This window comes from Candidatus Shikimatogenerans bostrichidophilus (genome assembly GCF_033370915.1).
Classification (GTDB): Bacteria; Bacteroidota; Bacteroidia; order Flavobacteriales; family Blattabacteriaceae; genus Shikimatogenerans; species Shikimatogenerans bostrichidophilus_M.
Map to the genome: position 1 here is coordinate 1 of NZ_CP104096.1, position 115343 is coordinate 115343.

Sequence of the window (115343 nt, forward strand, 5' to 3'; positions counted from 1 at the left end):
TTAATTAAATTTATTAAATTTTTTATTAAATTTTTTTAATTTTTTTTTATCAATTTTTTTCTTTTTATTTTTTTTAATTTTTTTAATTAAATTATTTAAAATATTTAATTGTTTAAATATATTATTTTTATTATTTTTTTTAAATTTATTAAATAAAGAAAATATATTAAATAAATTTAATATTTTTTTTAAAAAATTTAATTTTTTAATTTTTTTAAAAAAATAAAAATTATTTAAAAGTTTTAATAGTTTAAATTTATTATATTCATTTAATAGAGTAAAATGGTTTAAATATTTAAATAAATATTTAAAATGTTTAAATAATTTTAATTTATTTTTTATTTTTAATATTTTTAATTTATTTAATTTATTTAATTTATTATTTTTATTAAATTTATTTAATTTTATATTTAAACATAAACCTTTTAATTCTTTTATTAATACATTTAATGATTCAGGAATTCCAGGGTTAGGAAGTTTTTTACCTTTTACAATAGCTTCATAAGTTTTTTTTCTACCTATTATATCATCTGATTTAATAGTTAATAATTCTCTTAATATATTAGATGCTCCATATGCTTCTAAAGCCCATACTTCCATTTCTCCAAATCTTTGACCACCATATTGCGATTTACCACCTAATGGTTGTTGAGTTATTAAAGAATATGGACCAATTGATCTAGAATGTATTTTATCTTCTACCATATGACCTAATTTTAACATATATATTACTCCTATAGTAACTTTATTATTAAATTTTTCACCTGTTAAACCATCATATAAATCAGTTCTACAATATTTTTTAAGTTTAATATATTTTTTATAATATTTATTAATATTTTTAATTGAAAAACCATTAAATACAGGTGAATAAAAACTTATTTGTTTTTTATATCCTATATAACCTAATATTGATTCTAATATTTGACCTATATTCATTCTAGAAGGTACACTAAGAGGATTTAAAATTATATCTATTATAGAACCATCTTTTAGATAAGGCATATCTTCTTCGTTTAATATTTTGGCTATTACTCCTTTATTTCCATGTCTTCCAGACATTTTATCCCCTACTTTTAATTTTCTTTTAATTGCTATAGTTACTTTAGCAACTTTAATAATATCATTAGATAAATCCTCACCTATTTGATATTTATATTTTTTAATTTTAAATTTATTAATTAAAGACTTAATTTTAAAATTATAATTATTAATTAATGAATTAATCGTTATTATATTTTTTTTATTTAAATCAAATAAATATATAAAATATTTATTATATTTTAATAATAATTTATGAATTTTATTAATAAATTTCTTTTTATTTAAATTATTAATTTTAATATTATTAATTTTTAATTTACAATTTTTAATTATATTATAAATTTTTATTAAAAAAAATTTATATAATTTTTTTTTTTGTTTATTAAAATTTAATTTCATTTTTTTTATATTTTTATTTAAAATTTCTGATTTTATTACTACACCATATAATGATGAATGTGCTCTTAAAGATTTATCAATTACTTGATTAGCTTTATTTCCAAATATTAATTTTAATAATTTTTCTTCTGGACTTATTATTGATTTTTCTTTAGGTGCTATTTTACCAATTAATATATCACCAGGTTTTACATAAGTTCCTATTTTAATTAAACCATTTTTATTTAAATATTTAGTTTCATATTTATTTAAATTAGGTATATCATTAGTAAATTCTTCATTTCCTAATTTATTATGTTTTAATTCTAATGTAAACTCTTCTATATGTATAGAAGTAAATGAGTCATTTTTTATTATTCTTTTAGATACTATTATAGCATCTTCAAAATTATAACCTTTCCAAGTCATAAAAGCAACTAATAAATTTTTACCTAACGCTAATTCACCATTTTTATTACCAAAACCTTCACATAATATTTGATTTTTTTTTATTTTTTGTCCTTTTTTAACAATAGGTTTTAAATTAATACAAGTATTCTGATTAGTTTTTTTAAATTTTTTTAATTTATGTATATAATATTTTTTGTTTAAATTTAAATTATTATTAGTATAATTATATTTTATAATTATTCTATTAGAATCTACATATTTTACTATTCCCTGAGATTTAGCGTTTATATAATTTCTTGAATAAAATATTACTTTTTTTTCTATACCTGTACCTACTATAGGTGGTTCTAATTTTAATAATGGTATAGCTTGTCTCATCATATTAGATCCCATTAAAGCTCTATTAGCATCATCATGTTCTATGAAAGGTATTAAAGAAGCTGATATAGATAACATTTGATTATAATAATAATCTTTATAATTTATATTTTGTTTTTTAAAAAAATTACATTCATTATTTTTTCTACCTATTATTATGTCTTTTTTAATATTTATGTTATATGGTACTATAATTTTATTAAATTCTTCGTCTGATGTTAAATAAATTTTTTTTTTACTTATTTTTCCATTTGTAATTTTATAATACGGAGATATTAAAACTCCCATTTTATTTATTTTAGTAAATAAACATAATGAATAAATTAAACCTATATTAGGGCCTTCTGGTGTTTCTATCGGACATAATCTACCATAATGTGAATAATTTACATCTCTTACTTCAAAACTAGCTCTATCTTTTATTAATCCTCCAGGTCCTAATAACGTTAATCTTCTTTTATGTGTTATTTCAGATAATGGATTAGTTTGATCTAGATATTGAGAAAAAGGACTAGTACAAAAAAAGCTATTAATTAAGGAAGATAATATTTTAGAATTAATTAATTTTTTAGGGGTTAAATTTTTTAAATTAGAATTTAATTTATCTTTAATTATATTAGCTAGTCTTTTAAATCCTATATTAAATAAAGAATATAAATGATCACCAATAGTTTTAATTTTTCTATTTGATAAACTATCAATATCATCAATATCATTTTTAGAAATAAAAAAATTAATTAAATTTTTAATTATAAATTTAATATCTATATAATTGATAGTCTTTAAATTAGAATTATTATTAATATTTAATTTATTATTTAATCTATATCTTCCTATTTTACCTAAATTATAATTTTTTTTTGAAAAAAATTTGTTATAAATAAAATTTTTAGCAATATTATAATTAGGTGGTAAATTATTATTAAATAAATAATATATGTAGTTTAAACTTAGTTTATGAGTTTTATATAAATCTTTTTTTATAGTATTGATATATATATTATATTCTATAAAATTTTTTATTATATAAATTTTATTAATATTATTTTTTAATAGTAATTTAATATTATTAAAATTTATTATATTATTTTTTTTAATTAATATTTTATTATTTTTAATTATATCAAATGCATTTTTAGTATTTATTGAATTTATAACTTCTATTTTTTTAATTACATTAAATATTTTCATTAATTTTTTTTCACTTTTATACCCAATTGCTTTTAAAAATATAGTTAAAGGAATTTTTTTTTTTTTATCTATTATTAGATATAAAATATTATTTTTATTTAAATTGAATTCTAACCATGAACCTTTTTTAGGTATAATTTTTGCATAATATGATTTTTCCTTATAAATACCAAAAAATAAACCTGGTGATCTATGAATTTGAAAGACTATTACTCTTTCATTACCATTTATTATAAATGAACCTTTTGATGTAATTAATGGACATGTACCTAAATATACTTTTTCTATAATTGATTTATTTTTATAACTTAATTTTAATTTTAATATTAATGATATATTGTATGTTAATTTATATTTTATACATTCATTAATTGAATATTTAGGTTGTTCAATATAATAATTTAATAATTTTAAAGATATATTTTTTTTTTTATTATAAATTGGAAAAATATTATTTAATATTTTATATAAACTATATTTTTTATAATTATTTAAGTTAATAAAATTGTTAAATGATTTTAATTGTGGTAATAAAAAATCTGGAAAATTAATATTTTCTTTAGTAAAATATATTTTCTTTTTATACATAATTTTATTTTATTTCTATAATTGCATTAATTGCTTTAAATTGGTCTTGTATTTTTTTTGCTTCTTCTAATTTAATTGATTTTTTAATTAAACTAGGCATATTATCTATAAATTTTTTAGATTCAGTTAAACTTAATCCAGTTATTGATTTTAATAATTTAATAACTGGTAATTTTACAGTGCCTATAGATTTTAAATAAATATTTACTTTAGAATTATTATTAGTTGTATTATTAGTAGTATTATTAGTAGTAGTATTAGTAGTAGTAATAGTATGATTATCATACTTAATTCCATATTTATTATCTAAAATTTTAGTTAATTCATTAATATCTTTAATATTTAAATTAACTAATATTTCAGCAATTTTTTTTATATTTTTCATATATAATATAAATATTAATATAAATATAAATATTAATTTATATTATTTTTTAATTTATTTAATAATATTTTATTTATATTTAAAATTTTAATTTTTTTATAATTAATTATAAAATTAATGAAATTTTTTATTTTATTAATTAATATAAAAATAATATTATTAATTAATTCATTTTTAGATTTTAAATTACATAATATATTTATAGAATTATCCCCATAATAATATTTTTCATCAATATATGCAACTTTTAATATAGGATAATTATTATTTAAAATTTTATTATTTTTAATTATATTAGCTATATTCTTATAATTATTTGAAAACATTATTGAATTATTATATTTTAATATAGGTGATAACTTTTTTAATATATATTTTTTTCTTTTAATTATTAAAAATTTTTTAAATAAAGTATTTTTTATTTTTAATAATTTTATATTATTATTATTACAATCTTTTTTAAGTATAAATAAATTTTTAGAATTAAATGTAGATATATCAATTATATAATAATAATTAAATTTTTTAAATAATTTATTAAGATTATTAATAATTTTTTTTTTAATATTTTTATTAATCATATTATATTAATAATTTAAAACTTGGCCCCATAGTGCTAGATAAATATATGTTTTTTATATTAAATAAATATTTATTTTTTAATATATCCATTTTATTTAAAATATATTTTAAATTTTTAATTAAAATTTTATTATCAAAAGATATTTTACCTATAGTAATATTAATTATTTTGTTATTATTATTTTTAATTTCTATATATTTGCTTGATATAATTTGTTTTATTGCTTTATATGGATCATTTGTGATATTATTATTAGAAGGTATTAAACCTTTACTACCTAATATTTTTCCTAATTTTAATATTTTATTAATATAACTTTTAGTAGTAACAATAACATTAAATTTAGTCCATTTTTTATTTTTAATTTTTTTAATATATTTATTACCTCCTATATAAATAGATTTATAATTTAATTTTTTTATTTTATCTCTTTGTTTTTTAGGTATAATAGCTAAAATTATATATTTTTTTCCATTTCCATAAGGTAATAATAAATTTTCTTTTATTATATTAATATTATTATTATTTTTTTTTTTATTTAAAATTAAATTTATATACATATCTATTGAAGAATCAAATTTAGTTTTATTATATTTTTTAATTATTTTAAATATTTTGTCTATATTATAATTATTATTTTTCATTTTTTATTACATTTATCCCCATAGATTTTAATGTCCCTATTATCATAGATATTGCTGATGATAATTTAAAACAATTTAAATCTGGTAATTTATATTTAGCTAATTTTTCTACTTCTTTTATATTAATATTATTTATAATTTTTTTTTTAGGTTCTGATGAACCTTTTTTAATATTTAAAATAGAAAATATTTTTTCTTTTATTGTTTGTTTTTTTATTATAAAATCATAAGTTTTGTTATTATATACAGTTATTATAATAGGTAAAATTTTTCCTTTATATTTTTCAGTTTTTTTATTAAAATTATTACAAAAATCCATAATATTAATACCAACTGATCCTAATGAAGGACCAATAGGTGGTGATGGATTAGCCTTTCCTCCAGGAATACTTAATTTTATTATTTTTAATATATTATTATTATTCATATAATTTAAATTTAATATTTATTTATATTATTAATATTTAATTCTATTTTAGTATTTCTTCCTAATAATTTAATAGATAATATAATATTATTTTTTTTAATTTTTTCAATTTTTCCTTTTATATTATTAAAAATTCCTGAATTTATTATTACATTATCACCTATTTTATAACTATTATTATATTTATTTTTTATTATATTTTTTAATTCATTTTTATTAATTTTTAATGGTAATTTATTATTTCTTTCATTTAAAAACCCTAATATTCCCTTTATTTTTTTTAATATTAATAATATATATTTATTTAAATATATTTTAATAAACATATAACCTGGTATAATTTTTTCTTTATATATTTTTTTTTTACCATTTTTAACTCTAATATATTTTTTTGTAGGTATAAATATATATTTAATATATTTTAATAATTTTTCTTTTATTTTATTTATAATATATTTTTCTTCTCCATTTATTATTTTTAATATATACCATTCTTTTTTTTTCATATATTAATACACGGATGGTAAGACTCGAACTTACAACCTTCGGTTTTGGAGACCGATGCTCTGCCAATTAAGCTACATCCGTAGTTTTATTATTAAATTATTATATTAATTTAATAATTCAGTTATTTTTCCTGCTCCTACTGTTTTTCCCCCTTCTCTAATAGCAAATTTTAATCCTTTATTAATAGCTATAGATTTTTCTAATTTTATAGTTGCATTAATATTGTCACCTGGCATTACCATTTTAATTCCTTTTTCTAGATAAATAGTACCAGTAATATCAATAGTTCTTAAATAAAATTGAGGTTTATATTTATTATAAAACGGAGTATGTCTACCACCTTCTTCTTTTTTAAGAATATATATTTGTGAATTAAATTTTTTATATGATTTAATAGTATTTGGAGTACATAATACCATACCTCTTTTAATTTGTTTTCTTTCTATACCACGTAATAAAATACCAACATTATCCCCTGCTTCTCCTTTATCTAATATTTTTTTAAACATTTCAATTCCTGTAATTGTAGTATCAATAATTTTATTCATTCCTATACATTGTATTTGATCACCTATTTTTATAGTTCCAGTTTCAATTTTTCCTGTACAAACAGTACCTCTTCCAGTTATTGTAAATATATCTTCAATAGACATTAAAAAAGGTTTATTAGTTTCTCTTATTGGATTAGGTATATTTTTATCTATTGTATCCATTAATTTATATATAATATCTATATATTTTTTATCTCCTTTTAATGCTTTTAATGCAGAACCTTCTATAATAGGTACATTATTATAATTGTAATAACTTAATAATTCATTAGTTTCAATTTTAACTAACTCTAATAATTCTTTATCTTTTATTAAATCTATTTTGTTTATAAATACTATTAAATAAGGTACATTTACTTGTTTAGCTAATAATATATGTTCTCTAGTTTGTGGCATTGGTCCATCAGTAGCAGCTATTACTAATATAGCACCATCCATTTGAGCTGCTCCAGTAATCATATTTTTTATATAATCTGAATGTCCTGGACAATCAATATGAGCATAATGTTTATTTTCTGTTTCATATTCTATATGTGAAGTATTAATTGTAATACCTCTTTCTTTTTCTTCAGGTGCATTATCTATAGCTGAAAATTTTTTTTCTATAGCTAATCCTTTTATTGATAATGCTTTTGTAATAGCTGCTGTTAATGTAGTTTTTCCATGATCTACGTGACCTATAGTACCTATATTTATATGAGGTTTTTCACGAATAAATTTTTCTTTTGACATTTTAAATTTATAATTTATAAGCGGAAAACGGGTCTCGAACCCGTAATCTTCAGCTTGGAAGGCTGACGCTCTACCAATTGAGCTATTTCCGCAAAATTATGGGGAGAGTAGGATTTGAACCTACGAAGATAATTAATCAACAGATTTACAGTCTGTCCTCGTTAACCACTTGAGTATCTCCCCAATATTAAGCCGATGGTAGGATTTGAACCTACAACAACGAGATTACAAATCACGTGCTCTACCGATTGAGCTACATCGGCATTTATTAATAATTAATATAATATAAATATAATAATAAAACAAAATAATGCAATATAATTTTAAAAAAATAGAAGAAAAATGGAGAAAAATCCATAATAAAATTAATTTTTTAAAAATTAATAAAAAAAAGAAAAAAAAATTTTATATACTTAATATGTTTCCTTATCCTTCAGGATATGGATTACATGTAGGACATACAGTAGGATATATATATTCAGATATAATTGCTAAATATAAATTAGGTAAAAATTATAATATATTAAATCCTATAGGTTTTGATTCTTTTGGTTTACCTGCAGAACAATATGCTATTAATAATAATGAACATCCAATAAAAATAATAAAAAAATCAATAAAAAAATTTAAAAAACAAATTAAAAGATTAGGAGTTTTTTTTAATTGGGATAGAGAAATAATAACTCATAATAGTAAATATTATAAATGGACACAGTGGATATTTATTAAATTATTTAATTCATGGTATGATAAAAATAATAATAAAGCTAGAAATATAAAATATTTAATTAATAAAATTAAGAAAAATAAATTTTTTTTAAATAAAAAGTTAATAAAATTTAATGATGAAAATAAATTATTTAAATTTTTAAATAAATTTAGATTAATTTATTTAAAAAAAAGTTATGTAAATTGGTGTCCTAAATTATCTACTGTACTTTCTAATGAAGAAATAGATAATGGAAAAAGTATAAGAGGGGGTTATGATATTATTAAAAAAAAAATGTTACAATGGCATATAAGAATTACTAAATATTGTGATAGATTATTAAATGATTATAAGTATATTAAATGGCCTAAAAATATTAAAAAATCTCAAAAACAATGGATAGGAAAAAAAAAAGTAAATTATTTTTATTTAAAAAATAAAAAAAATAAATTTAAAATATATTGTTATAAAAAAAAAGATATTAATAAAATTAATAATATAATATTTGTTGCCCCTTCTTATAATACAGATATATTAATAAAAAATTATATAAAAGATAAAAATAAAATTAAAAAGATAATTAATTCTATTTATAATAATGAAAAAAAAAAAATTTTAATAAAAACAAATATATATAATAATAATAATAATAAAATAAATATATATATTAGTAATTATTTTATAAATAAAAGTTTAAATAATGTATATATAAATATAAATAATAAAGGAAATTTTTTTAAATTAAAAAATTATAAAATATTAAGTTTAGAAAAAGATTTTAATATAAAAGATATTAAAATAGATAATAAAAATATTAAGAAAAAATTTATTTTTAATTTAAAAGATATTGTATTTTCAAGACAAAGATATTGGGGAGAACCAATTCCAATATATTATAAAAATAATATTCCATATAATATAGATATAAAAAGTTTGCCATTAAAATTACCTTATATAAAAAATATTAATATTTTAAAATTAAAAGATTATGATAAATGGGCTTGGAATAATAAAAATAATAAAATTGTAAGTAAAAAATTAATAAATAAAAAAAAAAATATATATAAATTAGATGTAAATACTATGCCTAGTGTTGCAGCATCAAATTGGTATTATATAAGATTTATAGATCCTTATAATAATAATACTATTGTAAATAGTAATAAAATAAAATATTGGAAAAATGTAGATTTATATATTGGAGGTTCAGAACATACTAATGGACATTTATTATATTCTAGATTTTGTCATAAATTTTTGAAAGATATAAAAATATTGAATACTAAAGAACCATTTAAAAATTTTATTAATCAAGGAATTATATTGTATTATTCTAATATTATTTATAAAATAAAAGATAAAAATATATTTGTTTCTTATGATATAATTAAAAAAAATAAATATATTAATATTCAAAAAATATATGTAATTAAAAAATATATAAATAATAAAAAATATTTAAATATAAATAAATTTATAAAAAATTATAAAATATATAAAAATTTTAAATTTAAATTAAATAATAATAAAAAATTTATATGTAAAATAAAATTAGAAAAAATGTCTAAATCAAAATTTAATATAGTAAATCCTGATGAAATTATAAATAAATATGGAATTGATTGTTTTAGATTATATCAAGTTTTTATGGGACCTTTTAATAAAAAAAAAATATGGAATGTAAATAATATAATAGGAATTTATAGATTTTTAAATAAAATTTGGAATTATATAATTAATAATAATTTTATTAATATTAAACCTAATTATGAAGAAAATAATATAATTAATAAATTAATATTAAAAATAAAAAATAATTTTAAAATTTTTAATTTAAATACTTCTATAAGTAATTTTATGATTACTTTAAATAAATTAATAAATATTAAGTGTTATAATAAAATTATTATTAAAAAATTTATAATATTATTTTCATCATTTGCTCCTTATATATCAGAAGAAATTTGGTTTTTATTAGGTAATAAAAAAAGTATATTTTTTGAACAACAACCTGATTTAAATAAAAAATATTTAATAAAAAAAAATATTAAATATATAGTTATGATTAATAATAGAAAAAAAATTATTATTTATATAAATAAAATTAATAATAATAAAAATTATTTAATTAATAAAATAATAAATAATAAAAATTTAAATATTAAAAATTATAAAAAAATTATTTATATAAAAAATAGAATTATTAATTTTTTAATTTAAGTTTAGTTTTAATTATCATAATGTGACATATTACAATACTTAAACTATCTATATAATCATAATTTTTATTATAATTTAATTTTTTATTTAAAATATTTTCTAATATATTTTTTATTTTTTTTTTAGAACAATTTCCATCTCCTGAAATTATATATTTTATAGTTTTTGGTGAATATTCTATAAAAGGAATATTATAATATATAAATAATAATAAAATTGTTGTTTGTAATTGAATTAAATTTCTCATAGTTTTTACATTTTTTCCTAAAAATATTGATTCTATAACTAAAAAAGTAGGATTATATAATTTTATTATTTTTTTTATTTTTAAATAAATTGTAATTAATTTTAAATATATATTTTTTATATTAGATAATTTAATATCTTTTAATAATATTATAAATATTTTATTATGATAAAATTCTATTACAGATAAACCTATATTATTTAATCCTGGATCTATTCCAATAATAATATTCTTTTTATTGATATTCATTATAATAATAATTAAATTTAATATATGAAAATATTTAAGAAATACAAATATTATAAAAAGAAAATTAAAAAAATTAATAAAAAAATTTGTAATATTATTTCTATTAAATATAATGTATTATTTCCAGGCTTAATATTAATGATTAATTTAAATAATAAAAATATTATTAATAAAATAAATAATTTATATAAAAAAAAAAAATTAATAGGAGTAATTACAAAAAATAATAAATTAAAAAATAAAATATATAAAGTAGGTACTGTAGGAAAAATATTAAAAATTATAAATTTAAATAATAAATTAATAATTATAATAAAAGGTAAATATAGATTTAAAATTAGAAATAATTTATACAATTATAATAACAAATATTTTAAAGCTATAATAAAAAAAATAAAATCTTATAAATGTAGTAATAAAAAATATTTAATATTATTTTATATAATTAAAAATTTAATAATAAAAATAATTAAAATAAATGATATTTTAAATAATAAATTAATTAATACTGTATATGAGATTAAAAATATAATACATTTAACAAATTTTATAAATATAAATTTAAAATTAAATTATAAAAAAAAACAAAAAATATTAGAAGAAAATAATATTATAAAAAGATTATATAAATTATTAATCAATTTAAAAATAGAATATAAAAAAATTTTATTATTTAATAAATTTAAATATAAAATAAATAATAAATTAAAACCTAAAATTAATAATTTTGATTTTTATGAAGATAATATATTAAAATCATTATTAAAATTATATAAAAAAAAAAAACATAAATTATCAAAAAAAGTTAAAAAATTTTTTTTAGTTGAATATTATAAACTTAAATTATTAAATTATCAATTACCAGAATATTCAATTAATATAAATTATTTAAAGTTTTTTATTTCATTACCTTGGTATAAGTATACTAAAGATAATTATAATTTATTAAGAGCTAAATTTTTATTAAATAAATTTCATTATGGTTTAAAAGATATAAAAAATAGAATATTAGAATATTTAGCTATTTATAAATTAAAAAAAGGTAATGTAAAATCTCCAATAATATGTTTATATGGTCCTCCAGGTGTAGGAAAAACATCATTAGGAATATCTATAGCTAAAGTATTAAATAGAAAATATGTAAGAATATCTTTAGGAGGTTTACATGATGAATCTGAATTAAGAGGCCATAGAAAAACTTATATAGGAGCAAGACCAGGTAGAATATTACAAAATATAAAATTAGCTAATAGTTCAAATCCAGTTTTTGTATTAGATGAAATAGATAAAATAAGTGTAGGATATAATGGAAATCCCTCATCAGCAATGTTAGAAATTTTAGATCCTGAACAAAATAAAAATTTTTATGATAATTATTTAGAAATTGGATATGATCTATCAAAAGTTTTATTTATAGCTACTGCAAATAATATTAATAATATAAATGATGCATTATTAGATAGAATGGAAATAATTAATATTAATGGATATGTAGTAGAAGAAAAAATTAAAATAGCAAAAAAATATATAATTCCACAACTAATAAGACAAAATGGAATAAAAAATAAAATTAAAATTAATGATAAAATATTAAATAATATTATTTTAAATTATACTTATGAATGTGGTATAAGAAAACTTAAAGAATGTATAGATAAAATTATACGTTATATAGCTAAATATTTAGTTATGAAAAATATAATAATTTCTAAAATAGATAATAAATTATTAGTTAAAATTTTAGGATATTCAAAATTACATAAAACATATGAAAAAATTAATATTCCAGGGGTATGTGTAGGATTAGCTTGGACTAATAATGGAGGTGAAATATTATATATAGAAACCAATTTAATTAAAGGTAAAGGATTATTAAGTATTACAGGTAATGTAGGTAAAATAATGAAAGAATCAGTTATTATAGCAATGAAATATATAAAAGCTAATTATAAAATATATAATATAAATTATAAATTATTAACTAATTATGATGTTCATTTACATATTCCTGAAGGTTCAATACCTAAAGATGGACCCTCAGCCGGAATAACAATATTTACTGCATTATTTTCATTATATACTAATAAAATAATAAAACATTATACAGCAATGACAGGGGAAATAACTTTAAGTGGAAAAATATTAGAAGTAGGTGGTATAAAATATAAAGTATTAGGAGCTAAAAGATCATTAATAAAAAATATAATATTACCAAAAAATAATAAAAATGATGTAAAAGAAATAAATAAAAAAATATTAAATAATATTAAAATATTTTATGTAAATAAATTAGAAGATATAATAAAAATAGCATTTAAATAAATTATGAAATATATTATTACTGCAGCTTTTCCTTATACTAATGGTTATATACATATAGGTCATTTGTCAGGTGTATATATACCTAGTGATATATATTATAGATATTTAAAAATAAATAATAATAATAAAGTAATATTTATTTCAGGTTCTGATGAACATGGATCATCAATATTAATAAAATCATTAAAGGAAAAAAAAAATATTAAAAGTATAATAAATAAATATCATAATTATAATAAAAAATATTTAAAAAAATTTAATATTAAATTAAATAATTATTATAGAACTACCAATAAAAACCATCATAATTTAGTAAAAATAATATTTAAAAAATTATTTTTAAAAAAAATGTTAAAAAAAAAAATAAGTTATGAATATTATGATAATTATTATAAACAATTTTTATCTGATAGATATGTTATAGGTTTATGTCCTTATTGTAATTATAAATATTCTTATTCAGATCAATGTGAAAAATGTGGAAATATTATAAAAGAAGGAAAATTATTAAATCCAATTTCAATTTTAAGTAAAAAAAAACCTATTTTAAAAAAAACTATTAATTTTTTTATAAATATTAAAAAAAATAAAAAATTAATAAAAAAATTTTTAAAATTTTTAATAAAAAATAAAAATAATAAAATTAATGTAATAAATAATATAAAATATTATTTAAATAATTTAAAAAATAGATCAATTACTAGAGATTTAAAATGGGGAGTTAAATTACCAATTAATAAATATAAAAATAAAGTAATATATGTATGGTTTGAGGCTTTAATAGGATATTTATCATCAAGTATAGAATATTGTAAAAAAAAAAAAATAAAATGGTATAAATATTGGAAAAATAAAAATACTAAATTAATTACTTTTATTGGTAAAGATAATATTTATTTTCATTGTATATTATTACCTATAATATATAAAAATTATAATAATAAATTAATTATTCCTAATTATATAAACTCAAATAATTTTTTAAAATTAGAAGGAAAAAAAATATCTACTTCTAAAAATTGGACAATTAATTTACATGAGATATTAAATATTTTACCTAATATGCAAGATTCTATAAGATATGCATTAATAATGGATATGCCAGAAAATAAAGATACAAATTTTACACTTAAAAAATTTAAATTATATAATAATTCAATATTAATAGGTATATTAGGAAATTTTATTAATAGATCAATAGTTTTATTAAATAAAAAAAATAATGGACTAATATTAAAACCATTAAAAATAAATATAAAATATAAAAAAATTATTAACATAATTAATAAATATCCAATTAAAATTTATAAATTAATTAAAAAATTTAAATTTAGAGATGCAATATGTAAATTTATTAATTTATCTAGAATAGGAAATAAATTATTATCATATAAAAAACCATGGAGTATAAAAGATATAAATAAATTTAATGATATAATGTATATAGTATTTAAAATTATTATAATGATAACATATTTATCATATATATTTTTACCTAATACCAATAAAAAATTATTAAATATTTTAAATTTAAATAGAAAAAATATAAATAAAATAATATTAAATAAAAAAGATATTAATAAACATAAAATTAATAAAAATAAAATTATATTTAATAAAATTTATAATAAAGATATTAATAAAATAATTAGTATTATAAAAAATAGATAAATGAAAATTAAAAAATATTATAGTCAAAATTTTTTAATTAATAAATATTATATAATAAAAATAGTAAATTTTTTAAAAAATAGTAAAAAAAAATATGATTGTATTTTAGAAATTGGTGCAGGAATTGGAAATTTAAGTAAAGAATTAATAAAAAAAAATAAAAATAATATTATATTTATTGAAATTGATAAAGATTTATTTAAAAAATTAAAAAATAAATTTAAAGGATATAAAATAATTAATATTAATATTTTAAATTGTAATTTAAAAAAATTAGGTTATAAAAAATATTATATAATAGGTAATTTTCCATATAATATATCAAGTAAATTAATATTATGGATAATAAAAAATAAAAAATATATAGTTGAATGTATTGGTATGTTTCAAAAAGAATTTGTTAATAGTATATTAAGTATTAATAATAAATTTAAAACTAAATTATCAATTTACATAAATTTATATTTTAAAGTAATTAAATTATTTAATATTAAAAATAAAAATTTTTTTCCTATTCCAAAAGTTAATTCAACTGTTATAAAGTTAAATAAAATAAAAAATAATTTATTAAAAAAAAATAATATAAATGAAAAAAAATTTTTTTTATTTATAAAAGAATGTTTTAAATATAAAAGAAAAATAATAAAAAATTCATTATTTTATTTTTTTAATAAAAAAAATAATTATAATCAATTATTTTTTAAAAGAATTGACGAATTAAATATATATGAAATAATAAAATTATATAAAATTATTAATAAAAATGAAATTAAAAAAAAAAAAATATAAATATGGATTTTATACTAATATAAAATCTAATACGTTATCAATAGGTATAAATAAAAATATTATTAAAAAAATATCTAAATTAAAAAATGAACCAAAATGGATGACAAAATGGAGATTAAAATCATTTAAATATTGGAAAAAATTAAAATATCCTAAATGGTCTAATTTAAATTATAAAAAAATAAATTTTAATTTAATTAGTTATTTTTCAGAAATAATAAAAAAAAATAATAAATTAGATAAAAAAATTATAAATACTTTTGAAAAATTAGGAGTACCTATTAAGAATAATAATAAAAAAATTTCTATTGATTTTATTTTTGATTCTACTAGTATAACAACAACTTATAAAAAAATATTAAATAAATATGGGATTATATTTTGTTCAATAAATGAAGCAATTAATAAATATAGTAATTTAATTAAAAAATATATGGGTACTGTTGTATCTTATAAAGATAATTATTATGCATCATTAAATTCAGCTGTATTTTCTGATGGTTCATTTTGTTATATTCCTAAAGGAGTAAAATGTCCAATAGAATTATCTACTTATTTTAGAATAAATAATAGTTTAATTGGTCAATTTGAAAGAACATTAATAATAGTTGATGATGGTGGTTCAGTAAGTTATTTAGAAGGTTGTACAGCACCTATTAGAAAAAATAATCAATTACATGGCGCAGTAGTAGAATTAATTGCATTAAATAATGCTAAAATAAAATATTCAACAGTACAAAATTGGTATCAAGGGGATAAAAAAGGTAAAGGAGGAATATATAATTTTGTAACAAAAAGAGGAATATGTAATAATAATTCAAAAATTACATGGATTCAATTAGAAACTGGTTCATTATTAACTTGGAAATATCCATCATGTATTTTAAAAGGTGATAATTCAATTGGTGAATTTAGATCAGTATCATTAACTAATAATTATCAACAAATAGATACAGGTACTAAAATGATACATATAGGAAATAATACAAAAAGTATAATAATATCTAAAAGTATATGTATGGATAATTCAATAAATACATATAGAGGTTTAGTTAAAATAAATAATAATTCAAAAAATTCAAATAATTATACTCAATGTGATTCTTTATTAATAGGTAATAAATGTAGTACTCATACTTTACCATATATAATATCTACTAATTCGTCAGCTAAAATAGAACATGAATCTACTATATCAAATATAGAAGAAGAACAAATATATTATTGTAATCAAAGAGGAATTAATAATGAAAATGCAATGTCTATAATAGTTAATGGTTTTAGTATGGAAATAATAAAAGAATTACCTTTAGAATTTGCATTAGAAGCAAAAGAATTATTAAATATAAAGTTAAATAATACTGTAGGATAATAATATAATAATAATATATGTTAGAAATTAAAAATTTATATGTAAAAATAAAAAATAATTTAATTATTAAAGGATTAAATTTAAAAATTAAAAAAAATGAAATACATGTTATTATGGGACCAAATGGATCAGGTAAAAGTACATTATCATATATAATTTCAGGTAAACCTAAATATATAATAGATAAAGGAAAAATATTATTTAATAAAAAATTAATTAATAATTTATCACCTTATGAAATATCTAAATTAGGAATATTTTTATCTTTTCAATATCCAATAGAAATTAATGGGATAACAATGTATATATTTTTAAAAAATATATTAAAAAATAAATATAAGAATAAAGTATTATTTAAAAAAATATATAAAGTATGTAAAAAATTAAATATTAATAAAAATAATTTATATCGTTATTTTAATGTAGGTTTTTCAGGAGGTGAAAAGAAAAAAAATGAAATATTACAAATGTTATTATTAAAACCTAAATTAGTAATATTAGATGAAATTGATTCTGGTTTAGATATAGATACATTAAATTTAATATTTAAAAATATTAATAAATATAAAAAAAAATATAAATGTTCATTAATAATAATTACACATAATACAAATATTGTAAAATATATTAATCCAAATTATGTACATATATTGTATAATGGGAAAATAATAAAAAGTAGTAATAAAAATATAATATACAATATTGATAAATATGGATATAAAAAAATAATAAAAAATGAAAATAAAAAAAATAATTAATAATATAAATAAAAAAAAAAGAAAAAAAATATTAAAATTATTAATTAAAAAAAAAAAAAATATAAAAGATAAATATAAATATTCAAAAATTAAAAATATTATAAAATTTAATAAATTTTATAATAAAAATAATAATAAAAAAAAATATAAATTTAAAAAAAAATATAAAAATGATATTAATATAATATATATAAATGGAAAATTAAATAATATAATTATTAAAAAAAAAATAAAAAAATTTATTAAAATAAAAAAAATATTAATTAAAAAAATATTTAATAAATATTTAAAATATTTTATATTTTATAATTATTATTCTTTTATTAATTTATTATCAAATTATAATAATTATATATATATAATAGATATAAATAATATTCATAAAATAAATTTAAAAATATATTTTATATTTTTAAAAAAAAATAAATATAAAAATATAATTAATGATAATCTTTTTATAAAAGTAAAAAATAAATTAAATATTATAGATAAATATATATTAAAAAATAAAAATAAAAGAATTATTAATAATTTAATAATAAATATATTATTAAAAAAAAATAGTAAAGTAAATTATTATAAATTTTATAATAATAAAAATAATTTATATAATATTAATAATATATATATATATCAAGATTATAAAAGTAAATTAATATTATATAATATATATTTAAATAATAAATTTACATTAAATGAAATAAATATTAAATATATTAATAATAATTGTTATACAAGATTATATAATATTATTATATTAAGTAATAATCAAATATTAGAAAATTATATAAATATAATAAATAATTATAATTATTGTAATAATAAATTATATTATATAGGGATTTATAATAATAATTCATATTGTGTAATAAATGGTATAATTAATATAAAAAAAAATACTAAAGATAATATAGCATTACAAGATTATAAAAATTTTATTTTATCTAATAAAGTATTTTTATTTTCTAAACCTGAATTAAATATTAATTCTAATAAAGTTATATGTTCTCATGGTTTAACATTAGGTAAAATAGATAAAAATATAATTTATTATTTATTAACTAGAGGTTTAAAATTAAAAGAATGTAAAATAATATTTTATTTATCTAATATTTATAATTATTTAAAAATAAATAATAAAATTTTAAAAAATATAAATAAACAAATTATAAATAAATTATATAGTAATGTTTAATAAAAAAGAAATTAAATTAATAAGAGAAAAATTTCCAATATTAAAAAAATATATAAATGGTTATAAATTAATATATTTTGATAATTCTTCTACAACACAAAAACCAAAGATTTTAATTGATAAAATAAAAGAATATTATTATAATTATAATTCTAATATTTATAGATATAATAATTATTTAAGTGTTAAATCTACTATGTATGTAGATGAATGTAGAAAAATAATTAAACAATTAATTAATGCTAATAGTATTAAAGAAATTATTTTTACTAAAAGTACAACTGAATCAATTAATTTAATATCAGTATGTTTAAATTATTTTAAAAAAAATGAAATTATTATTTCTCAATTAGAACATCATTCTAATATAATACCATGGCAAATTTTATGTAAAAGAAAAAAATTAAAATTAAAAATATTAAAAATAAATAAAAAATATAATATATCATTAAATAATTTAAAATCAAAATTAACTAAAGAAACTAAAATTGTTTCTCTTACTCATATATCAAATGTATTTGGAACTATTTTACCAATTAAAAAAATAGTTGAAATAATAAAAAATTATAATAAAGATATATTAATTGTGTTAGATTGTGCTCAATCAATTGCTCATATACCTATAAATGTACAAGAATTAAAGGTAGATTTTTTAGTATTTTCAAGTCATAAAGTATATGGGCCAACAGGATTAGGGATATTATATTGTAAAAAAGAAATATTAAATAAATTAATACCATATCAATATGGTGGAGGAATGATAAAAAAAGTAAGATATAAAAGAAATATATATGATAAATATAATAAAAAATTAGAAGCAGGAACATTAAATATAGAATCTATATATAGTTTTATGTATGTAATTAAATATTTAAAAAAAATAAAAATTTATAACATTAATATTTATGAAAATAAATTAATTAATTATTTAAAAAAATTATTATTAAAGAATAAAAATATTATTTTATATGGAAAAAATAATATTTATTCCTCATCAATATTGTCATTTAATATAAAAAATATAAATAATAATGATATAGGATTATTATTAAATAATTATGGTATACAAGTAAGAATAGGTAATCAATGTGCAGAACCATTAATGAAATATTTAAGATTAAATGGAGGAACAATAAGAGTAAGTTTAGGAATATATAATAATAAAAAAGAAATAAATAAATTTTATTTTTATTTAAATAAAATAATTAATAAATTAAAATAATAAATATTTATTTATTTTTTTTTCATCTATTAATATTTCAATAAAAGAATAATTATTATTTTTTTTTTTAATCATTTTAATAAATTTAATAATTTTTTTTTTTTTCATGAATAGTATAATTTAATATATAAATTATATAAATAAATATTATTATATATATATTTACATAAAATAATATATAAATAAATAATTTATATGGAATATAATACTAAAACAAATAAAATAGTATTTAGTCAATATGGAAGAAATATACAAATATTAATAGATGAAACATTAAATATTAGTAAAAAAACAAAAAGAATTAAAATATATATATATATATTAAAAATTATGAAAGATAATAATCTTATAATAAATAATATTGATATATATAAACGTAAATTATGGGATCAATTATATTTATTAACTAATAATAAATTAAAAGAATATCCTTTTAAAAATAAAAAACCTATTTATTTTTTAAATAAAAAAAAAAAATATATAAAATTAAATTATCCTAAACAAATAAAACAATATAAATATTACGGAAAAATAATACAAAAATTTATTAAAAAGATAATTAAAATAAAAAATAAATATAAATATATATATAATATTGCTAATATAATGAAAAATAATAATATAAATAATATTAAATTAAAATATAGTACAATATTAAAAGATATAAAATTAATTTCAAAAGGAAAAATTGATTTAATATAATAAAATATTTTATTATATTATATTTTAAAAGGTGGTTAGCTCAGTTGGTTTAGAGCGTTTGCCTTACAAGCAAAATGTCACTAGTTCGAATCTAGTACCACCTATTAAAAATGTTGATAAAAAATAAAGAAGAAATAAACTTAATAAAAAAAAGTTCTATATTAACTTCTAAAACATTAGGGATAATATCAGAATATATAAATCCAGGAGAAAATTTATTAAAATTAGATAAAATCGCTTATGAATATATAAATGATAATGGTGGTAAACCAGCATTTTTAGGATTATATAATTATCCAAATACTATTTGTACATCTATAAATAATGAAGTAGTTCATGGAATTCCAAGAAATATAAATTTAAAAGAAGGAGATATAATATCTATAGATTGTGGAGTATTAATGAATAAATATTATGGAGAACATGCTTATACTTTTGGAGTAGGTGAGATATCAAATATAAAAAAAAAATTATTAAAATATACAAAAAAATCATTATATATAGGAATAAAAGAAAGTAAAATAGGAAAAAAAATAGGGGATATAGGATATAAAATAAATAAATATATCACTAAAAAGGGGTTTAAAGTAGTAAAAGATTTATTTGGCCATGGAATAGGAAGACAAATACATGAATATCCAAATATACCTAATTATGGAAAAAAAAATACAGGAATAAAAATAAAAAATGGAATGGTATTATCAATAGAACCTATAGTAAATCAAGGAACAAGTAAAATAAAATTAAGTAAAGATAAATGGACTTATTTAACAAAAGATAATTTATTATCAGCACATTATGAACATAATATTGCTATTATAGATAATAAAACAAAAATATTATCTACTTTTAAATATATAAGAAAAAAAAAATAAAAATGCCAACAATACAACAATTAATAAGAAAAAAAAGAAAAAAAAATATAAAAAAAAGCAAATCACCAGCTTTAAAAAAATCTCCTCAAAAAAGAGGAGTATGTATAAAAGTATATACTACTACTCCTAAAAAACCTAATTCAGCTATTAGAAAAGTAGCTAAGGTAAAATTAACAAATGGACAAATAGTAAATACTTATATAAGAGGTGAAGGACATAATTTACAAGAACATTCTATTGTATTAATAGAAGGAGGTAGAGTAAAAGATTTACCAGGGGTAAAATATCATATTATACGTGGAACATTAGATACTGAAGGAGTAAAAGGTAGAAAAAAAAGTAGAAGTAGATATGGAACAAAAAAAAATACAAAAAAAAAATAAAATAGATGAGAAAAATTAAATTTAAAAAAAGAACTTATAAAAAAGATTATAAATATAATAGTAAATTAGTAACTTATTTTGTAAATAATTTAATGAAAAATGGAAAAAAAAATTTAGCTTATAAAATATTTTATAATGCGTTAAATATAATAGAAAATAAAATGAATGATATAAACCCATTAATAATATTTAAAAAATCGTTAAAAAATATTGCCCCTAAAATATTAATTAAAAAAAAAAAAATAGGTGGATCAACTTATAATATACCAATAGAAATAAATAAAAGAAAAAAAATATATTTATCAATAAAATGGTTAATTATATATGCAAAAAAAAGAAAAGAAAAAACTATGTATGAGAAATTAGCTAATGAAATAATAGCTGCATATAATGGTATTGGGGATGCAATAAAAAAAAGAAATAATATATATAAATTAGCAGAATCTAATAAAGCTTTTAAAAATTTATGAATAAATTAAAATATACTAGAAATATAGGAATTGTAGCTCATATTGATGCAGGTAAAACAACTACAACAGAAAGAATATTATTTTATACAGGAATAAGTCATAAAATAGGAGAGGTACATGAAGGAAATACTACAATGGATTGGATGGAACAAGAGCAAGAAAGAGGTATAACAATAACATCAGCAGCAACTAGATGTATATGGAAATATAATAATAATAATTATTATATAAATATAATAGATACTCCAGGACATGTAGATTTTACAGTAGAAGTAGAAAGATCATTAAGAGTATTAGATGGTATGGTAGTATTATTTAGTTCAGTAGAAGGGGTAGAACCACAATCAGAAACAGTATGGAAACAAGCAAATAAATATAATATACCAAGAATAGGATATGTAAATAAAATGGATAGAAAAGGATCAAATTTCTTAAATGTTTGTAAAGATGTAAAAAAAAAATTAAAATGTAATACGATTATATTACAATTACCATTAGAAAAAAAAGAAAAATTTATAGGAATTATAGATATAATATTAGAAAAATATATAATATGGGAGAATAAAAATTATGGTATGAAATATTATATAAAAGATATACCAGATAATGAAAAAGAAAAAATAAAAAAATATAAAATAAAATTATTAGAAATTTTATCTGAATACGATGAAGAAATTATGAATAATTTTTTAGAAGGAAAAAAAATAAAAAAGAAAAAAATAATATCTATAATAAAAAAAGAAACATGTAAAATGAATTTAGTTCCTATGTTATGTGGTTCTTCATTTAAAAATAAAGGAGTACAAAAAATGTTAGATGCAATTTGTATGTATTTACCTTCACCTTTAAAATCAAAAAAAATAATAGGAATAGATAAAATAAATAAAAAAAAATGTATTGTAAAACCAGATTATAAATATCCTTATTGTTCATTTGTATTTAAAATATCAACTAATAAATTTTTTGGTAAATTAGTATTTATTAGAGTATATTCAGGTACTTTAAAGGTTGGTGAATATGTATTTAACTCAAGAACTAATAAAAAAGAAAGAATATCAAGAATGTATCAAATGCATGCAAATAAACAAATACCTATAAAAAAAATATGTGCAGGTGATATATTTGCAGGAGTAGGATTTAAAGATATAAAAACTGGAGATACATTATGTGAAGAAAATAATCAAATAGTTTTAGAAAATATATTTTTTCCTAAACCAGTTATGGGAATAGCAATAGAAACAAAACTTAAATATGAGATTGATAAATTAAATTTAGCTTTATCAAAAATGGAAGAAGAAGATCCTACTTTTAAAGTTAAAATGGATAATAAAACAGGACAAATTATTATTTATGGAATGGGAGAATTACATTTAGATATTATAATAGATAGAATAAAAAGAGAATTTAATATAGATATTAATAAAGGTAAACCAAAAGTAGAATATAAAGAAAAAATTACTAAAAAAATAACTCATAGAGAAATATATAAAAAACAGACAGGTGGAAGAGGTAAATTTGCAGAAATATTATTTACTATAGGACCATATAAAAAAAAAGGTTTAAAATTTATAAATAAAGTAAAAGGAGGTAATATACCAAAAGAATATATTTCTTCAATAGAAAAAGGTTTTAAATATTCAATGCAAATAGGCCCTTTATTAGGTTATGAAATAGATTCAATGGAAATTGTATTATTAGATGGATCTTATCATTCTGTTGATTCAGATTCTTTATCATTTGAAATAGCGGCTAAAAATGGTTTTAGAAATTCATCTAAAAAAACTAATCCAATAATTATGGAACCTATAATGAAATTAGTAATAAATTGTCAAAATGAAAATATGGGTAATATAGTGAGTGATATAAATAAAAGAAGAGGAATAATAAAAAATATAATAGATAATAAAAATAATGAAAAAATAATAAACGCTTTAGTACCTTTATCAGAAATGTTTGGATATGTAACAATATTAAGATCATTATCATCAGGTAGAGCAAATTCAAATATGAGTTTTTCACATTATGAAGAAGTACCTAAAAATATTTTCAATAAAATAATAGATAATATATAATAATGAAAAAAATAATAAAAATAAAACTTAAATCATACGATTATATATTATTAGATAAAACAATAAAAATAATAATAAAATCAATTGATTATACTGGTGTAAAAATAAAAGGACCAATACATTTACCTACTAAAAGAAAAGTATTTACTGTATTAAAGTCTCCACATGTACATAAAAAATCTAGAGAACAATTTGAATTATGTTATCATATAAGATATTTAGAAATATTAAAAGCTAATTCAATAACAGTAAATGAATTAATGAAATTAGAAATTGCTAGTGGAGTAGATGTAAAATTTAAAATAATATGATAGGTTTAATAGGAAAAAAAATAAAAATGATAAATATTTTTATAAAAGGTAAATTATATACATGTACAGTAATAAAAACAGAAAAAGGTAATATTATAAATATTAAAAAAAGTAAATTATTATTAGGGTATATAAAAGTTAAAAAAGTAAATAAACCATTAATGGGATTTTTTAAAAAATATAATAGTAAATATTATAAAAAAATAATAGAATTTAATAAATTAACAAAAAATGAAATTAAATATATAAAAAATAAAAAAAATATTGATTTAGATATATTTAATATAGGAGAAAAAATAGATATAACAGGATATTCTTTAGGTAAAGGTTTTCAAGGGGTAGTAAAAAGACATAATTTTTCAGGAGTAGGTTCAAAAACACATGGACAACATAATAGATTAAGATCACCAGGTTCTATAGGAGCTGGAACTTATCCAGCTAAAGTAATAAAAGGATTGAAAATGGCTGGGAGAATGGGGAATAAAAAAGTAACAGTAAAAAAAATAAAAATATTATTAATAAAAGATAATATTTTATTAGTAAATGGTTCAGTACCAGGTAAAAATAATAAATATTTAATAATAAAAAAAAAATATGGAGAATTTAATAAAAAATAATAAAATAAAAAAAAATATAAATATAATAAATAAATATAATAGGTTCAAAAATAAAGAACATATTATTTATTTATATGTTAAAAAATATCTAAATTCAAAAAGAAAAAATACAAGTAAAACAAAAGAAAGAAGTGAAATAAAAGGTAGTACTAGAAAAATACAAAAGCAAAAAGGAACAGGTAATGCAAGAAAAGGAGATATAAAAAATCCTATATTTAGAGGTGGGGGAAGAATATTTGGTCCAAAAAATAATAGAAATTATAAAAATAAAATAAATAAAAAAGTTTATAAAATAGTTAAAAAAATTTTATTATGTAATAAAATAATCAATAAAAAAGTATTTATATTAAAACAAATAAAATTTTACTCACATAAAACAAAATATTTTATTAATTATTTTAAAAAATTAAAATTTAAAATAAATAATAAAAAAAAATATTTAATAATAACAGATAAAATATATAAAAAATTACTTATTTCATCAAATAACATTAAAAATGTAAGAATTAATTATATTAAACAAATAAATATATATAATATATTAATATCAGATTATATAATATTTATAAATAAAAAAATAAATAATATAATAAATATAATAAAAAAATGAAGTTATTAATAAGTCCTTTAAAAACTTATAAGTCAATTAATTTATATAAAAAATATAATTTATATAGTTATTATTTAAATAAAAAAAAAATAAATAAAATACAATTAAAAAAATATTTTAAAATTAATTATTATTTAATAGTAAAAAAAATAAATATTATTAAAATAAAAAAAAAAAATAAAAATATTATAAAAATAATAGTAAAATTTTTAAAAAATAAAAAAAATATTAAATTATTATGAAAAAAATAAAAATAAAAAGATTAAAATACAATAAATTAATTTATGGAAAATTAAAATCAGGAGGTAGAAATAATCAAGGAAGAATAACTGTAAGATATATAGGTGGTGGTCATAAACAAAAATATAGATTAATAGATTTTAAAAGAAATAAATATGATGTAATAGCTACTGTAAAAAATATTGAATATGATCCTAATAGGTCAGCTTATATATCTTTATTATATTATAAAGATGGAGAAAAAAAATATATTTTATCTGTAAAAGGATTAAAAAAAGGAGATAGAATAATATCCTCAAGAACAAAATCATCATTAAATTTAGGTGATTCAGCTCCATTACATTTAATACCTTTAGGTACTATAATATGTTGTATAGAAAATATTCCAGGTAATGGAGCAATATATTCAAGAAGTGCCGGAACATATTCAAAAATAATATCAAAGGATAAAAAATATGCAATTATAAAATTATCATCTAATGAAAAAAAAATGATATTATTAAATAGTATGGCAACAATAGGAAGTATATCAAATAAAAATCATAAATTTAAAAAATTAAAAAAAGCAGGAAATAATAGATGGATAGGAAAAAGACCAAGAACAAGAGGAGTAGCAATGAATCCTATAGATCATCCTATGGGTGGTGGTGAAGGTAAAGCATCAGGAGGACATCCAAAAAGTAGAAAAGGAATTTACGCAAAAGGTTTTAAAACACGTAAAAAAAATAAAAAATATTCAAAATATATTTTAAAAAAGGATAAAAAATAAAAAAAAAAAATGGGAAAAAGAAAAAGAAATACAGCGTTAAAAATAAAAAAAAAAAATAAAAATAAAATTTATTCTTATATAAAAAATGTAAGAATTTCACCAAGAAAAATAAGAAATTTAATAAATTTAATAAAAGGTAAAAATGTTTTAAATGCTATTGAGATTTTAAAAAATTATATAAGTTATAAAAAATCAAAAATATTAATAAATTTAATATTATCAACAATATCAAATTATAAAATAAAAACAGGTAAAAAGGATATAAAAAATTTATATATTTATAGTTTAATAGTAAATAGTTCAGGAATAATTAAAAGAGTAAGATATGCACCACAAGGTAGGATAAATAAAATAATAAAAAGATTAAGTATAATAAAATTAGAAATAAAAAATAAAAAAATTAAATAAAATGGGGCAAAAATCAAATCCAATATCTAATAGATTAGGAATAATTTATGGATGGAAATCAATATGGATAAAAAATTATTATTTAAATGTTAATGAAGATAATATGATAAGAAATTATATAAATAATAGATATAAATATTGTATATCTACAATAATAATTGAAAAAATTAAAAATAGAGTAATAATTACTATATGTACGTCTAAACCTGCTATAGTAATAGGGAAAAAAGGAAAAGAAGTAGAAAAGTTAAAAAAAATTATAAATAATATTATAATAAATAATAAAAAAGAATATTTATATTATAAAAAAATAGAAAATAATAGTTATGATATTTATATAAATGTAGTAGATGTAAAAAATCCAGAAATAGATTCAATATTAGTATCTAAAAATATATGTAGACAATTAGAAAGTAGAATATATTATAAAAAATCTATTAAATATGCTATAAAATCAGCAATGATAAAAAAAATAAATGGAATAAAAATAAAAATTTCTGGTAGATTAAATGGAGCAGAAATAGCAAGAACTGAAGTATATAAAGAAGGTAGTATAAAATCATCAACATTAAGATCAAATATTGATTATTCATTATCAGAAGCAAATACTAAATATGGAAAAATAGGAGTAAAAGTATGGATAATGAAAGGGGAAATATATGAAATGAAAAAATATTTTACTAATTTTAATAATAGTTTTAATAAAAGTATTAATAAAAAAAAAAGTATTAATAAAAATGGCAAAAAAAAAATATTTAAAACAACAAAAAGGTAGAATTAAAGGTTTTGCTAAAAGAGGATATAAATTACATTTTGGTAAGTATGGTATTCAATCAATTGATAAACAAAAATATATTACTGAAAAACAAATAGAAGCAGCTAGAGTAGCAGCTACTAGATATATGAAAAGAGAAGGAAAATTATATATAAATATTTTTACTTATAAACCTATTACAAAAAAACCACAAGAAGTAAGAATGGGAAAAGGAAAAGGAAATGTAGAATATAATGTAGCAGTAGTAAAACCAGGAAGAATATTATTTGAAATTAATGGAGTATCAGAAAATATAGCAAAAGAAGCATTAAGATTATGTGCACAAAAATTACCAGTAAAAACAAAATATATTATTTATGATGATTATTTTAAATATTAATTAATATGAAAATAAAAGAAGGTATTATAATAAGTGATAAAATGAATAAAACTAGAATAGTTTTAAATAAAATAATAATAAAACATAAAAAATATAGAAAAACAATATTAAAAAAAAAAAAATATTATGTACATGATGAAAAAAATATTACTAAAAAAGGAGATCTTGTAAAAATTATTGAAACAAGACCATTAAGTAAAAAAAAACGTTGGATAATAAAAAAAATAATAAATAAAAAAAAATAAAATATGTTACAACAAGAATCAAAATTAAAAGTAACTGATAATAGTGGAGCTAAAGAAGCATTAATTATAAGAATATTAGGAAATAAAAAATATGCTAGTATTGGGGATATTATAGTAGTAACTATAAAAAAAGTATTGTTAAAAAGTACTATAAAAAAAGGAGAAATATATAAAGCAATAATAGTAAGAGTAAAAAATAAAATAAAAAGAAAAGATGGAACATATATATTATTTGATGATAATGCATGTATATTATTAAATGAAAATAAAGAAATAAAAGGGACAAGAATATTTGGTCCAGTATCAAGGGAGTTAAGGGAAAAAGGATATATGAAAATAATATCATTATCAAATTATGTTATTTAATAAAAATGAATAAAATTAAAATAGGAGATAAAGTAATAATAATATCAGGTAAAGAAAAAGGAAAAAGAGGGAAAATAATGAGAATAATAAAAAATAAAGTTTATGTAAAGGGGATAGTAAAAAAAATTATAGATATATCTAATATATCTATAGAAGATCCTAAATTAAAATGTAGAACAAAAATAAAAATAAAAAAATTAAAAAATGGAAAAAAAATTAGAATATGTAAAAAATCTAATACTATATTAGATTAAATTATAAAATAAAATGTATATACCAAGATTAAAATTATTATATGAAAAAAAAATTATAAATATTTTAAAAAAAAAATTAAAATATAAAAATATAATGCAAGTACCTAAATTAAATAAAATTGTAATTAATATAGGAGTAGGTATAAAAAAAAATATATTAGATACTATGGAAGATTTATCATTATTAACAGGTCAAAAAGCGACTTATAGATTATCTAAAAAAGATATATCAGGATTAAATTTAAGAAAAGGTACAAAAATAGGTTGTATGGTTACATTAAGAAGAAATATAATGTATGAATTTTTAGAAAGATTAATATCAGTAGCATTACCTAGATCAAAAGATTTTAATGGAATAAAAGAAAATAGTTTTGATGGAAAAGGAAATTATAATTTAGGTATAAAAGAACATATAATTTTTCCAGAAATTAATTTTGAGAAAGTAAAAAGAATTTATGGAATGAATATAAGTTTTGTAACAAGTACAAAATTTGATAAAGAAGCTAAATATTTATTAATTTATTTAGGGTTACCTTTTAAAAATAAAAATATATATGGCAAAAGAATCATTAAAATCTAGACAAAAAAAAAAAAACAAATTATTTATTAAATATTATAAAAAAAATAAATATTTAAAAAATAATAAAAAATTTTTAGAATTACAAAAAATTCCTAGAAATGCTTCAATTGTAAGACAAAAAAATATATGTAAAATAACAGGAAGAACAAGAGGTTATATAAGATTTTTTGGAATATCACGTATAGAATTTAGAAGATTATCATCAAATGGTTTAATACCAGGAATAAAAAAATCAAGTTGGTAATGGATACTATTGGAAATTATTTAACATTAATAAGAAATGCATGTAATGTTAAAAAAAGTTATGTAAAAGTTAATTATTCAAAAATAAATAAAAATATAACTAAAGTATTATATAAAAATAATTATATAAAAAAATATAAAATATATAAAATTAATAAAATAAATAAAATAAAAATATATTTAAAATATATAAATAATAATTCAGTAATAATAAAAATAAAAAGAATAAGTAAACCAAGTTTAAGAAAATATTTAAAATATAAAAATATTTATAAAGTTTTAAATGGATATGGAATTTCTATTATATCAACTTCTATGGGAGTAATGACTGGAAAAGAAGCAAAATTAAAAAAAATAGGTGGAGAAATATTATGTATAATTTATTAATAATAATATGTCAAGAATAGGAAAAAAATATATAATAATTCCTAAAAATGTAAATATATATAAAAAAGATAAATATATATATGTAAAAGGTAAATTAGGAAATTTAAAACAAAAAATTAATAAAAATATAATTATAAAAATATTAGATGATAAAATAAAATTAATAAATAAAAAAAATAATGAAAAAAAATATAAAAGTTTACATGGACTTTATAGAATGTTAATATATAATATGATAAAAGGTGTAAATGAAGGTTATAATAAAAAATTAGAATTAGTAGGAGTAGGATATAAGGCTATTGGAAAAGGTAAAATTTTAAATTTAAACGTAGGATATTCACATAAAATAGTAATGAAATTTTGTAAAGAAATTAATATAACAACAGAAAATGTAAAAGGAGAAAATACAATTATAAATATTTTTTGTATTAATAAACAATTATTAGGAATAGTAGCATCAAAAATAAGATCTTTAAAAAAACCTGAACCATATAAAGGAAAAGGTATAAGATATATAAATGAAAAAATAATAATTAAAAAGTATAGGTTGTTCATGTGATTGGAATAGAAAACAATTTACTATGGATAAAAATAATTATAAATCTGTAATTAAAGTATTTATAAAATTATATGAAAAAGGAATAATATATAAAAAAAATAAATTAGTAAATTGGGATACTTATGCAAAAACTACAATTTCTGATGAAGAAATAATATATAAAAAAATAAAAAAAAATTTATATTATATTAAATATTTTACTGAAGATAAAAAAAAATATTTAGTAATAGCTACTACAAGACCAGAAACAATATTTGGAGATACAGCAGTATGTATTAATCCAAAAGATAAAAGATATAAAAATATTATAAATTATAAATTAATAGTACCAATAGTAAATAGAGTAATACCAATAATTACAGATAAATCAGTAGATAAAAAATTTGGAACAGGATGTATAAAAATTACTCCTGCCCATAGTAAAGAAGATTATAAAATATATAAAAAACATAAATTAAATATAATAAATATTTTTAATGACGATGGTACATTAAATGAAAAAGGTAAGTTTTTAAAAGGTAAAGATAGATTTTATGTAAGAAAAAAAATTTATAAAATTTTAAATAAATTAGGTTATTTAGTAAAAAAAGAAAAAATAATAAGAAAAATAGCTTATTCAGATAGATCAAATACAATTATAGAAAATAAATTATCTTCACAATGGTTTTTAAAAATGAAATATTTAATTAAACCAGTATTAAAAAAAAAAAAAAATATTATTTTTTATCCTAAAAATAAATATAATAATTTATGTAATAAATGGATTAATAATATTAAAGATTGGAATATTTCAAGACAATTAAAATGGGGCCATAGAATACCAGTTTATTATTATAAAAATAATTTAGTAGTAGCCAAAAATTTAAATAATGCAATAAAAAAATTTAAAAAAAAATATAATAAAATTAACATAAATTATATAAAACAAGATAAAGATGTATTAGATACTTGGTTTTCTTCTTGTATATTACCAATTTCAGTATTATATGGTATTAATAAACCTAATAATATTGATTTTAATTATTATTTTCCTATTGAAATTTTAGTTACTGGTTATGATATATTATTTTTTTGGGTTTTAAGAATGATAATGTTAAGTAGTTATTTAATAAATAAAATACCATTTAAAAAAGTATATTTAACAGGTATAGCAAGAGATAATAATAAAAGAAAAATTTCTAAATCTTTAGGTAATTATAAAAATTTATATGTTTTATTAAATAAATATGGTGCAGATGGAATTAGAACAGGTATATTAAGTACTAATTATGAATATGATTTTATTTATAATGAGAATTTATGTATAAAAGGTAGAAATTTTATAAATAAAATATGGAATGCATTTAAATTAATAATAAAAATAAAATATAAAGTTAAACAAAATAATAAAACAAAAAAAATTAATAAAATAATTGTAAAATGGTTTAAAAATATTTTATATTATAAAATATATAAATTAAATTATTATTTAGATAATTATAAAATATATAAATCATTTATTTTAATTAATAATTTATTTAAAAAAAAATTTTGTTCTATATATTTAGAGTATATTAAAAAACAAAAAACAGATAATTTTTTAATTAAAAAAACTTTTAAATTTTTTTATATTTTATTAAAAATTTTACATCCATATGCTCCATTTATTACTGAATATATTTGGAAATTATTAAAAAAAAAAAAAGATATTACTATTTCTAATTGGCCTAAAATAAAAAAATTTAATAAAAAAATAATTAATAAATTTAATTATACCTTAAATTTTATAAAATATTTAAAACAAATAAAATTTAAAAATTCAAAAAAAAATTATGTTATTTATATATATAAAAGTTATAAAAATAATTTTAAAATATATATTCAATTAATATATAAATTTACTTTAATAAAAAAAATAAAAATAAAAAGTAAATTAAAAAATAAAAAAAAATATTTATTATTTATTTATAAAAATATAAAATTTTTTTTATTAAAAAAAAATATTATTATTAATAAAAATAATGAAAATAAAAAAATATATAAAAAAATAAAATTTTATAAAAAATATTTATTAAATATAAATAATAAATTAAAAAATAAAAATTTTTTATTTAAAGCGCCTAAAAAAATTATTAATTTAGAAAATAAAAAAAAAAAAGATATTGAAAAATTAATTATTAATTTAAAAAAAAAAATAATAATTAATTAAATATTTTTTTATTAGATAAACTAAAATTTAATTCAGGTATTATAAATTTATTTTTTAAAAAAATAGATAATTTTTTTTTATAATAATTTTTTTTATTTTTAATTTTATTAAAAATTTCATTTTTGTATTTATTTGGATATATAGAAATATATATATTAGAATAACTATAATTTTTATTTATATAAACATATACAACAGAAATTAATATATTTTTAAATTTATTATCAACAATAAATAATTTATTAAAAAAATAATTAATTAAATTTGAATATCTTTTTTGTTTTAATGTCTTTATTTGTTTGATCATATATAAAATCTATATTAGATAAATAGATATATTAATAATATATGACAAATAATAAAAATGTTACTGAAAATATTAATAATATTAATGTAACTGAAAATTTAACTAATAAAAATTTAACTAATAAAAATGTTACTGAAAATGTAACTAATAATGTAACTAATAATGTAACTGAAAATGTTACTACTGAAAATGTTACTACTGAAAATGTTACTAATGAAAATGTTACTAATGAAAATGTTACTAATGAAAATGTTACTACTGAAAATGTTACTAATGAAAATGTTACTAATGAAAATGTTACTACTGAAAATGTTACTAATGAAAATGTTACTAATAATAATAATGTTACTGAAAATGTAACTGATAATAAAACTGAAAAAGATTATNATGAAAATGTTACTAATGAAAATGTTACTAATGAAAATGTTACTACTGAAAATGTTACTAATGAAAATGTTACTAATAATAATAATGTTACTGAAAATGTAACTGATAATAAAACTGAAAAAGATTATTATAAAGAAAAATATTTAAGAACATTAGCAGAATTTGAAAATTATAAAAAAAGAAATGAAAATGAAAATAAAAAAATATATAAAAATTATAAAGGAAAAATAATAAATTATATTTTACCTATATTAGATGATTTTGAACGTTATATAAAAGAAGAAAAAATAACAAAAAAAAATGGTATATATTTTATATATAAAAAATTTATAAGTATTTTAGAAAATTATGGCCTTAAAAAAATAGATGTAAAAATAGGGGATAAATTTAATTATGATATACATAATGCTATATCTCAAATAAAAGTGAATAATAAAAAAATGAAAAATAAAATAGTTAAAATATTAGAAAAAGGATATTATATATCTGATAAAATTATTCGTTGTGCTAAAGTAATAGTAGGTAATTAATTTAATTTTAAATTAAATTATAAATAATTATGAAAGATTATTATAAAATTTTAGGAGTTTATAAAAATGCTTCATTAAATGAAATAAAACAAGCTTATAGAAAATTAGCAATTAAATATCATCCAGATAAAAATCCAAATAATAAAATTGCTGAGGAAAAATTTAAAGAAGCAGCTGAAGCTTATAGTGTATTAAGCGATCCGAATAAAAAAAAAAGGTATGATAGCAATAGAAATAATAATACATATACAGAATATAGCGAATATACAAATATGGATGATATATTTAGTAATTTTGGAGATATTTTTAGTGAAAGTTTTGAAAGTTTTACAGATTTTAATTTTACAAGAAAAAAATATAATAAAATAAAAGGAAGTAATTTAAGAATTAATTTAAAAGTTACTTTAGAAGAAATTAATAAAGGAGTAGAAAAAATAATAAAAGTAAACAGATTAAAAGTAGACAAAAATATAAAATTTAAAAATTGTTATAATTGTAATGGTACTGGAGTAGTAACTAATATAACTAAAACTTTTTTAGGAAGAATGCAAACAACTATCAAATGTAATATTTGTAATGGTATAGGAAAAGTAATATTTCCACAAAATGCTAAATTATTAATTAAATATGAAGAATTAATAAATATAAAAATACCTTCTGGAGTGACTGAAGGAATAGAATTAAAAATACAGGGTAAAGGAAATGAAGCACCTTATGGAGGTAAAACAGGGGATTTAATAATTTTAATAAAAGAAATACCACATAAAATTTTTAAGAGAAAAGGAAAGAATATATATTATAATTTATATATATCTATACCTGATGCAATATTAGGAACAGTGAAAAAAATAAAAACATTAAATGAAAATATAAAAATAAAGATTAAATCTGGTACTCAAAATGGGCAAAAAATAATATTAAAAAATAAAGGATTACCATCAATAAATGGATCAATAAAAGGAGATTTTATAATAAAAATAATAGTTTGGATACCTAAAAAAATAAATTATAAACAAAAAAAATTATTTGAAAAAATAAAAAAAGATAAAAATTTTCTGATAAATAAATGAAAAAAGTAGTAATAGCATTATCAGGAGGAGTAGATTCAAGTGTATCAGCATATTTATTAAAAAATATGGGGTATGAAGTAATAGGAATATTTATGTATAATTGGAGTAATAATAATTGTATGTGGGAGGATATAAGAGATGCTATGTTAATATCAAATAAATTAAATATTCCATTTTATGTATTTGATTTAAGAAAAGAATATAGGAAAGGAGTAATAAATTATATGTATGAAGGATATAAAAAAGGAATTACTCCTAATCCTGATATTATTTGTAATGAAAAAATTAAATTTGGTATATTTTTAAAAAAAGCATTAAAATTAAATGTTGATTATATAGCAACTGGTCATTATGTAAGAAAAAAAATAATTTATAATAATAAAAAAAAAATTTATTGTTTATTATCAGGTAAAGATGTTAAAAAAGATCAATCTTATTTTTTATGTAGATTAAATCAATATCAATTATCTAAAAGTTTATTTCCATTAGGAAATTTAACTAAAAAAGAAGTAAGAAAAATAGCATTAAAATTAAATTTTTATAATGCATATAAAAAAGATTCACAAGGTTTATGTTTTGTAGGAAAAATAAAATTAATTAATTTTTTACAAAAAAAAATAAAAAAAAAAATAGGGAATATATATTATATATCTTCTAAAAAAAAAAAAAATATTAATAATGATAATGAATATGAAAAAATTTATAATTCTAAAATAATAGGTAAACATTATGGAAATTATTATTTTACTATTGGACAAAGAAAACATTTAAATATAAAAGGATATAAATATCCTTTATTTTTATTTTATAAAAATAAAAATAGAAATATATTATATGTATGTAAAAAAAATCATAAAGAATTATATAAAAAATTTATTTTAATAAAAAAAAATACTATACATTGGATAAGAAAAAAATATATATTAAATTTAATAAAAAAAAATAAAGGAAAAATAAAGGTAATGTGTAAAATAAGATATAATCAAAATATGGAAAAAGCAATATTATATTTTAATAATTTAGGAATATTAGTAAATTTTTATAATTATCAATTTGCAGTTACTCCAGGACAATTTATTGTATGGTATATTAATAAGGAATTAATAGGATCAGGAATAATATGAAAAAAATTGCTTTTTTTACTATTGGATGTAAATTAAATTTTTCTGAAACCTCAATAATAAGTAAAAGTTTTAATAAAAAAAAATATAAAATAGTAGATTTTAAAGATTATGCAGATATATATGTTATAAATACATGTGCTGTAACTCACAAAGCGGAAAAAGATTTAAAATATAAAGTTAAATATATATTAAAAAAAAATAATAATGCATTTATTATAGCATTAGGTTGTTATTCACAAATAGAAAAAAATAAATTATATAAGATTAAAGGAATTAATTTAGTATTAGGGAATGATAAAAAATTTAATATTATTGATTATATAGAAAAAAAAAAAAATATATATTCTTGTGAATTATTTACATTACCAAACGAATATAAAGACGCATATTCAATTGAAAAAAACAGAACTAGATCTTTTTTAAAAATACAAGATGGATGTAATTATAAATGTTCATATTGTACAATACCATTAGCTAGAGGTTTATCACGTTCTAATAGTATTAAAAATATTATAAAAAATATATATAATATTTTAAATAAAGGAATAAAAGAAATAGTTTTAACAGGAGTAAATATTGGAGATTATAAATATAAGAATAAAGATTTTTTATGTTTAATAAAAGAAATTGAAAAAATAAAAAAGTTAAAAAGAATAAGAATATCTTCAATAGAACCTAATTTATTAAAAGATAATATAATTAAATTTATATCTAAAAGTAAAAAATTTTTAAATCACTTTCATATACCATTACAATCAGGAAGTGATTATATTTTAAAAAAAATGAGAAGAAGATATTTAACCAAACTATATTTAAATAAAATTAATAAAATAAAATCTATAATACCAGATGCTTGTATAGGTTCAGATGTTATAGTAGGTTTTCCAGGGGAAAATAACAAATATTTTATGGAAACTTATAATTTAATTAAATCAATTAAACTATCATATTTACATGTATTTTCTTTTTCACCGAGAAAAAACACTAAAGCATTTAAAATGAAAAATAAAATAGATAATAATATAATCAAATATAGAAGTAAAATTTTAAGAAAAATTTCTAATTTAAAAACTAGATTATTTTATAAATCTTTTTTAGGAACTAAAAGAAAAGTTTTATTTGAAAATAAAAAAAATGATTGGATATATGGTTATACAGATAATTATATTAAAGTAAAAATAAAAGGTTCTAAGAAAAATATAAATAAAATTATAAATGTAATGTTAGAAAAAATAGAAAATGAAAATAATAAAAATATAATAATAGGAAAAATTTTAAAATAATGATAAAAAAATTAATTATTAATTTATCAAAACAAATAAATAAACATAATTATAGATATTATATACTAAATAAACCTATAATTTCAAATTATGAATATGATAAACTATTAAAAAAATTGATAAAATTAGAAAAAAAATATAATTTTATTTATAAAAATTCTCCAATTAAACAATTTAATAAAAATTTATTAAATAAAAAATTTAAAGTTACTAAACATTATTTTAAAATGTTTTCTATAAAAAATGTATATAGTAAAGAAAATATGAAAATATGGAAAAAAAAAATTGATAAAAAAATAGGAAAAAAAAATAATTATATATGTGAATTAAAATATGATGGAATAGCAATGAGTTTAATATATAAATATGGAAAATTAAAAAGTGCTATTACTAGAGGAGATGGGAAATATGGCAATGAAGTAATTAATAATATTTTATTTATAAATAATATAAAAAAATATATAAAAAAAATAAAAAATATAAAAATTTTTAATATTAAAGGTGAAATAGTTTTTTCTAAAAAAAATTTTAATATTATAAATAAAATAAATAAAAAAAAATATTCTAATCCAAGAAATGCAGCTAATGGAACTATACATAGTAAATATTATAATAAAAATATAAAATATTTAGATTTTATACCATATAGTATATATACTAATGATAATAATTTAAATATTAATAATCAATTAAAATCAATTAAATTAATAGAAAATTTATATTTTAAATATCCAAAAAAATCTTATAAATTATGTAAAAGTAGTAAACAAATCATAAATTATATATCATATTGGGAAAAAAATATATCTATATATCCTTATCCTATAGATGGAATAGTAATTAAAATAAATGATTTAAATATTCAAAAACAATTTAAATATAATAATATTTTTTATAAATGGTGTATAGCTTATAAATTTAAAGATAAAGAATTAATTACTAAAGTTAAAAAAGTAAAATTTAATGTTGGTAAAAGTGGAATAATTGTACCAGTAGTTTATTTTAAACCTATTTATATAAATGGTACAATAATAAAAAAAGCTTCATTATATAATAGTAATATTTATAATAAATATAATTTATCAATAAATGATAAAATAATAATTAAAAAATCAGGAAATATAATACCTAAAATAATTAAAAATATAAATATAAATAAAAATAAAAATAAAAAAATAAATTTTACTTTATATTGTCCTAGTTGTAATAAATTATTAAAAAAAAAAAATAATATTTTAATTTGTAAAAATGATAAAAAATGTAAAAAACAAATAATTGAAAAAATTAAACATTTTATTAGTGCAATGAAAATAAAAATTAATAATAATATTATTAATAAATTATTTGATAATAATAAATTAAATAATATTACTGATTTATATAATTTAAATAAAAATGATTTTTTACTTATTTATGTAAAATCTAAAGTTTATATAAGAATTTTAAATGAAATTAAAAATTCTAAAAAAAATAATTTAAATAATTTTTTATTTTCTTTATGTATTCCTAGTATTGGAAAATATATTTGTAAAAAAATTGAAAAAAAATATAAAAATTTATATAATTTATTAAAAAATATTAAAAAAAATAATATAAAATTTTTAGGTAAAAATATAGAAAAAAATATAAAAAAATATTTTAATAAAAATAGTTTAATTATTAAAAAATTTATAAAATTAGGTTTTAAAATATGAGATATTTTATAAAATTATCATATAATGGTTATTATTTTAAAGGATGGCAAAAACAAAATAATAATAATTTAACTATTGAAGAAGAAATTGAAAATAAAATTTCTATTATTTTAAATAAAAAAATTAATATAATAGGTGCCAGTAGAACTGATAGTGGAGTACACGCAAAATTAATGTTTGCTCATTTTGATTATAAAAATACAATTAATAAAAAACAATTTCTATATAAAATAAATTTATTAATTTCTTCTTATATAAAAATTTATGATTTATTTAAGGTTAAAACTAATGTACACGCTAGATTTAGCGCAATATATAGAATATATAAATATATAATAGGTTATAAAAAAAATCCATTTTATAAAAATTTATATTGGTATTGGAAATATAAAAATAAATTAAATATTAATTTAATGAATAAAGCAATTAATATAATAATTAATAGAAAAAATTTTATTTTATTTTCAACTACTAATAAAAAATTAAATAACTATAATTGTAATATATATTATGCTTATTGGAAGAAAAAAAAACAATATATTTATTTTATTATAAAATCTAATAGATTTTTAAGAAAAATGGTAAGATTTATAATTTCAATATGTATAGAAATAGGTTTAAAAAAAATTACTATATATGATTTAAAAAATAAAATAAAAAATAAAAATATTTTTTTTAATATTAATATTCCCCCATATGGTTTATATTTAAAAAAAATAAAATATAATAAAAATATTTTATTATAAATATGCATATTAAATATTTTAAATTTAATATTTTAAAAGATATTTTTCAACATCTAAAGCTGCCATACATCCAGATCCAGCCGATGTTATAGCTTGTCTATATTTTTTATCTTGTACATCACCAGCAGCAAATATTCCAGGTATATTAGTTTTTGTAGATTTATTTTTAGTAATTATATATCCGTTTTTATCCATTTTAATTTTATTTTTAAATATTAAAGTATTTGGATAACTTCCAATTGCTATAAATACACCTGAAACTTTAATTTTTATTATTTTATTATTTAAATTTAATAAATTAATATATTTTAATTTTTTATCACCTAAAAAATTATTTATTTTTTTATTAAATAATATTTTTATATTTTTTATTTTATATAATATATTTTGTAAATATTTTGAAGCTTTTAATTTATTTTTTCTTACTATTAAATAAATTATTTTACATATTTTAGATAATAATATACTATACTCTAATGCTGTTTCTCCTCCTCCAATAACAGCTACTATTTTATTTTTATAAAACATTCCATCACATATAGCACAATATGATATACCATAACCTAAATATTTTTTTTCATATTTAATATTTAAAGATTTAGGTAATGAACCAGTAGCAATTATTACTGATTTTGTAATTATTTTTTTATTTTCTTTAGTATACAAAAAATGTAATTTATTATTATTAAATGATACTTTAAAAATTTTATTAGTTTTTATTATTGTACCAAATTTTATAGCTTGTTTTTTCATTTCTGACATTAATTTTATACCTAATATACCTTTAGAAAATCCTGGATAATTTTCAACAATTTTTGTATTTACTAATTGTCCACCTGGTAAATCACCAGTGTATAAATAATGTTTAATATTAGATCTAGCTAAATATATAGCAGAGGTATATCCTGCTGGTCCTGAACCGATTATTACACAATCTATAATTTTCATTTTATTAATTTAAATATATATTTATTATATATATATCATACAATCAATTAACTTAAAATGTTATTTAATAATAATGATAATGAAATATTTGAAATAATAATTGAAGGAGTTTTAGAAATAAATAATGAAAATTATGGCTTTTTAAGATCTTCAGATTTTAATTATATTACTTCACCTGATGATATTTATGTATCTAAATCACATATTAAATTATTTGAATTGAAAACAGGTGATACTATTAACTGCAAAATTAGACCTCCTATAAATGGAGAAAAATATTTTCAATTAGTAAAAGTAATAAAAATAAATGGTATATCACCTTCTAAAACTATTGATAGATTAACTTTTGAACATTTAATTCCTCTTTTTCCTAATGAAAAATTTAATTTATCAGGAAAACAATCTTCTATATCAACTAGAATAATAGATTTATTTTCACCTATTGGTAAAGGTCAAAGAGCATTAATTGTTGCACCTCCTAAAGCAGGAAAAACTAATTTATTAAAAGATTGCGCTAATTGTATTGATAAAAATCATCCTGAAGTTTATCAAATAATATTATTAATAGATGAAAGACCTGAAGAAGTAACAGATATGAAAATAAATGTTAATGGGGAAGTAATTTCATCAACATTTGATGAACATCCTGAAAAACACGTAAAAGTAGCAAATATAGTTTTAAATAAATCTATGAGAATGGTTGAATGTGGTCATGATGTTGTAATTTTATTAGATTCTATTACTAGATTAGCAAGAGCTTATAATAGTATTACTCCTACTTCAGGAAGAATATTATCAGGTGGAATAGATTCAAATGCTTTACAAAAACCTAAAAGATTTTTTGGATCAGCTAGAAATATTGAAAATGGTGGTTCTTTAACTATAATAGCAACTGCAATGATTGAAACAGGTTCTAAAATGGATGAAGTAATTTATGAAGAATTTAAAGGCACTGGTAATATGGAATTACTATTAAGTAGAAAAATAGCAAATAAAAGAATTTTTCCAGCTATAGATTTAATTTCATCAAGTACTAGAAGAGAAGAATTATTATTTGATAAATATACTTTTGATAGAATGTCAATTTTAAGAAAATATATATCAAATATAAATTCTATAGACGCAATAGAATTAATAAAAGAAAAATTATTAATTACTAAAAGTAATAAAGAATTTTTAGATTCTATTTCTATAAATAAATAATTATTTCATTTGTGGAAATAAAATTACTTCTTGTATATATTCATTATTAGTAAATAATGCTATTAATCTATCAATTCCTATTCCTATTCCAACAGTAGGTGGCATACCAATTTTTAACGCTTTTATAAAGTCTTTATCAATAATTTTTTTATTTTGTTGTTTAAATCTATATAATTGTTCTATTGGATCATTTAATTCTGAATATGCATTAGCTATTTCTTTTCCATTTATATATAATTCAAATCTTTCAGTTAATTTATTATTATTATTTTTACATTTTGCTAAAGGACTCATATATTTAGGATAATCTGTAATAAATATAGGTTTTATAATATTTTTTTTACAATAAGTATCAAATATATTATCAATTAATTTTTCTTTTTTATTTATATCAATATTTAATTTTAACATTTTACTAATTTTTAATAATTCTTTTAATGATAATTTTTCGTTAATATATAAATTGGTTTTTTTATTTATATAATCAAATAATTTTATTTTTTTTATTTTTTTTGAAAAATCTATAATTTTATTATTTATATTAATTGTATATTTATTAAAAGTTTTTTTACAAATATATTTTAATAATTTTTGTAAAAAATTCATCATCCATTTATAATTTTTATAAGCAACATAAAATTCTAAAATAGTAAATTCAGGATTATGAGTTTTATCTATACTTTCATTTCTAAAATTTCTTGAAAATTCATAAACCCCTTTAAAACCACCAACTATTAATCTTTTTAAATATAATTCATTAGAAATTCTTAAATATAAATATTTTTTAAATTTATTATGATAAGTAATAAAAGGTTTAGCATTTGCACCACCAGGAATATTTTGTAATATTGGTGTATCTACTTCAATAATATTATATTTATTTAAAAATTTTCTTATATTTTTTATAATTAATGATCTAATAATAAATATTTTTTTTATATTTTTATTTACTATAAGATCGATATATCTCATTCTATATCTTTTTTCTTTATTATTAAATTTATCATATATTTTATTATTTTTAGTTTTTACATTAGGTATAGGATAAATACATTTAGATAATAATATTATTTTTTTTACTAATACAGTATATTCTTTTACTTTTGTTATAAATAAATTTCCTTTTATATATATAATATCACCTATATCTAAATATTTTTTAAATAAATAAATATAATATTTATGAAATTTATATTTTTTATTTAAATTATTAATATTATAATATAATTGTATTTTTTTTTCACTACTATCTTTTATATCTATAAAAGATGAAGATTTCATATTTCTTATACTTATTATTCTACCTGAAATTAATATTAAATCTTTATTTTTAATAATTTTTTTTTTATTTTTTAATAATAATTTTATATTATAATTTATTTTATATCCTTTAGAAGGATACGGATTAATACCTAATAATTTTATATTATTTAGTTTATCTAATCTTATTTTTTCTTGTTCTGACATAATATTATTATAATAAATTAATATTTTAAGTATTTAATTTTTAAAGGTATAAAAATTTATATATTACTTTAAATTAAAAATATTATATAATTAATTTATATTTATAAAAAAATATGAATAATAAATTTTTAATAGTTGGTTTAGGCAATAAAAATAAAATTTTTAAATATACTAGACATAATATAGGAAAATTAATAGTAAATAAATTAATATTAAATAAAAATAATATTTATTTAAAAAATTTATATGGAATAATATATAAAAGATATTATTATAATACAAAATTATTATTCTTATTACCTAATTTTTATATGAACGAAATTGGTTTATCAATAAAATATTTTTTTAAAAAATATAATATAAATATTAATAATTTAATAATAATTTGTGATGATATTTATATAAAATTTGGTAAAATAAAAGTAAAAATTAAAGGTGGTTCTGGTGGACATAATGGATTAAAAAGTATAGAAAAAACATTTAAAAAAAATAATTATATAAGAATAAAAATTGGTATTGGTCATAATTTTAAATATGGTAATCAAAAAAAATATGTATTAGAAAAAATAAATAATAATGATTTAAAATTATTATATAATAAAATATATATTTTAGTATACAATAAAATAATTAATATAATTTAATATTTATTATAAAATTTATTTAAATAATTAATTAATTTATCGATTTCACCATTCATAATATTATCTAAATTGTATAATGTAATTTTTATTCTATGATCAGTAACTCTATTTTGAGGAAAATTATAAGTTCTTATTTTTTTAGATCTATCACCAGTAGAAATTAATAATTTTCTTTTATTTTCCATATTTTTTTTTTTTTTAAAATAAATAAATTGATATAATTTAGTTTTTAATATTTTCATAGCTTTATTATAATTTTTATGTTGTGATCTTTCTTCTTGACATTCTACAATTATATTAGTTGGTAAATGTATTAATCTAACAGCTGATTCAGTTTTATTTACATGTTGTCCTCCAGCTCCACTAGATCTAAAAGTAAATCTTTTTATATCAGATGATTTAATTTGTATATTAATTTCATCTAATTGAGGTAAAACAGCAACAGTAATTGCAGAAGTATGTAATCTTCCTTGTGTTTCAGTTTTAGGTATTCTTTGAACTCTATGAACACCAGATTCATATTTTAAATAATTATATATTCCTTTTTTATTAACATTTAATATTACTTCTCTATACCCATCATTAGATCTATTAATATTTAATATTTCATATTTTATATTTTTTTTTTTAAAATACATTATATACATTCTATAAATATCTTTAACAAATAAACAAGCTTCATATCCACCTGTACCAGAACGTATTTCGATAATTGCCGCATAATCATTATTATAATTATTATTATTTAATTTGTTAATAAAAAAAATTATTGATTTTTTTATAATTTTAATATTATATTGTTTATTTTTAATATTATTATTAATTTCTAATAAAAAATTTTTATCATTTTTTATATTTTTAAAAAATTTATAAAATTCTTCTATGTCTTTTTTATTAATTTTATATTTTTTATATAAAAATAATAAATTATTTATATATTTATAAATTTTATTATTATATTTAACTTTAAAATATTTTATTTTTCCAATAATAAAATTATAAATATTTATATTTTTATTAATAATATTTTTTATTTTATTATTAAACTTATATTTTTTCATATAATGAATTTAATAAAAATAATTGAAAAATATATAAATAAAATAAAGTATAAAAAAAACAATTTAAATAATTTAGAAATTAATAATATAAAAAAAAAATATTTAAGTAAAAATGGAATAATAAATAAATTGTTAATAAATTTAAAAAATATAAAAGATAAATATAAAAAAAAAACTGGAATTAAAATAAATTATTTAAAAAGTGAAATATTAAATATAATAAATAATTATAATTATAATAAAAATAATAATAACAATAATAATAATAAAATAGATTATGATTTTTTTTATATTAAAAAAAATAAATATAAATTAGGTTCAAAAAATCCTATTTATTTAATTAAAGAAAAAATTAAAAATTTATTAATTTATTTAAATTTTAAATTTATAGATAATAAAGAAATAGAAAATGATTGGTATAATTTTACTGCTTTAAATTTTACTAAATATCATCCTTCTATAAATATGCAAGATACATTTTTTATTAAAAAAAATATTTTATTAAGAACACATACCTCTTCTATACAAATAAGATATATGATAAAAAATAAACCACCAATTAAAGTATTTACTTATGGAAAAGTATATAGAAATGAATCAATATCAAAATCGTCATTTAATATGTTTCATCAAATTGAATTATTATATATTAATATAAATGTTTCTATTATAGATTTAAAAAATATTATATTATATTTATTGAAAAATTTATTTTATAATAAATATAAATATAGATATAGAATATCTTATTTTCCTTTTACAAAACCTAGTTTTGAAATTGATTTATATTATAACAAAAAATGGGTAGAAATTATTGGGTGTGGGTTAGTAAATAAAAAAGTATTAAATAATGTAAATATTAATTATAATAAATATTCAGGTTTTGCATTAGGATTAGGAATAGAAAGAATAGCAATGATATATTATAATATAAATGATATAAGAGAATTATTTAAGAATGATATAAGATTTATAAAACAATTTAAATAATTAAATTTCTATTAATTTCATATAAAATAATTCCACATGCAACAGAAACATTTAATGATGAAATTTTTTTACTAATTATAGGAATTTTAATTTTATAATTAGATAATGATAATAAATTTCTTGAAATCCCTTTTTCTTCATTACCAAAAATTAAAGCAAATGAGTTTATATTTTTAAAAAAATTTATACAATTATTATTAGATTTTTCTGTAATAGATATTATTTTAATATTATTTTTTTTTAAATATTTGATAGTATTTACTATATTATTAACTTTACATATATTTATTTTAAATATAGCTCCTGAAGATTTTTTAATAATTTCTGGATTAAAAAGATAAATATTTTTTGGAATTATAATTAAGTTAATATTTAAACACACACAACTTCTAATTATTGATCCTATATTTTTTGTATCTGTAATATTATATAATATTAATATTTTTAAGTTATTATTATAATTAATTTGATTTAATATAATAGTTTTTATAAAAGATATATAAGCTATTATACCTTGGTAATTAATTCTTTTATTATTTTTAATATTAATTATATTTTCAATATTATTTTTATTTAAAAATTTAATAGAAATATTTTTATTCTTAATATAATTTATTAAATTAGAATATTTATAAATTTTATTTTTATCAATAATAATTAATAATATTTTAATTTTATTAGAGTTTATTGCTTCTTTAATTGTATGATATCCATATATTAAAATATTTTCTTTCATATATAATAATTTTAATTAATAAAAATTATTAATATAATAATAAAAATGAATAAAAATTTGTTAAAATTAGATAAAAGATATAATAGTTTTAAAAAATATTTAAATAATTTAAGAGTAATAAATGAAAATAATATATATATAGGAAAAATAATAAATATATTTAAAGATGAAGATTATGTAATAATTAATTATGGTGGAAAATTTGAAGGTATTATACCGTTAAATGAATTTAAAAATAAAAAAATTAAAATAGGAGATAAAATACGTATAATAATTTTAAAATTAGATTATAATGGGAAATGTATAATATCATATAAACAGTATAAAAAATTTAAATATTGGATAAAAATAATAAATGATTATAAAAAAAAAAAAATATTAAAAGGTACAATAGTAAATAATACTAAAGGTGGTTTAATAATAAAATTATATAATAATATATTAAGTTTTTTACCAGGTTCTCAAATAGATATAAACTATATAAAAAATTATGAAAATTATGTAGATAGTACTATAGATGTACAAATATTAAATATTAATTATAAAAATAATAATATAATAGTTTCACATAAAATATTAATTGAACAAGATATAGAAAATAAAAAATATAATTTAATAGTAGGTTTTCATAAAGGAAAAATAGTATCTGGCAAAATTACTTATATAACATCTTATGGAGCTTTTGTTGATATAGATAATTTAGAAGGATTATTACATGTAAAAGATATTAAAAAAGATCAATTAAAAAAATTAAAAATAGGACAAGTATATAAATTTATTGTTTTAAGGGTAGATAAAAAAATATTTAGAATACATTTAGGGTTAAAAAATAAAAAAAAATGTAATTTAAATTTATTAATAAAAAATAATAAAATTAAAATAGGTAGCATAATAAATGGTATAGTTAATATAATAAATGATTATGTAGTGTATGTAACAATTAAAGAAGGAATAGAAGGATTATTACATTTATCAGAAATATCATGGTTTAATCAATATAAATCAGCTAAAGATATTATAAAAAAAGATGAAAAATTAAAATGTAAAATAATTAATATAGATGAAAATGAACAAAAAATATATTTAAGTTTAAAACAATTACATAAAGATCCATTCAATAAATTAATAAAAAAATATAAAATTGGAACAATACATAAAGGAAAAATAATAAAAAATAATTTAAAACTAAAATTAAAAAAAAAATTTAATTGTTTTTTTAATTTATTAGACAAAGAATTATATAACGATAAAATAAAATTTATAGTTTATTATATAGATACTAAAATTAGAATAATATTTTTAACTACTAAAATAATTAATAAAAAACTATGGAAAAAATATAAAACTATATATAAAGTAAATACAATACATAAAGGACAAATAAAATATATTTATAAAAATTACTATTTTATAACAAATAAAAAACATGAAAATTTAATTTTACTTATGAATATTGAAAATAAAAAATATAATATTAATAATACATTAAATTTTAATGTATTAAATATTAATTATCCAAATATTATGGTATTTCCTTTTTTACAAAACTCTACTTTTGGTGATTTTAAAGATTTAACATTAATAAAAAAATTATTAGAAGACGTTGAAAATAAAGAAAATAAATAATTATTTAGAAAATAATAAATAATTTATATAAATTTTAATTTAAATTAATTATATAATTATTAATATAATAATAAATAATTTCATTAAGATTTCCATTTATAATTTTTTCAATATTTTTAGTTTTATAACCAGTTTTTAGGTCTTTTATTAATTTATATGGATGCATAATATAATTTCTAGTATGTGATAAAATATCTTGTTTATTATTATTATCTTTATCAATAAATTTATTAAATAATTTATATTTTAATAATTTAATAGCATATTTTTTATTAATTATTTGGGATCTAGTTTTAGTACATTCTACGGTAATATTAGAAGGAATATGTTTTATTCTTACACCTGTTTCTACTTTATTTACATTTTGTCCACCTGCTCCACTTGATCTAAATGTTTTAATAATTAAATCCTTATTATTAATTTTAATATTATAATTTTTTTTTATTAAAGGATATATATAAACATAAGCATAAGAAGTTTGTCTTTTATTAAGTTTATTAAAAGGGGATTTTCTAATTAATTTATGTATACCGTTTTCCCCATGTAAATAACCATAAGCATATTTATTATTAATTTCGATTAAAGAAGATTTTTTATTATTGTCTTTAATAGAATTAATAATTTCATAAGAAAAATTATTTTTTTTTGCCCACATTATATACATTCTTTCTAGTATTTCCACCCAATTATTACTATCTTTGCCACCAATACCAGTCTTTATTTTTATTAAAGCATTTAATTTATACTCTTTAGTGAATATTATTTTTTTTAATTTATCTATTTGTTTATAAATTTTTTTTTTATATATATTAATTTCATATTTTATGTTGTTATTATCAAATAAAGAATATAATAATTTTATATTTTTATTTATTGACATAATAATATTATAAATATTTATTATTTTTTTATGTTTATTTAATTTTATTAATTTTTCTATATTTACTATATTTTTTATATTATTTATTGTAATATTTATATCGTCATTTATAAACATATTACGGAGAGAGAGGGATTCGAACCCCCGTAAGAATTAATATTCTTAAACGGTTTTCAAGACCGTCGCATTTAACCACTCTGCCATCTCTCCTTCACCTGTTATAATTATGTATTATATTATTTTAAATAATAAATAGATTTGTATTTATTATTTTATTAATATTTAATAAATAATTAGTTCATGTGACGTAAGGGGGAGTTGAACCCCCGACATTTGGGTTATGAGACCAATACTCTACCACTGAGTTATTACGTCTTTACTTTATTTATAATATAATAATAATAAAATGTATAATAAAAATATATTAATAGGAGTATTTAAAAATTATAAAAAAAATTCTGTTGAATATTTAAATGAATTAGAAAATCTTTTAAAGGTTTTTAATGGTAAAGTTAAAAAAAAATTTTTACAAAGAAGATTAAAACCACATAATTTAACATATGTGGGGAAAGGTTTTTTAAAAAAAGTAGCTTTATATGTAAAGGAAAATTTAATAGATACTGTAATATTTGATGATGAATTAACATTAAGTCAAATAAAAAATATTGAAAAAGAAATAAAATGTATAATTTCTGATAGAACAAAATTAATATTAGATATTTTTTTCTATAAAGCAAAAACTTCATATTCTAAAATGCAAATTAAATTGGGTCAATATGAATATTTATTACCTAGATTAACTCATATGTGGAGTCATTTAAAAAGACAAAAAGGTGGAATTGGATTACGTGGACCAGGTGAAAAAGAAATTGAAACAGATAGAAGATTAATAAAAAAATCAATTTTGATATTAAAAAGAAAAATAAATAAATTAAATTATCAATTATTAATTCAAAGAAAAAGAAGAAAAAATAAACTATCAATATCATTAATAGGATATACAAATGTAGGAAAATCTACAATAATAAGTAAATTAACAAACAATCAATTAGTGATTGATAATAAATATTTTACTACTTTAGATACTAAAGTAAATAATTATTATTTTAAAAATAAAAAATATTTAATGGTTGATACTATAGGTTTTATAAGAAAAATACCAACAACATTAATAGAATCATTTAAATCAACTTTATTAGAAATTAAATATTCTGACTTAATTTTACATATTGTTGATATATCATCTAATTTTGTAATAGAAAAAATTTTATATATAATGAATTTTTTATTAAAATTAAAATTAATAAATAAAAATATTATTATTGTATTTAATAAAATTGATAAAATAAAAAATTTTAATTTATTATATATTAAAAAATTATTTAAAAGTAAAAATAAATATTTATTATTTAAGAATAATTATATTTATTATATTTATAAAATAAATAATATAATATATAAAAAAAAAATAAAATACATATTATTTACTAAAATTAATAATATATATATTAATAAATTAAAAGAATTTATTTTAATGGTCTCGGCTGGATTTGAACCAGCGACCTCTTGATTATGAGTCAAGTGCTATAACCAAACTAAGCTACGAGACCTATTTATTATATTAATATAATTAATAATAATAAAATAAATAATATATTAATATTTAATTTATTTTATAATATCAAAATATATTTTATTATTATTATAACTAATAAAATATTTATTATTAGTATTTTTATAAATTATTTTATTAGTTAATGTTTCTTTACTAATTATATAATAATATTTTATAAATAATTTTAATATATAATTTTTAATATTTTTATTAATAATTATATTAATTTTATCAGTAAAATAATATTTTTTTTCTTTTCTTAAAATTTGAATTTTTCTTATAAAATCTCTAATAAAACATTCATTTTTTAAATCATTAGTTATTTTAATATCTAAAATAATTATTATGTTATTATTAGAATACATAATAATATTTTTATTTATATTTTCATGTGTTATAAAAATTTCATTTATTTTTATTTTTATTTTATTATTTTTTATATTTAAATATATATATTTTTTTTTATTAAATTTTTCAATTTCTTTTTGAGTTAATTGATTTAATAATTTATAAATATTATTAATATTATTTTTATATTTTGGCCCTAATTTTTTATAATTTAATTTAATTTTTTTTTTTATATATTTATTAATTTTATTAATATTTATAAAATTAATATTTTTAATATTTACTTCATTATTTAATAAATTTATAATTTCTTTATTATTTAAAAATTTTTTATTATGTTTATTTTTTACTATATATACATTATTTAAAGGTTGTCTAACTTTTATATTTTTTTTTTTTCTTAAAGATAATATAATACTAGAATATTTTTTAATATATAACATATTATTTTCTATAGATTTATTAATATATTTATTTTTATATTTTGGAAATGATTGTAATATTATATTAATTTTATTTTTTTTTTCAATATAATATAATTTTTTATTTAAATATTCCATAACAAATGGAGATATTGGATAAGATATTTTAAATATTTTTTTTAAACATATATATAAAATATTATAAGCTGATATTTTATCATTATCATATTTTTTTTTCCAAAATCTTTTTCTTGATAATCTAATATACCAATTACTTAAATCATTAATTACAAAATTATATATATTTCTAGCTATATAAGTAATATTATATAATTTATAATATTTATAAGTTTTAAATAATAATTTATTAAGTTTTGATAATATCCAATAATCAATATACTTTTTTTTATATTTATCTTTAATATTAAAATTATCAATTTTAGAATAATTATAAAAAAATCTAAATATATTATATAAGGTATTAAAGAATTTATTTTTTATTTTATTAATATTATTAATATTAAATTTTAAGTTTTTCCAAGGTAAATTATTATAAACCATATACCATCTTATACAATCAGGACCATATTTTTTAATTATTTTAAATGGATCTATTGTATTTCCTTTACTTTTTGACATTTTTTTACCATTTTTATCTAAAATTATACCTAATGGTAATACATTTTTATAAGATATAGAATTTGAAATTATAGTAGATATAGTATGTAATGTAAAAAACCATCCTCTTGTTTGATCAATGCCTTCTGTAATAAAATCATATGGTAATATAATAGTTTTAGTTTTAAAAGGAAAATAATGTTGAGCATAAGGTGAAACACCTGAATCAAACCATACATCAATTACATCAGGTTCTCTATACATTTTATTATTAGTTTTAGAAGATAAAATAATTTTATCAATAAAATGTTTATGTAAATCAATTTTTTTATTTATTTTTAAAGGATTGTTTTTCATAAAACCTAATTTTATTGATTTTTTAATTTCTTTATTTAATTCTTTTAAAGAACCTATTACTAAAAATTCTTTTTCATTTTTAGTTCTCCATATTGGTAATGGAGTTCCCCAAAATCTAGTTCTTGAAATATTCCAATTTTTTATATTTTTTAACCAATTTTTAAATTTATTTTTTATAAAATTAGTAGAACACCAATTAATAGTATTACTTAATTTGATTAATTTATTTTTTATTTTATTTAAATTTATAAACCATGATTTTATTGGATAATATATAATAGGTTTATTTGTTCTCCAGCAATGTGGATATAAATGTTTATATTTTTTTATTTTAAAAATTTTATTTTTTTTTTTTAAATATTTAATTATAATTTTATCAACTGAAAATTTATTATTTTTATAATATTGTTTTTTTATATATTTGCCACCTAAACCTAATGGTACTTGTTTAATATATTTGCCATTATTATCTACAATATTATAGAAATTATCAATATTATTAATTTTAGCTATTTCATAATCTTCTTTTCCATAATTTGGGGCTATATGTATAATTCCTGTTCCAAGTTTTTTATTGATAATATTTAAGGTATCATTTATAATTAAAAAAATTTTATTTTTATTATTCTTTTTATATAAAGGTTTAAACCATTTTATTAATTGTTTATATTTTAAACCAATTAATTTTTTACCTAAAAATTTTAATAATATTTTATATTTTTTATTTTTTAATACTTTTTTAATCGAATATTTAGATAAAATAATATTAATATATTTTAATTCATATATATTATATACTTTTACTAAATAATAATACATATCATGTTTTACCAATAAAGCAGAATTAGATGGTAAAGTCCATGGTGTTGTAGTCCAAGCTAATAAATATATTTTATAATAATTAAAAAATTTATTATTTTTTAATTCAAATAAAACATATATTGAAAAATCAATAATTTTTTTATGAGTATATGGAAGATTAAGTTCTTGATAACTTATAGGGGTACCTGCTATAGGTGAATATGGTAATACTTTATATTCTTTATATAATAATTTTTTATTATATATTTTTTTAATTATCCACCAAATACTTTCTATATATTTATTAGAATAAGTAATAAAATAATTTTTTTTATTAAAAAAATAACCAATATAATTTGTAAATTTTTTCCATATAATTAAATTTTTTTTTATAAATTTTTTACAATATTTATTGAATAATTTAACAGTAATTTTTTTACCTATATCTTTTTTTTTTATTTTTAATTGTTTTTCTACTTCTATTTCAATAGGTAAACCATGAGTGTCCCAACCAATTTTATATATTACTTTATAATTATTCATTGTATAAAATCTATATATTATATCTTTAATTATTCTAGCAAATATATGATGTACACCTGGTTTTCCATTCATTGAAGGTGGACCATCTAATATAATAAATTGTTTTTTATTTTTTCTATAATAAAATAACAAATTTTTTTTTTTCCATTTATTAAATATTTTTTTATAAATTTTATATAAATTCACAATATTAGCCCATAGGGGAATTGAACCCCTCTTTCCAGAATGAAAATCTGACGTCCTAACCAATAGACTAATGGGCTATAGATATATAATATTTAATTTATATATTAATTTATAATATTACAAATTCTATAATTATTATAAAAAATTAATTTAAATAATAAAAATGAATATGAAAAATATAAATATTTTTGAATGTAAAAAAAAACATATAATTAAAAAAAATTTTAAAATTTAGTATATTTTTATTTAATATATATAATTAAAATATTAATATCAGAAGGCGTAATACCACTAATTCTAGAAGCTTGACCAATTGAAAAAGGACGATAATAATTTAATTTTTCTTGAGCTTCTTTTGATAAAGAGTTAATTTTAAAATAATTAAAATTTTTAGGAATTTTTAAATATTCTAATTTTTTCATTAATTTAACAATTTTTTTTTCTTTTTTTATATAATATTCATATTTAATATAATTAGAAATAATATGTTTATATTTAAAAAAATATTTAATATAATTTTTAATAAATTTATTATTTATTAAATTTAAATTTTTTAATATATAATCAATAGTAATTTTAGGTCTTAATAATAAATTTTTTATATTTATTTTTTTATTATTAAAAATAATAGTTTTATTTTTTATATAATTAATAATTTTTTTAATTACAATTTTTTTTTTAATTACTTTTTTAAAATATTTTTTTTTTATAAGTCCTAATTTATAACCTTTTTTAGTTAATCTAATATCAGCATTATCTTGTCTTAATAAAATTCTATATTCTGCTCTAGAAGTAAATATTCTATAAGGTTCTTTAGTACCTTTATTAACTAAATCATCAATTAAAACACCTATATAACCTTCATTTCTTTTTAATATAAATGGTTTTTTAGAATTTATTTTTAAATAAGCATTTATACCAGCCATTAAACCTTGACAAGCAGCTTCTTCATAACCAGTAGTACCATTTATTTGACCAGCAAAAAATAAATTATTAATTTTTTTTGTTTCTAATGTTAATTTTAATTGTATAGGATTAAAATAATCATATTCTACAGCATAACCATATTGTAGAATTTTAACTTTTTCTAAGCCTTTTATTGTTTTTATTGATTTATATTGAATTTTTTTAGGTAAACTAGTAGAAAAACCATTAATATAAATAATATTGCTTTTCCATCCATCTGGTTCAATAAAAATTTGGTGTTTATTTTTATTTTTAAATTTTAAAACTTTATCTTCAATAGAAGGACAATATCTAGGGCCATTATTATTTATAATACCATTATAAAAAGGAGATTTATGAAGATTATTAATAATTATTTTATGAGTTTTAGGATTAGTAAATGCTATATAACAGTTTTTTTGTTTTTTTAATTTTTTATTTTTAAAAAATGAAAAATTATTATTATTTTTATCCCCTTTTTGTTTAAATAATTTTTTAAAATTAATAGTTTTTTTTAAAATTCTTGGAGATGTACCAGTTTTCATTTTATTATATATAATTCCATGTTTTTTTAATTGTTCACTAATACCTATAGAAGATTTTTCATTTATTCTACCTCCTTTATAAGATTTATTTCCAATACATATTTTACCATTTAAAAATGTACCATTAGTTAATATTACTGATTTACTAAATATTTTTTTATTATTTTTAGTAATTACACCTAAAATATTTTTATTTTTTATAATTAATTTTATAACTATATCTTGTAAAATATTTATTTTTTTTTTTTTTAATATTTTTAAAATATTTTTAATATATAATTTTCTATCTATTTGTGCTCTTGGACTCCACATTGCTGGTCCTTTAGATTTATTTAACATTCTAAATTGTATCATAGAAGAATCTGCTAATTTTCCCATATAACCTCCTAAAGCATCAATTTCTCTTACTATTTGACCTTTTCCTATACCCCCAATAGAAGGATTACATGACATTTTTCCGATAGTATTAATATTCATAGTTATTAATAACGATTTAGCACCTAAATTATGTGATGCTAATATAGCTTCTATTCCTGAATGTCCACCACCAACTATTATAATATCATATTTATTTATCATATAAAATTTAATTTTAATATTTTAAAAAAATATTTATAAAAATAAATATTTTGTTTATAATTCATAAGTTTAAAAGATTTTTTGTCAATATCATTATAACCTATTAAATGTAATAGAGAGTGTATAATAACCAATTTAATTTCTGAATCAAAAACTTGTTTATATATAATTGAATTATATAATACTTGATCATAACTAATAAAAATATCTCCGTATATTATCTTATTATTATAAGAATAATTAAAACTAATAGTATCAGTATATTCTGATTTATTTAAAAATTTACTATTTAATTCAAAAATATATTTATTATTACAAAAAATATAATTAACTTTATAAAGTTTTTTTTTTTCTTTATAAATAATTTTTTTAATTATGTATTTAATAATTTTAATATTATAAATAGTAATTTTGTTATTAAATATAAAAAACTTTATCATTTTAATTATAATAATATGTTATTTAATAATTTTATAGATTATATTAATGTAATTTGTATAAGTGGTAAAGGTGGAAATGGTAAAGTGCATTTTACTTATAATAATAAAAAAATAGGTAAACCTGATGGTGGAAATGGAGGAAATGGTGGAAATATAATATTTATAAGTGATAAAAATATGTTTACATTATTTAATATAAAAAAATATTATAAAGCTTATAATGGTGAAAATGGAAAAAATAATTGTAAAACTGGAAAAAATGGAAAAAATTGTATAATAAAAATACCAATAGGAACAAAATTGATAAAAAAAAATAATAAAATTAATTTTAATAAAAATAATATAAGAAAAATAATATTATTAGGAGGAAAAGGAGGAAAAGGAAATAATTTTTATAAAAAATCTAATGATCAAAAAACTAAAAAATATACTAACGGAAAAAATGGGATAAAAACAAATATAAAATTAATTTTAAATATAAAAGTAGATATTGGAATAGTAGGATTTCCTAATACAGGAAAATCAACAATATTATCATTATTAACAAAGAATAAACCTAATATAGATAATTATAATTTTACTACTATTACTCCAAATTTAGGAATATATAAAAATAATAAAAAATATAATATAATAATAATGGATTTACCAGCTATTATAGAAAAATCTTATAAAGGAAAAGGTATAGGAAATAAATATTTAAGACATATAAAAAAACATAAATTATTATTATTAGTAATTAATTTAAATTCAATAAAAGAATTTATTTATCAATTAATAACTTTAAAAAAAGAATTAAAAAAAAGTAATGTAAAAATATATAAAAATAAAACTATTATAATTATATCTAAAATTGATAACTTAAATAAAAAATTAATTAATATTGTAAGTTATTATTTAAAAAAAAAAAATTATTATTATTGTTTTTTTTCTAAAAAAAAACAAAAATATGTTTTATATTTAAAAAAAAAAATTAATTATTTTTTTAAATAATTTATTAAATTTTTTATATCATTAGGAATATCAATAATAAATTTTATATTTTTTTTAGTTGTTGGATGTTTAAATTTTAAATAATAAGCATGTAAAGCTTGTCTAGGTAAAATATTAAAACAATTATTAATAGTTTTAGTATATTTATTTTTATTATAAAAATTATTAAATTTATATAATATTTTATTTCCACCGTATATATCATCATTAAATATAGGATTACCAATATAATTTAAATGAACTCTAATTTGATGAGTTCTTCCTGTTTTTATTATACATTTTATTAAAGTTAAAAATTTATAATTTTTTATTATTTTATATTTAGTTATTGCTAATTTTCCATATTTTTTATTTGAATAAACTTTCATTTTTATTCTATTTTTTATATTTCTTCCAATATAATTATTTATTATATAATAATTATTAATTGGTTTTCCCCATACTAATGCAATATATTGTTTTTTGATTGTTTTATTTAAAAATTGTAATTTTAAATTATTATAACTATTAATATTTTTAGCAATAATTAACAAACCAGAAGTATTTTTATCTAATCTATGTAATAAACCTAATCTATAATTAAAATAATTTAATTGATTTATATTATTTTTATAATAATAATATTTTAACCAATTTATTAATGTATTTTTATAATTTCCATGTCCTGGATGTACAATTAAACCAGGTTGTTTATTAATAATTAATATATCATTATCTTCATAATGAATATTTATTTTTATTTTTTTATTTTGGTAAATAAATTTTTTTTTATTTTTATAAAAAAAATCTTTTTTATAAATAAAAATAATTTTATCATTAATATTTAATTTATTATTTTTTTTTATTTTATTATTATTTAATAACACATTACCAATTTTTATATTATTTTGTATTTTTTTTCTTGATATTTTTTTTTTTTTAAAATAATTAAATAAAAATTTATCAATTCTTATATTTTTTGTAAATATTTTTTTATTTATATTTATATATATTTTTTTTTCCTTCAACATTTTTAATTTTATTATTTAATTATTTTTATAATTTTTATTTATGTATGGAGTTGGCGGGATTTGAACCCGCGTCCATATTAAAATAATTAAATATTATTTACATATTTATCTAATTTTTATAAGATTTTTTTTTATAAATTAGAAAATTAATAAAAAAAATCTTTCTATTTTATGTTTATAATATAAAATCTAAAATAGAAAAAATAATTTTATATTTTTGTAAATTATTTATTAAATTTATTAAATTAAATATTTTAATTTAATAAATCATCTTGCACTAATTTTATTTAGTAAAGCTATTAAGCAGCAAGATTATAATAATTAGTTTTTCCTTGTATTTATTATAATATTTTTTTAAAGTGTAATATTAAAAAACACTATATGAATATTTTAATATATTTTAATATGTCAAAACCAATTTAACAACCCCTAATTGTATTGAATATTATATATAATATATAATATTAAAAAATATAATATTACTAATAATATATTTATTATTATTATTATTATTATTTATTTATTAATTTTATTTTTTATTTGATTAATAATACTAATAATTGCTAATTCATAACCTGTTAAACCAAAACCTACTATTATTCCATTAGAATATGAAGATATTAATGATTTATGTCTTATATTTTCTCTATTAAATACGTTACTTACATGAACTTCAATTATTATTTTATTTTTAATTGCTCTAATACAATCAGATATTGCTAATGAAGTATGTGTATAAGCTCCTAAATTTAATATATAACCAATTGTATATTGATTATAATAATTATCATATATATAATTAATTATTTTACTTTCAGAATTATTATTATAAATATTTATATTTATTATTTCTTTATATTTAAATTTTAAAAATTTTAAATATTTATTAATATTAATATTACCATAAATATTTGTTTCTCTAATACCTATCATATTGACATTAGGACCATTTATTATAATAATATTATTATTCATTATAATGTATATTGTTTATATTTTTAATATAATTAATTATTTTATTAGATAATATTTTATATTGTCCTTTTTTAAGATTATTATTTATTTTAAAACCTGCAAAATATATTCTATTTAAAAATAAAACTTTATAACCTATTTTATTAAATATTCTATGTATTATTTTATTCCATCCAACATTTATTGTTATAATTAATGTTCTTTTATTATTATTAAAAATTTTTATATTATTTATTTTTATTTTACCTTCTTTCAACTTAATTCCTTTATTTAAAATTAATATATCTGTTTTATTAAAATTTTTATTTAAAAAAATTTTATATTTTCTTTTTATTTTATATTTAGGATGAGTTAAATATTGAGCTAATTTACCATCATTAGTTAATAAAATTAAACCAGTTGTATTTTTATCTAATCTCCCAATGGGAAAAATACCTAATTTTTTGTATATTTTAGGAATAAAATCCATAATAATAATTCTATTTTTATTATCTTTAACAGTAGTAATACAGTTTTTAGGTTTGTTAAATAAAATATATATTTTGTTTTTTAAATTTAAATTAGAATTTACATATTTTATATTATCATAATAATTAACTTTATATCCTAATTTATTAATAATTTTTCCATTTACTGATATTAAACCTATTTTTATAAGTTTATCAGCTTTTCTTCTTGAACATACTCCACTATAAGCTATATATTTATTTAATCTAATTCTTTGTTTTATCATATAAAGATAATATATTTTTAGATTTTAAAATATTATTTAATATACCATTTATAAAATTAATATTATTTTTAGAAGAAAAAATTAATATAATTAATTTATATTCATTAATAATAATATTAATATTTATATCTTTATAATAAATAATAAATTCACTAATAGCAATTTTAATAACAATTAAATCAATAATATTAATTCTAGTAATACTCCAATTTACTAAATAATTATTAATAATGTCAATTAATAGTTTATTATTTTTATTTATATAATTTATAATTTTAATAATAAATGAAAAATTATCAAAAATATTAATTAAGATATTATATTTAATTTTTAAAAATAATATATATTTAATAAATTTTTTGTCTTCATATTGTAATAAAAATATTTCATTTAAATTATTAATATATTTATTAATTGAATTAATAATATTATTTTTATTTAATTTTTTTTTATTTATTTTAATTAAAATTTTATTAATTACTTTATTTAAATAATTAAAATTATTATTTAAATATTTAAAATAGTTAAATTTTTTATTGTAGTTAATAATAAATAATATTTTCATTATTTTAATTCTAAAATAATTTTTTATTTTAATAAATTTCAATTAAATTATTATTTATTAATATATAAAAATATAATAAAAAAATGAAAATATATAATAATTTTAATAACAAATATCAAGATAAATTTGATAATAAAAACTATAATAATAATATTATTGATAAATATAATATTTTTAATAATAAAAAAGATAAAATAGAAAATAAAGATGTTTATAATGACAAATATGAAGATATAATACCAGTTTATAGTAAAAGTTTAAAATCAAGAAAGAAAATATATTATTTTGATGTTTTAGAAACAATTACAGGGGATTATTTTTTATGCATTACAGAAAGTAAAAAAATATTATTAAAAGATAATAGTAATTTTTTTAAAAAAGAAAAAATTTATATATATAAAGAAAATTTAGAAATATTTAAAAAATATTTAGAAAATATTATTGATTTTATATATAGTAAAAAGGGTAAAAAAATAATATATGATAAAGAAATATTAAAAAGAAATATTAAATTAATGGAAGAAAAAGAAAAAATTTTTTATAATTATAAAAAAGGTGATTTAGAAGAAAGATTTGAGGAGGAAATAAATCTAAAAGATAATATAAATACTAAAGATAAAGATATTAAAGATAAAGATAAAGATAAAGATAAAGATAAAGATAATAAAGATAAAGAAGAAGTAGAAGAACAAGATAAAAATAATAAAATAACAAAAAACAAAGATAAAAATAATAAAAAAACAAAAAAACAAGATAAAAATAATAAAATAACAAAAAACAAAGATAAAAATAATAAAAAAACAAAAAAACAAGATAAAAATAATAAAAAAACAAAAAAACAAGATAAAAATAATAAAAAAACAAAAAAACAAGATAAAAATAATAAAAAAACAAAATAAAAAATAATAATAAATATTTTTTAAAATAAATATTACATAAATATTATTAATTTATGTAATATTTATTTTATATTATGGATTTAAATATTTGTATAGTTGGTAAATCAAATGTAGGTAAATCTACATTATTTAATTTATTAATAAAAAAAAAAAAATCTATTATAAATAAAAAAGAAAATACAACTAAAAATAGAAATTATGGAAATTTAAAAATAAAAAATAAAATATATAAACTAATTGATACAGGTGGTTTTTATGAAGAATATAAAAAAAATGTTTTAAAAAAAAAAGTAATAGAACAAATAATATATGGAATAAAAGAATCATTATTAATATTATATGTAGTAGATGTGGTTAATGGTATAACATATTTAGATAAAAAATTATCATTAATAATAAGAAAATATAATAAACCAACATTTTTATTAATAAATAAAATAGATATAAAAAAATATAAGTATAAAAAATATGAATATTATAAATTAGGATATTATGAAATATATCCTATATCATGTACACATAATATAGGAATAAATAAATTAAATAATGATATATATAAATATTTTATAAAAGAAAAAAAAAATAATAATAAAAAAAAAATAAAGTTTAAAATTTCTGTAGTCGGAAAACCTAATACAGGAAAATCAACTTTTATAAATAATTATTTAAAAGATAAAAATAAAAGTATAGTATCAAATATAGAAGGTACAACAATAGATACTTTATATTTTTATTTTAATAATAAAAATAAAAATAAAAATTATATAATAATAGATACACCAGGTATAATAAAAAAATTTAAATTTAGTAAAGATATACAAAATGAATATTTAGAAAATACAATTAAAGTTATAAAAGAATCAGATATATGTATATTAATGATAGATAGTAAAATTACAAAAAATGATATATTTATATATAATAAAATAATATTATATAAAAAAGGAGTAATGATTTTATTTAATAAAATAGATTTATTTAATAATAAAGAAAAAAAAAAAATTATTTTAAGTATAAATAATTTAATAAAAAATAATTATCCATTATTATTAATATCAAATAAAAAAGAATTAAATGATAATATAATAAATAAAATAAAGAATATAATAAAAAAAATATATAAAAATAGAAAAAAAAAAATTTCAACAAGTTTATTAAATAATAAATTATTATTAAAAATAAAAAAAAAAATAAAAATAAATAATAAAATATTAAAAATAAAATTTTGTTATCAATTAAAAAAAAAAAAATTTCCTAGTTTTGTATTAATATCTAATTTAGAAAAAAATATTAATTTAAATTATAAAAAATATATAGAAAATATTATAATAAAATTATTTGATTTTTATGGGGTACCAATAGAAATATCATTTAAAAAAAATAAAAAAAATGTTAAAAGATTCATATATAAAAAAAAATAAAAAAAAATATATTTTAATATTAAAAAAAAGAAAATTTAAAAATAAAAATATAATAAAAAAAATATTTAATTTATATAAAAAACAAAAAAATTATATTAAATTATTAGAAAAATATAATAAACAAATAAATAAATATTCAAAGGATTATTTTAAAAACAAAAAAAATAAAAAAAAATATAAAAATATATTAAATATAAAAAATAAAAAAAAAATACTTAAAAATAAATTATTAATAATAAAAGAAAATATATTAAATATAAAATTAAAATTACCTAATATTATAAATGAATTATATTTTAAAAAATATAAAAATATTAAAAATAATAAAACAATTTATAAGTATAAAAAATATAATTTATTATTAAAAAAAAATAAATTATTATCACATATAGAGCTAGCTAAAAAATATGAATTATTTGATACTAATACTGCAAGTAAAATAAGTGGTACAGGTTTTGTAATATATTCAGGTTTAGGTTTAAAATTATATAATTCGTTAGTAAAATATTTGTTATTTATAAATAAAAAAAAAGGTTATAAAGAATATAAATTACCTTATTTAGTAAATGAACAATCAATATATGGAACAGGACAATATCCTGAAAAAAAAAATCAATTATATAATATATCAAAAGATAATTTATTTTTAATACCAACTGGAGAAGTACCATTAATTAATTTATATAAAAATAAAATATTTAAAAAAATAAATTTACCTATAAAAGCACAAACATATTCAAATTGTTTTAGAAGAGAAGCAGGTTCATATGGAAAAAATGTAAAAGGTTTAAATAGATTGCATCAATTTGGAAAAGTAGAAATAATAGAAATTACTGAAAATAAAAAATCTAATTTAAGATTATTTAAAATGTTAGAACATATAAAAAATGTATTAAAAAAATTAAAATTATATTTCAGAATAAGATTATTATCATGCAATAATATTGGTTTTACATCATCAATTACATATGATTTTGAAGTATATTCTTTTGGTCAAAAAAAATGGATAGAAGTAAGTTCATTATCTAATTGTTTAGAATATCAATCAAATAATTTAAAAATATATTATTTAAATAAAAAAAATAAAGAATTATGTCATACATTAAATGGAAGTTGTATATCAATACCTAGATTATTATTAACAATAATAGAAATGTATCAAACAAAAAATAAAATAAAAATACCAAAGGTATTAAAAAAATATTATAAAAATGAATAATATTGAAAAATGAAAAATAAAAAAATAAATAAATTTATTTTAAAAAAAAATATTTTATTATTATTAATAAATTATAAATTAATAATTATAAAAAAAGAATTATATAAAATAAAAAAATATAAATATTATAAAAATTTTTTTAAAAAAAATTATAATTTATATAAAAATAAAATAATAATTATATCTTTTATAATAAAAAAAAATATAAATTATAATAAAATAATTAAATATATAAATTTATTTGGTTTTAAATTGTCAAAAAAATTAAAAGAAAATGTAATAATATTTATAAATAAAAAAAATTGTTTTTTAAAAAAAAAATATTTAAAATATATTTAAATAAGTTAATAGTTTTATCGCATTAATAAGAATTATATTAATGAGGAAAGTCCGGACACTAAAGAGAAATACAAAGGATAACATCCTTACATCGAAAGATGAGGAATAGTACAACAGAAAGAAAGTATAATATTAAAATATTATAGTGAAATCATGAAAACTCTGTATAGTGAAATGTTAAATATACCATTTTTATATTTTCTCGATATTTATGGTTGGTAAACAGATATGATATATATGGTAACATATATACTAGATAAATGATAAAAATATATTATTTTATTTTTTTTTAAAATAATTTTTTTTTAAAAATAATATATACAGAATCCGGCTTATATATTAACTTATAAAAAAAAATTATTTAATAGAAATAATTTTATATTTAATAATTTTATTTGGTAAATTTATAGTAATTATATCATTTTTTTTTTTTCCAATTAAAGAGGAACCAATAGGAGATTTTATTGAAATTTTATTTTTTTTTATATTAACATCTAAAAAAGGAACAATTTGAAAATAATTATAAGTTTTATTATTTAAATTAAGTAGTTTAATTTTAGAGTATAAAAATATTTGTTTTTTTTTAATTTTGTTAAAAAATTTATTTTTTACTACTATAATATTGTTAATATAAGATAATAAATAATTAATTTCTATATTTAATAATTCATATTTTTCTTTAGCGGCTATGTATTCATAATTTTCAGATAAATCACCTTTTTCAAGAGCATATTGTATAGTATTTATAATATTTTTTTTTTCTTTTTTTAAAGAAAAAATTTTTTTTTTAATTTTTTTAAGACTTTTTTTAGTAATATATTCCATATAATAAAAATAATATGTTAATAAATAATATATTAGATATATTAAAAAATAATAAAGAAGAAAAAAAAATAAAAGAAGAAATAAAAAAAATTGTAAAAAAAAGAAATATAAAAAAAATAAATAGAAATAAAATAATTAAAATAAAAAATAAAATTATAAAATATAATAAAGAAAAAAAACAAAAAAAAATTTATAAAAAGTATAAAAAAAAAGAAGGTAAATTAGTACTTTTAAAAGTAATAAATGAATATAATAATAAATTAATTTTAATAGATAAATATAATAATGAATTAATATTTAATAAAAAAAATAATTATGAAAAAAAATATATAAAAATAATAAAAAATAATTTATTTATATTTAAAAAAAATAATATATATAATTTTTTAGTAGATAAAATATTTTATACTAAAAATAAAAAAACAATAATAATATTAAAAAGAAATAATATTTTATTTGTAAAAAAATTATTAAAAAAAGAAATATTAGAAATAAAACAAAAAATAGTAAAAATAAAAAAAATAGTAAGAATATCAGGTTTAAAAACAATAATAGTAGTAAAATCAAATAATAAAAATATAAATCCTGTAGGATGTTGTATAGGAATTAAAAATATAAGATTAAATAATATAAAAAAAGAATTAAATAATGAAAAAATAGAAATATATAAATATAATAGTAATAAATTAAAATATATAAAAGAGATATTTAAAAAAAAAAATATAAAAAAAATAGAAATATTAAATAATTTAATAATATTATATTTTAATAAAAAAACAATAGGAAAAATAATAGGAGAAAAAGGATATAATATAAAATTATATTCATTATTATTAAATAATAAAATTATTGTAAAGGAATATGAAAAAAAAAGTAATTGAAATATATAAAGATATAACAATAAATGATTTATCGTTGTTTTTAAATATAAATAATAGTGTAATAATAAATATATGTAAAGATTTAGGATTAATAGTTAATATAAATACAATATTAGATAAAGAATTAATATCATTTATAAGTGATGAATTAGGTTATAAAGTAAAATATTTAGATTCATTATTATTAATAAATAAAGAAAAAGAAATAAGAGAAAAATATAAAAAAAATATATATATTAAAAGATCTCCTATAGTGTCAATAATAGGTCATGTAAATCATGGCAAAACATCATTTTTAGATTATATAAGAAAATCAAATATAATATCAAGTGAAGAAGGTAATATTACTCAACATATAGGAATATATAATGTAAATTTAAAAAAAAGTATAAAATTAACATTTATAGATACTCCAGGCCATGAATCATTTTTATCAATTAGACGTATAAGTATAAAAATATCAGATATAGCGTTAATAATAATATCATCAGAAAATGGTGTAATGACACAAACAATAGAAGCAATATATAATGCAAAATCAGAAAATTTACCAATAATATTAGGAATAAGTAAAATAGATAAAAATAATAATATAAATAAAATAAAAGAACAATTATCAAATATTAATATTTTAGTAGATGATTGGGGTGGAGAATATTTATATCAAAAAATATCGGTAAAAAAAGGATATGGAATAAATGAAATAATAGAAAAAATTTTAAATTTAACAAAAAAAATAAATTTATTTACAAATATAAATAAATTATGTTCAGGAAAAATAATAGATTCATATGTAAATAAAAATAAAGGTTATATAGTAAAAATATTATTATTAGAAGGAATTTTAAAAAAAGGGGATTATATAATATCTGGTATATATTATGGAAAAATAAAAAAGATAATTGATGAAAATAATATTAATATAAATGTAGTATATCCCGGTTTATCAGTTAATATAGTAGGATTTAATGGAGTACCATATACAGGAGATAATTTTAAAGTATTAAAAAAAGAAAAAGAAATAAAAAGAATAGTAATAGAAAGAGAAAATATTATAAAAGAACAAGAAATAAAAATAAAAAAAATATTATATAAAAAAAATAAAGATATTAATATAAATAAAAATAAAAAAATTAATATAATATTAAAAGTAGATGTAGAAAATAGTTTATTAGCAATAATAGAAGAAATAAATAAATTAAATATAGAAATTAATATAATAAAGAAAAAAGTAGGTAATATAAAATATTCTGATTATTTATTAGCTAAGACATTTAATTGTATAATAATAGGTTTTAATGTAAAAAATATTATAAATAAAAAACAAATAAATAATAAAAATATAGAAATATATAATTTAAAATTAATTTATGATATTATAAAAATTTTAATAAATAAAAATGAAAATAATAATAAAGAAAATATAAAAATATTAGGAAAAGCAAAAGTAATAAAATTATTTATAAAAGATAAAAAATTAATTATGGGTTGTAAAGTAATAAATGGTAAAATAAAAAAAGAAAATAAAATAAAAATAATAAGAAATAACAAAATAATATTAATTAGTGATATTATATCAATAAAAATATTTAATAATAAGGTAAATGAAGTAAAAAAAAATAATGAATTTGGTTTAATAATAAAAAAAAAAGCAGAAATTAAAATAAATGATATAATAGAAACATATAAAAAAAAATAAAATTAATTATATTATTATATTATTAGAAATAAAAAAAAAAATGATAAATATTTTAAAATATATTTTTGATTTATTAATAAAATTAAAAGATTTATTAATAAGAAATTTAATTAATTTATTTAATTATATGTATTTTAAAAAGGAAAAAATAAAAAATATGTTTAATGAATATTATGAAAAAACAAAAGTCAAATTTTATAACTTTAATGAAACAATAAATGATATATTTATCAATGATAATGATAATGATTATAATAAAACAATTAAACCTTATGATTTAATAAACTCAAAGGCTTACAAATACATAAATTATAGCCTAAATGATAACGAAAATAGTCTAAAAGAACTAAATGAGATAAATGAAAACGAAAATAAAAAAAATGAGGAAAATAAAAAAATAAAACAAAAAGAAAAAGAAAAAATAGAAGAAAAAATAAATAAAAAAATAAATAAAAAAATAAATAAAAAAATAAATAAAAAAATAAATAAAAAAATAAATAAAAATATAAAGAAAAATATAAAGAAAAATATAAAAAAAAAAATAAATGAAAAAATAAATGAAAAAATAAATGAAAATACAACTAAAAATAATGTTAAAAACGAAGTAGCAGAGGAGGAGGATGATTATAATTCAGATGATTATGTAATGTAGCACAAGCAGCAGAAGGATGCTACAGCTGCAGCAACAGCTGCAGCTGTAGCTGCAGCTGAAGCAACATAATAAAAAAATGAAAAAAGAATTAGTAATAAATGTAATAAATAAAAAAATAAAAATAGCTTTATTAAGAAAAAATAAATTATTAGAATATAGGGAATATAAATATAAAAAATTATTATCAGTAGGGGATATATTAAATGGAAAAATAAATTATATATCAAAAGGGATGAAGGTAGCATTTATAGATATAGGATATAAAAAATATGGAATTTTACAGTTTGAAGATTTATTAAATAAAAAGGATTTAAAAAAAGGAAAAAAAATAATAGTACAAATATTAAAAGAACCAATAAAAGAGAAAGGGCCGAAATTAACAAGTAAAATAAAAATAATAGGGAGATATATAATATTAATACCTAATTTAAAAAAAATATTAATATCAAGAAAAATAAGAAATAATAAAAGAATAAAAAAAATAATAGAAAAAGTAGAAATAAATAAAAAATATGGGATAATAATAAGAACATTATGTAAAAAAAAAAATATAAATGAAATAAAAAAAGAAATAAAATATTTAAAAAAAAAATTAAGTTTAATAAATAAAATAATATATAAAAAAAAAATATATACAAATAATAATATAATAAATTATATATTAAGAAAAAAAATAATAATAATATGTAATAATTTAAGTTTATATAAAAAAATAATTAATAATTTAAAGAATAAAAAACAAATAAAATTATATAAAAGTAATATACCAATATTTAAAAAATATGGAATAGAAAGACAAAAAAAAATATTATTAGGAAAAAAAATAGATTTATTAGATGGATCTAATTTGATAATAGAAAAAACAGAAGCTTTAAATGTAATTGATATAAATAGTAATATGATAAGAAATAATAAAAATTCATTATTAGAAATAAATTTAATAGCAATAAAGGAAATAATAAGACAAATAAAATTAAGAAATATGGGAGGAATAATAATAATAGATTGTATAAATATGAAAAAAAGAAAATATAAAAATATAATATATGAATATTTAGAAAAAAATATGAGGGAAAATAATATAATATTACCACCTAATAAATTTAATATTATTCAAATAATAAGAAAAAGAATATAATATAAAAGGAATGAGGCGGATGTGGTGAAAAGGTAAACACGCTAGATTTAGGATCTAGTTCTAGAGAAATAGAATTAAGGGTTCAAATCCCTTCATCCGCATCGCATAAAAAAAATAAAAAAAAGTGTTAAATAATTATTATATATCAAGGAAAGATACTATAACAGCAATATCAAGTCCATTAGGAACAGGAGCAATATCAATAATAAGAATATCAGGAAAAAAATCAATAAAAATTATAAAAAAAATATTAACTAAAAAAAAAATAAAATATAATAAAGTAAATATAGGAATAATATATGATAAAAAAGAAATAATAGATAAAGTAATAATAATAATTTATAAAAAACCAAAATCTTATACAGGAGAAAATTTAGTAGAAATAAATTGTCATGGATCAATTTATATACAAAAAAAAATAATAAATATAATAATAAAAAATGGAGGAAGATTAGCAAAAAATGGAGAATTTACTTTTAGAGCATATTTAAATAAAAAAATAGATTTATTACAAGCCGAATCAATATATGATTTAATAAAATCAGAAAATAAAATTTACCATGATATAGCAATAAATAATTTAATATATAATAAATTATCAAAAAATATATTAAAAATACAAAAAAGTATATTAGATATATTATCTTATATAGAAATAATGTTAGATTTTTCAGAAGAAGATATAAAAATAGATAAAAAAAAAATATATAATAAAATAATATATATAGAAAAGAAAATAAAAAAATTAATAGAATCTTATAAAATAAATAATATAATTAAAGAAGGATTAAATATAGCTATAATTGGACCAGTAAATTCAGGAAAATCTACATTAATGAATGTATTAATAAAAGAGGAGAAAGCGATAATATCAAAAATTCCAGGAACAACAAGAGATATAGTAGAAGGAAAAATAAAAATAGAAAAATTAAAATTAAATTTATTTGATACAGCAGGGATAAGAAAAACTAATTCAAAAATAGAAAAAATAGGAATAAAAAAAACATTTAAAAAAATAAAGGATACTAATATAATTTTATATGTATTTGATATTTTAAAATTAAAAAATTATTTAAAATTTAAAGAAAAAATAAAAAAATTAAAAAAAAAAATATTTAAAAAAAAAAAAAAATAATTAAAAAATAAAAAAAAAAAAAAAAAAAAAAAAAAATTAAAAAAAAAAAAAATAAAAAAAAAAAAAAAAAAAAAAAAAAAAAAAAAAAAAAAAAAAAAAATAAAAAAAAAAAAAAAAAATATAAAAAAAAAAAATATTTAATAAAAAAAAAATTATAAATTATAATATAATATTAATATCAGCAAAAAAAAAGAAAGGAATTAAAAAGATATATAAAAATTTATATAAAATAATCCCAAAAAAAGAAATAAAAAATAATAATTTTATAAATAATTTAAGACATTATGAAGAATTAAAAAAAAGTTTAAAATATATTAAAAAATTTAAAAAAGATTATTTAAAAAAAATACCTTATGAATTTATTACAATAGATTTAAAATTATCTTTAAAACATTTATATAATATAAATGGAAATAATTTAACTTATAATGAAATATTAGATAATATTTTTTCTAAATTTTGTATAGGGAAATAATTATTTATAATTATTAAAAATAATGGTTTTAAAATAATTAATACGATAAATAATATTTTTATAATTTAATAAATTAAATATATCAAATAAAGAAATACCTTTTAATTCACCAATAATTGAGATTCTAATAATTTTTAAAAAAAAATAATAATCATTATAAGAAATTTGTAATTTTTTAAAAAATAAAATTATTTTATTTTTATTAGGTTTATTTTTAAAAAATTTTTTAATTTTAAAAAATAAATAAATAATAATTTTTTTATTATAAATAATATAATATTTAAGTTTTAAAGGAATATAAAATTTTTTTGGGATAATAAAAAAATAATAACAATTATACCATATATCATTAATATTAATTAATTTAATTCTATTAATAATTAAATTAATAATTTTATTAAGTAGTTTATCTTTATGATCAATATTATTAAAAATTAAATATTGTTTTAATAAAAAAAAAATTTTTTTATTATTATTAAATTTATTTATATATTTTTTATTTATCCAACATGATTTTTTAAAATTTAAATGTACATCAGATTTATTAATATCTTTAAATGTAAATAATTTAATAATAGTATTAATATTAAAAATTTCATTGTTAATATTTGGTTTCCAACCTAATAAAGCAATTATATTAATTAATGATTCAGGTAAAAATCCTAATTCTTCGTAACTATTTTTAATATTTATATTTTTATATTTAGATTTAATTGGGTAAATAGGTAAATTATTATAATTAAAATTTCTTTTACTTATTTTACCTTTATTATTTAAAATTAATGGTAAATGAACAAATTTAGGAATTTGCCAATTAAAATAATTATATATAATAATATGTAAAGGAGTAGATGATAACCATTCTTTTCCTCTAATAACATGTGTTATATTCATTAAATGATCATCTATTACGTTAGCAAAATGATAGGTAGGTGTTTGATTAGATCTATAAATAATTTTATCATCTAATTGATTAGAATTAATAGTAATTTTACCATAAATTTTATCATAAAAAGTAATGTTTTTATTATAAGGTGTTTTTAATCTAATAACATATTTATTAGTTTTTATTAATTTAGTAATTATTTTATTATTAATATTTAATGAATTATTTAAATTATTTCTAGTTAAACTATTATAAATAAAATGTTTATATTTTTTTTTATATAATTTTAATGTTTTTTTTTTATCAAAAGCATAATAAGCAAATTTATTTTTTATTAATTTATTTATATATTTTTTATATATTTTAAAACGTTTAGATTGAATATAAGGTTTATATTTACCTTTTTTTCCATAACCTTCATCATAATTTATATTACACCATTTTAATGAATCTATTAAATAATTTATTGAATTTTTTATAAATCTTTTTTTATCAGTATCATCAATTCTTAATATAAATATTCCATTTGTTTTTTTAGCATATATATAATTATATAAAGCTGTTCTTAAACCTCCAATGTGTAATGGTCCTGTTGGACTAGGAGCAAATCTAACTCTAATAAATTTATTTAACTTTTTTTTCATATATTATTAATTAATAATAAAATATTAATATTATTAATATAAAATAATGGCACTATGGCCGAGAGGTTAGGCAAGGGTCTGCAAAACCTTTTACAGTAGTTCGAATCTACTTAGTGCCTTATAAAAATTTTATTTTTTTTATAAATTTATTTAATTTTCTCCATTTTATAATTTGTTTATGATTACCTGATAATAAAATATTAGGAACTTTCATATTTTTAAATTTATATGGTCTAGTATATAAAGGATATTCATAATCATAATTATTATTATAAAATGAATCAGTAAATGCAGAATTTATATTACCCAATACACCAGGAATTAATCTAATAATTGAATCAATTACTACTAAAGTAGATATTTCTCCATTAGATAATACATAATTACCAATTGAATATTCTTTTGTTATTATAAAATCTCTTATTCTTTGATCAATTCCTTTATAATGACCACAAATAAATAATATATTTTTTAATTTAGATAATTTAATAGCAATTTTTTGATTAAATAATTTAGCATCAGGAGTTAAAAAAATAATTTCATTAAAATTAATATTTAATTTTTTAATACAATTATATATAGGTTCAATTTTTATGATCATTCCATGTCCTCCACCATATGGATAATCATCAATTTTGTTACCTATTACATAATTTCTTAAATAATGAATTTTAATTTTTAAAATTTTTTTTTTTATAGCTTTTTTTATAATAGGATAATATAAAAGATTTTTCCAAAAATTGGGAAATAAAGTAATAATATTAATAATCATTTTAAATAGCGGAGACAGGATTTGAACCTGTGACCTTCGGGTTATGAGCCCGATGAGCTACCAGACTGCTCTACTCCGCAGTAAAGTAATAATATTTATATATTAATAATATAAATATAATAAAAAAAAAATATTAATATATATATATATTTAAAATAAAACCAATATGATTAATAATATTTAAAACATAATTATTATTAAAAATTAAATATTGCCCTTTAATACCTTTTAATTTAAGAGTTATATATTTAATTTTATTTAATTTAATAATATTAATAATTTTGGGATATTTAATAATAGGATAGTAAAAATAAAATATTTTTTTATTATTAAAAATGTATTTAGAATAATTATTTTTAATTAATATATTAATTATTTTATCTTTAATTTTTAGAATATTTAAATTTTTTTTAAATTTATTAGTTAACATAATTCTGAAATTAGTTTTATCAGAAATATATCTTTTTACTATTTGTTCAATTACACCAGCTATATATCTGTTAGGAGTATAAGCTATAATAATAGCTTTTATAGCACCTTGATCCATTAATCTATTGATAAAATTAGATTTAATAGTAACACCAATTTTAAAATTACTTGTAAATGATAAATAAACAATATGATTTTTAAATTCAAAATTATTAATTTTATTATTATTGTTTTTATTTGAAGAACATAAAAAAGGATAAAATATTTTAATATTAAAAATTTTTATAAAATAACATTTTTTACAATATCCATTTCTAAAAATTTTTTTTTTTTACATAATAAACAGTAATTATTAATATATTGAAATACAAAATATTTATTAATATAATTATTCAATAATAAATATTTATTATTAATATTTAAATAATATAATAAAGGATTATTATATTTAATTAATAATTTATCTAATATAATAATTTGTTTAAATTTTAACATAATACTATACTCCTCAAGCTGGATTCGAACCAGCTACCTTCTGATTAACAGTCAGATGCTCTACCTGATGAGCTATTGAGGAAAAAAAAATAAATTTAATTATATATTAATAAATAATATAAATAAAATAAATAAATAAATGAAAAAAATAGAATTATTATCTCCAGTAGGTAATTATGATAGTTTATATGCAGCTATAGAATCAGGAGCTGATTCAATTTATTATGGGATAGAACAATTAAATATGAGAGCTAGTAAAATAAATTTTACTATAAAAGATATAAAAAAAATAAATGAAATATGTAAAAAAAAAAGAATAAAAAAATATTTAACATTAAATACTATAATATATGATCATGATATAAATATGGTAAAAAAAATATTATATGAAGCAAAAGAATATAATATAGATGCAATAATAGCAATGGATAGTTTTGTAATAAAATATTCTAACAAATTAAATTTACCAATTCATATTTCAACTCAATTAAATATAACAAATTTTGAATCATTAAAATTTTATTCGAAATATTCAGATGTATTTGTATTAAGTAGAGAATTAAATTTGAATCAAATAAAATATATAACAAATAAGATAAATTTATATAAGTTAAAAGGATTTTCAAAAAAAAAAATAAAAATAGAAATATTTTGTCATGGTTCTTTATGTATGGCAATTTCAGGAAAATGTTATTTAAGTTTACATACATATAATTCATCAGCAAATAGAGGTGTATGTAAACAAAATTGTAGAAGAAAATATTTAGTAAAAGATAAAGAATCAAATATAGAATTGGAAGTAGACAATGAATATATAATGTCTTCTAAGGATTTGTGTACAATAAATTTTTTAGATAAAATTATTGATTCAGGTGTAAGTATATTAAAAATAGAAGGAAGAAATAAATCTCCAGAATATATAAGTAAATGTACTAAATATTATAAAGAAGCTATAAAATCTATATATAATAAAACTTATAATAAAGAAAAAATATTAACATGGATAAATGAATTAAAAAAAGTATATAATAGGGGTTTTTGGAGTGGATATTATTTAGGAGAAAAAATAGGACAATGGAATAATAGTTATGGGTCAAAAGCAATAAAAAAAAAAATGTTTATAGGAATAGTAAAAAAATATTATAATAAAAAAAAAATAATGGAAATTGAGGTAAAATCTAATAATATAAAAAAAAAAGATAAAATATTAATAATAGGAAATAATTTAGGAGTAAAAGAAATAGAAATAAAATTATTAAAAAATGAAAATAAAGAAATAAAAAATAAAATAAAAAAAGGAAAAATATGTACAACTTATGTACCTTTTAAAGTATTTAAAAATAATAAAATATATAAGATAATATAAAAATTAATAAATATTAATGTATTTTAGTAGTAAAAATTTAAGGATTTAAAAAAAATAATTTTTTAAAATAAAATATATTATTATTAATTTTAAAAAAATAAAAAAATCCTATTCTGTGAAATTGATATATATTGTATAAATTTATATTATTAATAGATATATCGCCATATACGAAAATAGATTTTAATGAATTTTTATTAATAATTTTATTATTTTTAAAATAAATATAATTATATAAAAGAATATTAATTTTAGTATTATATTTAGAAGATACCCATTGTATAGTACTTTTAATTTTATTATATTTTATTGTATTATTTTTATATATTTTACAATATATTTTTTTAATATTATTATTTTTTTTAACAATTTTAAAAATTTTAATAATATAAGAATATTTAAGTCTTACATAATTGTTAAATGATAATCTTAAAAAATTTTTATCATATTTATATTTAAAATCGTTTTTTTCTATGTATATAGTTTTAGTAAAAGGAATAATTTTATATTTAGGATAATTACAATGATTTTTAATATAAATCCATTCAATAGATTTTTTAGGAAAGTTAATAATTGTTAATTTAATAGGATTAAATATAACTAATAATTTAGGTGTTTTATTAATTATTTTTTTTTTAATATATAATTCTAATAGTTTAATATTAATATTATTATTTCTTTTAGAATATCCTATAGATTTAATAAAATTAATAATATATTTAGAAGAATAACCTTTTTTTTTAAAAGCAGTAATAGTACATAATCTAGGATCACATAAATTATTAATTATTTTTTTATTTTTTAGAATATTAATTTGTCTTTTACTAGTAATAGTATTAGATAGATTTAATCTAGAAAATTCAATTTGTTTAGGTTTAATATAATTAAATTTTTTATTATAAATTTGATTAATAAACCAATCATATAATGGTTTATGGTTTTGAAATTCTATAGAACATAAAGAATGTGAAATTTTTTCTATATAATCTGATTGTCCATGAGCCCAATCATAAGTTGGATAAATACACCATTTATTTTTAGTAAATAAATGTTTTTTATATATTATTCTATACATAATAGGATCATTTAAATAATAATTAGTAGATTTATTATTGATTTTAGCTCTTAATATATAAGTATTTTCTTTATACTTACCAATTTTCATATTTTTAAAAATAAATAAACTTTTTTCAATATTATTAATATTATATATTTTATTATTATATATTTTTTGTATATAAGCTTTTTGTTTAATAATTAATAGTTTAGCCCATTTATATAATAGATTAAAATAATTAGAGATATAAGTAATTTTAGTATATTTAAAACCTAACCATTTAATATTTTTAATAATTTGATTAATATATTTAATATTAATATTATTAGGATTAGTATCTTCAAATCTTAAATAAATTTTAGAATTATAGAATTTAGCTAAAGTAAAATTAATATATAAAGATTTAATATGTCCTAAATGTAAAAAACCATTAGGTTCAGGGGGAAATCTAAATTTAATATTATTAATAGATAAACCGTTATTAATATCATTATCAATAATATTAGTAATAAAATTATTCATTATTTATTGATATTAATAAAGTTAATTAAATAATGTTTTTTTTTACCTTTTTGAATAATTAAATATTTATTTTTTATTAAATTATTAAAATTAGTAATCAAATTATTATTTATTTTTAAACCATTAATTAAAAAAATACCATTATTATTAATAAATTTTTTATATTCTGAATTAGAATTAAAAAAAATTTTATCTTTAATAAAATTAAAAATATATATATTTGTTTTTTTATTAAAAAAATAATTATAAGTTTTAATATAATTTTTAATAATATTAATATATTTATTAATTAATTTTATATTAAATACTTTATTAAATAATATGTTTGATATAATTATTGAGTTTTTACAATTAGTTTTATTGTGTACCCATTTAGTAATTTCTTTAGCAATTTTTTTTTGTAATATTTTTTTTTCAGGATTTTTAGTATGATAAGAAATAAATTGTTTAATATATTTTTTTTTTAACAAAGAAAAATATTTAAAATATTTAATACTATTTTTGTCTGATAAATTAATAAAATATTGATAAAATTTATAAACAGAAGTATATTTTTTATTTAACCAAATATTAGAATTATTATTTTTATTACTTTTACTAAATTTAATGTTATTATTATTTAATAATAAAGGAAATGTAAAACCATGAACGTTTTTATTATATTTTTTTTTTATAATTTTTATTCCAGTTAATATATTACTCCATTGATCAGAACCACCAATTTGTAAATTACATTTATATTTTTTATATAAATAATAATAATCATAACCTTGTAATAATTGATATAAAAAATTTGTAAGTTTAATATTATTATTATTTAATTTATTATAAATAATTTTTTTTTTTAACATAAAATTTAAATTAATATATTTACATATATTATTAAAAAATTTATATAAATAAAGTTTATTTAACCATTTATTATTATTAATAATTTTAATATTTTTAATTTTTAATAAGTTATATATTTGTTTTTTAATATTTTTAATATTATTTTTTATTAATTTTAATTTATTTTTATTTAAATTTATTTTAGCAGTAAATTCGCCTATTAATATAAAATTAAATTTATAAATTTTATAATAACGATAAATAATAGAAATAGGTAATAAATGACCAATATGTAAAGAATCATAAGTAGGATCAAAACCAATATATAAAATAATATTATTATTAATAAAGTATTTAGTAATATTATTAGTTTTATTAAATATTAAATTTCTCCATTTTAAATCTTTAAAAAATTTTATAATATTATTCATAACTATAATATAAAAAATGATAAAAAAAATATTTAATAAAAAAAAGATAATAATAGGAATTGAAACATCTTTTGATGATACATCAGCATCAGTAATAAAAGGAAATAAAGTGTTATCAAATATTATAAAAGTACAAAAAATACATAATAAATATAATGGAGTAATTCCTAATATAGCCTCGAATATGCATTTAAAAAATATATATAAAGTAGTAAATAAAGCAATTAAAAATTCTAAAATTAAAAATAAAAAATTAATAAATGGAATAGCTTTTACATGTGGACCAGGGTTAATAAATAGTTTAATAATAGGAGAAAATTTTGCAAAATCAATGGCATTATCGTTAAATATTCCATTATTTGGAGTAAATCACATACAAGCTCATATATTATCAATATTTTTATATAAAAAAAATAATAAATATCCAAAATTTCCTTATATATGTTTAAGTATAAGTGGAGGACATACAAAATTATTTATAGTAAAAGATTTTTTTAAAATTAAAATAAAAGGAAAAACATTAGATGATTCGTTAGGTGATTTAATAGATAAAATATCAAATAAATTAGGATTTAATTATTGTAATGGAGCAGAAAAGTTAAATAAATATTGTAAAAATGGAAGAAAAAAATATAAATTTCCAATACCTAAAGTAAAAAAATATAATTTTAGTTTTAGTGGATTAAAAACATATTTATTTAATTTTATAAATAATAAAAAAAAAGAATATATAAAGAAAAATATAAATAATATATCAAAATCATTACATTATACAATTTATAAAATATTAATAGAAAAAATAGAAAAATTAATAAAAAAAACAAAAATTAGAACATTATTAATATGTGGTGGGGTGTCTTGTAATACATATATAAGAAAAAAGATTAAAAAATATAGTAAAGAAAATAAAATCAAATTATTTTATTTAAAGAATAAAAAATATATAAGAGATAATGGAGCAATGATAGCATTGGTAGGATATTTAAAAGATTATTATAAAATTTATGATGATTTTAATATAAAAAGTAATAGTAAATTAAAAATAGATAATTATTAATAAAAAATATAAAAGGTAAATAAAAAAATAATATTGTAAAAAAAATTATATTTTAACTAATAATAAATCACCGAAATAAAAAAAAGAATAATTATATTTAATAGCTTCATTATAAATATTAATAATATTATTATAACCACAATAATCAGCTAAAATATGAAAATAATAAGTATTAGGATAATGAAAGTAAGTTAATAAATTATTTACTATAGTGTAATTATAAGGAATATCAATAAAATTATTAATTAAACCTTTAAATTTAATAATATTGAAAATATTAGATTTACATAATTCTATAGATAATAAAGTATTAATATCAATAGCACAAATTTTATATTTTTTTTTATAAGCATTATTAATAAGTTTAATGCAATTATAATTAATATTAAGAAAATCAGAATTAAGTTTATTAAAAAAATAATAATTATTATAATTTAAAAGATTATATAAATTAATACCAAAATGATAAGTAATATCTAAAATTTTTACATGTTTATATTTTAATTTAATAAAAAAATATTTTGATAAATTAATACCAGAAGTAGGTAAAAATAATGAACCAACTTTTTTAGAGTAAAAATTTTGATAATAATTATAATTTTTATATGAATTAATAAAATTAAAATAATTAGGAAGTATTAGATGACCTATTTCATATAAAAGTTTAATAAAATCATTATAATTTATATCTAAAAATTTAATTATTCTACCTTTAGAAGAAGTATTATCTATAATTTTAGAAGAAAGAATTAATTGTTTATTATAAAAAAAATTAATTTGATTACCAATTCTAATTTTTCTAGCAGGGTAAATTAAAGTTTCCCAAATATTATTTGATTTATTAATGTTTTTTAATAATATTAAAGAAATTTTAGAAGAATTTTTATAACCTGTTAATTTACAAGGTAAGACTTTAGTATTATTTCTTATTAATAAATCATTATGTTTAAAATATTTAAATAAAAAGTTAATTGTTTTATGATATATTTTATTTTTTTTTTTATCAAAAATCATTAGTCTACAATTATCTTTTATAAGATAGGGAAAAGTGTTAATTAAATATTTTGGTATTTTAAAATATAAATTTTTTATTTTCATTTGGATTTTAATTAAAAATTATTATAATATTAATAAATATTTTATATTATATTATAATTAATTAAAAAAAATATATTTTTTTTTAATTAAAAGTAATATAATTTTGTTATTTGAAAAATAATAAAAATTTTAATATAATTTATTAGAAATAATATAATTTCTAATATTTATTATAAAGTTTAATTTAAAGAGTTTGATCCTGGCTCAGGATAAACGCTAGCGATWARCKYTASMSATNNGCWWKWCNASRKGYAANTMKAGRKKWAATAWANATWWATWWTATTTATTTTATAACGACCGGCGAACGGGTGAGTAAAACATATGTAATTTACATATTGTTRAAGAATAGTYTTATTAAWTTAAGAGTAATACTTTATAATGCAATAAATYACTARGATTTATTGTGAAAGTTTTTTTATATGTTTAATTTATTAAATATATAAATGAATGACAATATATAAGCATATGYCTGATTAGTTAGTTGGTAAGGTAAWGGCTTACCAAGACAAAGATCAGTAGGGGGCCTGAGAGGGTGTACCCCCACATTGGTACTGGAACACGGACCAAACTTCTACGGAAGGCAGCAGTGAGGAATATTGGTCAATGGAGGMAACTCTGAACCAGCTATTTCGCGTGTAGGATGAAGGCCTATGGGTTGTAAACTACTTTTGTATAATAATAAAAAATTTTATTAAAAGTAAAATATATTGAATGTTATACGAATAAGTATCGGCAAACTCTGTGCCAGCAGCCGCGGTAAGACAGAGGATGCAAGCGTTATCCGGAATAATTGGGTTTAAAGGGTGCGTAGGTGGATTTTTAAGTTAATAATGAAAGTTTATAACTTAATTATAAAAATGTTATTAATACTAAAAATCTAGAGATAATATGAAGTAATTGGAATATGTGGAGTAGCGGTAAAATGCATAGATATCACATGGAACACCAAAGGCGAAGGCAGATTACTAATATTTATTCTGACATTGAGGCACGAAAGCGTGGGGAGCAAACAGGATTAGATACCCTGGTAGTCCACGCCGTAAACGATGATCACTAATTGTTGGATTTTAAATAATTCAGTAATTAAGCGAAAGTGATAAGTGATCCACCTGGGGAGTACGATCGCAAGATTGAAACTCAAAGGAATTGACGGGGATCCGCACAAGCGGTGGAGCATGTGGTTTAATTCGATAATACGCGAGAAATCTTACCAAGATTTAAATGTGTAACGAATAATTTAGAAATAAATTAGTCTACGGACGTTACACAAGATGCTGCATGGTTGTCGTCAGCTCGTGCCGTGAGGTGTAAGGTTAAGTCCTTTAACGAGCGCAACCCTTATCATTAGTTGCTAACAGATAATGCTGAGGAATCTAATGAGACAGCTAACGTAAGTTAAGAGGAAGGAGAGGATGACGTCAAATCATCATGGCTCTTATATCTTGGGCAACACACGTGCTACAATGGTTGATACAAAGAGTWGCAAWTAGGTRACTARGAGCGAATCTAAAAAATCAATCTCAGTTCGGATTGAAGTCTGTAACTCGACTTTATGAAGATGGAATCGCTAGTAATCGCGTATCAGCAATGACGCGGTGAATAAGTWCTCGGGTCTTGTACACACCGCCCGTCAAGCCATGGAAGTTAATATTATTTGAAGTTAAWWAYTGTAAAAAGTATTAATTAGAGTAARATTAATAACTAGGGCTAAGTCGTAACAAGGTAACCGTATCGGAAGATGTGGTTGGAAATAAACTGTATTTATTTAAAAAAAATTTTATAATAAAAAAAAATTATATTAAAAATAAGAGAGACTTTTATTAAGAATAAAAAAGTCTCGTAGCTCAGTAGGTAAGAGCGCTACACTGATAATGTAGAGGTCCGTGGTTCAATTCCACGCGAGACTATTAAAATTAATAAAAGTAAAAAGGGGGAATTAGCTTAATTGGTAGAGCACCTGTTTTGCATACAGGAGGTAATCGGTTCAAATCCGATATTCTCCATAAGAATTTTGTTATTTGATATTTTTTATAAAAGTTCCATTTAAAAATAATAGTAAATTAGGATTAAAAATATAAAAATAAAAGTTACTATTAATGCATATAATGGATGCCTTGGTTCTGAGAGGCGATGAAGGACGTGATAAACTGCGATAAGTTGCGAGTATTTGGAAGATAAAGTTAATTCGCAAATTTCCGAATGGGGTAACCTATTATATCAAAAATATAATATTATTTTTATTTATAAAAATAAAGCTAACCTGATGAACTGAAACATCTTAGTAATCAGAGGAAAATAAAACAAATAGTGATTTTGTAAGTAGTGGCGAGCGAAAGCAAAACAGTCTAAACTATATTAATTATAGGGTTAGAGGGATTATTAATAACATTAGTTTAAAGTATATTAGAAATATTTGGAAAAATATACCAAAGATGGTGATAGTCCAGTACATTAAATATTTTAAATAAAAGAAATAATTACCTAAGTAAAACGAGACACGTGAAATCTTGTTTGAATTAGCCAGGCCCATCTGGTAAGACTAAATACTACTCAGAAACCGATAGTGAACAAGTACCGTGAGGGAAAGGTGAAAAGAATTTAGAAAATAAATATGAAATAGATCCTGAAATTATATGCAAACAATCAGTCGGAGCTTCTAATAATGAAGTGACGTCTTGCCTTTTGCATAATGAACCTACGAGTTAATTTTACTGGCGAGGTTAAGCAATTATGTTGTGTAGCCATAGCGAAAGCGAGTTTTAAAAGAGCGAAATAGTCAGTAGAATTAGACGCGAAACCGAGTGATCTATCCATGAACAGGTTGAAGCTATAATAAAATATAGTGGAGGACCGAACTGGTAGATGTTGAAAAATCTTCGGATGATTTGTGGATAGGAGTGAAAGGCTAATCAAACTCGGAGATAGCTCGTACTCTCCGAAATGCATTTAGGTGCAGCATTATGTTAATAGTATTATAGAGGTAGAGCTACTAATTTGAGGAGGGTGTTTAAAAACTTACCGAATCTTAATAAACTCCGAATACTATAATATTTATCATAGTAGTGAGGATATGGGTGCTAAGATCCATATTCAAAAGGGAAACAACCCAGACCATCAGTTAAGGTCCCAAAATATATACTAAGTTGTTATAACGAAGTTTAATATCTTATACAACTAGGATGTTAGCTTGGAAGCAGCTATCATTTAAAGAGTGCGTAACAGCTCACTAGTCTAGAAATTAAGCGCGGATAATAAACGGGCATAAGTATATTACCGAAACTATGGGTATATTTTATAAATTAATAATAATTATTAATATATATAATATACGGTAGGAGAGCATTGTAAATTCATAGAAGTTATATTGTGAAATATAATGGAGAACTTACAAAAGAAAATGTAGGTATAAGTAACGATAATATAGGTGAAAAACCTATACACCGAAAAACTAAGGTTTCCTCAGCAATGTTAATCAACTGAGGGTTAGTCGGGTCCTAAAATGATACCGAAAGGTGTAGTTGATGGATAATCGGTTAATATTCCGATACTTATTTATTATAATAATGATGGGAGGACGAAGTAGTGAAACTATTGCGTAATAATGGATTGTTACGTTGAAATATAAAGGAATAAATAATATAGTAAAATGCATATTATTTTCCGAAATATGATAGTACTATTAAATAGATAATATAGGTAATAACTTCCAAGAAAAGTCTCTAAATTAAATAATAAATAACTCGTACCAAAACCGACACAGGTAGTTGAGGAGAGAATCCTAAGGTGCTCGAGTGATTCACAGCTAAGGAACTAGGCAAAATAAACTTGTAACTTCGGGAGAAAAGTTACCATAATATTATATATTATGGTCTCAGTAAAATGATTCAGACGACTGTTTATCAAAAACACAGGACTCTGCTAAAATCGAAAGATGATGTATAGGGTCTGACACCTGCCCGGTGCTGGAAGGTTAAATGAGAGAGTTAATATAATTTATTATATAAAGCTTTTGATTGAAGCCCCAGTAAACGGCGGCCGTAACTATAACGGTCCTAAGGTAGCGAAATTCCTTGTCGGGTAAGTTCCGACCTGCACGAATGGTGTAACGATCTGAATACTGTCTCTGCTGTGAGCTCGGTGAAATTGTAATATCGGTGAAGATACCGATTACTCGCAATGGGACGAAAAGACCCTGTGAACCTTTACTATAGCTTCGTATTGATTTTTAATTAATAATGTGTAGAATAGGTGGGAGACTATGAAGCATTATCGCTAGGTAATGTGGAGTCAAAAGTGAAATACCACCCATTGTTTATTAAATATCTAACTAATTAATAAAATAATTAGGACAATGCGTGGTAGGTAGTTTGACTGGGGTGGTCGCCTCCTAAAAAGTATACGTGCTTCAAGGTGCTTTCACACGTATGGTAATCGTGTGTAGAGTATAATGGCATAAAAGCGCTTAACTGTAAGATATACAAATCGAACAGATACGAAAGTAGGGCATAGTGATCCGGTGGTTCTGTATGGTAAGGCCATCGCTCAAAGAATAAAAGGTACTCCGGGGATAACAGGCTAGTCTCCCCCAAGAGCTCATATCGACGGGGAGGTTCGGCACCTCGATGTCGGCTCGTCACATCCTGGGGCTGTAGAAGGTCCCAAGGGTTGGGCTGTTCGCCCATTAAAGTGGCACGCGAGCTGGGTTCAGAACGTCGTGAGACAGTTCGGTCTCTATCTATTGCGAGCGTAAGAAGTTTGAAGTGGATCTAATTCTAGTACGAGAGGACCGAATTGGGCGAGCCTATGGTGCATCAGTTGTACTACCAAGTGCATAGCTGAGTAGCTAAGCTCGTAAAAGATAAGCACTGAAAGCATATAAAGTGCGAAACTTACCACAAGATTAAACTTCTTTTAAGGATAGTTGAAGATTACAACTTTGATAGGCTATAAGTGTACAAATAGTAATATTTTAAGCTGATTAGTACTAATTATCCGTAAACTTTGATTTATATTTATTATTTATATTTATATTAAATTTAAAAGAAACTTTTATAAAAAAAAAAATTAAAAATAAAAAAATGGGTGGTTAAAATAATAATATTCACCTCTTACCATTCCGAACAGAGAAGTTAAAATTATTATCACTGATGATACTAATTTTAAAAAATTGGGAAAGTAAGTACTGCCCATTTTTTTATTTAAATTTCAATTAATTTAGTATTAACAATTTTTAAATTATATTTTTTAGCTATTTTTTTAATAATAAAATAATATAATCCATATGTTTCATAAAAAAATAAAATTAATTTATTGTCAATTAATTTTAAATTAGAATTAATAATTTTATCTTTAATAAAATTTTTAACTATAAAAATATTTTTTTTTAAAATTAAAAAATAATTTAATTCTTCTTGTTTTAGAAGTTTAATAATTTTTTTTTTTTTTTTATTAAAAATAGGGATAATTTTAAATAAAAATGGTTTTTTAATATTTAAAAATTTATAAGAATAAATTAAAGATCTTCTAATTAATTTTCTAATAATATATCCTTCTTTTTTGTTATTAGGTATTACTCCATCTAACATAGAAAAAAAAATAGTTCTAATATGATCAGATATAATTTTAATAACTATATCAATTCTTTTATTTTTACCATATTTAATACATAAAATATTTTCAATTATTTTGATAATAGGAGTAAAAATATCAGTATCATAAGTAGATTTTTTATTTTGTAAAATCATACATAATCTTTCTAATCCCATTCCAGTATCTATATAATTATTAGATAATAAATATTTATTTTTTAAGATTTTATTATTTTTAATAATATATTTTATATTAACAATATTCCATAATTCTATTACATAATTATTATTTTTATTAACTAAATATCTACCTAATTTTTTACTTTTTTTATTTCTTATATCAATATGTATTTCGGATGAAGGACCACATAAATTAAAATTGTCTATTTTCCAAAAATTATGTTTTAAACCAAAAAATAAAATATTTTTTTTATTAATTAATTTTTTCCATATATTATAAGATTGTTTATCAAATTTTAATTTATTTTTTTTATCACCTTTAAAAATAGTAACATAAATATTATTTTTAGATATTTTATATTTTTTAGTTATTAATTCCCATGCATATTTTATTGCGGTTTTTTGGGAATATTCACCTAATGACCAATTCCCTAACATTTCAAACATAGTGTGATGATAATTATCATAACCTACTATATTTAAATCATTATTTTTACCAGTAATTCTAATACATTTTTGAATATTAGCAATTTTTAAATATTTAGGTTTTTTTTTATTTAAAAAATATTCTAAAAATTGATTTATTCCAGAATTAATAAACATTAAATTAGAATATTTTTTATTTTTATTTATTATAGATAAAGATTTAAAAATTTTATGTTTTTTTTTTTTAAAATAATTTAAAAAAATTTTTTTAATTTTCTTATATTTCATATTAATAATTTATGGATATATTTACTAAACTTTTAAAGGAAAGAATAATATTTATAGGTACTGAAATTAATAGTGAAATAGCTAATATAATACAATCTCAATTATTATATTTAGATTCAATAAATAATAAAAAAATTAAAATATATATAAATTCTCCTGGTGGAGATGTATATTCAGGTTTAGGAATATATGATACAATGCAAATAATTAATTCAGATATATCAACAACTTGTGTAGGTATAGCAGCATCTATAGCAGCTATATTATTATGTTCAGGAAAAAAAGGTGAAAGATATAGTTTAAAACATTCTAGAATAATGATACATCAACCAATAATAAAAAATTTAAATGGACAAGAATCAGATATAGAAATAAAAGTAAAAGAAATAAAAAAACTTAAAAAAGAATTATATAATATTATTTCTTTACATACATATAATACATTAGAAAAAATAGAAAAAGATGCTGATAGAGATTTTTGGATGGATTCAGAAAAAGCAAAAAAATATGGAATGATTGATAAAATATTATATAAAAATGTTTAATAAATTAAAAAGTCCTAAAAATATAAAAAAAATATTAGATAAATATATAGTAGGACAAAATTATGCTAAAAAAGTATTATCAGTAACTATTTATAATCATTATAAAAAAATATTATATAATAAAATAGAATTTGAAAAATCAAATATTTTAATAATAGGAGATACAGGAACTGGAAAAACTTTAATAGCTAAAACAATATCAAAAATATTAAAAGTTCCATTTGTTATGGTAGATGCTACTGTATTTACTGAAGCAGGGTATGTTGGAGAAGATGTAGAAAGTATTTTAACAAGATTATTACAAGTATCAAATTATAATATAAAATTAGCTGAAAAAGGTATAGTATATATTGATGAATTTGATAAATTATCAAGAAAAAGTAAAAATCCTTCAATTACTAGAGATGTATCAGGTGAAGGGGTACAACAATCATTATTAAAATTTTTTGAAAATTCTATAGTTTATATTTCTCCTTATATTGGTAGAAAACATCCTGAACAAAACCTGATACCTATAAAAACTGATAATATTTTATTTATTGTAGGAGGGACATTTGAAGGTATTAAAAAAATAATAAAAAATAGAATTAATATAAATAAAATAGGATATGATAATATTATTAAAAAAAAAAATAAAAAAAAAAATATTTTAAAATATATTAATACAAAAGATTTACAAAATTTTGGTTTAATACCTGAAATAATAGGTAGATTACCAATAATTATTACTTTAGAAAAACTTAATAAAAAATATTTAAAAAAAATTCTTATAAAACCTAAAAATTCATTAATTAAACAATATATAGAATTATTTAAAATTGATAATATAAATCTTAAAATAGATAACTCTTTTTTAAATTATATAGTTAATAAATGTATAAAATTAGGTTTAGGTGCTAGAGGCTTAAATAATATATGTGAAAAAATATTTATAAATATTGCATATAAAGAAATTAAAGAAAATAAAAAAAAAAGAACAATAAAAATAAATAAAAAAAAAGTATTAAAAATTAAATAATTTAATTCTTAATATTTCATATATAATAATTGCAAAAGAATTACTAACATTTAATGAATTTATTTCACCATACATAGGTATATGTATATAATTTTTAATATATTTTTTAAATTTTTTAGATATTCCATTATGTTCATTACCAAATATAATACCTATATCTTTATTATAAATATTTATATTTTTTTGATATAGACATAAATTATTTTTTTTATATATAGATGTACCTAATAAATAATAATTATTAATAATATATTTTTTAAAATCATTAAAATTTAATATTAAAATAGGTACAATAAATATACATCCTAAACTTGATCTAATAATATTCGGATTATATATATCTTTTTTATTTATAAAAATTATAAAATTTATAATATTTGTAGCTTCTACTGTTCTAATAATTGAACCTATATTACCAGGTTTTTCTATATTATCTATTATTAGAACAATACTATTATTAATTTTATTTTTAATATATTTTTTAAATTCATTTAAATAATTAATTTTTTTTTTTTTAAAAACTCCTAATATACCTTCAGTATTTTTACGATAAGAAATTTTTTTATATTGTTTTTTATTAATATAAATAATATATTGTTTTAATATACAATAATCATGATTAATTTTATTAAATATTTCTTTACATATAAAAATTTTATATAATTTAAATTTACCTTTTAAGGCCATTTTAATTTCTATATTACCTTCAACAATTATATAATTATTTTTAATTCTTTTTTTATTTGATTTTTGTAATTTAATAATATCTTTTATATACATAGAATTATATATATATTGGTTCACATAAATTTATATTTTTTATATATTTTTTTTTTTTATAAAAATTATAAGATAAATAAATAATATTTAAGTAATTAATTTTATAAAAATAAAAATTATTATTAATAAATAAATTATATTTAATAAATTTTTTATATTTTTTATTTATAAAAAAAAAATAATTTTTATTTTTATTTATGAATTTATATATATTATTAATTATTTTTAATTTTTTAAAATCATAAATTTTTATATATATTATTTTTTTATTATATGAAAAAATAATAAATATTATTTTATTATATTTTTTAATTAAAAATTTTTTTTTATTTATTAATATTAATAAAAAATCGTTTACAATAATTAATGGGATTTTTAAAGCTAAACATATACCTTTTGCCGTTGATAATAAACTTCTTATTTTAAAATAATATATTGATGGTCCTAAATTTACACATACTGCATTTAATTTATTAAGATTAAAATTATAATTTAATAAACATTTATTTATATTTTTATGAATTGAATAATAAGTTTTTTTTATTAAATATAATAATTTACCGTTATATGAAATATTAGAAAATATATAATTATTATTTTCATTAATATTTAAAATATAAGTCATATGTTAAATTTAATATATAAAATTAAAAAAATATATAATAAATATAAAATTAAAAATAATATAACCAAAAAAATTAAAGTTTTATATAATAAAAATAATAAATATGGAGATATAACAATTATATTATCAAATAATAAAAATGATATAAGTGATTATTTATTAAGTAAAATAAAAAAATATATTTTAAATTATGAAATAAAAAATAATTATTTAAATATTTTTTTAAATAATAATTATTATAGAAAAATAATAAATAAATTTTTAATATATAAATATAATATATATAATATATATAAAATTAAAAATAATAATAAACTTATTATAATAGATTATTCATCACCTAATTCTAATAAACCTTTACATATTGGACATTTAAGAAATATTTTAATAGGTAATACTTTATCTAATATATTTAAATTTTTAGGTTTTAAAGTAATTAAAAGTCAAATAATAAACGATAGAGGCATTCATATTTGTAAATCAATAATATCATGGAAATTATTTTTTAATGGAATAAATCCAGATTTAAAAAAAATTAAAGGTGATCATTTTGTAGGTAAATTATATTTTAAATTTGAAAAAGAATTAAATAAAGAAATTAATAATATATCAAATAAATATAAAATTGATAAAATAAGAGCAAAAAAAAAATCTTATTTATTTAAAAAAGTAAAAAATGAATTAATAAAATGGGAAAATAATAATAAAAAAAGTATTTTATTATGGAAAAAAATAAATTCATTTGTTTATAAAGGATTTAAAACAACATATAAAAAATTAAAAATTAAATTTAATGAAACACTTTATGAAAGTAAAACATATATTTTAGGTAAAAAAAAAATTAAAGAAGGAATAAAAAAACAAATATTTTTAATTGATAAAAATAAATCAGTTTATTTTTTATTTAATAAAAAATATAAAATAATATTATTAAGAAGTGATGGAACTTCATTATATATAACTCAAGAAATAGGAACTTTATTATACAGATTAAAAAAATATAAAAAAATATATTTCTTAATATATGTAGTAGGTAATGAACAAAGTTTTCATTTTAAAGTATTATTTAATATAATAAAAAAATTAAAATTACCAATTAATAATAATCAATTATATCATTTATCATATAATACAGTAAATTTTTTAGGTAAAAAAATAAAATCTAGAGAAGGAAAAAATATAATTTTTATAGATAATTTAATTAATAAAATGTATAAATATGTTAAAAAAAAATTTAATAATATAAAAAATAAAAAAATATTAAATAATATATCAATATCTACTATAAAATATCAATTTTTAAAAATTAAACCTAATAAAATAATTAATTTTAATTTAAAAAAAGTTTTAAATTTAACTGGAAATACATCATTATATATACATTATACATATGTTAGAATATATTCAATTTTAAAAAAAAATAATAAATGTTTTTTAATAAAAAAAAAATATAACAATTTTATTAAAAGAAATGAAAAAGATATAATAATAGATATAATTAAATATCATGAAATATTAAAAAAATCAGCAAAATATTATGATACATCAATTTTAATTAATTATATATTTTTATTATCAAAAAAAATTAATAATTTTTATCATAAAAATAAAATTTTATCAAATAATAAATATAAAAAAAATATAAGATTAAATATATGTAAAATAATATTAAATATATTATATAATACAATGAAAATATTAAATATACCAATTATAAATAAAATATAATATAGATATTTTTAATATTTTTTTAAATATGACTATAAAATATATTATAAAAAATAAAAATAAATTAATAAATAAAAAAATTTGGATAAAAGGTTGGGTAAAATATTTTAGAAATAATTTATTTTTAGATATTAATGATGGTTCTACTATTAATAATATACAAATTGTTTTAAAAAAAAAAATTAAAAATATAAATATTGGAATAACGTTAAAAGTATTTGGAAAATTAATATTATTTAATAATAATATTGAAATTATACCATTATATATAAAAAAATATGGTAATATAGATAAAAAATTTTTTAATAATAGTATTTTACAAAATAAATTTCATAATTTACATAAATTAAGAAAACAAAAATATTTAAGATTTAGAACTAAAATATTTTCTACAATTATGAGAATAAGACATAATTTATCTATATTAACACATAATTATTTTAATAAAAAAAATTTTTATTATATACATACTCCTATTATAACTTATAATGATACTGAAGGAGTAGGCAATATGTTTAAAGTAACTACTTTAGATATACATAATAAATATTATAAAAAAGATTTTTTTGGTGATAAAGCTAATTTAACAGTATCAGGACAATTAGAAGCTGAAAGTGCTATGTTAGGGTTACGTAAAGTATATACATTTGGTCCTGTATTCAGAGCAGAAAATTCAAATACTAATAAACATTTATCTGAATTTTGGATGATAGAACCAGAAATAATGTTTTATAATTTAAAAAAAATAATAAAATTATCAGAAAATTTTATTAAATATTTAATAAAAAAAATATTAAAAAATTGTAAAGAGGAATTATTATTTTTAGAAAATTATAATAATAAAAAAATTATTAAATATTTAAAAAATATTTATAAAAATAAATTTATAAAAATAAGTTATAATAAAATAATAAAAATATTAAATAAAATTAATAAAATTTCATGGGGGGATGATATAAATTCAAATAATGAAAAAATATTATTTAAAAAAATATTTAAAAAAAAAATACCATTAATAATATATAATTGGCCAAAAACAATAAAACCTTTTTATATGAGAATTAATAAAGATAATTTAACAACTAAGTCGTTTGATATATTATTTCCTTATATCGGGGAAATAATAGGTGGTTCAGAAAGAGAATATTCATATAAAAAATTATTAAAAAGTATAAAAGAAAAAAAAATAAATATTAAAAAAATAAATTGGTATTTAAATATAAGAAAATTAGGAAATATACAACATAGTGGATTTGGAGTAGGATTTGATAGATTAGTACAATTAATTACAGGTATGAAAAATATAAGAGATGTAATACCTTATCCAAGATATCCAGGAAATAATAATAATGATAAATAAATTAATTTATTTAGATAGTGCATCTAATTGTAGAATGAGAAATGAAGTAATTAATTTTTATAAAAAAAATTTAGATTATAAATATTTTTCTAATCCTTCTTCATTTCATTATTTTGGAAGAAAATCAAAATCATGTATAGAAATATCAAGAGAAAAAATATCAAAAATTATTAATTGTAATCCATCAGAAATATATTTTACTTCTGGGGGAACAGAAGGGAATAATTTAATAATTAAATCAGTAATAGAAACTTTTAAAATTAAAAATATAATATCATCAAAATTAGAACATTTATCAGTATTAAATACAATATTAGAAATTAAAAAAAAAATAAAAATATTTTATTTAAATAATGATAATAAAGGTAATTTAGATTTAAAACAATTAAAAAAAATATTAAAAAAAAATAATAATACTTTAGTAAGTATAATGTATGTAAATAATGAAATAGGTAATATAAATAATATTAATAAAATAGGTGAAATTTGTAAAAAATATAATGCTTATTTTCATTCTGATTGTGTACAATTTATTGGTCATTTTAAAATAAATTTAAAAAAAATATTATGTGATTTTTTAACTGCTAGTGCACATAAATTTTATGGACCTTTTGGAATAGGATTTATTTATATTAAAAAAGAAATAAATTTAAATAAATTTATTATTGGTGGATTACAAGAAAAAGGAATAAGAGCTGGAACAGAAAATATATATAGTATTTTATCATTATATAAAGCATTAGAAATAAATAATAAAAATTATAATAAAGATAAAAAAAAGATAAAAAAATTAAAAAAAAAATGTATAAATTTATTAAAAAAAAATATTGATAATATTAAATTCAATGGATTATCAAATAATTTTAAAAAAAGTTCATTTTATATTTTAAATATAAGATTACCTATTAAAGATGATTTATTACATATAAAGTTAGATTTAAAAGGAATAATGATATCTAAAGGTAGTTCATGTAATATAACAAATAAATCACATGTATTAAAAAATATATTAAATAAAAAAGAATTAAATAATACTACATCTATAAGAATATCTTATAGTATTTATAATAGTATTTTAGATATAAAATTATTTGTATATGAATTAAAAAAAATAGTAGATAATAATTATAATTATTTAATAAAAATAATATGATTAAATATTTCTATATAGAAAGTTATGGATGTCAAATGAATATATATGATAATGAAATTATTATAACAATTTTAACAAATAATAATTTTATATATGTAGAAAATATATATAAAGCAGATTTAATATTAATTAATACATGTGCTATAAGAGAAAAAGCTGAAAAAACAATCTATAATAGATTATTATTTTTAAATTCTATTAAAAAAAATAAAATATTAGGATTAATTGGGTGTATGGCTAATAGGATTGATTATAAATATTTTTTTAAAAAAAAACTGTTAAATTTTATAATAGGACCTGATAAATATAGACTATTACCTAATATAATAAAATCATTAAATGATAATAGATATTCTTATAATGTAATTTTATCTAATGATGAAAATTATAATGATATAATACCTAATAAATTATATAGTAATAATAAAGTATCATCATTTGTAACTATTTCAAGAGGTTGTGATAATATATGTACATTTTGTGTAGTACCATTTACAAGAGGAAGAGAAAAAAACAAAAGTCCAATAAGTATATTAAATGAATGTAAAAAATTATATGATTTAGGGTATAAAGAAGTAATATTATTAGGTCAAAATGTAAATTCATATTTATGGAATGAAAAATCATTTATAAAAAAAAATATTATAAATAAAAAAAAATCAATTAATTTTACAAATTTATTAGAAATGATAGCTAAATCATTACCTAATATGAGAATAAGATTTTCAACTTCTAATCCTCAGGATATGTCAATAGATGTTATAAAAATAATAAAAAAATATAATAATATATGTAAATATATACATTTACCTTTTCAATCAGGTAGTAATAGAATTTTAAAATTAATGAAAAGAAAATATACTAGATTAGAATATATAAATTTAGTAGATAAAATAAAAAATATTATTCCTGATTGTTCATTATCATATGATATAATTACTGGATTTTGTAGTGAAACTAATAAGGATCATATAGATACATTAAATTTAATGAAATATGTAAAATTTGATTTTGGATATATGTTTTGTTATTCACATAGAAAAGGTACTTACGCATATAAAAAATTTAAAGATAATGTACCTATAAATATTAAAAAATATAGATTAAAAGAAATAATAAAATTACAAAGAAAACATTCATTTTATAGATTAAAAAAATATATTAATACTATACAAGAAGTATTAATAGAAGGAATATCAAAAAAAAATAAAAATTATTGGTATGGAAGAAATTCACAAAATTCTATTATAGTTTTTCCTAAAAAAAACTATAATATAGGAGATTTAGTAAATGTTAAAATTATTAATAATACTTCTGCTACATTAATAGGTATTTAATTAAATATTTAATTAAATATTTAATTATATTTAATTGTATGATAAAACCTTTAAATGATCTTGTTATAATAGATCCTTTTCCAGTAGAAAATAAAACATCTTCAGGTATTATTATACCTGATATTGCAAAAGAAAAACAACAAGAAGGAATAGTATATGCAGTAGGACCAGGAAAAAAAAATTATAATATGACTGTTAAAAAAGGGGATAAAGTATTATATGTAAAATATTCTGGTACAGAGTTAAAAATTAATGATAAAAAATATATTATAATGCATGAAAATGATATATTAGCAATAATAAAATAATAAAATTATGTCAAAAGATATAAAATTTGATGCAAGAGATAAATTAAAAAAAGGGGTAGATATATTAGCTAATGCTGTAAAAATTACTTTAGGTCCAAAGGGTAGAAATGTAGTATTACAAAAATCTTTTGGAGGACCACAAGTAACTAAGGATGGAGTAACAGTAGCTAAAGAAATAGAATTAGAAGATCCAATAGAAAATTTAGGGGCTCAAATGGTAAAAGAAGTAGCTTCTAACACTAATGATGTAGCAGGTGATGGAACTACAACAGCTACTTTATTAGCTCAATCAATTATTAGAGAAGGATTAAAAAATGTAGCAGCTGGTGCTAATCCTATAGATTTAAAAAGAGGAATTGATAAAGCAGTAAAAGAAGTAATAAAAAATTTAAAAAAAATATCTAAAAAAGTAGGAAATGAAAAAATTAAACAAGTAGCTTCAATATCAGCTAATAATGATAAAGAAATAGGGAAATTAATAGCAAAAGCTTTTGAAAGAGTAGGAAATAATGGAGTAATAACAGTAGAAGAAGCAAAAGGAATAGAAACTACAGTAGAAGTAGTAGAAGGTATGCAAATTGATAGAGGATATCAATCACCTTATTTTGTAACTAATACTGAAAAAATGATTGCTGAATTAGAGAATCCATACATTTTATTATGTGATAAAAAAATTCACTCTATGAAAGATATAATACCAATTTTAGAATTTATTTCTCAATCAACTAAACAATTATTAATAATATCAGAAGAAGTAGAAGGGGAAGCATTAGCAACTCTTGTAGTAAATAAAATAAGAGGTGCATTAAAAGTAGTAGCGGTTAAAGCACCAGGTTTTGGAGATAGAAAAAAAGAAATGTTAGAAGATATAGCAATATTAACAGGAGGAACAGTAATATCAGAAGAAAAGGGTAATAAATTAGAAAATTTTAAAAAACATTATTTAGGTAAATGCGAAAAAGCTACTATAGAAAAAGAAAATACTATTATAGTAAATGGTTTAGGAAATAAAAATAAAATAGAAGAAAGAGTAAAACAAATAAAATTACAAATAAAAACAAGTACATCTGAATATGATAAAGAAAAATTACAAGAACGTTTAGCAAAACTTTCAGGTGGAATAGCAGTATTATATGTAGGAGCTGCTTCAGAAGTAGAAATGAAAGAAAAAAAAGATAGAGTAGAAGATGCTTTAAATGCAACTAGAGCAGCAGTAGAAGAAGGAATAGTAGTAGGAGGTGGTGTAGCATTATTACGTTCTATAAAAGTATTAGATAAATTAAAAGTAGATAATAATGAAGAAAAAACTAGTATAAAAATAATAAAAAGAGCTTTACAAGAACCTTTAAGACAAATAGTAGCTAATTCAGGTGAAGAAGGTTCAGTAGTAGTAGCTAAAGTATTAGAAGGAAAAGAAGATTTTGGCTATGATGCAAAAATAGGACAATATAAAAATCTTTTTGCTTCAGGAATTATTGATCCTACTAAAGTAACTAGAGTAGCATTAGAAAATGCTTCTTCTGTTGCAGGTATGTTTTTAACTACTGAATGTGTAATAACAGAAATAAAAAAAGATAAAGAAGATTTACCTCAAATGCCTAATACTGGAGGAATGATGTAAGCATGCAATAATTAATTTAATTTAATTATTGCATTTATATGCAATATTTTTAATTTCATTAATAATATTTAGAGTACCATTATATCTAGTATAAGATAATAATTCAATTAAATTAATTTTATCAATAAATTTAATTTTATATTTAATTATTTCTAAAGGAGATTTGTTATTAAAAATTTTTAAAATTAAAAATATAATACCATTAATAATATTAGAATCTGATTTACCAATAAATAATAATTTATTTTTTTTATATTTAAAATATAACCATACATTAGTAATACAATTTTTAACTAAATATTTATTAATTTTATATTTTTTAGGATAATAAGGTAATTTTTTACCTATTTTAATAAAAAAATAATATATTTTATTTTTATCTTTTATTGTTTTTATTTTATTAATTATATAATTTTCAAACATATAAAATAAATATATGAAATTAATAAGAAATTTTTGTATAATTGCACATATTGATCATGGAAAAAGTACTTTAGCTTATAGAATATTAAAATTTACCAAAACTATTAAAAATAATAAAAAAAAATTATTAGATAACATGGAGTTAGAAATAGAAAAAGGTATTACAATAAAAAATCATATAGTACAAATTAAATATAAATATAAAAATAATATATATACTTTAAATTTAATTGATACTCCTGGTCATGTTGATTTTTCATATGAAGTATATAAATCAATATTAGCTTGTGAAGGTGCTTTATTATTAATAGATATATCAAAAAATATTCAAGCTCAAACTATATCTAATTTTAATTTTGCAATTAAAAAAAATAAATGTATTATTCCAGTTTTAAATAAAATTGATTTAAATATAAATTATGATAATGTAATAAAAGATGTAAAAAAATTATTAAAATGTTCAGATAAAGATATAGTACATATAAGTGCTAAAAAAGGTATAGGAATAGAAAAATTAATAAAAATTATAATTGAAAAAATACCTTCACCTAATGGAAATATTAAATTACCATTAAAAGCTTTTATTATTGATTCATATTATGATAATTATAAAGGTATAAAAGTATATTTTAGAATATTTAACGGTATTTTAAAAATTAATGATGAAATAAAATTTTTATCTAATAAAAAAATTATAAAAATTGATAATTTAGGATTATTACAAAATAATAATAATAATAATAAAATATATGCTGGAAATGTAGGATATTTTATATATAAAACTAAAAATTTAGAAGATATAAATATTGGAGATACTATAGTTTCTAGTCATGATATAAAAACTAAATCAATAATAAAAATAAATAACTTTAAACAAATGGTATTTCTTAGTATTTACCCTATAGATAACAAAGATTACAAAAATTTAGAAAAGGCTATTAAAAAATTAAAATTAAATGATTATTCATTTTCTTATTCTAAAGATTTTTCAAATTCTTTTGGTTTTGGTTTTAGATGTGGATTTTTAGGTATTTTACATTTTGAAATAATTAAAGAAAGAATATTAAGAGAATATAATATTAAAATTATTACTACAATACCTAATGTAAAATATAAAATAATATTAAAAAATAAAAATAAAAAATTTATTAATAATCCATTAGATTTACCTAATAAAAATGATATTTCTTATATTGAAGAACCATATATAAAAATTACAATATTAACATATAGTAAATATATAGGTAAAATTTTATCTTATTGTATAAATAAAAGAGGTATTTTTAAAAATCAAATATATAAATCCTTAAATAGAATCAAATTAAAATTTTATATTCCATACTCAGAAATTATATATGATTTTTATAATCAATTAAAATCTATTACTAAAGGATTTTCTTCAATAATTTATAAATTTATAGGATATAAACAATCTAATATTGTTAAAGTAGATATATATATTAATTATATTCTAATTGATGGTTTTTCTTTTTTTGCTCATATTGATAAAGCTTTTATAAAAGCTAAAAAATTATGTAAACAATTAAAAGAATTAATTCCTAAAAAACAATTTAAAATTCCTATACAAGCTTATATATATAATAAAATTATTGTAAGAGAAGATATATCACCTTTTAGAAAAGATGTCACTTCAAAATGTTATGGAGGAGATATATCAAGAAAAATGAAATTATTAAATAAACAAAAAATAGGTAAACAAAAAATGCGTAAAATAGGTAAAATTGACTTACCTCAAAATATTTTCTTTTCTCTTATTAATATAGAATAAAATATTTATATTTATATATAAATGGAGAGTTGCCGGAGTGGTTTAACGGAACAGTTTGCTAAACTGTCAGTATTTTTGCTACATGGGTTCAAATCCCATACTCTCCGTACGGGGTGTAGCGTAGTCTGGATTATCGCGCCTGGTTTGGGACCAGGAGATCACAAGTTCAAATCTTGTCACTCCGATATGGTCACGTAGCTCAGATGGATAGAGCAACTGCCTTCTAAGCAGTCGGTCACAGGTTCAAATCCTGTCGTGATCATAAAATGAATTAAATAACTTTTAAAAAAAAGTTATTTAATTTTTAATTGCAATTTTATAGATTCTTTATGTATTTTATCAAATATTTTTTGTATAAATATTTCATTTAAATTTAATTTTTGACTTATATTTTTATAATTTTCTTTTTGTTTTAACATTATATTTTTTTGTAAAATATCTATTTTATATTTATTTTTAATTTTACCTATTTCATAAGATGATAAAAATCTATTTTTTAATAAATGTAAAATATTTTCATCTATTTCATTAATATTAGTTCTATATATATCTAAATAATTTAAATATTTTTTAATAATAGGTTTTTTTAATAAAATTTTACTTAATATTTCAGTTAATTGGTTAGGAGTTATTTGTTGTTGTGCATCACTTAAAGCTTCTTTAGGATTTTCATGACTTTCAATCATTAAACCATCATAACCATAATTTATAGCTTTTTTAGAAATTTCATATATATATTTAGAATTACCAGCAATATGTGAAGGATCACATATAAGAGGAATATTAGGATATTTTTCTTTAAATTTTAATACTTCTAACCAACATGGTTGATTTCTGTATTTATAATTTTTATATATTGTAAATCCTCTATGAATAATACCTATATTATTTATATTATTTCTTATTAATCTTTCAATTGCTCCTTTCCATAAATCAATATCTAAATTTAGAGGATTTTTAATTAAAATTATTTTATTACTATTTTTTAAACTATCTGAAATTTCTTGAATTGTAAACGGATTACAAGTACTTCTTGCTCCTATCCATAAAATATCTATATTATATTTTAATGCTAATTTAACATGTTCTTTGTTAGCAACTTCAGTAGCTAATAATATATTATATAATTTTTTAGCTTTTACCAACCATTTTAAACCTTCTTCCCCATTACCTTCAAACATACCAGGTTTAGTTCTAGGTTTCCAAATACCTGCTCTTAAAACTTCTACATATGATTTATTTAATGTTTTAGTTATATTAATAATTTGTTTTTCGTTTTCTGCACTACATGGACCAGCAATTATAAAAGGATAAGAAAATTTTTTTATCCAATTATTTTGAATTTTTTTAAGTAAATCCATTTTATTTTATTTTATTTATTAATAATAAAATAATTAATTTAAATAATCTATAATTAATTTCCCTTTAATATGATCATATTCATGTTGATAAATAATTGATAGATTATTTTTAAATATTTTATTATGTTTTTCCCATTTATTATCATAATATTCTACTTTAATTAATTTATTTCTTTTTATATTAGCATAAAAATTAGGTATACTTAAACATCCTTCATTACTAATTATTTTTTTTTTACTATATTTTATAATTTTAGAATTAATAAATATCATTTTTTTATTATTTATACTTATTATAAATAAATTAATATTTTTACCTATTTGAGGTGCTGATAATCCTATACCTTTATAATAATACATAGTTTCAAACATATTCTTTATAATTTTATTTAAATTTTTTTTAAGTCTAATATTTTTATTCTTTTTTCTTAATATTTTATTTTTATATAATATAATAGGTAATATCATAATATATATGATAAACAATAAAATATTTATTTATATATCCTATATAAGTGAAAAATTAAACTATAATACTTATTTAATTGGTGGATATGTAAGAAATTATTTTTTATTTAAAAAAAAATCTTTAGATATAGATATTGTAACTACTGGAAATAGTATAAAATTAGCTAAGTTATTTGCTAAAAAAATATTTTCAAATAATATTTTTTTTTTTAAAAGATATAAAACAGCTATTGTAAAATATAATAATTATAATATAGAATTTGTAAGTACTAGAAAAGAATATTATAATATTTACAATAATAAACCATATATAAAAATTTTAAATTCTATAAAAGATGATCAATATAGAAGAGATTTTACTATTAACTCTATAGCTATAAGTTTAAATAAAAAAAATTATGGGAAAATAATAGATCCATTTAATGGTTTAAATGATTTTAAAAAAAAAATAATTAAAACTCCAATCGATCCTAATATAACTTTTAATGATGATCCTTTAAGAATGATAAGAGCAATTAGATTTTCTTGTCAATTAAATTTTAAAATTGATAAAAATACTAAAAAAGCTATTAAAAATAATATAGATAGAATAAGAATAATTTCAATAGAAAGAATTATACAAGAATTTAATAAAATACTTCTTACTAAAAAACCTTCAATAGGATTAAAATTAATGTTTAAATTTGGTTTTTTATATTTTATATTACCTGAATTTATTTCTTTTAAAGGTAATAATATTATAAATGGTTATTCATATAAAGATAATTTTATTCATTCTTTAAAAGTAATTGATAATATAAAAACTAATAATATATGGTTAAAATGGGCCGCTTTATTACATGATATAGGTAAACCAGTATGTAAAAAATTTATAACCAATAAAGGTTGGACATTTAATTGTCATGAGATTATAGGTTCTAATATGATTCCTTATATATTTCATAAATTAAAATTACCAATGAAAAATAATATGAAATATGTACAAAAAATAATAAAATATAGTTCTAAACCAATTAGTTTATCTAAAAAAAATGTTAAAAAATCAACAATTAAAAAATTTATTTATGAAATAGGTGAAGTAAAAGATATAATTAAATTATGTTATTCGGATATTACTACTAATAATAAAATTAAAAAAAAAAAACTTATACATAAAATAAATAAATTATTTAAAAGAATAAAAAAAATAAAAAAAAAAGAAAATATTAATAATATTAAAATACCTATAAATGGTAATGATATATTAAATACTTTTGATATTAAACCTAGTAAAAAAATAGGTATAATTAAAAAATATATAAAGAATAATATTATTAAAGGTAAAATTATAAATAATTATAAAAATGCTTATAAATTAATGATAAAAAAAGGTAAAAAATTAAAATTAAAATTAAAAAATGAAAATTAATATTTTACCTGAAAACATTATTAAAAAAATATTATCTGATGAAACAATAAAAAATTATTCATCAATTATAAAAGAATTAATTGAAAATTCAATAGATGCAAAAGCTAAAAATATATATATATATATAGATAATTATGTAAATAATATAACAGTTAAAGATGATGGATGTGGTATGTCTTATAAAGATGCTATTATAAGTTATTTAAAAGGTACTACTTCAAAAATTAAAAAAGAAAAAGATTTATTAAATATTAATAGTATAGGATTTAGAGGTAATGCATTATATTGTATTTCTAATATTTCTATTATGGAGATTATAACTAAATCAAAAAATAATAAAATTGGATTAAAACTTATAATAGAATATGGAAAACTTATAAAAAAAATTCCTTATTATTGTAACACTGGTAGTAGTTTTTCAATTAATAATATATTTTTTAATACTCCTAATAAAAAAAAATTTTTATTATCTAATAAAGAAGAATATAATAAAATTAAATATGAAATATATAAATTAATAATAGGTAATAATAAAATAAATTTTAAATTATATCATAATAATAAATTAATTTTTTATTTTAAAAAATCTTCTAAATTAGATAGAATATATAATATATTTTTAAATAAAAAAATTTTAACTTATAAAAAAAAATATAAATATTTAAAATTAAATTTTTTTTTATTTTTTTCTAAAACTAAAAATAATAAATATATTTATGTAAATAATAAATTTATTAATAATAATAAATATTATAAAATAATAAAGAATTATTTATTAAAATATATTAATAAAAAAAAAATAAATTTTTTATTTTTTATTTATATAAATAATAAATTTATTAATTTTAATATTAATTCAGATAAAACTAAAGTAATATTTAAATCAAATATTAAAATTAATAAAATAATTATAAATTTTTTAAAATATTTTATTAATAACAATTATTTTATTAATAAAAAAAAAATTAATTTGTTATTTTCAAAAAAATCAAAAATAACAAATAATAAATTATATTCTAATAAAGAAATTAATTATATAAATTATTTTTTTTTTAATTTTAATAAAAAAAAAATAAAAATATTTAAAATAAATAATAATTATGTAATTTTAATTATTAATAATAAATCATTAATTTTTAATATTAAAAAAGCTAAAGAAAAAATATTATATAATTATTATTTTAATTTAAATATTAAAATAAATTATAAACAATTATTATTATTTCCTATAAAATTTAAAATTCCTTTTAATATTAAAACAAAAAATATATTAAATAATAAAATTAGTAAATATTTTAACATTAAATTAAAAAAAAAATATTTATTAATTTATTCAATACCATATTTTTTAAATAAAAAAAATATTTTTAATTATTTTAATATTATTTTTTTATTATTTAAACAAAATAAAATAATTAATTTATATAAATTAAATATATTTTTTTTATGTAAAAATAAAAAATTTAATTATAAAAATATAAAATATTTATTATTTAAACTCTTTAGATGTAAAAATTATTTTATTTCTATAAATAATAAAAAAATATTTTATCTTTTAAAGGGTAGACGACTGGAATTGAACCAGCAACCTTCAGAACCACAATCTGATGCTCTAACCTATTGAGCTACGTCTACCATATTAATATTATTTTATATTAATATAAATAAAAAAAATATAAATTAAAGTAAATGTATAGAACACATAATTGTGGAGAATTAAATATAAAATATATAAATAAAAAAGTAATATTATCAGGATGGGTACAAAATATTAGAAAATTTAGTAAATATTATTTTATTGATTTAAGAGATTTTTATGGAATAACTCAATTATTTATAAATAAAAAATATATTTTATTTAAAATAAATAATGAATTTATAATAAAAGTAAAAGGTATAGTTAATGAAAGAATAAAAAAAAATTTATTATTATCTACTGGTGAAATAGAAGTAAAAGTTAAAAAAATTACTTTAATAAATAAATCAAAAATATTACCTTTTAATATTGAAAATAATCCTAAAGTAAGTAAAAAAATAAGATTAAAATATAGATATTTAGATATTCGTAGAGAAGAAATAAAAAATAATTTTATTATTAAATCAACTATAATAAATAAAATTAGATTTTTTTTTTTAAAAAATAATTTTATTGAGTTAGAAACACCTTTGTTAGTAAAAAGTACTCCAGAAGGAGCAAGAGAATTTATTATACCTTCAAGAAATTATAAAGGATTATTTTATTCTTTACCTCAATCACCACAGATATTTAAACAATTATTAATGATTGGTGGTATCGATAAATATTTTCAAATTGTAAAATGTTTTAGAGATGAAGATTTAAGAAAAGATAGACAACCTGAATTTTTACAATTAGATATAGAAATGTCTTTTATTAATAAAAGTAAATATATATTTAATATTATTGAAAAATTAATAAAATATTTAATTAAAAAATTTTATAATCAAAATATAATAAATTTCAAAATAATTAAATATAATAAAGCAATTAAATATTATAATACTGATAAACCTGATTTAACTAATAAAATATATAAAATAAAAATTAATAAAAATATAATTAATAAAAAATATAATAATTATAATATATTAAGTTTTATATTACCTAATTTTTTAAATATAAAAAATGTAAAAATAAAAGATATAATAAATATAATAAAAATTAAAAACAAAAAAATATTTATTTTTGATAATAATAATTTATTTAAAAATAATAATTTATTTAAAAATAATAATATTATAAAAAATATTATTGAAAAAAAGTTTTTTTCTGAATATGATATATTAATAATATTATTACATAAAAATAATAATATAAATTGTAATAAATTTTTTAATAAAATTAATAAATTACTTTTTAATTCAAAATATAAAAAAAATATATTAATTCCAATATGGATAATCGATTATCCTTTATTTAAATATGATATAAATAATAAAAAATATTATTCTTTTCATCATCCATTCACATCACCTAAAAAAATTAATAAATTGTCTTATAAATCATTATCAAAAGCTTATGATTTAATTATAAATGGTATAGAAATTGGAAGTGGTTCAATTAGAATAAATAATAAAAAATTACAAGAAAAAATATTTTATTTATTAAATTTTAATATTAATGATATTAATCATAATTTTGAGTTTTTTTTAAATGCTTTAGAATATGGTACACCTCCTCATGGAGGAATAGGAATAGGAATTGATAGATTAATATTATTATTATTAAATAAACAAGATATTAAAGATATTATACCATTTCCTAAAAATTATTATAATAAAGATATAATGTTAAATAGCCCATCAAAAATTAATGAAGAAATATTATTTAAACTAGGATTAAAGATATAATAAATTTATATTATGAATAATTAAAATAATAAAATGTTTATACAAGAAAAAATTTTATTAGGTAAAAAAATAATATTAGAAACAGGTATAATAGCCACTCAATCGGATGGTTCGGTTCTATTAAGAATAGGTAATACTATATTATTATCTACTGTAGTTTTTGGAAAAGAAATTAAACATAATTGTAATTTTATTCCTTTAACTATTGATTATAGAGAAAAATATTTTGCAGTAGGTAAAATACCAGGTGGTTTTATAAAAAGAGAAGGAAAACCATCAGATCAAGAAATATTAACAATGAGAATAGTGGATAGACTTATAAGACCTTTTTTACCTAAAGAATTAATTAACGAAATTCAAATAATAATAACATTATTATCATATGACTATAAAGTATTACCAGATGGATTAGTTGGTTTAGCTTCATCAGCAGCATTATTAATATCTGGAATACCTTTTAAAGGTCCAGTATCTCAAATAAGATTAGCAAGAATTAACAACAAATTAATTATTAATCCAAATATAAATCAAATAAAAGAATCAGATATAAATTTAATTATAGGTGGATCTTTAAATTCAATAATTATGATTGATGGGGAAATGAAAGAAATAACTAATAAGGATTTTATTAAGATTATTGAGTATTCTCATAAAGCAATAATAAAACTAATAAATTTACAAATAAAATTTTTTAAAAAAGTTAAAAAATATATTAATATTAAAAAAATAAAAATTTTTAAGTTAAAATTAAATAATTTAATATTAAAAAAAAAAATAAAATATTTAATATATCACCAAATATATAAAATAATTAAAAACTATAAAAGAAAAAAAGATAGAAATAAAAAATTCAAAAATTTATTAAAAAAAATAATATATTTATTAGATTTCAACAATGAGGATTATATTAAAAAATATTTTAATTATTTTAAAAAAAAAATAATAAGAAAATTAATAATTAATGAAAATATAAGATTAGATGGAAGACAACCAAAAGATATAAGAAATATATGGGGAATAATTAATTATTTACCTGGAGTACATGGTTCAGCAATTTTTACAAGAGGTGAAACTCAATCATTATCTACTGTTACTTTAGGTTCTTCATTAGATGTTAATAAAATAGATAATGTAGTAATAGAATATAATGAAAAATTTTATTTACATTATAATTTTCATCCTTTCTCTACTGGTGAAGTAAAATTAATAACTGGTATTTCTAGAAGAGAAATAGGACATGGTACATTAGCTAAAAAAGCTTTAAAAAATATAATTCCACTTAATAATCCATATACTATTAGAATAGTTTCTGATATATTAGAATCTAATGGTTCATCATCTATGGCAACTGTATGTGCAGCTTCTTTAGCATTAATGGATGCAGGTATAAAAATAAATAATCCAGTAGCTGGTATTTCTATGGGATTAATTAATTATAAAAAAAAAATAAAAATATTATATGATATTTTAGGTGAAGAAGATCATTATGGAGATATGGATTTAAAAATAACTAGATCTATAAAAGGTATAACTGCTTGTCAAATGGATATAAAAAATATAAAGATTTGTAATATTAATATATTAAAAAAAATTTTAAAACATTCTAAAAAAGGAATTTTAAATATATTAAATATAATGAATAATATTTTATCTAAACCTAAAAATAATATTAAATCTACAGCTCCAATATTAACTTTAATAAAAATACCTAAACAATATATAAGAATAATAATAGGTAGTGGAGGTAAAACAATACAAGAAATACAATCAAGTACAGATACTAATATAATAATTACAGAAAAAAATAATCAAGGTATAATTGAAATATTTGGTAAAAAAAACAATATTGATAAAGCTATTAAAATAATTAAAAATATAATTTTTATTCCTAAAATTGGAAATATATATAAAGGTAAAGTAATAAGTATAAAACGTTTTGGAGTATTTATAGAATTATCAAAAGGTGTAGAAGGATTATTGCCATATATTAATTTAAATATTAATATAGGGGATATTATAAAAGTTAAATATTTAGGAATAGATATAAATACTGGTAAAATAAAATTATCATTAAATAATGAAAAAATTAAAAATTAATAAAGACGAATCTGAAACTTTAAATAAATATTTAAAAGAAATTAGTAAAATTCCTTTATTAAATTCTAAACAAGAAAGAAAAATAACTAATATAATTAAATATTATGATATAAATAATAAAATATATAAACAATCATTAAAACTATTAATAAAATCTAATTTAAGATTTGTAGTTTCTGTAGCTAAACAATATCAAAATCAAGGATTAAGTTTATTAGATTTAATTAATGAAGGTAATTTAGGTTTAATAAAAGCTGCTATTAGATTTGATGTTAATAGAGGATATAAATTTATATCTTATGCTGTATGGTGGATAAGACAAAGTATTTTACAAGCTATAGCTGATTATTCAAAATGTGTAAGATCACCTACAAATAAAATAGCTTTTTTAAATAAAATTAATAAAGCATATTTAATTTTAGAACAAAAATTACAAAAAACTCCTAATACAAAAGAAATAGCTAATTATTTATCAGTTAATGTAAAAGAAGTTGAAAATGTATTAAAATATTCTAGTAAACCTATTTCATTAGATGCACCTTTAATAGAAGGTGAAGGTATTAATTTATATGATATAATTGTTTCTAAAGATTTTCCTAAACCTGACAAGAAAATTTCTAAAGAATCATTTAATAATGATATTAAAAAATGTTTTAATAATTTATCTAAAAGAGAACAAATGATAATAATATTAAATTGTGGCTTATTTGGAAATAAACAAATGACTTTTGAAGAAATTTCTAAATTATTTAATTTAACTAGAGAAAGAGTAAGACAAATTCAAATTAAGGCTTTAAAACAATTAAGAAAAGAGAAAATGTGTAATCTATTAAAATCATATTTAGGTGAAGATGATAAGATATAAGATTATATCTTATCTATCACTAATTTTTTATTTTTAATAGCTTTCTTAAATGGTATATATGTAATTTTATTATTTTTTATTCCTATTACAAAATTATATTTTAAATTAATTAAATTTTTTATAGATTCTATTCCTAATCTAATAGCTAAAATTCTATCAATACATGTTGGTGATCCACATCTTTGAATATGACCTAATATATTAAATCTAAATTCTAAATTATTAAATTTTTTTTTAATTAATTTATATATAATTTCAGATTCTCCAATATTTTTATTTTCTGCTACTATAATAATATTAGAATTATATTTATTCCATTTATTTAAAATCTTATAAAGATTTTTTAAATCATATTTATTATTATTAGGTATTAAAATATCTAAAGCACCTATAGATATTCCACTATTAAATGCTAAAAATCCCAATCCTTTCCCCATTACTTCTATAATAAATATTCTATTATTTGTTATAGCAGTATCTTTAATTTTTTCTATTATTTGTATAATAGTATTTAAAGAAGTGTCATAACCAATAGTAATATCAGTACCATTTATATCATTATCAATAGTTCCAGGAATTCCAATTATTGGAAAATTATATTCTTTGTTAAATTTTATTGCTCCGGTAAATGTACCATTACCTCCAATAATAATTAAAGCATCTAAATTATTTTTTTTTATATTTTCAAATGCTTTTTTTCTTCCTAAAATAGTTTTAAATTTTATTGATCTTCCAGTTCCTAAAATTGAACCTCCTTGTCCTATAATATTATAAACACTTTTATTAGATAATTTTTTAATATTACCATTAATTAAACCATCATATCCATATTTAATACCATAACAATTAATATTATTGTTAATAGAATAATTAACAATTGATTTTATAGCTGCATTCATTCCCGGGGAATCACCCCCAGAAGTTATAATACCAATGTTATTTATTTTATTTAACATTAATAAAAATTTTAATTATTCATTATTATATTTTTTTATTATTATATTCATTATATCTTTCTATTTTCCAACCTTGTATAGAATTAATATATTTAGTTATACCTTCTTTATTTACCCATTCTTTACCTCTAATATTTATATAAATTTTTACTTTATCCTTAATTTTTATAAAATTTAATAAATCTATTTTATCTTGTATAAAATCTATTAAAATTTTTTGTGGATATAATTCTTCAGTTTCTAAAATTATACTTTTTTTTTTAAAATTATTTTTAAATATTTGAATATCAAAAATATCTTTTATTTTTCCTATTAAATACATATATATTAATATAATTATATTATTATTTTCATTTATAATGATAATAAATAATAAAATATATAAATATATAAATTATTTAATAAAAAATTTCGAACCTGTTTATTTAAAAAATATAAAAAAAAATTATTATAACAAAAAAGATATAAAAATGATGTCTGATAATTTACAAGGTAGATTTTTAAGTTTAATATCAAGACTTAAAAAACCAAAATATATTTTAGAAATAGGTACTTTTTTAGGTTATTCTACATTATGTTTATCAGAAGGTTTAAAAAAAAATGGTTTATTAATAACAATAGAAAAAAATAAAAAATATATAGATTATGCAAAAGAAAATTTTAAAAAAACTAAATATAATAAAAATATAAAAATATTATATGGTAATGCTTTAAATGTTATACCTAAATTAAAATATAATTTTGATATTGTATTTATAGATGCTGATAAAAAAAATAATTTAAATTATTTTAAATTAATTTTTAATAAAGTAAAAAAAAATGGTATTATTATTTGTGATAATGTATTATGGAAAGGAAAAATAATATATAATAATGATAATATTACAAAATCAATTAATAAATTTAATAAAACTATAAAAAAATATAAAAATATCAATAGTATTATTATACCAATTAGAGATGGTTTAAATATAATAATTAAAAATTAAATTTTATTATCTTTTATACATAAAAAATTATTTAATATATTTCTTAATTTATCAGAAAAATAATAATTTTTTTTTTTTCTCATTTCATTTCTTATTTCATAAATTTTATTTATAATTTTTTTAAAATTTATTTTTCTTTTTTTTTTAAATTTTAATCCTAAAATATCAATTAAAAATATTTTTATTAAATTATATAATTTATTTATATCATTAAAATTTATATTTAATTCTTTATTAATACATTTATCTATAATATTATTAATTTTAAATAAATTATAAATTAATAAAGGAATATTAAAATCATCATTTATTGATAAATAAAATATTTTGTATATATTATTAATATTTATATTTGATGAGGTTTTTAATTTTGGTTTAATTTTTTTTATTTTTTTTAAAATATTTAATAAAATTTTATAATTTTTTTCAGTATTAATTAATGATTTATTAGATATATTAATTATTTTTCTATAGTGAGTTTGTAAAAAATATAATCTAATAATAATTGGATTTATTTTTTTATAATTAGTAATATTTAATTTTCCATTAATAATATCATTAGGTATTATAAAATTATTTAATGATTTACTCATTTTTTTATTATTAATAGTTAACATATTAGTATGTATCCAATATTTAGCTAAATTGTAATTGTTATTATTAATTATATTAGATTGTGTTATTTCACATTCATGATGTGGAAATTTTAAATCTATTCCACCTCCATGAATATCAAAATAATTTCCTAAATATTTATTACTCATTGTTGAACAACCAATATGCCATCCTGGCTTACCTTTTCCCCATGGAGATTCCCAATTCATACCATAATTTGATTTTTTCCATATTGCAAAATCATAATAATTTTTTTTTTCTTCAATAAATTTATTATTTAAATTTACTTCTTTATTAAGGTCTATATTATTTAATATATTACCATAATTTCCAAATATTTTATTATAATAATTTATATCAAAATAAATTGATCCCTTATTTATATAAGCAAATTTTTTATTTAAAATTTTTTTAATATTTATAATTTGTTCAATTATATGTCCAGTACTTCTAGGTTCTATATTAGGTGATAAAATATTAAATTTTTTTAAAATAAAATAAAAATTTAATAAATATTTTTGTATAATTTCCATTTGATTATTTACACAATTTAATTTTAATTCTAAATGAGTAATATCAGTTATATTTCTAATATATTTTACTTTAAAATTTAAATGTTTAAAATATCTGTATAACATATCAAAAAATATAAATGTTCTACAATTACCTAAATGAATATAATTATATATTGTAGGACCACATACATACATTCCAATTTTATTATATTCAATAGGAATAAATTTTTCTTTTTTATTAGTTAAAGAATTATATATTAATATATTTTTTTTTGCATAATTTTTAATAGTTTTCATTTTTATTATAAATAAAATTATTTTTTATAAATAAAATGAATAATAAAGAATATATAAAATTAATATTAAAATCTAAATTAGCTGATTTTTCTAATATTAAAGGTTTTATGATACTTAGACCATATGGTTATAAAATATGGGAAAATATAAAAAATATTTTAAATAAAATGTTAATAAAAACTAAACATCAAAATGTTTATTTTCCTTTATTAATACCTAAAAAATTATTTTTTACTGAAAGTAATCATATAAAAAATTTTTCTAAAGAATGTGCAATAGTTACTCATTCAAAATTTTTAATTAAAAATAATAAAATTATTGTTGATCCTTCTTCTAAATTAAAAGAAGAATTAATAATTAGACCAACTTCTGAAACTATAATATGGAATACCTATAAAAAATGGATACAATCATATAGAGATTTACCAATATTAATTAATCAATGGTCAAATGTAGTTAGATTAGAATTAAAAAATAAAATATTTATAAGAAATTCTGAATTTTTTTTACAAGAAGGACATACAGCACATAAAAATAAAAAAGAAGCTATAAAAGAAATAAATAAAATAAAAATATTATATAAAAA

At 16.0% G+C, this 115343-nt stretch carries 106 protein-coding genes, 19 tRNA genes, 3 rRNA genes, 1 other RNA gene and 2 pseudogenes (1 of these 131 running past the window's edge); 81 read left to right on the forward strand and 50 right to left on the reverse strand.

The window, feature by feature from the left end; translation table 11 throughout:
- The 11 genes from rpoB to N2591_RS00055 all read right to left on the reverse strand — a co-directional run bounded on the left by rpoB (position 1) and on the right by N2591_RS00055 (position 8082).
- A complete protein-coding gene (rpoB, locus tag N2591_RS00005; RefSeq protein ID WP_318165916.1) occupies positions 1 to 3990 on the reverse strand; it encodes a DNA-directed RNA polymerase subunit beta in 3990 nt (1329 codons plus the stop codon).
- Between the two features lie 4 nt (positions 3991 to 3994).
- Positions 3995 to 4375, reverse strand: coding sequence for a ribosomal protein bL12 (locus tag N2591_RS00010; protein ID WP_318165917.1), 381 nt, complete (start codon positions 4373 to 4375; stop codon positions 3995 to 3997).
- 32 nt (positions 4376 to 4407) lie between these two features.
- The gene (rplJ, locus tag N2591_RS00015) at positions 4408 to 4956 is read right to left on the reverse strand and encodes a 50S ribosomal protein L10 (protein ID WP_318165918.1); all 549 of its coding nucleotides are present in this window, start codon (positions 4954 to 4956) and stop codon (positions 4408 to 4410) included.
- Position 4957: 1 nt separating this feature from the next.
- Positions 4958 to 5602 carry a 50S ribosomal protein L1 gene (locus tag N2591_RS00020; protein WP_318165919.1) on the reverse strand — a complete coding sequence of 215 codons (645 nt, stop codon included), beginning with the start codon at positions 5600 to 5602 and terminating at the stop codon, positions 4958 to 4960.
- Positions 5592 to 6029 (reverse strand): 50S ribosomal protein L11, encoded by a 438-nt coding sequence (gene rplK / locus N2591_RS00025; protein ID WP_318165920.1) that lies wholly within the window; start codon positions 6027 to 6029, stop codon positions 5592 to 5594. Before rplK ends, N2591_RS00020 begins: the two co-directional genes overlap by 11 nt.
- An 11-nt stretch (positions 6030 to 6040) precedes the next feature.
- Entirely contained in the window at positions 6041 to 6535 is a 495-nt protein-coding gene (gene nusG, locus N2591_RS00030; RefSeq protein WP_318165921.1) for a transcription termination/antitermination protein NusG, read from the reverse strand.
- 9 nt (positions 6536 to 6544) lie between these two features.
- Positions 6545 to 6617 (reverse strand) — tRNA-Trp (locus tag N2591_RS00035).
- A 23-nt stretch (positions 6618 to 6640) separates the two neighbouring features.
- Positions 6641 to 7819, reverse strand: a complete 1179-nt coding sequence (gene tuf / locus N2591_RS00040; protein WP_318165922.1) for an elongation factor Tu — start codon at positions 7817 to 7819, stop codon at positions 6641 to 6643.
- Between the two features lie 19 nt (positions 7820 to 7838).
- Positions 7839 to 7911: transfer RNA gene (locus N2591_RS00045), tRNA-Gly, on the reverse strand.
- 7 nt (positions 7912 to 7918) lie between these two features.
- A tRNA-Tyr gene (locus tag N2591_RS00050) sits at positions 7919 to 8002 on the reverse strand.
- Between the two features lie 7 nt (positions 8003 to 8009).
- Positions 8010 to 8082, reverse strand: a tRNA-Thr gene (locus tag N2591_RS00055).
- A gap of 47 nt (positions 8083 to 8129) precedes the next feature.
- On the opposite strand from N2591_RS00055, the gene N2591_RS00060 reads away from it, so the two are divergent.
- Complete coding sequence (locus N2591_RS00060; protein ID WP_318165923.1) at positions 8130 to 10748, forward strand: class I tRNA ligase family protein; 2619 nt, start codon at positions 8130 to 8132, stop codon at positions 10746 to 10748.
- Here the strand turns inward: N2591_RS00060 and N2591_RS00065 are convergent.
- Entirely contained in the window at positions 10732 to 11244 is a 513-nt protein-coding gene (locus N2591_RS00065) for a crossover junction endodeoxyribonuclease RuvC (RefSeq protein ID WP_318165924.1), read from the reverse strand. The genes N2591_RS00060 and N2591_RS00065 overlap by 17 nt on opposite strands.
- A gap of 24 nt (positions 11245 to 11268) precedes the next feature.
- On the opposite strand from N2591_RS00065, the gene lon reads away from it, so the two are divergent.
- Genes lon through N2591_RS00100 form a run of 7 tightly spaced genes read left to right on the forward strand, consistent with a single transcriptional unit; the run spans position 11269 to position 20573 of the window.
- Entirely contained in the window at positions 11269 to 13566 is a 2298-nt protein-coding gene (gene lon, locus N2591_RS00070; protein WP_318165925.1) for an endopeptidase La, read from the forward strand.
- A 3-nt stretch (positions 13567 to 13569) separates the two neighbouring features.
- Positions 13570 to 15237 carry a methionine--tRNA ligase gene (gene metG / locus N2591_RS00075; RefSeq protein WP_318165926.1) on the forward strand — a complete coding sequence of 556 codons (1668 nt, stop codon included), beginning with the start codon at positions 13570 to 13572 and terminating at the stop codon, positions 15235 to 15237.
- Complete coding sequence (rsmA, locus tag N2591_RS00080) at positions 15238 to 16026, forward strand: 16S rRNA (adenine(1518)-N(6)/adenine(1519)-N(6))-dimethyltransferase RsmA (protein ID WP_318165927.1); 789 nt, start codon at positions 15238 to 15240, stop codon at positions 16024 to 16026.
- Positions 16001 to 17398, forward strand: coding sequence for a Fe-S cluster assembly protein SufB (gene sufB / locus N2591_RS00085; protein ID WP_318165928.1), 1398 nt, complete (start codon positions 16001 to 16003; stop codon positions 17396 to 17398). Before rsmA ends, sufB begins: the two co-directional genes overlap by 26 nt.
- Before the next feature lie 17 nt (positions 17399 to 17415).
- Complete coding sequence (gene sufC / locus N2591_RS00090; protein WP_318165929.1) at positions 17416 to 18156, forward strand: Fe-S cluster assembly ATPase SufC; 741 nt, start codon at positions 17416 to 17418, stop codon at positions 18154 to 18156.
- Complete coding sequence (locus N2591_RS00095) at positions 18134 to 19351, forward strand: SufD family Fe-S cluster assembly protein (protein WP_318165930.1); 1218 nt, start codon at positions 18134 to 18136, stop codon at positions 19349 to 19351. The genes sufC and N2591_RS00095 overlap by 23 nt, the downstream gene beginning before the upstream one ends.
- A complete protein-coding gene (locus N2591_RS00100) occupies positions 19344 to 20573 on the forward strand; it encodes an aminotransferase class V-fold PLP-dependent enzyme (protein WP_318165931.1) in 1230 nt (409 codons plus the stop codon). Before N2591_RS00095 ends, N2591_RS00100 begins: the two co-directional genes overlap by 8 nt.
- Here N2591_RS00100 and N2591_RS00875 read toward each other — a convergent pair.
- The gene (locus N2591_RS00875; RefSeq protein WP_420095057.1) at positions 20565 to 20681 is read right to left on the reverse strand and encodes a DUF4295 domain-containing protein; all 117 of its coding nucleotides are present in this window, start codon (positions 20679 to 20681) and stop codon (positions 20565 to 20567) included. The two genes, N2591_RS00100 and N2591_RS00875, sit on opposite strands and share 9 nt — an antisense overlap.
- An 87-nt stretch (positions 20682 to 20768) precedes the next feature.
- Here N2591_RS00875 and N2591_RS00105 point away from each other — a divergent pair, with 87 nt between their 5' ends.
- From N2591_RS00105 to N2591_RS00210, 22 genes are all read left to right on the forward strand, one after another.
- The gene (locus N2591_RS00105) at positions 20769 to 21275 is read left to right on the forward strand and encodes a DUF4290 domain-containing protein (protein ID WP_318165932.1); all 507 of its coding nucleotides are present in this window, start codon (positions 20769 to 20771) and stop codon (positions 21273 to 21275) included.
- A 29-nt stretch (positions 21276 to 21304) separates the two neighbouring features.
- A tRNA-Val gene (locus N2591_RS00110) sits at positions 21305 to 21379 on the forward strand.
- 6 nt (positions 21380 to 21385) lie between these two features.
- Positions 21386 to 22150, forward strand: a complete 765-nt coding sequence (gene map / locus N2591_RS00115; RefSeq protein ID WP_318165933.1) for a type I methionyl aminopeptidase — start codon at positions 21386 to 21388, stop codon at positions 22148 to 22150.
- Positions 22151 to 22152: 2 nt separating this feature from the next.
- Complete coding sequence (rpsL, locus tag N2591_RS00120) at positions 22153 to 22533, forward strand: 30S ribosomal protein S12 (RefSeq protein WP_318165934.1); 381 nt, start codon at positions 22153 to 22155, stop codon at positions 22531 to 22533.
- A 5-nt stretch (positions 22534 to 22538) separates the two neighbouring features.
- Entirely contained in the window at positions 22539 to 23003 is a 465-nt protein-coding gene (gene rpsG / locus N2591_RS00125; RefSeq protein WP_318165935.1) for a 30S ribosomal protein S7, read from the forward strand.
- Complete coding sequence (fusA, locus tag N2591_RS00130; protein ID WP_318165936.1) at positions 23000 to 25075, forward strand: elongation factor G; 2076 nt, start codon at positions 23000 to 23002, stop codon at positions 25073 to 25075. Before rpsG ends, fusA begins: the two co-directional genes overlap by 4 nt.
- Positions 25076 to 25077: 2 nt before the next feature.
- A complete protein-coding gene (rpsJ, locus tag N2591_RS00135) occupies positions 25078 to 25386 on the forward strand; it encodes a 30S ribosomal protein S10 (protein ID WP_318165937.1) in 309 nt (102 codons plus the stop codon).
- Entirely contained in the window at positions 25383 to 26003 is a 621-nt protein-coding gene (gene rplC, locus N2591_RS00140; RefSeq protein WP_318165938.1) for a 50S ribosomal protein L3, read from the forward strand. The genes rpsJ and rplC overlap by 4 nt, the downstream gene beginning before the upstream one ends.
- Positions 25981 to 26613, forward strand: coding sequence for a 50S ribosomal protein L4 (rplD, locus tag N2591_RS00145; RefSeq protein ID WP_318165939.1), 633 nt, complete (start codon positions 25981 to 25983; stop codon positions 26611 to 26613). The genes rplC and rplD overlap by 23 nt, the downstream gene beginning before the upstream one ends.
- Positions 26610 to 26855 (forward strand): hypothetical protein, encoded by a 246-nt coding sequence (locus tag N2591_RS00150; RefSeq protein ID WP_318165940.1) that lies wholly within the window; start codon positions 26610 to 26612, stop codon positions 26853 to 26855. Before rplD ends, N2591_RS00150 begins: the two co-directional genes overlap by 4 nt.
- Positions 26852 to 27622 (forward strand): 50S ribosomal protein L2, encoded by a 771-nt coding sequence (gene rplB, locus N2591_RS00155; protein ID WP_318165941.1) that lies wholly within the window; start codon positions 26852 to 26854, stop codon positions 27620 to 27622. Before N2591_RS00150 ends, rplB begins: the two co-directional genes overlap by 4 nt.
- Before the next feature lie 9 nt (positions 27623 to 27631).
- A complete protein-coding gene (locus N2591_RS00160) occupies positions 27632 to 28030 on the forward strand; it encodes a large ribosomal subunit protein uL22 (RefSeq protein ID WP_318165942.1) in 399 nt (132 codons plus the stop codon).
- Position 28031: 1 nt separating this feature from the next.
- Positions 28032 to 28805, forward strand: a complete 774-nt coding sequence (gene rpsC / locus N2591_RS00165) for a 30S ribosomal protein S3 (RefSeq protein ID WP_318165943.1) — start codon at positions 28032 to 28034, stop codon at positions 28803 to 28805.
- Entirely contained in the window at positions 28768 to 29184 is a 417-nt protein-coding gene (rplP, locus tag N2591_RS00170) for a 50S ribosomal protein L16 (protein ID WP_318165944.1), read from the forward strand. Before rpsC ends, rplP begins: the two co-directional genes overlap by 38 nt.
- 5 nt (positions 29185 to 29189) lie before the next feature.
- Positions 29190 to 29429 (forward strand): 30S ribosomal protein S17, encoded by a 240-nt coding sequence (gene rpsQ / locus N2591_RS00175; protein ID WP_318165945.1) that lies wholly within the window; start codon positions 29190 to 29192, stop codon positions 29427 to 29429.
- 3 nt (positions 29430 to 29432) lie between these two features.
- The gene (rplN, locus tag N2591_RS00180) at positions 29433 to 29795 is read left to right on the forward strand and encodes a 50S ribosomal protein L14 (RefSeq protein WP_318165946.1); all 363 of its coding nucleotides are present in this window, start codon (positions 29433 to 29435) and stop codon (positions 29793 to 29795) included.
- A 5-nt stretch (positions 29796 to 29800) separates the two neighbouring features.
- A complete protein-coding gene (locus tag N2591_RS00185; protein ID WP_318165947.1) occupies positions 29801 to 30049 on the forward strand; it encodes a KOW motif-containing protein in 249 nt (82 codons plus the stop codon).
- 13 nt (positions 30050 to 30062) lie between these two features.
- A complete protein-coding gene (gene rplE, locus N2591_RS00190) occupies positions 30063 to 30629 on the forward strand; it encodes a 50S ribosomal protein L5 (protein ID WP_318165948.1) in 567 nt (188 codons plus the stop codon).
- Positions 30604 to 30873: a 30S ribosomal protein S14 gene (gene rpsN, locus N2591_RS00195; protein WP_318165949.1), complete on the forward strand. Its 270-nt coding sequence runs from the start codon at positions 30604 to 30606 to the stop codon at positions 30871 to 30873. Before rplE ends, rpsN begins: the two co-directional genes overlap by 26 nt.
- Positions 30867 to 31259, forward strand: a complete 393-nt coding sequence (gene rpsH / locus N2591_RS00200) for a 30S ribosomal protein S8 (RefSeq protein ID WP_318165950.1) — start codon at positions 30867 to 30869, stop codon at positions 31257 to 31259. The genes rpsN and rpsH overlap by 7 nt, the downstream gene beginning before the upstream one ends.
- A 7-nt stretch (positions 31260 to 31266) precedes the next feature.
- Positions 31267 to 31818 carry a 50S ribosomal protein L6 gene (rplF, locus tag N2591_RS00205; protein WP_318165951.1) on the forward strand — a complete coding sequence of 184 codons (552 nt, stop codon included), beginning with the start codon at positions 31267 to 31269 and terminating at the stop codon, positions 31816 to 31818.
- Positions 31819 to 31840: 22 nt separating this feature from the next.
- A complete protein-coding gene (locus tag N2591_RS00210) occupies positions 31841 to 34006 on the forward strand; it encodes a class I tRNA ligase family protein (protein ID WP_318165952.1) in 2166 nt (721 codons plus the stop codon).
- Here N2591_RS00210 and N2591_RS00215 read toward each other — a convergent pair.
- Positions 33999 to 34313 (reverse strand): ribosome-binding factor A, encoded by a 315-nt coding sequence (locus N2591_RS00215; RefSeq protein ID WP_318165953.1) that lies wholly within the window; start codon positions 34311 to 34313, stop codon positions 33999 to 34001. The genes N2591_RS00210 and N2591_RS00215 overlap by 8 nt on opposite strands.
- 41 nt (positions 34314 to 34354) lie before the next feature.
- Between N2591_RS00215 and N2591_RS00220 the strand changes: the two genes are divergently transcribed.
- The 6 genes from N2591_RS00220 to truA are packed head-to-tail and all read left to right on the forward strand — an operon-like array spanning position 34355 to position 41147.
- Complete coding sequence (locus N2591_RS00220) at positions 34355 to 35230, forward strand: nucleotide exchange factor GrpE (protein ID WP_318165954.1); 876 nt, start codon at positions 34355 to 34357, stop codon at positions 35228 to 35230.
- Positions 35231 to 35259: 29 nt separating this feature from the next.
- On the forward strand, positions 35260 to 36300 hold the full coding sequence (locus N2591_RS00225; protein ID WP_318165955.1) for a DnaJ C-terminal domain-containing protein: 1041 nt from the start codon (positions 35260 to 35262) through the stop codon (positions 36298 to 36300).
- On the forward strand, positions 36297 to 37424 hold the full coding sequence (gene mnmA, locus N2591_RS00230; RefSeq protein WP_318165956.1) for a tRNA 2-thiouridine(34) synthase MnmA: 1128 nt from the start codon (positions 36297 to 36299) through the stop codon (positions 37422 to 37424). Before N2591_RS00225 ends, mnmA begins: the two co-directional genes overlap by 4 nt.
- Positions 37421 to 38707, forward strand: coding sequence for a tRNA (N(6)-L-threonylcarbamoyladenosine(37)-C(2))-methylthiotransferase MtaB (gene mtaB, locus N2591_RS00235; protein ID WP_318165957.1), 1287 nt, complete (start codon positions 37421 to 37423; stop codon positions 38705 to 38707). Before mnmA ends, mtaB begins: the two co-directional genes overlap by 4 nt.
- The gene (gene ligA, locus N2591_RS00240; protein ID WP_318165958.1) at positions 38707 to 40401 is read left to right on the forward strand and encodes an NAD-dependent DNA ligase LigA; all 1695 of its coding nucleotides are present in this window, start codon (positions 38707 to 38709) and stop codon (positions 40399 to 40401) included. The genes mtaB and ligA overlap by 1 nt, the downstream gene beginning before the upstream one ends.
- Positions 40398 to 41147: a tRNA pseudouridine(38-40) synthase TruA gene (truA, locus tag N2591_RS00245; protein WP_318165959.1), complete on the forward strand. Its 750-nt coding sequence runs from the start codon at positions 40398 to 40400 to the stop codon at positions 41145 to 41147. The genes ligA and truA overlap by 4 nt, the downstream gene beginning before the upstream one ends.
- A 24-nt stretch (positions 41148 to 41171) precedes the next feature.
- Here the strand turns inward: truA and trxB are convergent, their stop codons facing one another.
- On the reverse strand, positions 41172 to 42095 hold the full coding sequence (gene trxB, locus N2591_RS00250; RefSeq protein WP_318165960.1) for a thioredoxin-disulfide reductase: 924 nt from the start codon (positions 42093 to 42095) through the stop codon (positions 41172 to 41174).
- Positions 42096 to 42182: 87 nt separating this feature from the next.
- On the opposite strand from trxB, the pseudogene rho reads away from it, so the two are divergent.
- A pseudogene (rho, locus tag N2591_RS00255) lies at positions 42183 to 43298 on the forward strand (transcription termination factor Rho); the annotation flags it as partial.
- On the opposite strand, the gene lysS reads toward rho, so the two are convergent.
- Entirely contained in the window at positions 43299 to 44765 is a 1467-nt protein-coding gene (gene lysS / locus N2591_RS00260) for a lysine--tRNA ligase (RefSeq protein WP_318165961.1), read from the reverse strand.
- A gap of 113 nt (positions 44766 to 44878) precedes the next feature.
- Between lysS and pth the strand changes: the two genes are divergently transcribed.
- Entirely contained in the window at positions 44879 to 45409 is a 531-nt protein-coding gene (gene pth, locus N2591_RS00265) for an aminoacyl-tRNA hydrolase (RefSeq protein WP_318165962.1), read from the forward strand.
- Here pth and N2591_RS00270 read toward each other — a convergent pair.
- Positions 45406 to 46470 carry a peptide chain release factor 1 gene (locus tag N2591_RS00270; protein WP_318165963.1) on the reverse strand — a complete coding sequence of 355 codons (1065 nt, stop codon included), beginning with the start codon at positions 46468 to 46470 and terminating at the stop codon, positions 45406 to 45408. The two genes, pth and N2591_RS00270, sit on opposite strands and share 4 nt — an antisense overlap.
- 3 nt (positions 46471 to 46473) lie before the next feature.
- Here N2591_RS00270 and pheS point away from each other — a divergent pair, with 3 nt between their 5' ends.
- Complete coding sequence (pheS, locus tag N2591_RS00275) at positions 46474 to 47460, forward strand: phenylalanine--tRNA ligase subunit alpha (RefSeq protein ID WP_420095058.1); 987 nt, start codon at positions 46474 to 46476, stop codon at positions 47458 to 47460.
- On the opposite strand, the gene N2591_RS00280 is transcribed toward pheS, so the two are convergent.
- The gene (locus N2591_RS00280; protein ID WP_318165964.1) at positions 47453 to 48196 is read right to left on the reverse strand and encodes a TrmH family RNA methyltransferase; all 744 of its coding nucleotides are present in this window, start codon (positions 48194 to 48196) and stop codon (positions 47453 to 47455) included. The two genes, pheS and N2591_RS00280, sit on opposite strands and share 8 nt — an antisense overlap.
- A 45-nt stretch (positions 48197 to 48241) precedes the next feature.
- On the opposite strand from N2591_RS00280, the gene N2591_RS00285 reads away from it, so the two are divergent.
- Positions 48242 to 49822 carry a S1 RNA-binding domain-containing protein gene (locus N2591_RS00285; RefSeq protein WP_318165965.1) on the forward strand — a complete coding sequence of 527 codons (1581 nt, stop codon included), beginning with the start codon at positions 48242 to 48244 and terminating at the stop codon, positions 49820 to 49822.
- A 34-nt stretch (positions 49823 to 49856) separates the two neighbouring features.
- Here N2591_RS00285 and N2591_RS00290 read toward each other — a convergent pair whose 3' ends face one another.
- The 3 genes from N2591_RS00290 to N2591_RS00300 all read right to left on the reverse strand — a co-directional run bounded on the left by N2591_RS00290 (position 49857) and on the right by N2591_RS00300 (position 51077).
- Positions 49857 to 50819 (reverse strand): PCRF domain-containing protein, encoded by a 963-nt coding sequence (locus N2591_RS00290; RefSeq protein ID WP_318165966.1) that lies wholly within the window; start codon positions 50817 to 50819, stop codon positions 49857 to 49859.
- Positions 50820 to 50823: 4 nt separating this feature from the next.
- Positions 50824 to 50912, reverse strand: a tRNA-Ser gene (locus tag N2591_RS00295).
- Between the two features lie 93 nt (positions 50913 to 51005).
- Positions 51006 to 51077, reverse strand: a tRNA-Met gene (locus N2591_RS00300).
- 31 nt (positions 51078 to 51108) lie between these two features.
- Here N2591_RS00300 and hflX point away from each other — a divergent pair.
- Positions 51109 to 52272, forward strand: a complete 1164-nt coding sequence (gene hflX, locus N2591_RS00305) for a GTPase HflX (RefSeq protein WP_318165967.1) — start codon at positions 51109 to 51111, stop codon at positions 52270 to 52272.
- Here the strand turns inward: hflX and N2591_RS00310 are convergent.
- The 5 genes from N2591_RS00310 to ybeY all read right to left on the reverse strand — a co-directional run bounded on the left by N2591_RS00310 (position 52238) and on the right by ybeY (position 58101).
- Positions 52238 to 52312, reverse strand: a tRNA-Ile gene (locus tag N2591_RS00310). The genes hflX and N2591_RS00310 overlap by 35 nt on opposite strands.
- 58 nt (positions 52313 to 52370) lie before the next feature.
- Positions 52371 to 55592 (reverse strand): isoleucine--tRNA ligase, encoded by a 3222-nt coding sequence (gene ileS, locus N2591_RS00315; RefSeq protein WP_318165968.1) that lies wholly within the window; start codon positions 55590 to 55592, stop codon positions 52371 to 52373.
- Between the two features lie 5 nt (positions 55593 to 55597).
- Positions 55598 to 55669: transfer RNA gene (locus N2591_RS00320), tRNA-Glu, on the reverse strand.
- A 165-nt stretch (positions 55670 to 55834) separates the two neighbouring features.
- Positions 55835 to 57661 carry a tRNA uridine-5-carboxymethylaminomethyl(34) synthesis enzyme MnmG gene (gene mnmG / locus N2591_RS00325; RefSeq protein WP_318165969.1) on the reverse strand — a complete coding sequence of 609 codons (1827 nt, stop codon included), beginning with the start codon at positions 57659 to 57661 and terminating at the stop codon, positions 55835 to 55837.
- Complete coding sequence (ybeY, locus tag N2591_RS00330; protein WP_318165970.1) at positions 57658 to 58101, reverse strand: rRNA maturation RNase YbeY; 444 nt, start codon at positions 58099 to 58101, stop codon at positions 57658 to 57660. The genes mnmG and ybeY overlap by 4 nt, the downstream gene beginning before the upstream one ends.
- Before the next feature lie 15 nt (positions 58102 to 58116).
- Here ybeY and N2591_RS00335 point away from each other — a divergent pair, with 15 nt between their 5' ends.
- Positions 58117 to 59094: a GTPase gene (locus N2591_RS00335; RefSeq protein ID WP_318165971.1), complete on the forward strand. Its 978-nt coding sequence runs from the start codon at positions 58117 to 58119 to the stop codon at positions 59092 to 59094.
- On the opposite strand, the gene N2591_RS00340 is transcribed toward N2591_RS00335, so the two are convergent.
- The 4 genes from N2591_RS00340 to N2591_RS00355 all read right to left on the reverse strand — a co-directional run bounded on the left by N2591_RS00340 (position 59079) and on the right by N2591_RS00355 (position 62419).
- Positions 59079 to 60104 (reverse strand): RluA family pseudouridine synthase, encoded by a 1026-nt coding sequence (locus N2591_RS00340; RefSeq protein WP_318165972.1) that lies wholly within the window; start codon positions 60102 to 60104, stop codon positions 59079 to 59081. The genes N2591_RS00335 and N2591_RS00340 overlap by 16 nt on opposite strands.
- A 516-nt stretch (positions 60105 to 60620) precedes the next feature.
- Positions 60621 to 61079, reverse strand: coding sequence for a type II 3-dehydroquinate dehydratase (locus N2591_RS00345; RefSeq protein ID WP_318165973.1), 459 nt, complete (start codon positions 61077 to 61079; stop codon positions 60621 to 60623).
- Positions 61072 to 61812: a pseudouridine synthase gene (locus N2591_RS00350; RefSeq protein WP_318165974.1), complete on the reverse strand. Its 741-nt coding sequence runs from the start codon at positions 61810 to 61812 to the stop codon at positions 61072 to 61074. The genes N2591_RS00345 and N2591_RS00350 overlap by 8 nt, the downstream gene beginning before the upstream one ends.
- Complete coding sequence (locus N2591_RS00355) at positions 61793 to 62419, reverse strand: transcription antitermination factor NusB (protein ID WP_318165975.1); 627 nt, start codon at positions 62417 to 62419, stop codon at positions 61793 to 61795. Before N2591_RS00355 ends, N2591_RS00350 begins: the two co-directional genes overlap by 20 nt.
- 41 nt (positions 62420 to 62460) lie before the next feature.
- Here N2591_RS00355 and N2591_RS00360 point away from each other — a divergent pair, with 41 nt between their 5' ends.
- The 5 genes from N2591_RS00360 to rnpB all read left to right on the forward strand — a co-directional run bounded on the left by N2591_RS00360 (position 62461) and on the right by rnpB (position 66606).
- Positions 62461 to 63276, forward strand: a complete 816-nt coding sequence (locus N2591_RS00360) for a DUF3276 family protein (RefSeq protein ID WP_318165976.1) — start codon at positions 62461 to 62463, stop codon at positions 63274 to 63276.
- Positions 63277 to 63350: 74 nt separating this feature from the next.
- Positions 63351 to 64697, forward strand: coding sequence for a ribosome biogenesis GTPase Der (gene der, locus N2591_RS00365; RefSeq protein ID WP_318165977.1), 1347 nt, complete (start codon positions 63351 to 63353; stop codon positions 64695 to 64697).
- Positions 64666 to 65916: a serine--tRNA ligase gene (serS, locus tag N2591_RS00370; protein ID WP_318165978.1), complete on the forward strand. Its 1251-nt coding sequence runs from the start codon at positions 64666 to 64668 to the stop codon at positions 65914 to 65916. Before der ends, serS begins: the two co-directional genes overlap by 32 nt.
- Positions 65917 to 65925: 9 nt before the next feature.
- Complete coding sequence (locus N2591_RS00375) at positions 65926 to 66255, forward strand: hypothetical protein (protein ID WP_318165979.1); 330 nt, start codon at positions 65926 to 65928, stop codon at positions 66253 to 66255.
- A 1-nt stretch (position 66256) separates the two neighbouring features.
- Positions 66257 to 66606, forward strand: an RNA gene (gene rnpB, locus N2591_RS00380) — RNase P RNA component class A.
- 6 nt (positions 66607 to 66612) lie between these two features.
- Here the strand turns inward: rnpB and N2591_RS00385 are convergent.
- Positions 66613 to 67080 carry a GreA/GreB family elongation factor gene (locus tag N2591_RS00385; RefSeq protein ID WP_318165980.1) on the reverse strand — a complete coding sequence of 156 codons (468 nt, stop codon included), beginning with the start codon at positions 67078 to 67080 and terminating at the stop codon, positions 66613 to 66615.
- Between the two features lie 14 nt (positions 67081 to 67094).
- On the opposite strand from N2591_RS00385, the gene N2591_RS00390 reads away from it, so the two are divergent.
- The 7 genes from N2591_RS00390 (at position 67095) to N2591_RS00880 (ending at position 73060) form a co-directional block, all read left to right on the forward strand.
- The gene (locus N2591_RS00390) at positions 67095 to 67961 is read left to right on the forward strand and encodes a hypothetical protein (RefSeq protein WP_318165981.1); all 867 of its coding nucleotides are present in this window, start codon (positions 67095 to 67097) and stop codon (positions 67959 to 67961) included.
- Positions 67942 to 69660: a translation initiation factor IF-2 gene (gene infB / locus N2591_RS00395; protein ID WP_318165982.1), complete on the forward strand. Its 1719-nt coding sequence runs from the start codon at positions 67942 to 67944 to the stop codon at positions 69658 to 69660. Before N2591_RS00390 ends, infB begins: the two co-directional genes overlap by 20 nt.
- Before the next feature lie 40 nt (positions 69661 to 69700).
- Entirely contained in the window at positions 69701 to 70312 is a 612-nt protein-coding gene (locus N2591_RS00400; protein ID WP_318165983.1) for a hypothetical protein, read from the forward strand.
- Positions 70313 to 70388: 76 nt separating this feature from the next.
- Positions 70389 to 71450, forward strand: a complete 1062-nt coding sequence (locus tag N2591_RS00405; protein WP_318165984.1) for a ribonuclease E/G — start codon at positions 70389 to 70391, stop codon at positions 71448 to 71450.
- 15 nt (positions 71451 to 71465) lie between these two features.
- Positions 71466 to 71551, forward strand: a tRNA-Leu gene (locus N2591_RS00410).
- Between the two features lie 23 nt (positions 71552 to 71574).
- Positions 71575 to 72585 (forward strand): tRNA uridine-5-carboxymethylaminomethyl(34) synthesis GTPase MnmE, encoded by a 1011-nt coding sequence (gene mnmE / locus N2591_RS00415; RefSeq protein WP_318165985.1) that lies wholly within the window; start codon positions 71575 to 71577, stop codon positions 72583 to 72585.
- Positions 72586 to 72784: 199 nt separating this feature from the next.
- Positions 72785 to 73060, forward strand: a complete 276-nt coding sequence (locus N2591_RS00880; protein WP_420095059.1) for a hypothetical protein — start codon at positions 72785 to 72787, stop codon at positions 73058 to 73060.
- Here the strand turns inward: N2591_RS00880 and gltX are convergent, their stop codons facing one another.
- Complete coding sequence (gene gltX / locus N2591_RS00420; protein WP_318165986.1) at positions 73061 to 74590, reverse strand: glutamate--tRNA ligase; 1530 nt, start codon at positions 74588 to 74590, stop codon at positions 73061 to 73063. It lies immediately after the preceding gene.
- A gap of 48 nt (positions 74591 to 74638) precedes the next feature.
- Here gltX and N2591_RS00425 point away from each other — a divergent pair.
- Positions 74639 to 74709, forward strand: a tRNA-Cys gene (locus N2591_RS00425).
- Here N2591_RS00425 and trmD read toward each other — a convergent pair.
- From trmD to N2591_RS00450, 5 genes are all read right to left on the reverse strand, one after another.
- Positions 74709 to 75362 carry a tRNA (guanosine(37)-N1)-methyltransferase TrmD gene (gene trmD / locus N2591_RS00430; protein WP_318165987.1) on the reverse strand — a complete coding sequence of 218 codons (654 nt, stop codon included), beginning with the start codon at positions 75360 to 75362 and terminating at the stop codon, positions 74709 to 74711. The two genes, N2591_RS00425 and trmD, sit on opposite strands and share 1 nt — an antisense overlap.
- A 6-nt stretch (positions 75363 to 75368) precedes the next feature.
- Positions 75369 to 75442, reverse strand: a tRNA-Met gene (locus tag N2591_RS00435).
- 53 nt (positions 75443 to 75495) lie between these two features.
- Positions 75496 to 76113, reverse strand: a complete 618-nt coding sequence (locus N2591_RS00440; RefSeq protein ID WP_318165992.1) for a DUF2797 domain-containing protein — start codon at positions 76111 to 76113, stop codon at positions 75496 to 75498.
- The gene (locus tag N2591_RS00445) at positions 76074 to 76286 is read right to left on the reverse strand and encodes a hypothetical protein (protein WP_318165988.1); all 213 of its coding nucleotides are present in this window, start codon (positions 76284 to 76286) and stop codon (positions 76074 to 76076) included. Before N2591_RS00445 ends, N2591_RS00440 begins: the two co-directional genes overlap by 40 nt.
- 9 nt (positions 76287 to 76295) lie before the next feature.
- Positions 76296 to 76368: transfer RNA gene (locus N2591_RS00450), tRNA-Asn, on the reverse strand.
- A 57-nt stretch (positions 76369 to 76425) separates the two neighbouring features.
- Between N2591_RS00450 and N2591_RS00455 the strand changes: the two genes are divergently transcribed.
- A complete protein-coding gene (locus N2591_RS00455) occupies positions 76426 to 77652 on the forward strand; it encodes a peptidase U32 family protein (protein WP_318165989.1) in 1227 nt (408 codons plus the stop codon).
- A 37-nt stretch (positions 77653 to 77689) separates the two neighbouring features.
- Here N2591_RS00455 and N2591_RS00460 read toward each other — a convergent pair whose 3' ends face one another.
- The gene (locus N2591_RS00460) at positions 77690 to 79231 is read right to left on the reverse strand and encodes a glutamate--tRNA ligase family protein (RefSeq protein ID WP_318165990.1); all 1542 of its coding nucleotides are present in this window, start codon (positions 79229 to 79231) and stop codon (positions 77690 to 77692) included.
- The gene (gene tyrS, locus N2591_RS00465; RefSeq protein WP_318165991.1) at positions 79231 to 80493 is read right to left on the reverse strand and encodes a tyrosine--tRNA ligase; all 1263 of its coding nucleotides are present in this window, start codon (positions 80491 to 80493) and stop codon (positions 79231 to 79233) included. The genes N2591_RS00460 and tyrS overlap by 1 nt, the downstream gene beginning before the upstream one ends.
- A gap of 16 nt (positions 80494 to 80509) precedes the next feature.
- Between tyrS and tsaD the strand changes: the two genes are divergently transcribed.
- Complete coding sequence (gene tsaD, locus N2591_RS00470) at positions 80510 to 81550, forward strand: tRNA (adenosine(37)-N6)-threonylcarbamoyltransferase complex transferase subunit TsaD (protein WP_318165852.1); 1041 nt, start codon at positions 80510 to 80512, stop codon at positions 81548 to 81550.
- A 45-nt stretch (positions 81551 to 81595) separates the two neighbouring features.
- Here the strand turns inward: tsaD and N2591_RS00475 are convergent, their stop codons facing one another.
- Positions 81596 to 82648 (reverse strand): S-adenosylmethionine:tRNA ribosyltransferase-isomerase, encoded by a 1053-nt coding sequence (locus N2591_RS00475; protein WP_318165853.1) that lies wholly within the window; start codon positions 82646 to 82648, stop codon positions 81596 to 81598.
- Positions 82649 to 82829: 181 nt separating this feature from the next.
- Here N2591_RS00475 and N2591_RS00480 point away from each other — a divergent pair.
- From N2591_RS00480 to rrf, 5 genes are all read left to right on the forward strand, one after another.
- Positions 82830 to 84408: ribosomal RNA gene (locus N2591_RS00480) — 16S ribosomal RNA — on the forward strand.
- A 73-nt stretch (positions 84409 to 84481) separates the two neighbouring features.
- Positions 84482 to 84555, forward strand: a tRNA-Ile gene (locus tag N2591_RS00485).
- A gap of 23 nt (positions 84556 to 84578) precedes the next feature.
- A tRNA-Ala gene (locus N2591_RS00490) sits at positions 84579 to 84651 on the forward strand.
- Positions 84652 to 84728: 77 nt separating this feature from the next.
- A 23S ribosomal RNA gene (locus N2591_RS00495) occupies positions 84729 to 87656 on the forward strand.
- A 70-nt stretch (positions 87657 to 87726) separates the two neighbouring features.
- Positions 87727 to 87839, forward strand: a 5S ribosomal RNA gene (gene rrf / locus N2591_RS00500).
- Together the 16S, 23S and 5S rRNA genes with 2 tRNA genes alongside form the textbook arrangement of a ribosomal RNA operon.
- A gap of 7 nt (positions 87840 to 87846) precedes the next feature.
- Here rrf and N2591_RS00505 read toward each other — a convergent pair.
- The gene (locus N2591_RS00505; protein WP_318165854.1) at positions 87847 to 89130 is read right to left on the reverse strand and encodes an alanine--tRNA ligase-related protein; all 1284 of its coding nucleotides are present in this window, start codon (positions 89128 to 89130) and stop codon (positions 87847 to 87849) included.
- An 11-nt stretch (positions 89131 to 89141) separates the two neighbouring features.
- Here N2591_RS00505 and N2591_RS00510 point away from each other — a divergent pair, with 11 nt between their 5' ends.
- Together N2591_RS00510 and clpX are read left to right on the forward strand one after the other, a co-directional pair.
- Positions 89142 to 89675 (forward strand): ClpP family protease, encoded by a 534-nt coding sequence (locus N2591_RS00510; RefSeq protein WP_318165855.1) that lies wholly within the window; start codon positions 89142 to 89144, stop codon positions 89673 to 89675.
- A complete protein-coding gene (clpX, locus tag N2591_RS00515) occupies positions 89668 to 90693 on the forward strand; it encodes an ATP-dependent Clp protease ATP-binding subunit ClpX (RefSeq protein WP_318165856.1) in 1026 nt (341 codons plus the stop codon). Before N2591_RS00510 ends, clpX begins: the two co-directional genes overlap by 8 nt.
- On the opposite strand, the gene N2591_RS00520 is transcribed toward clpX, so the two are convergent.
- Together N2591_RS00520 and N2591_RS00525 are read right to left on the reverse strand one after the other, a co-directional pair.
- On the reverse strand, positions 90679 to 91473 hold the full coding sequence (locus tag N2591_RS00520) for a TrmH family RNA methyltransferase (protein WP_318165857.1): 795 nt from the start codon (positions 91471 to 91473) through the stop codon (positions 90679 to 90681). The two genes, clpX and N2591_RS00520, sit on opposite strands and share 15 nt — an antisense overlap.
- Before the next feature lie 4 nt (positions 91474 to 91477).
- Positions 91478 to 92098, reverse strand: coding sequence for a hypothetical protein (locus tag N2591_RS00525; RefSeq protein ID WP_318165858.1), 621 nt, complete (start codon positions 92096 to 92098; stop codon positions 91478 to 91480).
- On the opposite strand from N2591_RS00525, the gene argS reads away from it, so the two are divergent.
- The 6 genes from argS to groL are packed head-to-tail and all read left to right on the forward strand — an operon-like array spanning position 92099 to position 99605.
- Positions 92099 to 93826: an arginine--tRNA ligase gene (gene argS / locus N2591_RS00530; protein ID WP_318165859.1), complete on the forward strand. Its 1728-nt coding sequence runs from the start codon at positions 92099 to 92101 to the stop codon at positions 93824 to 93826.
- Positions 93827 to 93854: 28 nt separating this feature from the next.
- Positions 93855 to 95186: an asparagine--tRNA ligase gene (gene asnS / locus N2591_RS00535; protein ID WP_318165860.1), complete on the forward strand. Its 1332-nt coding sequence runs from the start codon at positions 93855 to 93857 to the stop codon at positions 95184 to 95186.
- Positions 95176 to 96339 (forward strand): cysteine desulfurase family protein, encoded by a 1164-nt coding sequence (locus tag N2591_RS00540; protein ID WP_318165861.1) that lies wholly within the window; start codon positions 95176 to 95178, stop codon positions 96337 to 96339. Before asnS ends, N2591_RS00540 begins: the two co-directional genes overlap by 11 nt.
- Complete coding sequence (miaB, locus tag N2591_RS00545) at positions 96336 to 97676, forward strand: tRNA (N6-isopentenyl adenosine(37)-C2)-methylthiotransferase MiaB (protein ID WP_318165862.1); 1341 nt, start codon at positions 96336 to 96338, stop codon at positions 97674 to 97676. The genes N2591_RS00540 and miaB overlap by 4 nt, the downstream gene beginning before the upstream one ends.
- 38 nt (positions 97677 to 97714) lie before the next feature.
- Complete coding sequence (locus tag N2591_RS00550) at positions 97715 to 97984, forward strand: co-chaperone GroES (protein WP_318165863.1); 270 nt, start codon at positions 97715 to 97717, stop codon at positions 97982 to 97984.
- A 7-nt stretch (positions 97985 to 97991) separates the two neighbouring features.
- On the forward strand, positions 97992 to 99605 hold the full coding sequence (gene groL / locus N2591_RS00555) for a chaperonin GroEL (protein ID WP_318165864.1): 1614 nt from the start codon (positions 97992 to 97994) through the stop codon (positions 99603 to 99605).
- A gap of 21 nt (positions 99606 to 99626) precedes the next feature.
- Here groL and N2591_RS00560 read toward each other — a convergent pair whose 3' ends face one another.
- On the reverse strand, positions 99627 to 100028 hold the full coding sequence (locus N2591_RS00560; protein ID WP_318165865.1) for a SufE family protein: 402 nt from the start codon (positions 100026 to 100028) through the stop codon (positions 99627 to 99629).
- A gap of 13 nt (positions 100029 to 100041) precedes the next feature.
- On the opposite strand from N2591_RS00560, the gene lepA reads away from it, so the two are divergent.
- The 4 genes from lepA to N2591_RS00580 all read left to right on the forward strand — a co-directional run bounded on the left by lepA (position 100042) and on the right by N2591_RS00580 (position 102079).
- Positions 100042 to 101817, forward strand: coding sequence for a translation elongation factor 4 (gene lepA / locus N2591_RS00565; protein WP_318165866.1), 1776 nt, complete (start codon positions 100042 to 100044; stop codon positions 101815 to 101817).
- A gap of 23 nt (positions 101818 to 101840) precedes the next feature.
- Positions 101841 to 101924 (forward strand) — tRNA-Ser (locus N2591_RS00570).
- 2 nt (positions 101925 to 101926) lie between these two features.
- Positions 101927 to 102002, forward strand: a tRNA-Pro gene (locus N2591_RS00575).
- 3 nt (positions 102003 to 102005) lie between these two features.
- Positions 102006 to 102079: transfer RNA gene (locus N2591_RS00580), tRNA-Arg, on the forward strand.
- A 31-nt stretch (positions 102080 to 102110) separates the two neighbouring features.
- Here N2591_RS00580 and N2591_RS00585 read toward each other — a convergent pair.
- Positions 102111 to 103178 carry a chorismate mutase gene (locus tag N2591_RS00585; RefSeq protein ID WP_318165867.1) on the reverse strand — a complete coding sequence of 356 codons (1068 nt, stop codon included), beginning with the start codon at positions 103176 to 103178 and terminating at the stop codon, positions 102111 to 102113.
- 33 nt (positions 103179 to 103211) lie between these two features.
- A complete protein-coding gene (gene def / locus N2591_RS00590) occupies positions 103212 to 103646 on the reverse strand; it encodes a peptide deformylase (protein WP_318165868.1) in 435 nt (144 codons plus the stop codon).
- A gap of 7 nt (positions 103647 to 103653) precedes the next feature.
- Here def and N2591_RS00595 point away from each other — a divergent pair, with 7 nt between their 5' ends.
- The gene (locus tag N2591_RS00595; protein ID WP_318165869.1) at positions 103654 to 105054 is read left to right on the forward strand and encodes a CCA tRNA nucleotidyltransferase; all 1401 of its coding nucleotides are present in this window, start codon (positions 103654 to 103656) and stop codon (positions 105052 to 105054) included.
- A pseudogene (mutL, locus tag N2591_RS00885) lies at positions 105044 to 105994 on the forward strand (DNA mismatch repair endonuclease MutL); the annotation flags it as partial. The gene N2591_RS00595 and the pseudogene mutL, both read left to right, overlap by 11 nt.
- Before the next feature lie 621 nt (positions 105995 to 106615).
- Here the strand turns inward: mutL and N2591_RS00600 are convergent.
- Positions 106616 to 106689, reverse strand: a tRNA-His gene (locus N2591_RS00600).
- A gap of 54 nt (positions 106690 to 106743) precedes the next feature.
- Between N2591_RS00600 and aspS the strand changes: the two genes are divergently transcribed.
- From aspS to N2591_RS00615, 3 genes are read left to right on the forward strand one after another with little or no spacing between them, the layout of a single operon-like run.
- Complete coding sequence (gene aspS / locus N2591_RS00605) at positions 106744 to 108423, forward strand: aspartate--tRNA ligase (protein ID WP_318165870.1); 1680 nt, start codon at positions 106744 to 106746, stop codon at positions 108421 to 108423.
- Between the two features lie 33 nt (positions 108424 to 108456).
- Positions 108457 to 110520 (forward strand): polyribonucleotide nucleotidyltransferase, encoded by a 2064-nt coding sequence (locus N2591_RS00610; protein WP_318165871.1) that lies wholly within the window; start codon positions 108457 to 108459, stop codon positions 110518 to 110520.
- Positions 110501 to 111385, forward strand: a complete 885-nt coding sequence (locus tag N2591_RS00615; protein WP_318165872.1) for a sigma-70 family RNA polymerase sigma factor — start codon at positions 110501 to 110503, stop codon at positions 111383 to 111385. Before N2591_RS00610 ends, N2591_RS00615 begins: the two co-directional genes overlap by 20 nt.
- A 2-nt stretch (positions 111386 to 111387) precedes the next feature.
- Here the strand turns inward: N2591_RS00615 and N2591_RS00620 are convergent, their stop codons facing one another.
- Together N2591_RS00620 and N2591_RS00625 are read right to left on the reverse strand one after the other, a co-directional pair.
- Positions 111388 to 112341, reverse strand: a complete 954-nt coding sequence (locus tag N2591_RS00620) for an ATP-dependent 6-phosphofructokinase (protein ID WP_318165873.1) — start codon at positions 112339 to 112341, stop codon at positions 111388 to 111390.
- 25 nt (positions 112342 to 112366) lie between these two features.
- Entirely contained in the window at positions 112367 to 112663 is a 297-nt protein-coding gene (locus N2591_RS00625; protein WP_318165874.1) for a DUF3127 domain-containing protein, read from the reverse strand.
- A 37-nt stretch (positions 112664 to 112700) separates the two neighbouring features.
- Between N2591_RS00625 and N2591_RS00630 the strand changes: the two genes are divergently transcribed.
- Positions 112701 to 113330 (forward strand): O-methyltransferase, encoded by a 630-nt coding sequence (locus tag N2591_RS00630; RefSeq protein WP_318165875.1) that lies wholly within the window; start codon positions 112701 to 112703, stop codon positions 113328 to 113330.
- On the opposite strand, the gene cysS is transcribed toward N2591_RS00630, so the two are convergent.
- Positions 113327 to 114757 carry a cysteine--tRNA ligase gene (gene cysS, locus N2591_RS00635; RefSeq protein WP_318165876.1) on the reverse strand — a complete coding sequence of 477 codons (1431 nt, stop codon included), beginning with the start codon at positions 114755 to 114757 and terminating at the stop codon, positions 113327 to 113329. The two genes, N2591_RS00630 and cysS, sit on opposite strands and share 4 nt — an antisense overlap.
- A gap of 35 nt (positions 114758 to 114792) precedes the next feature.
- Between cysS and proS the strand changes: the two genes are divergently transcribed.
- A protein-coding gene (gene proS / locus N2591_RS00640) for a proline--tRNA ligase (protein ID WP_318165877.1) crosses the window boundary here: on the forward strand, positions 114793 to 115343 show its beginning. It continues 880 nt past the right edge of the window; the window shows 551 of its 1431 coding nt (coding positions 1-551); it begins with the start codon at positions 114793 to 114795; its stop codon lies off the right edge, out of view.

Bases quoted from the DNA above. Each gene is read 5' to 3' on its own strand.
- rpoB (WP_318165916.1), bottom strand. From the start codon at position 3,990: ATGTATAAAAAGAAAATATATTTTACTAAAGAAAATATTAATTTTCCA.
- N2591_RS00010 (WP_318165917.1), bottom strand. From the start codon at position 4,375: ATGAAAAATATAAAAAAAATTGCTGAAATATTAGTTAATTTAAATATT.
- rplJ (WP_318165918.1), bottom strand. From the start codon at position 4,956: ATGATTAATAAAAATATTAAAAAAAAAATTATTAATAATCTTAATAAA.
- N2591_RS00020 (WP_318165919.1), bottom strand. From the start codon at position 5,602: ATGAAAAATAATAATTATAATATAGACAAAATATTTAAAATAATTAAA.
- rplK (WP_318165920.1), bottom strand. From the start codon at position 6,029: ATGAATAATAATAATATATTAAAAATAATAAAATTAAGTATTCCTGGA.
- nusG (WP_318165921.1), bottom strand. From the start codon at position 6,535: ATGAAAAAAAAAGAATGGTATATATTAAAAATAATAAATGGAGAAGAA.
- tuf (WP_318165922.1), bottom strand. From the start codon at position 7,819: ATGTCAAAAGAAAAATTTATTCGTGAAAAACCTCATATAAATATAGGT.
- N2591_RS00060 (WP_318165923.1), top strand. From the start codon at position 8,130: ATGCAATATAATTTTAAAAAAATAGAAGAAAAATGGAGAAAAATCCAT.
- N2591_RS00065 (WP_318165924.1), bottom strand. From the start codon at position 11,244: ATGAATATCAATAAAAAGAATATTATTATTGGAATAGATCCAGGATTA.
- lon (WP_318165925.1), top strand. From the start codon at position 11,269: ATGAAAATATTTAAGAAATACAAATATTATAAAAAGAAAATTAAAAAA.
- metG (WP_318165926.1), top strand. From the start codon at position 13,570: ATGAAATATATTATTACTGCAGCTTTTCCTTATACTAATGGTTATATA.
- rsmA (WP_318165927.1), top strand. From the start codon at position 15,238: ATGAAAATTAAAAAATATTATAGTCAAAATTTTTTAATTAATAAATAT.
- sufB (WP_318165928.1), top strand. From the start codon at position 16,001: ATGAAATTAAAAAAAAAAAAATATAAATATGGATTTTATACTAATATA.
- sufC (WP_318165929.1), top strand. From the start codon at position 17,416: ATGTTAGAAATTAAAAATTTATATGTAAAAATAAAAAATAATTTAATT.
- N2591_RS00095 (WP_318165930.1), top strand. From the start codon at position 18,134: ATGAAAATAAAAAAAATAATTAATAATATAAATAAAAAAAAAAGAAAA.
- N2591_RS00100 (WP_318165931.1), top strand. From the start codon at position 19,344: ATGTTTAATAAAAAAGAAATTAAATTAATAAGAGAAAAATTTCCAATA.
- N2591_RS00875 (WP_420095057.1), bottom strand. From the start codon at position 20,681: ATGAAAAAAAAAAAAATTATTAAATTTATTAAAATGATTAAAAAAAAA.
- N2591_RS00105 (WP_318165932.1), top strand. From the start codon at position 20,769: ATGGAATATAATACTAAAACAAATAAAATAGTATTTAGTCAATATGGA.
- map (WP_318165933.1), top strand. From the start codon at position 21,386: ATGTTGATAAAAAATAAAGAAGAAATAAACTTAATAAAAAAAAGTTCT.
- rpsL (WP_318165934.1), top strand. From the start codon at position 22,153: ATGCCAACAATACAACAATTAATAAGAAAAAAAAGAAAAAAAAATATA.
- rpsG (WP_318165935.1), top strand. From the start codon at position 22,539: ATGAGAAAAATTAAATTTAAAAAAAGAACTTATAAAAAAGATTATAAA.
- fusA (WP_318165936.1), top strand. From the start codon at position 23,000: ATGAATAAATTAAAATATACTAGAAATATAGGAATTGTAGCTCATATT.
- rpsJ (WP_318165937.1), top strand. From the start codon at position 25,078: ATGAAAAAAATAATAAAAATAAAACTTAAATCATACGATTATATATTA.
- rplC (WP_318165938.1), top strand. From the start codon at position 25,383: ATGATAGGTTTAATAGGAAAAAAAATAAAAATGATAAATATTTTTATA.
- rplD (WP_318165939.1), top strand. From the start codon at position 25,981: ATGGAGAATTTAATAAAAAATAATAAAATAAAAAAAAATATAAATATA.
- N2591_RS00150 (WP_318165940.1), top strand. From the start codon at position 26,610: ATGAAGTTATTAATAAGTCCTTTAAAAACTTATAAGTCAATTAATTTA.
- rplB (WP_318165941.1), top strand. From the start codon at position 26,852: ATGAAAAAAATAAAAATAAAAAGATTAAAATACAATAAATTAATTTAT.
- N2591_RS00160 (WP_318165942.1), top strand. From the start codon at position 27,632: ATGGGAAAAAGAAAAAGAAATACAGCGTTAAAAATAAAAAAAAAAAAT.
- rpsC (WP_318165943.1), top strand. From the start codon at position 28,032: ATGGGGCAAAAATCAAATCCAATATCTAATAGATTAGGAATAATTTAT.
- rplP (WP_318165944.1), top strand. From the start codon at position 28,768: ATGGCAAAAAAAAAATATTTAAAACAACAAAAAGGTAGAATTAAAGGT.
- rpsQ (WP_318165945.1), top strand. From the start codon at position 29,190: ATGAAAATAAAAGAAGGTATTATAATAAGTGATAAAATGAATAAAACT.
- rplN (WP_318165946.1), top strand. From the start codon at position 29,433: ATGTTACAACAAGAATCAAAATTAAAAGTAACTGATAATAGTGGAGCT.
- N2591_RS00185 (WP_318165947.1), top strand. From the start codon at position 29,801: ATGAATAAAATTAAAATAGGAGATAAAGTAATAATAATATCAGGTAAA.
- rplE (WP_318165948.1), top strand. From the start codon at position 30,063: ATGTATATACCAAGATTAAAATTATTATATGAAAAAAAAATTATAAAT.
- rpsN (WP_318165949.1), top strand. From the start codon at position 30,604: ATGGCAAAAGAATCATTAAAATCTAGACAAAAAAAAAAAAACAAATTA.
- rplF (WP_318165951.1), top strand. From the start codon at position 31,267: ATGTCAAGAATAGGAAAAAAATATATAATAATTCCTAAAAATGTAAAT.
- N2591_RS00210 (WP_318165952.1), top strand. From the start codon at position 31,841: ATGGATAAAAATAATTATAAATCTGTAATTAAAGTATTTATAAAATTA.
- N2591_RS00215 (WP_318165953.1), bottom strand. From the start codon at position 34,313: ATGATCAAACAAATAAAGACATTAAAACAAAAAAGATATTCAAATTTA.
- N2591_RS00225 (WP_318165955.1), top strand. From the start codon at position 35,260: ATGAAAGATTATTATAAAATTTTAGGAGTTTATAAAAATGCTTCATTA.
- mnmA (WP_318165956.1), top strand. From the start codon at position 36,297: ATGAAAAAAGTAGTAATAGCATTATCAGGAGGAGTAGATTCAAGTGTA.
- mtaB (WP_318165957.1), top strand. From the start codon at position 37,421: ATGAAAAAAATTGCTTTTTTTACTATTGGATGTAAATTAAATTTTTCT.
- ligA (WP_318165958.1), top strand. From the start codon at position 38,707: ATGATAAAAAAATTAATTATTAATTTATCAAAACAAATAAATAAACAT.
- truA (WP_318165959.1), top strand. From the start codon at position 40,398: ATGAGATATTTTATAAAATTATCATATAATGGTTATTATTTTAAAGGA.
- trxB (WP_318165960.1), bottom strand. From the start codon at position 42,095: ATGAAAATTATAGATTGTGTAATAATCGGTTCAGGACCAGCAGGATAT.
- lysS (WP_318165961.1), bottom strand. From the start codon at position 44,765: ATGTCAGAACAAGAAAAAATAAGATTAGATAAACTAAATAATATAAAA.
- pth (WP_318165962.1), top strand. From the start codon at position 44,879: ATGAATAATAAATTTTTAATAGTTGGTTTAGGCAATAAAAATAAAATT.
- N2591_RS00270 (WP_318165963.1), bottom strand. From the start codon at position 46,470: ATGAAAAAATATAAGTTTAATAATAAAATAAAAAATATTATTAATAAA.
- pheS (WP_420095058.1), top strand. From the start codon at position 46,474: ATGAATTTAATAAAAATAATTGAAAAATATATAAATAAAATAAAGTAT.
- N2591_RS00280 (WP_318165964.1), bottom strand. From the start codon at position 48,196: ATGAAAGAAAATATTTTAATATATGGATATCATACAATTAAAGAAGCA.
- N2591_RS00285 (WP_318165965.1), top strand. From the start codon at position 48,242: ATGAATAAAAATTTGTTAAAATTAGATAAAAGATATAATAGTTTTAAA.
- N2591_RS00290 (WP_318165966.1), bottom strand. From the start codon at position 50,819: ATGTTTATAAATGACGATATAAATATTACAATAAATAATATAAAAAAT.
- hflX (WP_318165967.1), top strand. From the start codon at position 51,109: ATGTATAATAAAAATATATTAATAGGAGTATTTAAAAATTATAAAAAA.
- mnmG (WP_318165969.1), bottom strand. From the start codon at position 57,661: ATGATAAATAAATATGATATTATAATAGTTGGTGGTGGACATTCAGGA.
- ybeY (WP_318165970.1), bottom strand. From the start codon at position 58,101: ATGATAAAGTTTTTTATATTTAATAACAAAATTACTATTTATAATATT.
- N2591_RS00335 (WP_318165971.1), top strand. From the start codon at position 58,117: ATGTTATTTAATAATTTTATAGATTATATTAATGTAATTTGTATAAGT.
- N2591_RS00340 (WP_318165972.1), bottom strand. From the start codon at position 60,104: ATGTTGAAGGAAAAAAAAATATATATAAATATAAATAAAAAAATATTT.
- N2591_RS00345 (WP_318165973.1), bottom strand. From the start codon at position 61,079: ATGAATAATAATATTATTATAATAAATGGTCCTAATGTCAATATGATA.
- N2591_RS00350 (WP_318165974.1), bottom strand. From the start codon at position 61,812: ATGATAAAACAAAGAATTAGATTAAATAAATATATAGCTTATAGTGGA.
- N2591_RS00360 (WP_318165976.1), top strand. From the start codon at position 62,461: ATGAAAATATATAATAATTTTAATAACAAATATCAAGATAAATTTGAT.
- der (WP_318165977.1), top strand. From the start codon at position 63,351: ATGGATTTAAATATTTGTATAGTTGGTAAATCAAATGTAGGTAAATCT.
- serS (WP_318165978.1), top strand. From the start codon at position 64,666: ATGTTAAAAGATTCATATATAAAAAAAAATAAAAAAAAATATATTTTA.
- N2591_RS00375 (WP_318165979.1), top strand. From the start codon at position 65,926: ATGAAAAATAAAAAAATAAATAAATTTATTTTAAAAAAAAATATTTTA.
- N2591_RS00385 (WP_318165980.1), bottom strand. From the start codon at position 67,080: ATGGAATATATTACTAAAAAAAGTCTTAAAAAAATTAAAAAAAAAATT.
- N2591_RS00390 (WP_318165981.1), top strand. From the start codon at position 67,095: ATGTTAATAAATAATATATTAGATATATTAAAAAATAATAAAGAAGAA.
- infB (WP_318165982.1), top strand. From the start codon at position 67,942: ATGAAAAAAAAAGTAATTGAAATATATAAAGATATAACAATAAATGAT.
- N2591_RS00400 (WP_318165983.1), top strand. From the start codon at position 69,701: ATGATAAATATTTTAAAATATATTTTTGATTTATTAATAAAATTAAAA.
- N2591_RS00405 (WP_318165984.1), top strand. From the start codon at position 70,389: ATGAAAAAAGAATTAGTAATAAATGTAATAAATAAAAAAATAAAAATA.
- gltX (WP_318165986.1), bottom strand. From the start codon at position 74,590: ATGAAAAAAAAGTTAAATAAATTTATTAGAGTTAGATTTGCTCCTAGT.
- trmD (WP_318165987.1), bottom strand. From the start codon at position 75,362: ATGATTATTAATATTATTACTTTATTTCCCAATTTTTGGAAAAATCTT.
- N2591_RS00445 (WP_318165988.1), bottom strand. From the start codon at position 76,286: ATGTTAAAATTTAAACAAATTATTATATTAGATAAATTATTAATTAAA.
- N2591_RS00455 (WP_318165989.1), top strand. From the start codon at position 76,426: ATGAAAAAAATAGAATTATTATCTCCAGTAGGTAATTATGATAGTTTA.
- N2591_RS00460 (WP_318165990.1), bottom strand. From the start codon at position 79,231: ATGAATAATTTTATTACTAATATTATTGATAATGATATTAATAACGGT.
- tyrS (WP_318165991.1), bottom strand. From the start codon at position 80,493: ATGAATAATATTATAAAATTTTTTAAAGATTTAAAATGGAGAAATTTA.
- tsaD (WP_318165852.1), top strand. From the start codon at position 80,510: ATGATAAAAAAAATATTTAATAAAAAAAAGATAATAATAGGAATTGAA.
- N2591_RS00475 (WP_318165853.1), bottom strand. From the start codon at position 82,648: ATGAAAATAAAAAATTTATATTTTAAAATACCAAAATATTTAATTAAC.
- N2591_RS00505 (WP_318165854.1), bottom strand. From the start codon at position 89,130: ATGAAATATAAGAAAATTAAAAAAATTTTTTTAAATTATTTTAAAAAA.
- N2591_RS00510 (WP_318165855.1), top strand. From the start codon at position 89,142: ATGGATATATTTACTAAACTTTTAAAGGAAAGAATAATATTTATAGGT.
- clpX (WP_318165856.1), top strand. From the start codon at position 89,668: ATGTTTAATAAATTAAAAAGTCCTAAAAATATAAAAAAAATATTAGAT.
- N2591_RS00520 (WP_318165857.1), bottom strand. From the start codon at position 91,473: ATGTATATAAAAGATATTATTAAATTACAAAAATCAAATAAAAAAAGA.
- N2591_RS00525 (WP_318165858.1), bottom strand. From the start codon at position 92,098: ATGACTTATATTTTAAATATTAATGAAAATAATAATTATATATTTTCT.
- argS (WP_318165859.1), top strand. From the start codon at position 92,099: ATGTTAAATTTAATATATAAAATTAAAAAAATATATAATAAATATAAA.
- asnS (WP_318165860.1), top strand. From the start codon at position 93,855: ATGACTATAAAATATATTATAAAAAATAAAAATAAATTAATAAATAAA.
- N2591_RS00540 (WP_318165861.1), top strand. From the start codon at position 95,176: ATGATAAATAAATTAATTTATTTAGATAGTGCATCTAATTGTAGAATG.
- miaB (WP_318165862.1), top strand. From the start codon at position 96,336: ATGATTAAATATTTCTATATAGAAAGTTATGGATGTCAAATGAATATA.
- N2591_RS00550 (WP_318165863.1), top strand. From the start codon at position 97,715: ATGATAAAACCTTTAAATGATCTTGTTATAATAGATCCTTTTCCAGTA.
- groL (WP_318165864.1), top strand. From the start codon at position 97,992: ATGTCAAAAGATATAAAATTTGATGCAAGAGATAAATTAAAAAAAGGG.
- N2591_RS00560 (WP_318165865.1), bottom strand. From the start codon at position 100,028: ATGTTTGAAAATTATATAATTAATAAAATAAAAACAATAAAAGATAAA.
- lepA (WP_318165866.1), top strand. From the start codon at position 100,042: ATGAAATTAATAAGAAATTTTTGTATAATTGCACATATTGATCATGGA.
- N2591_RS00585 (WP_318165867.1), bottom strand. From the start codon at position 103,178: ATGGATTTACTTAAAAAAATTCAAAATAATTGGATAAAAAAATTTTCT.
- def (WP_318165868.1), bottom strand. From the start codon at position 103,646: ATGATATTACCTATTATATTATATAAAAATAAAATATTAAGAAAAAAG.
- N2591_RS00595 (WP_318165869.1), top strand. From the start codon at position 103,654: ATGATAAACAATAAAATATTTATTTATATATCCTATATAAGTGAAAAA.
- aspS (WP_318165870.1), top strand. From the start codon at position 106,744: ATGTATAGAACACATAATTGTGGAGAATTAAATATAAAATATATAAAT.
- N2591_RS00610 (WP_318165871.1), top strand. From the start codon at position 108,457: ATGTTTATACAAGAAAAAATTTTATTAGGTAAAAAAATAATATTAGAA.
- N2591_RS00615 (WP_318165872.1), top strand. From the start codon at position 110,501: ATGAAAAAATTAAAAATTAATAAAGACGAATCTGAAACTTTAAATAAA.
- N2591_RS00620 (WP_318165873.1), bottom strand. From the start codon at position 112,341: ATGTTAAATAAAATAAATAACATTGGTATTATAACTTCTGGGGGTGAT.
- N2591_RS00625 (WP_318165874.1), bottom strand. From the start codon at position 112,663: ATGTATTTAATAGGAAAAATAAAAGATATTTTTGATATTCAAATATTT.
- N2591_RS00630 (WP_318165875.1), top strand. From the start codon at position 112,701: ATGATAATAAATAATAAAATATATAAATATATAAATTATTTAATAAAA.
- cysS (WP_318165876.1), bottom strand. From the start codon at position 114,757: ATGAAAACTATTAAAAATTATGCAAAAAAAAATATATTAATATATAAT.